The following is a 99,616-nucleotide window of genomic DNA, read 5'->3' as shown; positions in this document are numbered from 1 at the left end:
GGGGACTAGATCCCCTTGAAGGGTCGTTCGAGACCAGGACGTTGATAGGTCAGGTGTGTAAGCGCAGTAATGCGTTCAGCTAACTGATACTAATTGCCCGTAAGGCTTGATCCTATAACAAGTCTGTTTCGCGCTACAGAGCGCGTCGGACGGGTTGGATTCTCGTGTGTGATACACACAACTCAAAATTACTGCTTCTTCCAAGATTGGTTGTGCTGCGAAGTCAGCACAACAACCCTCTTTGCCTGATGACCATAGCGAGTCGGTCCCACCCCTTCCCATCCCGAACAGGACCGTGAAACGACTCTACGCCGATGATAGTGCGGATTCCCGTGTGAAAGTAGGTAATCGTCAGGCTCCTTAAGCCAGAAACCCCCGCCCGAAAGGCGGGGGTTTTTGCATTTCAGCGGCGGAAATGCAGTGGTACGTATCTCGATCGCATTCCCCGTTCAACATCGGCAATCCGCGTGCATCTCGCCGCGATCTGCCGAGCGCGCTCCCGTCGATATCTCGCCATTTCCTGCCTGTTGCGACAGCTGATGAAGAAACTCGTGCCGCTTCTGTTTTGCTTCTCGTTGCTGGGATGTGCCGCCCAGCAACAACAGGAATCGGGCTGTGTTCGAGCACCGTTCCATGCCAAATTCCAGGACGCGGATGGCGATGTCGGCCCGTTCGCCAACATGAAGTTCTCGATGATTCGCGCTTCCGACGGCGTCGTGGTCTACCAGGGGACAACCGACGAGCAGGGGCGTGCCGATTGGGCCGATGCATGTCGAGGCGAACAGTACAGGCTCCGCCAAGACGGACTTCTGGGCGAATGACGCAAACGGAGTCTATCGTCGCCGATATTTGGCTCAATATTCATTTTCTTCGTCGAATCGCACGCGCCGGCCATCGCCGCGCCGGATCGAGTCTATGCGCATAAAGTAATTTCCACTCCACTTGCGCCCAAAGCGAAGCACCGGCGCTTCGCGGTAATATCGCCACTCGCCCCGGCCGCGCGCATGTGAGTGGCCGGCGTCTCCCGCCTCTCCACCGACTGCATCGTTCATGACAGCCCGCTCTGCCCAAGGTGATCGGACGACCGACTTCTTGCCGTATCTCGTCGCCGCGACCTTCTTCATGGAGTACCTCGACACGACCGTAATCGCGACTGCGCTGCCACAGATGGCGAACTCGTTCGGCGTCGGGCCGAACGCGCTGAGCCTCGGGATGACGGCCTACATGCTCGCGCTCGCGGTATTCATCCCGATCAGCGGCTGGATCGCAGACCGATACGGCTCGCGCACGGTGTTCGGCAGCGCGATCGTCATCTTTACCGGTGCGTCGGTACTGTGCGGGCTGTCCAATGGCGTGGTGGCGTTCACGGCCGCGCGGCTGCTGCAGGGCGTCGGCGGGGCGATGATGGTGCCGGTCGGGCGAATGATCGTCGTGCGCAGTACGGAGAAGGCGAAGCTGATGCGAGCGATCGCGACGATCACGTGGCCCGGCATCGTTGCGCCGGTCGTCGGGCCGCCGATCGGCGGTTTCATCACGACCTATGCATCGTGGCGGTGGATCTTCCTGCTGAACGTGCCGTTCGGCATCGCCGCGCTGGTCTGCACGTGGCTGCTCGTCCGCAACACGCGCGCCGACGAGCAACGGCCGCTCGACTGGGTCGGCTTCGTGCTCGCGGGCGGTGCGTTGACGTGTCTGTTGATCGGCACCGAAACGGCCGGCCAGCAGGATGCGCAGTTTGCCCGTGCGGGCTTGCTCGTGGGCGCCAGCATGCTGTTCGGCATCGCGGCCTGGCTGCATGCGCGACGGTGCGAACACCCGCTGCTCGACTTCACGACGCTGAAGGTGCCGACGTTCTCGGTCACGGTGGTCACCGGCTCGGTCACGCGCATGGCGATCAATGCCGTGCCGTACCTGCTGCCGCTGCTGTTCCAGATCGGCTTTGGACTGTCGCCGTTCCAGTCGGGCCTGTTGCTGCTCGCCAGTGCGCTCGGCAACCTCGGCATGAAGGCAGGCACGTCGTGGATACTCGACCGCTTCGGCTTCCGGCGCGTCGCGCTCGTCGACGTGACGATCGTCGGCTTCTTCACGATCGCGTGTGGCTGGCTGACCGCGTCGACGCCGCTGGCGATCACGCTGCTTGTCGTGTTCGTCTACGGATTGACGCGGTCGATGCAGTTCACGACGCTTGCGACATTGGCCTATGCGGATATCCCCGCCCAGCAGACGAGTGCCGCCAGCACGCTGTGGAGCGCGGCACAACAGATGACGATCGGGATGGGTATCGCGTTCGGCGCGCTGTCGCTGCGGGTGGCGGCGTTGGCGCGCGGCGATGCAACGGGCGTTCACTACGTGCTTGACGATTTCCGCTGGGCATTCATCGCCGCGGGCGTACTCGCGTTGCTGACGTTGCCGGGTTACGCACGGCTGGCGGCCAACGCGGGCGATCGGCTGCGAGCGGGCATGGCGCGCGGGTAAGTCGGCTCGGCGCTCACATTTGCGCGGCGGTCGGTGCGGGTTTTCGTTTTCGCTCGCTCACCTAAGGGCAAGGTGCGATTCGGCCGATATGCGATTTTCGCGACGATGCCGGTGTGATGCGGGAACTTCTGCGCATTTCCTGCACTAATCTGCCGCCGAGCCGCCGAGCCGCCGAGCCGCCGAGCCGCCGAGCCGCCGAGCCGCCGAGCCGCCGAGCCGCCGAGCCGCCGAGCCGCCGAGCCGCCGAGCCGAATCGCTCCTCCCCATGCGAGGCGATAGAAGTCACTGCGCGTCGTGAAAGATGATGCCGACCGTATGACGATGACCGGCCCGGACGCGGCTCACGCCGTGGCGCAGGTTGACGCGATAGACGCCGCGCGTGCCCTGCACCGGTCTGCCGTGGACTGCGAAAATCACCGCGTCGCCCTGTGTCAGCGGCACCACGTCCGCGCGCGATTGCATGCGTGGCCGCTGTTCCGTCAGGACGAACTCCCCGCCCGTGAAATCGCGCCCCGGCGCCGACAGCAGGATGGCGACCTGGAGCGGGAACACGTGCTCGCCATAGAGATCCTGATGGAGGCAGTTGTAGTCGTCCGGGCCGTATTGCAGGATCAGCGGGGTCGGCCGTGTCTGTCCCGCCGCGTGGCAACGATCGAGGAAGCTCGCATGGTCGTCGGGATACCGGGTGTCGATGCCGAGCGCCTGGTTCCAGCGATTTGCGATCGGCGTGAGGTGCGGATAGATCGTTGCACGCAACTCGGCAATGAGCGGAGGCAGCGGATAGGCGAAATACTTGTATTCGCCGCGCCCGAAGCCATGTCGCGCCATGACGACGCGCGATCGGTAAAGCCCGTCATCCGGATACCGCGACGCAAGCGCATCGCATTCGTGCGCTGACAGCAGGCCCGGCACGCGCGCGCATCCATGGTGATCCAGTTCGGCAGCGACGGCTGCCCAGTCGAGCGCGTCCATCCGTTGTGCGATGTCGGCGGATTCGACTGCGGGCTGCGGATCGGTACGAGGCACCGACTGGCTTCGCTGTGCGGCAGGTGGCATGAAAAGAGGCAGCGAAGCGGTGTCCGGTGGCGTTGCGCGCATGATGGGATCCACGATGAGAGTCGATGGCCCCAGTCTAATGTCGCACGAATGCCGATGCGCTCCAGATCTTGCGCTTCAATTCGGATGGACGGGGAAGCGCGCGTGGCGCGAAGAAGCCAGGTGGTGCGACACCGGCCCATGCGACGCGCGGTGTAGCGGAGCAGGGGAGCCGGGGAGCCGGGGAGCCGGGGAGCCGGGGAGCCGGGGAACAGGGGAACAGGGGAACAGGGGAACAGGGGAACAGGGGAACAGGGGAACAGGGGAACAGGGGAGCCGGGCGCGCTTCAGCGGAAAGGCGAGGGTCGAATCTGCACGAGGCGACGCGACCGGCTTTCACCGGCCGCCGTCGCCGCTCGCTCAGGCCACCGACCGGAACAACCAGTAGAGCCCGCCGGCAAGCACGATCGACGCCGGCAGCGTCAGCACCCACGCCAGCACGAGGCTGCGCACCGTGCCCCATTGCAGCCCGGAGCCGTTCGCCGCCATCGTGCCCGCAACGCCCGACGACAGCACGTGTGTCGTCGACACGGGCAATCCGTACACGTCGGCCGCGCCGATCGTGAGCATCGCGACGAGTTCGGCCGACGCCCCCTGTCCGTACGTCAGATGCTGCTTGCCGATTTTCTCGCCGACGGTCACGACGATCCGCTTCCAGCCGACCATCGTGCCGAGGCCCAGTGCGATTGCGACCGCAACCTTCACCCACGTCGGAATGAACTTGGTCGCGTGATCGAGCTGCTTGCGATAGTTGTCGATCGCGAGCTTGTCGTCGGCGGCGAATGCGGGTTGCCCGGATTTCTCGATCAGGCGGATCGCTTCGGATACCAGATACATCGTGTTGCGCACGTTGTCGATGTCGCGTTGCGGCACGGCGGCCATCGAGCCCGACGCGCCGACCGCGGTCGCGAGCGACGTGGACAATTGCTGAACGGCGGGGATCACGGCCGGCGTCAGCTCGCGATGCTGGACGTAACGCTCGACGTCGGCGCGCGGGTTCGCGGACGGTGCGACGCCGTTCGTGTACTTCCCGAACGTCGCGGCGGCCTGGTTCGCGACCGCAACGAACGTCTGCGTCTCGGCCGGCGTGACGGCCTTGTTCAGCGCATAGGCGGTCGGCACCGTGCCGATCAGGATCAGCATGATGAGGCCCATCCCTTTCTGCCCGTCGTTCGAGCCGTGCGCGAACGACACGCCCGTGCAGGTCAGGATCAGCAGGCAGCGAATCCAGAACGGCGGCGGCTGGTCCTTCGGCGGCTCCTTGTACAGCTCCGGAATCCGCACGAGGGCTTTCAGCACGAGCAGCAGCAGCGCCGCACAGAGGAAGCCGACGATCGGCGAGAACAGCAGCGACTTGCCGACGCCGAGCGCCTGGCCCCAGTCGACGCCGCTCGTGCCGGACGGCCCGTGCATCAGCTGGTTCATCAGCCCGACGCCGATGATCGACCCGATCAGCGTATGCGAGCTCGACGACGGCAACCCGAAATACCAGGTCGCGAGGTTCCACACGATCGCGGCGATCAGCAACGCGAACACCATCGCGAAGCCCGCACCGCTGCCGACCTGCAGGATCAGCTCGACCGGCAGCAGTTGCAGGATGCCGAACGCAACGGCGCCGCTCGAGATCATCACGCCGAGAAAGTTCCACAGGCCGGACCAGATCACCGCGACGTTCGGCGTCAGCGAGTGCGTATAGATCACGGTCGCGACCGCGTTCGCGGTGTCGTGGAAGCCGTTGACGAATTCGAAGCCGAGCGCGATCAGCAGTGCGGCGCCGAGCATCAGGTACGGGAACAGCGACCCTTCGCGCATCGGCGACAGATCGTCGATCAGGTGCGTGGCGATATAGACCGCGCCGATCGCGAGCACCAGCAGGAAGACGGCATAGCCGAGCTGCCTGGTGCGCTCGACGGAACCCGGACTGTTCGGGGCAGACGAAGCAGGTTGATTCATGACGGTATCTCGTAAGGGAACCGCGACCGATCCTAGCTTCGGCTAGCAGTCAGTTTGATGACAGCAGGGATGACGAACGGCGGGGCTTGCAGCGATGTAAGGTGGACATCGCCATGCGATTGCGATACGAGACAACACGTCGGCGGGCGTCGTGGCCCATATCGCGAACGCAACACGGCAGGAGGCTATGCACCAGTGTCGCGCGGATCGCCTTCCGCGATCAACAACCAGCCGTGCGGCGACGCAGCGAATGTCGTGCACGATAGCGGCGCCACGTCGATGCGGGTTGCTGCGCCGGAATCGATCCGCAGCGCATGCGCGACGGCCGCGCGCACGATCGGCGCATGCGTGATGGCGACGATGTCTCGACCGCGTTGCAGCGCGTTCAACCACGCGCCGACGCGGCGCATGGCTGCATCGAACGATTCGCCGCCGTGCGGCGACGCCAACGGATCGCCGATCCACGCGCCCAGTTCGTCAGGCCAGTCGCGCGCGAGGTCGTGTAGCCGCTTGCCGCGCCAGCTTCGGTAGTCGATGTCGCGCAGTGCGTCGTCGATGTCGGCGTGCAGGCCGAGCGCATCGGCGGTCTGCACCGCGCAGCGGGCCGGGCTGCACAGCACGAGCGAGCCGGCGACGTCCGTCCACCGGTCGCGCAGCGCCGCGGCGTCGGCGAGCCCGTGCGCGTCGAGCGGGTCGTCGTCGGGAAACGTGCCGGTGCGCATCGCCCGGGTCGATGCGTGTGCAATCAGGCGCAGCGAGGCATGCATGTTCATGGAGGTTTTCGGGGGAGCCGGGACGGGCGCGTTCGTCCACTTTTCGCCGCTTCAATACGCGAACGTTCGCGCGTACAATTCGCCCGATACGAAACGCGGAAGCCGGTGCAATTCCGGCGCGGTCGCGCCACTGTAACCGGTGATCCATGATCCCGGAAGCCAGACCTGCCTTCGTACCCATCCATCATTTGCCGGGGCGCGATTCCCCTGAGGTGCATCCATGAGCGAAGCAGTGCTGAAGCCGGCGGTCGTGCCGGCGCCCATCCCCGTCCGTGAACTGTTGCCGTGGGCCGTGTTCGTCGGCCTGATCCTGTTGCTCGCCCTCTATTTCGTCGGCGCGGAACAAGGCGCAACGTCGCTCGTGCCGGGCATGTACGTGCACGAATTCGTCCACGACGGCCGCCATCTGCTCGGCTTCCCCTGCCACTGACGCGGAGTTCATGATGGTCGGAAAGCTGCTCATGCGCGGGATGCTCGCAGGCATCGCCGCAGGCCTCCTCACGTTCGGTTTCGCGAAAATCGTCGGCGAACCGCAAGTCGATCAGGCGATCTCCTTCGAAGAAAAACTCGACGCCGCCAAGGGCGACGCGCCGGAACCCGAGCTGGTGAGCCGCCACACGCAGGCCGGCTTCGGCCTGCTGACGGGCGTCGTGACCTATGGCGCGGCGTTCGGCGGGCTGTTCTCGCTGGTCTTTGCGTATGCGTATGGCCGAGGCAGCCGTCTCCCGGCACGGCCGCTGGCCGCCTGGCTCGCACTGGCGGCGTTCATCGCGCTCGTGATCGTGCCGAACATCAAGTACCCGGCCAATCCGCCGTCGGTTGGAGACCCCGACACGATCGGCTATCGCACGGGGCTGTTCTTCCTGATGATCGCGATCTCGATCGCGACGATGGTGTTCTCGGTCAGCGTGCGCCGCCATCTGCTGGCGAAGCTCGGGCAATGGAACGCGTCGATCGTCGCGGGGCTCGTGTTCATCGCGATCATCGCGGCCGTGCAGCTCGGGTTGCCGTCGATCAACGAAGTGCCGGCTGCCTTCCCGGCCGTCGTGCTGTGGAAGTTCCGCGCCGCGGCGATCGGCATGCAGGTGATCATGTGGACGACGATCGGCCTGCTGTTCGGCGCATGGGTCGAGCGCGGCGAACGTATCGGCATGCGCGCCGCCTGACGCGCATTGCAACGGGGCGTGCCTAGCGCAGCATGCGCGGCGCGCTCCACGTCGATTCGCGCGCCAGCGCGACGAACGCGGCCAGGTAGTCGATCGACGCATCCGCCTCGCGGATGCCGAGGAAGATCTGCTTCGCGATCCCCTTCTTGCCGAGCTTGACCGGCACGACCGGCATCCGGTCGGCATATTCGTCGGCCAGCCATCGCGGCAGCGCAGCCACGCCGCGCCCGCTCGCCACCATCTGCAACATGATGTCGGTCGTCTCGATCGACTTGTGCCGCTTCGGCACGATGCCGGCCGGCGTCAGGAACTGGTTGTAGATGTCGAGCCGGTCGGTTTCGACCGGATAGGTGATCAGGATTTCGTCGGTCAGCTGCTCGGGCGTCACGTAATCGGCGTTGGCGAAACGGTGTGCGTCCGCGACCACCAGCACCTGCTCGTAGTCGAACACGGGGTCGAAGCGCAGCCCCGGCTTGTTCAGCGGATCGGGCGTCACGAGCACGTCGATGTCGTAGCCGAACAGCGCGCCGATCCCGCCGAACTGGAAGCGCTGCTTTACGTCGACGTCGACGTCGGGCCAGCGCGACAGGTACGGCGACACGACCTTCAGCAGCCACTGGTAGCACGGGTGGCATTCCATCCCGATACGCAGCGTGCCGCGCTCGCCCTTCGCGTACTGCTTCATTCGCTCCTCGGCCAGCTCGAACTGCGGCAGCAGCCGGTTCGCGAGCTTCAGCAGATACTGCCCGCCCTGCGTCAGCCGCAGGCCGCGCCCCTCGCGATCCCAGATCGGCGTGCCGAGCTGCTGCTCGATTTTCCGGACGGTATGGCTGAGCGCCGATTGCGTGACGTGCAGCGCATTGGCGGCTGCGGTCAGCGAGCCCTGGCGCTCGACTTCACGAATGACGACGAGATGGAATCGTTCCAGCATGGTTATCGCTCATCCTGCATTTTCATGAATAACTTTAATGGATGAATGAAATAATGCCATTTTATTTCATGGTTTGAAATCCCTATCATGGTTGCCGGACCTTCACTACTTCTGGACGGCAGCGCCATGGCGACGACACACAATCTCGGTTTCCCGCGCATCGGCGCCAAGCGCGAACTCAAGTTCGGCCTCGAACGCTACTGGAAGGGCGAATCGTCGCGCGATGAACTGAAGGCGCTCGGCGCGCAACTGCGCGAGCGTCACTGGCGCGACCAGCGCGACCTCGATCTCGCTCCGATCGGCGACTTCGCGTTCTACGACCAGGTGCTCGACATGAGCTTCACGCTCGGCAACCTGCCGAAGCGCGTGCAGGGCTTCCACGGCGATGCGCTCGACAACTATTTCCGCGTGGCGCGCGGCCGTTCTGCGCAGTCGGCGGAAGAGCATGCCGCGTGTTGCGGCGGCGTCGCGGCCGGCGAAATGACGAAGTGGTTCGACACGAACTATCACTACATCGTCCCGGAATTCCACGCCGACACGAACTTCTCGCTCGATCCGTCGCGCCTGCTGCAGCAACTCGCCGAAGCGAACGCGCAGCGCGTGAAGGCGAAGCCGGTGATCATCGGCCCCGTCACGTACCTGTGGCTCGGCAAGGCGAAGGACGACTCGGATCGCCTCGCGCTGCTGCAGAAGCTGCTGCCGGTGTACGGCGCGTTGCTCGACACGCTGACCGCACAAGGCGTCGAATGGGTGCAGATCGACGAACCCATCCTCGTCACCGAGCTCGACGCCGAATGGCAGCAAGCATTCAAGACCGCGTATGCCGCACTCGAAACGCGCCGGATCAAGGTGCTGCTCGCGACGTACTTCGGCCAGCTGCAGGGCAACCTGGCGCTCGCCGCGTCGCTGCCGGTTGACGGCCTGCACATCGATGCGATCAACGCCCGTGACGAAATCGACGCGCTGGTGCGCGAACTGCCGGCCGAGCGCGTGCTGTCGGTCGGTGCGATCAACGGCCGCAACATCTGGAAGACGGACCTGAACACCGCGCTCGACTGGCTCGAGCCGCTGTCGAAGCAACTGGGCGACCGTCTGTGGCTCGCACCGTCGTGCTCGCTGCTGCATGTGCCGGTCGACCTCGCGAGCGAAGCGAAGCTAGACGCCGAGATCCGTTCGTGGCTCGCGTTCGCGCTGCAGAAGCTCGACGAACTGAAGGTGCTTGCGACCGCGCTGAACCAGGGCCGCGACAAGGTGGCCGATGCGCTGGCCGCGAACGCCGCCGCGATCCAGTCGCGCCGCCATTCGCCGCGCGTGAACCACCCGGCGGTGAAGGCTGCGATCGCCCGGATCGACGCGCAGCTCGGCAACCGCGTGAGCCCCTATACGCAGCGAGCGCCGAAGCAGTCGGCCCGCCTGAACCTGCCGGCGTTCCCGACGACGACGATCGGCTCGTTCCCGCAGACCGGCGAGATCCGCCAGGCCCGCAGCCAGTTCAAGGCCGGTGCGCTGGATGAAGCGGGCTACCGCGCGGCGATGCAGGCTGAAATCGAACGCAGCGTGCGCGAGCAGGAAGCGCTGGAACTCGACGTGCTCGTGCACGGCGAAGCCGAGCGTAACGACATGGTCGAATACTTCGGCGAGCAGCTCGACGGCTACGCGTTCAGCCAGTTCGGCTGGGTGCAGTCGTACGGTTCGCGCTGCGTGAAGCCGCCGATCCTGTTCGGCGACATCAGCCGTCCGAAGGCAATGACCGTCGAGTGGATCACGTATGCGCAGTCGCTGACGAACAAGCCGATGAAGGGAATGCTGACCGGCCCGGTGACGATCCTGAACTGGTCGTTCGTGCGCGACGACCAGCCGCGCTCGGTGTCGTGCTACCAGCTCGCGCTGGCGATCCGCGAGGAAGTGCTCGATCTCGAGAAGGCCGGTGTGGGCGTGATCCAGATCGACGAGGCCGCGCTGCGCGAAGGGCTCCCGCTGCGCCGTGCGCAGTGGGGCGAATACCTGAAGTGGGCGGTCGAGTCGTTCCGCATCACCGCGAACGGCGTGCGGGACGACACGCAGATCCACACGCACATGTGCTATTCGGAGTTCAACGATATCATCGCGTCGATCGCCGACATGGACGCGGACGTGATCACGATCGAGACGTCGCGCTCGGACATGGAGCTGCTCGACGCGTTCGACAACTTCAAGTATCCGAACGAGATCGGGCCGGGCGTGTACGACATCCACTCGCCGAACATCCCGACGCAGGATCACATCGTCGGCCTGATGAAGAAGGCGGCTGAACGGATTCCGGCGCAACGCCTGTGGGTGAACCCGGACTGCGGCCTGAAGACGCGCCAGTGGGCGGAAGTGATTCCGGCGCTGACGAACATGGTCGCCGCCGCGAAGACGCTGCGCAACCAGGTGCAGTAGCGCGCGAATGCTGCGTGCCTGCTGTCCGGATCGATGATCCGGCGGCGGGTGTCGCACCGATCGAGATCGTCCCGGGCAGGCGCCGGGACGGGGCGCGTCCACTGTGTTTTGGGGGATCCCATCCCTGCCATGTTCGAACGTAACCGCTACGCGTTTGACCAGCCCGATCCGGAACTGGTCGATGCCATCCAGAAGGAAAACCGTCGCCAGGAAGATCACATCGAGCTGATCGCGTCGGAAAATTACACGAGCCCGGCCGTGATGGCCGCACAGGGCTCGTAACTCACGAACAAATACGCGGTAGGTTTTCCGGGCAAGCGCTACGACGGCGGCTGCGAATACGTGGACGTCGTCGAGCAGCTGGCGATCGAGCGTGTGCGTGCGCAGGTCGCCGAGCTGACCAAACGTTTCCCGGTGTATTCGTGGCAGCACGCTGAGGAGGACAAGGTGAGAAATGTGGAAAACGATGCGACCGAACGGCTGCTGAAGTCGCTCGACGACGACAGCGACGATTGTGGGGCGATGTACGAAGAGGTCGGCCGTGCGGTGGTGGAGCGGCTGCGGCGGACCGATCGGGACGCGTTGCGTACCATTGCCCGCGCGTGGGTTGAATGCGATGAAGCGCAAGCTGCGTTGCTCGACCTGGATTTTTATTCCATGGAGCTTGGCGCGGCAAAGGAACGTGGGGAGATCGCCGACGCCGTGCTGCGCAATGTGGTCCGGAAAGTCGTCTTCAAGGAATCGACATGATGACGATCGCGACGACGGGTTCGCGCATGCGCGCGGGATGGAGCACGAAAACGAGCCCGAGCCCGAGCGCGGCGTGCGCTGCACGATGTGCTTCGACATGCGTTTCGAGCGCGCCGCGTGCTATCCGGGGTTGATGTCCCGGGAATACAACCGGCACAAGGGCGGCGGCTCGGCACGCATGATCGAGATCAGCAAGCGCGACACGTTTTATCAGCAGGAGTACTGCGGATGTGTGTATTCGCTGCGCGATACCAACCTGCAGCGCAAGGCGAACGGTCGCGAACCGATCGGGATCGGCACGATGTATGACACGAAGGACGCGCCGGAAGGCGGCAATCAAGAAAGCTGACGATTGCCGCTTGCTACGTCACATGTCCCGGTGTCCGTGCGTGCCGGGCAGTGCGTCAGGGGCCGGCGTTGCCGCGATCACCTGGCGCTCATGGTCCAGATCGAGCGAGCGGGACAGTAGCCAGTACACGGCCCCCGCGACGACCAGGCCGACGAGCCAGGCGATATCCACGCCACCGAGCAGGCGTGCGAACGGGCCGACGAAGATCTCGCGGTTCGCCTCGGCATCGACGATCGAGAAGAACGGCACCATCGCCGCGAAGCCGACCAGGTACGCGACGATGCCGCGCGGCTGCCAGGCGCCATACAGGCCGCCCGGCGTGAAGAAATGCGCGATCGCATAGTGGCCGCGTCGTACGAAGAAATAGTCGACGAGGTTCACCGCGGTCCACGGCACGAGGAAGTAGAGCATCAGCGTCAGGAACGTTTGCAGCAGCGCGATGCCGTTGCCGCGGATCGCGAACACGCACGTGAGCACGAACGTGCTGATCGCGACGATCGATGCGACGCGCGCGCGGCGCGTCGGCCGGATCGGCACGATCGAGTCGATACCGGTCAGCACGGTCAGCATCGCGCTGTATGCGTTGAGCGCGATGATTGGCAGGAAGCCGACGAGCGAAACGATCGCGATCAGCTTGCCGAGGCCCGGCACAAGCGACGTGCCGACGTCGTTCATCGCGACCAGCGCGTCCGCCGCGTGCAGCTTCTGCGCGAGCCACGCACCGAGCCCGATCATCCAGGTGCCCGACAGCGAGGCACCGGCGAAGATCACCGCGATCAGCTTCGCGCGGCTGGTGTGTTTCGGCAGATAGCGCGAATAGTCGGACACGTAGGGTGCATACGAAATGTTGTAGCTGGCGGCGATCGCAAACTGCGTGGCGAACCCGATCCAGTTGAAGCCAGGTGCGACGGCGGGGGCCGTGGCCGCGACACCCGATGCAGGCGCCGCGTGACCGAACGCGAGCGCGAGCGTGACGAGCCCATAGAGCGGCAGCGTCGCGATCAGTGCCCACGTGAAGGTCCGGTGCATCAGGTCGTGCCCGTAGATCGCGAGCAGCGCACCGGTCGCGACGGCCGTGATCGCGACGAAACCGCCGTCGATCCCGAACACGTTGTGCACGCCGTCGACCATCAGCGACACGTTGACGACATTGAAGCCGACGAACACGAACAGCGTCGCGAGCAGCGCGACGATCACGCCGCGATAGCCGAACTGCGCACGAGACTGGATCATCTGCGGCAGCCCCATCTCGGGGCCCTGCGAGCCGTGAAACGCCATGAAGATCGTGCCGAACATGATCCCGAGCGCGCCCGCGAGCGTCGTCCAGACGGCGGACAGGCCCATACCGGGCCCGACGAAGCCGATCGAGATCGTGAAGAAATGGAAGTTGCCGAGGAACCAGAACGGCCCCTGGCTCGCGAGCTTGGCGTGGCGTTCGTGTTCCGGAATGTAGTCGATCGAGTGGTGCTCGATCGCCAGGCCGGCCGATTCGGTGCGGCCGAGATCGAGCGTGTCGGGGCGGTTCATGGCGGTCGTGTCTCCTGGGTCGCACGCGATTCGGCAAGGCGACCGCGTGCGCCCGCCTGCCGCGACGCCGTCGAGGCAGGCGATGAATGTGGGGTGAGGCAGGCGGTGCGGCGCACCGCCGGGCTGCCTAATGAAAAACGGGCAGGCGAGGTTGCCTGCCCGTCGCGGGACGTTACGCGGTGCGCGCGCCGCGCGGCAGCGGCACTTCTTCCTTCCGGCTCGGCGCGCCCGCGTCGTCGATGCTCACACGCCGCGAGATCAGCCACACGCACAGCGACGACAGGAGCGCGGCGCTCGTGTACTGGAGCGCGAGCGGCCACCATTGCGGCGCGGTGTTCTGCGCGATGATGGTCGCGACGAGCGGCGTGAGGCCGCCGGCGAGCGCGCCGCACACCTGGTACGCGATCGAGATCGCCGTGTAGCGGATGCGTGCGACGAAGATGCCGCTGACGAAGCCGGCGACCACCGAGTAGTAGCCCGATTCCGCGAGCGTCGCGAGGCCGACGCCGACCGTGATCGACAGCGGCGTGCCCATGTGCACGAGCGGCAGCATCAGGAACGGGACGATCGCGGCCCATGCGCCGGTGATCAGCAGCACGCGCGTGGTGCCGAAGCGCTGCGCGAGGAATGCGGCCACGAGCTGCACGACGAACTGCAGCACTGCGACGATCGTCATGCAATGCAGCACCATCGACCGGTCGAGCGACAGGAACTGCGTCGCGTAGCTGATCATGAAGATGTTGCTGAAATACACGCCGGCGATGCCATACACGTTCGCGCCGATCGCGAGCAGCAGCAGCGGCCAGTACTTGAGTGCTTCGCGCAGCGGCTTTTGCGCGATGTTGCCGCTCTTCTTGACCTCCTCGAACTCGGGCGATTCCGACACGCTCGCACGGATCACGAAGCCGACGATCAGCAGTACGGAACTCGCGAGGAACGGCACGCGCCAGCCCCAGCTCATCATGTCTTCCTTCGACAGCGTGCTGATCGCGCCGAACGCGAGCATCGACAGGATCAGGCCGCTCGCGCTGCCGAGCTGCGCGAACGATGCGAAGAACGTGCGTTTGCCTTCCGGCGCATGCTCGCCGGCGAGCAGCACCGCGCCGCCCCATTCGCCGCCGACCGCGATGCCCTGCAGCACGCGCATCAGCACGAGCAGGACCGGTGCGATCACGCCGGCCTGCGCGTGGGTCGGCAGCAGGCCGATCGCGACCGTCGACACCGCCATCAGCATCAGCGTCGCGAGCAGCGAGCGCTTGCGGCCGAAGCGGTCGCCGAGGTAGCCGAACATCACGCCGCCGAGCGGACGCGCGAAGAAGCCGACCGCGAACGAGCCGAACGACGCGAGCAGGCTGATGAAGCGGTTTTCGCCGGGGAAGAACAGCGGCCCGAATACGATGGCGGCGGCGGTCGCGTAGCTATAGAAGTCGTACCACTCGATCGTGGTGCCGACGAACGACGCGAGCGCCGCCCGCTTGGGTTGCTTGACGGAAGTCCCCATCTTGATATGTGCTCCTCTGGAATCCTTTGATTTGGAATAAGTGTCGGCGCGGGGTCAGTCGCGGTACGAGACGCCCGGCAGCACGCACAGCAGCTCGTACGCGAGGTTCGCGCCGAGCAGCGCCGTGGTGCCGAACGGGTCGTACGGCGGCGCGACTTCGACGAGATCGCAGCCGACGATGTTCAGCCCCTTCGCGCCGCGGATGATCTCGAGCGCCTGCGGCACCGTGAGGCCCGCGATTTCCGGCGTGCCGGTGCCCGGCGCGTAGGCCGGATCGATGCCGTCGATGTCGAAGCTGATGTAGACGGGCGTATCGCCGACGCGCGCGCGCACCTCTTCCATCAGCGGCGCGAGCGACTTGTTCCAGCATTCCTCGGCCTGGACGACGCGGAAGCCCTGTTCGCGGCACCAGTCGAAATCCTCGGCGGCGTAACCGGTGCCGCGCAGGCCGATCTGCGTGACCTTGTCGCCGTGCAGCAGGCCTTCCTCGACCGCGCGGCGGAACGGCGTGCCGTGCGCGATCTTTTCGCCCATCATCGTGTCGTTCACGTCGGCGTGTGCATCGACGTGGATCAATGCAACCTTGCCGTGCTTGCGGTGGATCGCGCGCAGGATCGGCAGCGCGATCGTATGGTCGCCGCCGAGCGTGATCGGCTTGCAGTCGTGCTCGAGGATCGCGTCGTACGCGGCTTCGATGCGTGCGATGGAATCGTGCAGGTTGTACGGATTGATCGCGACGTCGCCGATGTCGGCGATCTGCAGCGAATCGAACGGTGCGGCACGCGTAGCCATGTTGTACGGGCGCAGCAACACGGATTCGGTGCGGATCTGGCGCGGGCCGAAGCGCGCGCCGGTGCGGTTGGAGGTGCCGAGATCGAACGGCACGCCGACGAAACAGGCGTCGAGGCCTTCGGCGCTCGCCACGTGCGGCAGGCGCATCATCGTCGCGATGCCGCCGCAGCGCGGCATTTCATTGCCGCCGAGCGGCTGGAAATGGGTGTGGTCGTTCATGGCTGTCTCTTCCGATGTGGGGTTGCCGTATCATGCGACGCGGCTTGGCGCACAGTTTTACGCGCTCCGCCGGGAAAGAAGAATGCGAAGATATCGACGTAAACATCGATTTTCATCGATGTATGGAAGGGGATGAGCGTGCTGGGGAATCTGTCGACCCTCGATCTGCGGTTGATCCGCGTATTTCTCGCGGTCACGGACGCGGGCGGCGTATCGGCCGCGCAGGCCGTGCTGAACGTCGGGCAGTCGACGATCAGCGCGCAGCTGTCGTCGCTCGAGACGCGGCTCGGCTACCGGCTCTGCGAGCGCGGCCGCAGCGGCTTCCGGCTCACGCCGAAGGGCGAGCGGTTCCATGCGATGAGCCGCAAGCTGCTCGCCGCACTCGACGAATTCGGGATGGCCGCGCGGCATATGGACCGCCAACTGGTCGGCACGCTGCACATCGGCCTGATCGGCCATACGCCGGTGAGCCAGAACGCGCGGATCGCCGAGGCGATCGCCGCGTTCCGCACCCGCGACGAGGCCGTGCGCTTCTCGATCTCCGTGCGCGCGCCGGGCGATCTCGAGGAGAAGCTGCTGAGCGACGAGATCCAGATCGCGGTCGGTTACTTCTGGCACCGGGTGCCGTCGCTGCACTACACGCCGCTGTTCATCGAGCGCCAGGTCGCGTACTGCGGCCGCGGCCATCCGCTGTTCGACGGCGCCGGCGCGCTGACGCCGGCCGACGTCGCGGGCTTCGAATGGGCGTGGCGCTCGTATCCGCTGCCCGAAGCGCAGATGTCGACAACGCCCGACCGCGTGACCGCGACCGCCGACAACATGGAGGCCGTCGCGCTGCTGATCCTGTCCGGCCACCACCTCGGCTACCTGCCGCAGCACTTCGCGGCGCCGTATGTCGCGCAGGGGCTGCTCACGCCGCTCAATCCGGAGCAACTGCGCTACGACGTGACGTTCCACATGGTCGTCGCGCGCAACGGGCGCGGCAATCCGCTCGTGGAAGCGTTTCTCGAGGATCTCGAACGCGCGCACCAGCCGCCCGACATCGCGTAGGCCGCTGGCCTCAACAATGTGAACGAGTGTTGCGGGGGCGCGGCCCGATGCGGCCCACATCGATTGGCGTCGAAGTGACGAATCGGGTGCCCGGTTCGGCGTGGGTGCGCCATCCGCCTGCCGGCATCACGGCACCGGCAACCCCGCGTCATGCTTGACCTCGCGCAGTGACAGCGCCGATTCGATCGACGTGACGCCCGGCAGCATCCGCAACGATTCGCGCACGAACGTGCCGTAGTCGTCGAGATCGCGCGCCACGATCTGCAGCAGATAGTCGGCCGTGCCCGCCACGTTGTGGCACGCCAGGATCCGCTCGATGCCGAGCACTTCCCGTTCGAAGCGGTCGGCGGTCTTGCGATCGTGCGTCGCGAACCGCACGAGCACGAACGCAACGACGCCGAAACCGAGCGCCTGGCGTGACAACTGCGCGCGGTAGCGCTCGATGTAGCCGTCGTTTTCGAGGCGCTTCAGGCGCCGCGCGCAGGGCGTCTCGGAGAGGCCCACGGAATCGGCGAGGCGCGCGATCGGCAGGCGGCCATCGCGCTGCACTGCGGCGAGGATTGCGCGGTCGGTTTTGTCGAGTTCGGTCATGTTGGCGGAATCCTTGTCTGGATTTCTTGATTGTGGCGGATTCCCCTAAGGATCGCCAATCCTGAACCAAAGATGGCCAATAATCCCTCGCACTCTGGCGGCAACATATCGTCGTAAGAGGACAGGGGCAGACCATGATTTCCACGCATTTGCTGTTGATTTATCTCGCCGCGCTGGCGGCCATCTATGCGGTGCCGGGGCCGGACATGGCGCTGGTGTTGCAGACCAGCATTGGCCGCGGCGTGCGGCCGGGGATGGCGGCGGCCGCCGGGCTGTCGCTCGCGCGCACCGCGCACGTGACGCTGTCCGCCTGCGGCGTCGCCGCGCTGATCCGCAGCGCGCCGTGGCTGTACGAAGTGATCCGCTACGGCGGCGCGCTCTATCTCGCCTATGTCGCGATCCAGGTGTTTCGTTCACCCGTGTTCGCGCTTGGCGATGGTGACGCGGCGGCCACCGCAGGCGAGCTGCGCCAGTCGTTCGTGAAGGGCCTGCTCACCAACCTGCTGAACCCGAAGGCGCTGCTGTTCTGCTCGGTGCTGCTGCCGCAGTTCGTGCGCCCCGAGGCCGGGCCGGTCGTGTTGCAGATGTTCGAGCTGGGCGCGCTGCTGGTGGCGGCCGGCGTGTGCTTCGACCTCGCGTGCGTGTTCGGCGCGTCGCGGATCGCTGCGTGGATGCGTGCGCATCCGCTCGCGCAGACGGTGCAGCGCTGGACGTTTTCCGCCGCACTGATCGGCTTCGCGCTGCGCCTGTCGATGGATTGAGTACCGAGGCGGCGACGCGCCGGCGCAGGTCGCGCGGCGCGTCGCGCGTCGCCGTACCGGATGAAGGCCGTGCGCAACGCCGGCCCGCGCGTGCGCCCCGTCGCAGAAGAGCGTGCGCGCAAATCGTCTGACTGTTCTAAACTCCCTGTTACTTCGCGCTGCTGCGAACCCGACCGACCGAACGGAACCGTCTCCCGCCGGCCCTGTCCGATTTCCTGGTTGTTCCGTGCAACGCGGTACCAAGGAGGGTCTGAACATGGCAAGGCATCTTCACGCCGACCGTGAACCCCGAATCGTCGCCGAGTCCAAGTGCCTCGGCCCGTGCGATCCGGCAGAACGCATCCACGTCACGATCATGTTGCGGCGGCAGGAAGAAGGGCAACTCGATACGCTGCTTCACCAGCTCGCCACCGGCGACGCGCAAGCGAAACCGGTGTCGCGCGCAACCTTCGCGCAACGCTTTTCCGCCAATCCCGACGACATTCGCAAGGCCGAGGACTTCGCACGTCGTCACCAGCTGACGGTCGATCGCGTCGATCCGGTCGAAAGCGTCGTCGTGCTGTCCGGCACGATCCAGCAGTTCGAAGCCGCGTTCGGCGTCAAGCTCGAGCGCTTCGAGCACCAGTCGATCGGCCAGTATCGCGGCCGCTCCGGCCCGATCGCGCTGCCCGACGATCTCGGCGACGCCGTCACGGCCGTGCTCGGCCTCGACAGCCGTCCGCAGGCGCGGCCGCATTTCCGGCTGCGGCCGCCGTTCAAGCCCGCGCGCGGCGGCGCGGCGGGCGTCACGTTCACCCCGATCCAGCTGGCATCGCTGTACGGCTTTCCGGCCGGCGACGGCGCCGGGCAGTGCATCGCGATCATCGAGCTCGGCGGCGGCTACCGCGCGGCCGACATCCAGCAGTATTTCCGCGGGCTCGGCATCACGACGCCGCCGACGCTCGTCGACGTGAACGTCGGCACCGGCCGCAACACGCCGACCGGCGACCCGAGCGGCCCGGACGGCGAAGTCGCGCTCGACATCGAGATCGCCGGCGCGATCGCGCCGGCCGCGAAGATCGCCGTGTACTTCGCGCCGAACAGCGACGCGGGCTTCATCCAGGCTGTCAACGCGGCCGTCAGCGACACGACCAACAAGCCGTCGGTAATCTCGATCAGCTGGGGCGGCCCGGAGGCGATCTGGCAGACGCAGTCCGCGCAGGCATTCAACCGCGTGTTGCAGGCGGCGGCCGCGCAGGGCATCACGGTGTGCGCGGCATCGGGCGACAGCGGCTCGGGCGACGGGCTGCAGGACGGCGCCGATCATGTCGACTTCCCGGCATCGAGCCCGTACGTGCTCGGCTGCGGCGGCACGCAGCTCGACGCGCTGCCCGGGCAGGGCATCCGCAGCGAGGTCACGTGGAACGACGAGGCGGCCGGCGGCGGCGCGGGCGGGGGCGGCGTCAGCACGCTGTTCGACCTGCCGGTGTGGCAGCAGGGGCTGAACGTCACGCGCGCCGACGGCAGCAGCACCCCGCTCGCGAAGCGCGGCGTGCCGGACGTCGCCGGCGATGCGTCGCCGCAGACGGGCTACGAAGTGTCGATCGCGGGCACGGCCACGGTGATGGGGGGCACGAGCGCGGTCGCGCCGCTGTGGGCCGCGCTGATCGCGCGGATCAATGCGGCGGCGAGTGCGGCGGGCGGTGCGACTGCCGGCTGGGTCAACCCGGTGCTCTACAAGAATCCGGGCGCGCTGCGCGACATCACGCAGGGCTCGAACGGCACGTATGCGGCGGCGCAGGGTTGGGATGCGTGCACGGGCCTCGGCAGCCCGAACGGCGCGCAGCTCGCCGCGATCCTGACGCGCAAGCCGTCGAGCTGACGGCCGCGGGACACGTCTTTCCGTATGGCGCGGGCTGCCTGCCCGCGCCTTTTTCTCACCTCCAGGAGCAGCACGATGGGCATCGATTCCGCATCTTCCGGCGGCGTGTATCCGCTGCATCACGGCGACCACAACTCGCATGGCGTGCCGCCGACCATCAACCCGGTCGCGCTCAGCCACGGCCGCGACCAGCCGTTCTTCGATCCGGTGGCGTACGGCAACGGCCCCGACGACTCGGTGACCGACACGACCGAGGCGGCCGCGATCACGCATCACACGATCCTGATCGACGGGAAGCGCATCGCCTACACGGCGACGGCCGGCCATCTCGTGACGGTCGACCCGAGCAGTTCGCAGCCCGCCGCGAAGCTCTTCTACGTCGCGTTCACGGCCGATGGCGCGAAGGAAGAAACGCGGCCCGTGACCTTCTTCTATAACGGCGGGCCGGGCTCGTCGTCGGTGTTCGTGCTGCTGGGCTCGTTCGCGCCGAAGCGCATCAAGACGTCGATGCCGGGGTTCACGCCGCCCGCGCCGTACCAGATGGAAGACAACCCGGACAGCATGATCGACCACAGCGACCTGGTGTTCATCAACCCGGTCGGCACCGGCTATTCGGCGGCCGTCGCGCCGAACAAGAACCGCAACTTCTGGGGCGTCGACCAGGATGCGGATTCGCTGAAGCAGTTCATCAAGCGCTACCTGACGAAGAACAACCGCTGGAATTCGCCGAAGTACCTGTTCGGCGAATCGTATGGCACCGCGCGCAGTTGCGTGCTCGCGTACAAGCTGCACGAGGACGGCGTCGACCTGAACGGCGTCACGCTGCAATCGTCGATCCTCGACTATCGGCAGGCCGGCAACCCGGTCGGCGCGCTGCCGACCGCGGCGGCCGACGCGTGGTATCACAAGAAACTCGGCGTCACGCCGGCACCGACCGATCTCGGCGCGTTCGTCGAGGAAGTCGCGCAGTTTTCGCGCACCGACTACCTGAACGCGTTGCGCACGGTCCCGCATGCGGACCCGGCCGCCGTGCAGAAGCTGTCGCAATACACGGGCATCGATGCCGCGACGCTGCAATCGTGGAGTCTCAACATCGCCGGCTACGACACGCGCGGCAATTCGCTGTTCCTGACGACGCTGCTGCATGCGCAGGGGCTCGCGCTCGGCTCGTACGACGGCCGCGTGACCGGGATCTCGTCGGGGATCGCCGGCAAGATCGACCCGAATTCGGGCGGCAACGATCCGACGATGACGGCCGTGACGGGCGTCTATACGGCGATGTGGAACAGCTACCTGAACGAGCAGCTGAAGTTCACGTCGAATTCCGCGTTCACCGACCTGAACGACCAGGCGTTCCAGAACTGGGATTTCAGCCACATCGACCCGACCGGCGCGCAGCAGGGCATCGATGCGCAGGGGAACGTGATTCTCTATACGGCCGGCGATCTCGCCGCGGTGATGGCGCTGAACGTCGACCTGAAGGTGCTGTCGGCGAACGGCTTCTACGATTTCGTCACGCCGTTCTACCAGACCGTGATCGACCTGCAGCAGATGCCGCTCGAGGATCAGAAGGTGCGGCAGAACCTGTCCGCGCGTTTCTATCCGTCGGGGCACATGGTGTATCTCGACGGCGGCTCGCGTACCGCGCTCAAGCGCGATCTCGCAACGATGTACGACGCGACGGTCAGCGATACGGGCGCGCGGATGCGGATTCGCGCGTTGCAGGCGTCGAAGACGGGCGGGCACGCGTAGCGTTGCCCGTCGGGAGTACGCCGCGCGCAGCCGTTGCGGTGCGCGCGGCCGTATTGTCCAGCCGAGGCGGCCGGCTTATGCGGTCGGCCAGTCGAACGGCGTGTACGGCAGCGCGCGCTTGTGGCGCGAAGCGTCGTAGAAGCGCAGCACCGTCTCGTACACGTGGTCGCTCACCGCCTTGCCTTCGAGGAAATCGTCGATCTCGTCGTAGGTGACGCCATAGGCGTGCTCGTCGGGGCGCAGCGGGCGCAGTTCCTCGAGGTCGGCCGTCGGCACCTTCATCACGATCAGCTCCTCGCCGCCGAGCGCACGGGCCACCGCGCGCACGCGACGCTTGTTCAGCCCCGCGAGCGGCAGGATGTCCGCGCCGCCGTCACCGAACTTCGTGAAGAAACCCATCAGCGACTCGGCCGCGTGATCGGTGCCGATCACGATGCCGCGCCGCGCCCCGGCCACCGCGTACTGCGCGATCATGCGCTCGCGGGCCTTGACGTTGCCGTGCACGAAGTCCTGCTGCGCCGGCGTCTCGAACGCATGGCCGGACGCGGCCAGTGCGCCGAGCATCGCATCGGCGGCCGGCTTCACGTTGACGGTCAGTTCCTCGTCCGCGCGGATGAACGCGAGCGCGCGCTGCGCGTCGGCTTCGTCGTTCTGCACGCCGTTCGGCAAGCGCATGGCAATGAAGCGGGCATCGTAGCCATCGGCGCGCAGGCGCTCGACCGCCAGTTGCGCGAGCCGGCCGGCCGTCGACGAATCGACGCCGCCGCTGATGCCGAGCACGTAGGTCCGCAGGCCGGTCGAACGCAGGTATTGCGCGAGGAATTCGACGCGGCGGGCGATCTCGGCCTCGGCGTCGAATTGCGGGGCGACGTTCAGTTCGGCAATGATCGCGCGTTGGCGGCTGGCGTAATCGGCGGATGTCATGAAGGGAGTTCCGGAACGAAATCAAGGCGCCCATCATAAGCGCAATCGCGGCGCGGCGCCGTGCCGGGCGTGCGATCCGGCGATGTCGCGTTGCTTCGGCGAGACGGGGTGCATCGCCGTGGTGCACGGTGCGCCGAGCGGGTGCAGGCTGCCTCGCGATGGGCGTTCGCACGGCCGGCATTCGGTGTGCGTGTTGGCCGGTGTGGGCGCGGCCGCATGAGCCCCCAGGTCGGGCGCGTCAGCGTCGCGCGAGCACGACGCCCACCAGCGCGAGCGCGAAGCCGGCGAGCTGGATCGCCGCAAGCGTTTCGCCGAACAGCCAGTAGCCCTGCAGCGCGGCCAGCGGCGGCGCGAGGAACAGCAGCGAGGTCGCGCGCGCGGCGTTGCCGCGCCGCAGCATCCACATCAGCATCGTGACCGCGCCGCCGGACAGGAACACGACGCCCCACACGAGCGACACCCATAGCGTCGGCGCGCCGATCCAGCGCGTCTCGTGCAGCAGCGCGACGAAGATCGCCGCGACGATGGCCGCACCGAAGTTCTGGACGGCAACGGCCGTGCGCAGGTCGCTCTGCGCGAGCTTGCCTTTCTGGTACAGCGAGCCGGCGGTGATCGACCCGACCGCGAGCACCGAGACGGCGACGACGAGCCATGCCGGCGCGGCGCCCGGCGGCGGCGCGACGCCGCCGGTGACCTTCGGCGCCAGCACGAGCGCGACGCCGGCGAGCCCGAGCGCCATCCCGAGCCAGCCGCGCGCGGGCAGGCGCTCGTTGAACAGCGGGACGGCCAGCACGGCGGTGGCGAGCGGCTGCAGCGCGCCGAGCAGCGCCATGACACCCGCGTTCAGCCCTTGCGCGACGGCCCAGTAGCTCGCGCCGAGATAGACGCCCTGCAGCAGCGCGCCCGCGATCAGGTGGCGTGGCCATTCGCGCCGGGCCGGCCACGGTGCGCGCGCGACGAGCGCCACCGCGCCGAATAGCGCGGCCGTGCCCGCGAAACGCGCGAGCAGGAACAGGTTGGGATCGGCGTAGGGCTTGATTGCCCGCGCAACGATGAAGCCGGTGGACCAGAGTGCGACGAAGGCCGCGGCGACGATCGAGGTCAGCATGCGTGGCGGGCCGCGAGGCGGCCGGACAGAATCGTAAAGCCAGCCAGTATCGGGGGAAGCGAGGCCGGCGTCTTGTCGAATCCTGCACTCATGCGTACCGCGCATGCGGCCGCCTGGGCGGGCCGGGCCGGGGGAAGGAGAGGGGCCCGCCCCGCATGCGGAGCGGGCGAGCGCGAAGCCGCGGGATCAGTCGATCGAGAACGTGTCGAGCGGCTGGTTCGCGCGTGCGTCGGTCGCGAAGCGCGCGGCGAGCTGTTCGTAGAGCCGGCGCGCCTCGTCGAGCGTCAGGTCGATCCAGTACGGATCGCCGGCCGCGTCGTTGAGACGTTCGGGCGGAAACTGGATTTCGATCACACTGCCTTTGCGATACATGGCGCGAGCCCCTTTGCTTGGTCTGTCATTCGGCGAAGCGCAAAGTGTAGCAACCGGCGCCGCGTCGATTCGCGCGCGTCAGGCAATACAGAATTTCGCTTTCGGGAAACGCGGCCCGGCAGGTTTCCCGCCGCAGTCAAATGCCGGTCAAACGGCCGTAATACAATGGGCGGCTTACCCATTACCAGTCGCCTCGGGCGCACACGCGATGCTGGCGGAACAACGTCATCAATTCATCCTGTCGGAGCTTGGAAGGTCGGGCGCATTGTCGGTTGCGGAACTCGTCCGCTCGCTCGACGTGTCGCGCGAGACCGTGCGGCGCGACCTGAACGCACTGGCCGCACGCGGCCTGCTCGTGATGACGCACGGCGGCGCGCTGGCGGCCGACCGCCGCGAGCCGAGCCTGTCCGAGCGCGAAGCCGCGAACGCGGAAGCGAAGCGCACGATCGGGCGGCGCGCGGCCGAATTCGTGCCAGACGATGCGTCGGTGCTGATCGATTCGGGCAGCACGCCGCATGCGGTTGCGCTCGCGCTCACCGACCGGCACCGGCTGTCGATCTACACGAACGACTGGCGCACCGCGTTCGTGCTCGCCCGGCGCAACGGCAACCGCGTGACGCTGCTCGGCGGCGAGTTGTCCGACGACGAGGACGCCACCTTCGGGTTCGACACGATCCAGCAGCTTGCGCAGTACCACGTCGATTTCGCGTTCGTCGGCGCCGGCGGCATCACGCCCGACGGCGAATGCACCGACTACTCGCGGCTCGCGGCCGAGGTGCGCAGCCGGATGATCGCGGCGGCCGGCACCGCGATGATCGTCGCCGACCATTCGAAATTCGGCCGCGTGACGCCGGTGCGGATCAACGGCACGGCCGCCGCCCGCTATCTCGTGACCGAACGCGCGCCCGACAAGGCCGTGCGCCGTGCGCTGACCGCGCGCGGGATCGAACTGCTCGTGTGCGACTGACGCGCGTCCGACATACAAGGTTCATCGAACCGTCATCCCCAGGGAAGAACCGCCGTCAAGACTGACCCATTCACCTCGACCGGCCGCCAGGCCAGGGAGCAACGAATGACCGTCAGCGTGCGCAGCTATCTTTCCCCTACCCTGGTCCTGCTGGCCTTCGACTGGCCCGATGCGGCGTCGCGGTCCGATTTCCTCGGCTTCGCGATCCGGCGCACGCCGGGCTTCTGGTCGGCCGACGGCAAGACGCGCGCGCCGAACAGCTGGTTGCCGAACCGCCTGACGTTCGACGGCCCGGCCGCGCACACGCAGGGCGACGCGCCGACCGACCAGGCGCCGATCCAGAAATTCATGTGGTGGGATGCGCGCATCGATCCGCAGGACCGCGGCGCGTCGTTCCGCTATGACGTGTATCCGGTCGTCGGCACGCCGGCGAACCTGCAGGTGCTCGACGCGCAAGCCGGCGTGTGCGACGTGGTGCTGCCCGCGCACATCGAGGACGGCATCGGCACGTGGTTCAACCGCGCGGTGGTCAGCTCGCAGGCCTTCGCGAAGCAGGTCGCGGCGCTGGGCCTCGCGCCGAATGCGGCGCCGAGCGACGCGCAGGCGCTGAAGCTGCGCACGTGGCTCGCGAACGACATGGAGCAGGTGTTCGCGGAGATGCTTGACCCCGCGTCGCGCGCGGCGTCGGCCGTCTATCACCTGACCGACACGCTGTGGGCGCTGCCCGCGTTCGAAGCGTTCGGACGCCAGCACGGCGAAGCGTCGCTCGCGATCGTCTACGACGCGCACACGACGGCGCGCAAGGGCAAGCCGCCGTTGCCGTCGCCGAACCAGCCGGCCGTCGAGGCGCTGCAGGGTCTCGCGACGCTTGCGCCGCGCGACAAGACGCACATCATGCACGACAAGTTCATCGTGACCGATGCGTCGTCGAACCCGGTGCCCGCGCGCGTGCTGACCGGCTCCGCGAACTTCACGACCGAGGGGCTCACGGAGCAGGCGAACGTGCTGCACGCGTTCGATTCGCCCGCGCTTGCCGCGCTGTACAACGCGCGTGCGCATGCATTGGCCGGGAATCCGTCGATCGCGGAGACGGCGAAGCTGTCGCCGGGCTGGTCGGAACCGATGACGATCGGCAGTGCGCAGGTGCGGCTCGCGTTTTCGCCGGAGCCGGCGGGGCAGCGCACCGAGATCGACACGATCGTCGCCGCGATCGCGGCCGCGAAGCATTCGGTGTCGTTCTGCCTGTTCATGCCGACCGACGCGGCGCTGCGCGACGCGTGCTTCGCGGCCGGCGACCGCGGGCTGATGATGTTCGGGCTGGTGAACAAGATCAACGTCGGCAGCGCGACGAAGGCCGATGCCGAGCAGCAGGCCGGCCAGACGCTCGATGCGGCGACGCTCGCGAACCTCGAGCTGTACCACCGCAGCCGCGACAACCATGACGTGATCGATGCCGCGTATTTCTCGCCGGCCACCGTGCCGCAGGGTTTCGAGCCCGAATTGCGCCTGTTCCCGGGGGAACCGGCGCCGGCCTTTCCGCCCGTCGTGATCCACCACAAGTTCATCGTGATCGATGCGGAGGGCGCGCATCCGGTCGTCTATACGGGCTCGGCGAACATGAGCCGCAACTCCGAGCAGTTCAACGACGAGAACCTGCTCGAGATCCGCGACCCGCGCATCGCGGCGATCTATCTCGCGGAATTCCTGCGGCTTTACGAGCACTATCGCGCGCGGGCACTGACGATCAATGCGAAGCAGCACGGCACGGACGGGGGCACGGGCGCGCATGCACGGCTCGCGCTGGCGCCCGATTCGAGCTGGGCGAAGAAGTATTACGTGGCGGGAAGCCCGGAAGAGAAAGCGCGGATCGCACTGGCGTCGACCGCGCCGACGGACTGACGCATGAGCGCGCGACGGGCGCGGATGGCGCGCGCCCGACGTGTGGCTGGCAGGGGAAACCGGCTGACGGCGCCGCTTATGCGGCGACGTAGCGCAGCACGGCGTCGGCGATCGTGTCGCGATGCCGCGCACGCAGGCGCGGTGCCGACGGATCACGGCCGAACGCGGCGCCGAACGTGTAGCGGTTCGACACGCGGTGGAAGCAGAACGAGCTGATCAGCAGGTGCAGGTCGAACGCGTCGATGTCCTGGCGGAACGCGCCACTCGCCGCGCCGCGCTCGACCAGTTCCTCGAGCGTCTTGATGATGCTGACGTTGCGGTTCTTGAACGACTTGAGCTGCTCGAGATACTTCGCGCCGTGGATGTTCTCGATCGACACGAGGCGGACGAAGTCGCGATGCTTGTCGTGATAGTCGAACGTGAATTCGACGAGGCGGCGCATGCCCTCGCGCGGCTCCATGTCGCCGACGTGCAGCTCCTGCTCGAGTGCGCGGATGTCGCCGTACACCTTCTCCAGCACGGCCTCGTACAAGCCTTCCTTGCTTTCGAAGTAGTAGTAGAGCATCCGCTTCGTCGTGTTGGTACGCTCGGCGATGGCGTCGACGCGCGCGCCCGCGAGGCCCATCGCGGAGAATTCCTGCGTGGCGACGTCGAGGATGTTGCGCTTGGTTTGCTCGGGATCGTATTTGCGCCGCGCATCGGACGGAAGCGCGCGGGGGGCGGACGTGGCGGCCTTGCTTCCTGCTTTCATGTGACTTTATTGTGGCTTCGGCGGCTTGGAAAAGCCATTCTAGCATGTGGGAAATCCCCGCCCGGCCGACCTCGCGCTCTAATCGGCAGGGCGGTTTCGGCCGCCGAAGCCGCCGCTCAGCGGCGGCAGGACGCGAGCGCGTCGCGAGCCTGGTATGCGCTGTACGTGAGCTGCGCGGCGGCCAGGCCCGCCAGTCCGAACGTGCGCGTGAGGCCGAACGCATTGAAGCCTTCCGGCACCGGCCGGCCTTCGGCCAGCGCGGCCGCGAGCGCTTCGCCGGCGACCGTGGTCGGTGCCATCCCGTGGCCGCCGAACGCGATCGCGTGCCACACGCCGTCCGCGTCGCGGCCGATCTGCGGCATCTTGTGCCGCGCATAGCTCATCAGCCCGCCCCACGCGTAGTCGACCTTCACGCCTTCCAGTTGCGGATACACGCGCAGCAGGTCGCGCCGCAGCAGGCGCGCGATCGCGTCGGGGCCGCGGTCGAGCACGGAGATCCGGCCGCCCCACAGGATGCGCGTGTCCTTCAGCGGACGGTAGTAGTCGAACGCGAAGCGCGTGTCGTAGATCGCATACGGCGCGTCGATCGCGTCCGGCAGGCGCTCGCCGAGCGGTTCGGTCGCGATCACGTAGGTCGCGATCGGCAGCACCGCGCGCTCGATGCGCGGCGACACGCCGCGCGCGTAGCCGCCACACGCGAACACGACGTCCTTCGCGCGCACCGTGCCCTGTGCCGTGCGCACGACGTACCCGGCGCCTTCGCGCGCGATGCCGAGCGCGGCCGAACGTTCGTAGATGCGCGCGCCGCCGCGCGCGGCAGCGGCCGCGACGCCGAGCACGTACTTGAGCGGGTGGAAGTGGAAGGCGTTCGGCTCGAACAGGCCGCCGTAATAGCGCTGCGTGTTCAGCCGCTCGCGCAGCGCGTTCGTCGAGACGGGCTCCCAGTCGACGCCGAGTTCGTTCTTCATCAGCGCGCGCACGCCGTCGAGCCGGGAAGGATCGTCGAACCAGTTGGCGAGCATCACGCCCTGGTCGACGATGTCGCAGTCGATGCCGTAGCGCGCGATCCGCGCGCGGATCAGGTCGACCGCGTCGACGGTGAGCCGGTACAGCCGGCGCCCTTCGTCGCGGCCGAGCGTGCGCAGCAGGTCCGCGTTGTCGAGGCTGTAGCCGCCGAACACGAAGCCGCCGTTGCGGCCGGACGCGCCGAAGCCGACCCGTTCGCCGTCGAGCACGACCACGTCATGCACGCCGCGCTCGACGAGACCGAGCGCCGTGCACAGGCCGGCGAGCCCGCCGCCGACGACGCACACCTGCGTGTCGATCGTGCCGGTCAGTTGCGGATAGGGCTGGCGGGTAACGGTGGCTTCGTAGAAGTTCTGCATGTGATTCGGTGACTCGTAAACGGCGAAAAAAACGGACGGCGTGCGTCGATCTTGCCTGAACGCACGCGCCGCGTCGAATGGGGGTGTCGGGACGAACCGGCGGCGCTGTTCAGCCAGCCGCCGGCTCGATGTGTTTCGTCACGCGCCCGACGTCGGGTTCGCGGGACGGGCGATGTAGCCCGGGTTCCCGGCGTGGGCCTGGGCTTCGGCCGCCTCGGCCGCTTCGGCCTTCGCGTTGCGTTCGATCCACGGCGCGATCTCCATGTCCTCGTAGCGGACCAGCTTGCATTTGCGCACGAGCGCGTAGCCGAGCCAGATGATGAAGAAGAACGGCACGCCGATGTAGGTCGCGGTGACGCCGACCCAGTCGATCTTGTCGCCAAGGAACGCCTGGTAGTCCTGGCCCAGCGCGATGACCGCGCACAGCACGAACGCGAAGATCGGCCCGAACGGGAACCACTTCGACCGGTACGGCAGCTGGTCGAGACGGTAGCCCTGCTTCAGCAGGCCCTTGCGGAAACGGTAGTGGCTGATCGCGATGCCGAGCCACGTGATGAAGCCGGCCATACCCGACGTGTTCAGCAGCCACAGGTACACAGTCTTGTCGCCGTACAGCGACGTGAGGAAGCAGAGTGCACCGATGGCCGTCGTCGCATACAGCGCATTGCGCGGCACGCCGCCGCGCGACAGCTTCGCGAAGATCTTCGGCGCGCGGCCTTCGACGGCGAGGTTGTAGAGCATCCGCGTCGACGCGTACATGCCCGAGTTGCCGGCCGACAGCACGGCCGTCAGGATCACCGCGTTCATCACGCCGGCCGCGACTGCGAGGCCCGCGTGGCGGAACACCAGCGTGAACGGGCTCACGCCGATATCGGTCACGTCGCTTTTCAGCAGGCTCGGGTCGGTATAGGGAATCAGCACGCCGATCACGAAGATCGCGAGCACGTAGAACAGCAGGATGCGCCAGAAGATCTGGCTCACCGCGCGCGGGATCGTCGTGCGCGGGTTTTCCGATTCGCCGGCCGCGACGCCGATCATTTCCGTGCCCTGGAACGAGAAGCCGGCGATCATCGCGACGCCCATCAGCGCCGGCAGGCCACCCGCGAACGGCGCGTCGCCGATCGTGAAGTTGGTCCAGCCCGCGCTCGGGCCGCCCTTCAGAATGCCGAAGATCATCATCAGGCCGACGCCGAGGAACGCGACCACCGTCAGCACCTTGATCAGCGCGAACCAGTATTCGGCTTCACCAAAGCCGCGCACCGACAGCGCGTTGAGCGCGAAAATCAGTGTCAGGAAGAGCGCGCTCCACCAGACGCCCGGCACGTGCGGAAACCAGTAGTTCATCACGAGCTGCGCGGCGACGAGTTCGACCGCGAGCGTGACGGCCCAGCTGTACCAGTAGTTCCAGCCGATCGCGAAGCCGAAGCCTTCGTCGACGAACTTCGAGCCGTAGGTTGCGAACGAGCCCGACACGGGCATGAACGCGGCCATTTCGCCGAGGCTCGTCATCAGGAAGTAGACCATCAGGCCGATCAGCATGTACGCGACGATCGCGCCGCCGGGGCCGGCTTGCGAGATCGATGCGCCGGACGCGACGAACAGGCCCGTGCCGATCGAGCCGCCGATCGCGATCATTCGCAGATGGCGCGCCTGCAGGCTACGGTGGAGGGACGGCTTCGCGGGGCGCGAGCCGGACGAGTCGGGGGAATCGGGGCGAGCATCAGAATGCATGGGCGAGTGCTGGGCGCTGTCTCCGGATTGTTTTTTGGCTACGAAGCGCAACTCGTCACCGGCCGCCGGCCGGACGGCGGCGGTGCCGTCCGGCCAGGTTCGGGGGAACCGGGCCGCGCGGCGCGTCGCGTTCGTCTGTCGTCCGGCCGCATTCGGGCGGCCGTCGGCGCGCCGGGTGCGGTGCACCTCGACGCGCCCCGATTGTGTGGGGCCGTGGCGCGGGCGGCAAACGATATTTCAGAATAGGGTGATGCAACTTTGTCATCAAGTGACCGGCTGATCGACGCGGCCGCCGGGGCGCGCCGGTGGCCTGCGGTGCAAGCTTGAGACATGTATCGGCGCGACCGGGGGCGAGGGGGATCTGTCTCACCGGGGTGTTGCATTTTCGGAATGAAGTCGTGAGTTAATATCAATAGCGGCCCGACTTGTGGCCGCCGACAATGTCATTCATGGATCGTGCCTTGCGAGGCGGGTGCGCGCCGTCCGGCCGGGTTTCCGGCGGCGGCGCCGCGCGATGCGCCGAACGGCGCACCGGGCCCGCCACGCGGCGCATCCGCTTGCACAGGGCGCGCGAACGCGCTCCAATCGAATCACGCGGGCGGCGCTGCCGCCGCACCGATCAATCTGTCCCTGAAGAGGAAGTGATGCAATTCAACGACATTCTTGCTGCGCTCGATATCGATCTCGCCCAGTGGAAAGGCAATGCGCTGACCGCGCGTTCGCCGCTCGACGGCGCGACGCTCGCGACGCTGGCTGTCGATACGCCGGCCGACGCAGAGCGCAAGATCGACGCCGCGCACGACGCATTCCTCAAGTGGCGCACGGTGCCGGCGCCGGTGCGCGGCGAGTTCGTGCGCGTGTTCGGCAACGTGCTTCGTGAGCACAAGGCCGAACTGGGCCGCCTCGTCACGCTCGAAGCCGGCAAGATCACGTCGGAAGGGCTCGGCGAAGTGCAGGAAATGATCGACATCTGCGATTTCGCGGTCGGCCTGTCGCGCCAGCTCTACGGCCTGACGATCGCGTCCGAGCGCCCGGGCCACCGGATGATGGAAACGTGGCACCCGATCGGCGTGTGCGGCGTGATTTCGGCGTTCAACTTCCCGGTCGCGGTGTGGGCATGGAACGCGGCGCTCGCGTTCGTGTGCGGCGATTCGGTCGTGTGGAAGCCGTCCGAGAAGACGCCGCTCACCGCGATCGCGTGCCACGTGCTGCTCGAGAAGGCGATCCGCGAATTCGAGAAGACGCATCCGGGCGTCGCGCCGAAGGGCCTGAGCCAGCTGGTGCTCGGCATGCGCGATGTCGGCGAGGTGCTGACGGCGTCGAAGAAGGTGCCGGTCGTCAGCGCGACGGGCAGCGTGCGGATGGGTCAGGAAGTCGCGAAGGTGCTGAGCCAGCGTCTCGCGCGCGGCATCCTCGAACTCGGCGGCAACAACGGCATGATCGTCGCGCCGAGCGCGGATCTGGATCTCGTGGTGCGCGCGGTCACGTTCGCGGCGGTCGGCACGGCCGGCCAGCGCTGCACGACGCTGCGTCGCCTGATCGTGCACCGCAGCCTGGTCGAACAGCTGCTGCCGCGCATCGAGAAGGCCTACACGTCGGTGAAGGTCGGCAACCCGCTTGAAGAAGGCACGCTGGTCGGCCCGCTGGTCGATCGTGCGTCGTTCGACGCGATGCAGAAGGCGCTGGGCGATGCACGCGAGCAGGGCGGCGAAGTGAAGGGCGGCGAGCGCGTCGACGTCGGTCACGCAGATGCGTACTACGTGCGTCCGGCCATCGTGCGGATGCCGAAGCAATCGGCAGTGGTCGAGCGCGAAACGTTCGCCCCGATCCTGTACGTGATGGTCTACGACAACTTCGACGACGCGATCGAACTGCACAACGCGGTGCCGCAAGGCCTGTCGTCGGCGATCTTCACGAACGACATGCGCGAGGCCGAGCAGTTCATGTCGGCAGCGGGCAGCGACTGCGGGATCGTCAACGTGAACATCGGCACGAGCGGCGCGGAAATCGGCGGCGCGTTCGGTGGCGAGAAGGAAACGGGCGGCGGCCGCGAGTCGGGTTCGGATGCGTGGAAGGCTTACATGCGCCGCGCGACGAACACGATCAACTACAGCCGTCAGCTGCCGCTGGCGCAGGGCGTGAAGTTCGACGTCTGATGCGGCGCGCCGGTTTCGGCGCTGCGTGTGAGTAGAAAGGGCCGGCTGCCGCGTGGCGGTGCCGGCCCTTTGTGTTTTGGAGCGGCGCAATGCGGTATCGTGCGCGTGGGCGCCGATCGGGGCGATGGGCGCGGGTGATGGATCGATGACGGGCGGGGAGCGCGCGCGGGTCACACGTCGACAGACGCTTGCTCCGGCGAACGGATCAGCCGGCCTTTGCTGACGGTACCGAGATCGTGAACGAAAACGAGCTTCTCGCGAGACTGGCGATGTTGTCGCCGGTCGACATGCAGGTATATGCGTCTTCGTGTTTGCGTCGCTATTGCGACGCAAACGGGTGTTCGCACGCGGCCATCGATGCCCTCCTCGCGCATCTCGATGCCATCGCGGTCGCCCGGAGCCTGCCCGAGTGGGCGCGCCAAGGGGCCTTGCTCGAACTGAACGGCAGGGGAGATCCGGTTCCGTCCGATGTCGAATCGGCACTGCCGGACGGCGAGTTGCCAAGGTTCATGGCGTTGGTCGAAACCGTCGTCGAGGTCGGGATCGTCGATCTGTACGGCGCGAGAACCGATCGGCCGCTGGCTTTTCTTCGCAACGCGATCGCCATCCTCGAGCAGGACGGGATTCCGTTGCCGCCATTGACGAAGGTGTCGGGTCGATCGGCATCGGGTTGAATACCACGTAACCAACTGCAAGCAAGCGGGACGAGATGGACGACATCAAAAGCAAGGTCAGGTTTGTCATTCCGGTGAAGCCGAAGGGCATTCGGGCCATGGTGGATTTCTATGGGCGTGGCCTAGGCTTTCAGGTCGTAGACGATCAGGAGGTCCTGTTCGGGGGCGACGCCGGAGCCGGTCTGTTCGTCTATCGTGAGAAGCACCATCCGGTAAGCGGCATCTCGATCCTGCAGATCTGGGTCGAAAAGGACTTCGGTGTCTTTTGCCGGCATCTGAAGGAGATCGGTGCGACGTTCACGGAGATCGCGCGCATGCGGGCCGGCTACGCAGCGCACGTCCTGGATCCCAGCGGAAACCTGATCACGATCCGGTGCGATGAGGATGACGAGCAGAACGACGAGATCGTCTACGGCTGGCCGGAGACGGTCACGATCGACTGACCGGATCGAGACGGGGAAGATGAATGGAGACGCTCGCCGACCTGATACGGGATGAATCGCTCTTTCAAGCGGATTGCATTGCGTTCAGCCGTACACGCGTGATCGGCTACACGGTGGCCGGTTCGCGGCTGGATCTGGATGAAGCGATCGCTATCGACGCATCGGAGGTCACCGATGCGTTCGAACGGTTTTCGATCGAGATCGACGGGGTGACCTATGCGGGCGGCGAGGGTGCGTCGCACGGGTCGTACGGATTCTTTTACAAGCGAACGGGGCACCGCGTCGACTGGATCGTGATGTCGACGACGTCGGATCCGTTCGTCGCCGCCCGGCGAGCGGGCGATGCCATCGCATTCATGACGCAGGCCGGATATGAATGGGTGGTGTCCGGGGACGATGTCGCGAACCTGCGCATCGACCGCGGACAGCCTGTCTAGCGCGAATGCGCGCGGCGCGGTACGTGCATCACTGCTCCACCACCGGCATGTTCTGCACAACCAGCATCTGCGGGCTCGACAGCGTGATCCCGGCCGCGCGCAACTGCTACAGCCGTCAGCTGCCGCTGGCGCAGGGCGTGAAGTTCGACGTCTGATGCGGCGCGGGATTGGCGTGTTACTGGCGCTGATTTCAGATTGAGATGGATATAGAGTCGCTATTGTTTCAAGCGGAAAAGCCGGCCATGCGCCGGCTTTTTTGTTTTCGGGGAAACGATTGATGGGTTGGCAGGTTTGGATGGCATGTTCTGAGATGTTTCAGCGCGAGTTGGATCGTCGGTGAAGTTCCGGAAACGAGGAGTCGGACAAGTACGGAATCGTTTCTAATGATTCGTATATGTATGAAAATAAATGGATTTCTTGTTTTCTTTCAATTCTTTCTATATCTTTGTGATGCTCGATTTCGTTGGTAGGTAGGGTGATTCTGATCTTCGAGTTGATAGAAATTGGAAATATTTATTAGATATCCATATGGAAAAATGGTGCTGGCATAAACGGAATAAGAGCGGCAGTGAACTCCCGGCGCATGGTCAGGTTGACGTTTCTGAAACCCGGCTGGGCATCAGTAAACTTCTGGCTTCGATGAAGTTGCTTGCCATATTTGTTATTTCGGGGTGTGCTTCGTTGTCGGTCGACGAAGTCCCAATTCGCAGTCAAGGTGATTTCCTTCGAGATATAAAGAGCGTTGTTGATTCGGATGATCTGACAAATGCTGACATGGTTGGTAAGAAGCTGCGCGTTGATTTTTATATTAGAGAAGACGCGGATGTTTGGAGCATTAGCGAGCAGAATGTTTCAGGGCATCGAGTAGAGCGTGGTGTGACTCGTCAGGCGAAAGAGTATGGAGATAGAAGTCAATTCGACTACGGTGTTTTTTATCCGAAAAATGGCGATCCAACACGGGTGTTGATGGGCTTTCAGATAGAAACTGGAAGAATATGTATGACAAAAATTGATGTGGTTGATGTGTTTGGTGTTGGGGAGAGGGATTTTATTAAATATGGAAATGAGGGGGTTACTTACAATCCGAGTGGAAATGGATTGATTCGAATATCTTTCAGATTTGGTTTTGGTGGATGTCTCAGTCGTGTGGGTTTGAATCAAGGGGTCCTGATGCGACCGTGATGTGGGTTGGTGGCTGATTTGATGAGGGTGAAAGCTTTTGTTTTGAAATTATTGGTCTAATTGATGGGATGGGGAAGGTCGATGCATAAGCGCTGTTGCGAGGAGTGGCTTGTAAAGTAAGTGCAAAAATTCAGGTCGGGTTGGTAGGGTGCGTTATGAGTGACTCGAGAGCTATATTTTTGATTTTGCCTTTGATTTCTGCATGCGTAACTGGTTCGTTCACGGATTTGCCGGCCCGCTCGTCGAGGCAGATTTTGGCGGATATTAAGGCTGTTGTGGATTCTGGTGATCTCCAGAATGTTGAATTTGTTGCGAGTCGTCTGAGAATAAATTACAAGGCGGGTGCGAAGAATCCAGTCTATGGCCACGGCGAAAGATTGATTGTTGGTTTTGGTGTCGATGTAAGGGAAATTTCTTCGTCTAATGAGTACAGCGGGCATGGTGCGGACTACCGCATCTATTGGCCAGAGGGTAGGGATTTCTATAGGGCCGGATTATCGTTCTCAATTAATGGTGATGTGATCTGCGCCACGCCTTACGATTTGGTTGATGTGTTTGGTATTGTTGAGCGATATCCGATTGCTCATTGGTCACGGTGGGGTTATGCGTATGAGAATTCAGCAGTGAATTCAAGTGCTGCTTTTTCGATTGATATGTATGGTTGCGTCAATCTTGTTGGTGTCTCAATGAATCGTGAGAGGAGGTAAGGTTTATGGTGTCGATAACCGGAAATGAGGTGATGTTTGCAAACATGAAGCTAGGGAGGGATGTTGTTGATTTGATAAATAAAAGCCCAACTCTCGTTTCTCAGATTATTCAATACAATGAAGGTGTTATTGATGGGGGATTGAAAAAAATTGTGGTGAATGAGCGTGAATCGGGGATATTCTGGGACCACAGGCGATCGGGTATTGTGTTTGGCGCGTATGGAGGTGTTGCGTTTGATGGGCTTGAACCGCATGTCTTGGTCGGTATTTTAAGTCACGAGATCGGACACTACATCTACAATACAGTTGACCAGACTCGAGAAAAGAAGTATGCGACCGAAATGCGCGACGATTTCCATTTGGCAGCGTTGGTCGGGGTGACAAAGGAATCCGAGGCGGCCTATAACAATTGGCGAGTGGCCCGAGAAATTTCAAAAAACGGTGGTGGAGTGATTTCTGTATTGGGAGATCGCCCGGATTCCCCCACGGCTCCCGGATTCGATCTCAATAGTGTGCTAACCAAGGTCTATGACGCGAACGTCGGAAAGATGTCTGCCGACGTGTTGGAGAAGGCCATGATCGAGGTGGCAGGAAATTACCTGGCTCGCGCAAGTCCGGGTGCAGATCCCGATATCACGTACTATGAGCAAAATGGCGCGGCTTATGGCGCGTCGGCTAAGCGTTTGTCGCAAGCGCCGGTTATCGGAATGAGCTATTCGCTGGATTACGTCACAGGTTTCATCAAGACCACGACGTTGACGTTCTCTACCGGCGCGACGCAGACCAATATGTACAACAGCGGGGCTCTGAGCTCCGCAACGCTATATGGTCCGAATGGCCAGATGGCGGAATATGTGCGGTTCGCGACGAGCGGCGCCAGGCTTCAGGAGATCCGTTATGACGATGATGGTCGAGTTACGACCACTCGAACCGACACCAACGGCGATGGCACATTCGACAACATCAAAACCGAAACCCGCATCGGCAACGGCGCAAGCGTAATACGCGAAGACACCAACGGCGACGGCACCTCCGATCGCAACTTCCTCCTGAACAATGGCCAGCGCTACGATCTGTCCAACGCACGAGATGCCATCCTTGCTGATAGCCTGCTTTCTCGATTTCGCGCCGCCGGATTACTTAGTAGTGCAGGATATTTAAATCTCAGTCAGGTCATCTCGCAAACGTTGACGTACGGTGGCAAGAACGACTACGGGTTTACCATGCCGCCTGGCTGGCACAATCCGATCGGCGCCTTCTACGAAGCAAAGAGCGCGGCGCTGGACACCGCAGCCTCGATTGCGGTCAGAACACCGACGTTGCTAGACGCGAACCGGCAAGGCCTGAACGCCGACAAGCTCCGCTCCCTCGACATCAACCGCGACGGCAAGCTCTCCGGCGCTGAATTGAACGGCCTGCAGGTCTGGGTCGATGCCAACGAGGACGGCATTGGCGACGCCGGTGAGTTTCGGACGCTGGGTCAGGCCGGCATTTCGGAGATCCGCGAGACGGATTACGACCTCGTGACCCGAGGCAACAGCCGGTACGCGGCGGCACCCATCCCTGCGCCGTCCAAGGGAAGCGACGTCGCCGGCCAGCCGGGGAGAATCTACCTTGCTCCGATGGTTCCGTTCTCGAACTATCGAGCATTACGCGACCACGACAACGTGTACTTGATCAACTCCAGCCAGTTCATCCTGTTCGGCAAGAACCAGATCAAGGTCAACAACAACAATCGAAGCTACCTGATCGGCACGGATGGAAACGACGTGTTCGATGCAAATTACTACGCGTCGTACGGCCATTGGATCAACAGCAGCCTGCTCGTGAATTTCCTCGCCGGTGACGGCGACGACGTGATGGGCGGTAGCTGGCGCAACGACAATCTGTGGGGCGGCACGGGCAACGATACGTTGTACGGCTATGACGGCGACGACAGATTGTATGGGGAGGAAGGTAACGACGAACTTCAGGGGGGCGCCGGCAACGACGTGCTCGACGGTGGCGCCGGGAATGACTTCCTGTTCGGCCAGGCCGGCAACGACATCATGAACGGTGGCGACGGCGATGACGTCATGATGGGTTTTACCGCATCGAACGAAAGCAAGCAGACACTCGCACCGGGCGAAACAGACGACGACGTCATGTACGGTGGCGCAGGAAACGACCGGATGTGGGGTGGTCTCGGCAACGACTACATGGATGGCGGTGACGGCGCGGATTTCGTCAACGGCGGCCAAGGCGATGACACGGTGTTCGGTGGTGCCGGCAACGACGAATTGCACGGCAACGAGGGGAACGACAGGCTGCTCGGCGAGGCCGGCCACGATCGCATTTTCGGTGAAGCCGGCGACGACGTGATCTGGGGTGGCGACGGCGACGATGTGCTTGTCGGCTTCACCGCAAGCAACGATGCGAAGCAAACGTTGTCGTGGGGCGAATCCGACAACGACGTACTGTATGGCGGCAACGGCAACGACGCGTTGTATGGCGGGCTCGGGAACGATTACCTCGACGGCGGCAACGACCATGATTTCCTGGACGGCGGCGACGGCGACGACAGGCTTTTCGGTGGCGCGGGCGACGACGAGTTGAACGGCGGTAACGGCAACGACGCACTCTCGGGTGACGCCGGCAACGACAAGATCTTTGGCGGATCCGGAAATGACGTGATCTGGGGAGGTGACGGCGACGACATCCTCGTCGGGTTCACCGCTTCGAACGACGCGAAGCAATGGTTGTCGGCGGGGGAAACCGATGACGACACGATTTACGGCGGAGCCGGCAACGACCTGATCCTGGGCGGCCTCGGCAACGATCTGCTTTACGGCGAGGCCGGCAACGACGAACTGCAGGGCGGTGACGGCAACGACCGGCTCTACGGCGGCGATGGCAACGATCGCCTGTTCGGTCAGCTTGGAAACGACATTCTGTACGGTGGCGCGGGCGACGATCTGCTGGTTGGCTTTACAGGGAACAACGAGGCGAAGAGAACGCTGGCCCCCGGCGAATCCGACGACGACTATCTGTACGGTGGCGAGGGCAACGATACGCTGCTCGGTGGCCTCGGTGACGATTATCTCGATGGGGGTGCAGGCGCGGATCACATGGAAGGCGGGCTGGGCAACGATACCTACATCGTCAATAGTGTCAACGACGTGATCCTCGAGTATGCGAACGAAGGTTACGACACGGTGATCAGCAGCGCAAACTACATCCTCAATGCCAACATCGAGGAGTTGCGCCTCGTCGAAGGATTCGCCATCAACGGCACCGGCAATGCGCTCGACAACCGGATCGTCGGCAACAGTGCCGACAACATCCTCGATGGCGTCACGGGCGCGGACACGATGATCGGTGGAAAAGGCAACGATACCTACTACGTCGACAACGTCGGCGATAGGGTGGTTGAGCTGGCGGACGAGGGCATCGACACGGTCCAGAGCAAGATCAGCTACACGCTAGGCGATCACGTCGAGAACCTGAATCTGCTGGATTTCGGCAAGCCGGAGAAAGGGCTCGTCGACGGCGTGGCCGTTCACGTATACGGGTATCCGAAGGCCAACGAACTGGACTACATGCAGGGTGACGCTGTTCCGAGGTTCCAGGGGACATGTGCACTGACGTCGATCGCGAATCTGCTCACGCAGACCGGCACGCCGACCACTGAGGGAGAGGTTGTCAGGCGCGCGATCGACAACCAATGGGCAGTCACCAGTCCGACTGCAACGGACTATCAGCGCGGCGGATCGAATTACGTTCAGCAACAGGCACTGCTGAAGAGTTATGGCATTGCGAACAGTTTGCTTGCAGGATACGACGAGCAGGCGGTCGCGAACCTCATCCGTAGCGGCCGCGGCGTGCTACTGGCGCTGAACTCGGGCCGGCTTTGGGGAGATAGCGCTTATCTCGACGGTGGCGGCGTGAATCACGTTGTTACCGTGACTGGCGCGGTATATGGGGAGTCCAGCGGCGAACTGAAAGGCTTCTATATCGCGGACTCGGGCCGCCAGCGCGTCAGCGACATGACTCGCTATATCAGCATTCAGGAACTCAGGTCGGCTGCAAATGTACCCAATGCCTATGCGATCTACACGACCGAGGCACTGAAGCTTTGGAACGAGGACATCGACGGTATCGGTAATGCACTCGACAACACGATCATCGGCAACCGGGGTAACAATGTTCTCGACGGCGGTGCCGGCAATGACATCCTGGTCGGTGGCCTGGGCAACGACACTTACCGATTCGGTCGAGGGTCCGGACGCGACACGATCCGGGACGATGACGAGACGCTCGGCAACAACGATGTGATCAGCATCGGGGCCGGCGTGTCCGCAGATCAATTGTGGTTTCGCCACGTCGGCAACGATCTCGAGATCAGCATTCTCGGCACCAGCGATACCGCCACGGTCCGGGACTGGTATCTGGGTTCCCGGTATCAGATCGAGCAGGTTCGGCTGGACGATGGCCGAACGCTTGTCAATGCCGATGTCGAAAAGCTGGTACAGGCCATGGCGGTCTGGTCGCCGCCAGCTGCGGGGGCAGTGACACTGTCCCCGGACTATCAGGCTGCGCTTGCGCCGACGCTTGCGACGAGCTGGCGTTAATTTCCCGTTCCTGGAGGTCAGTCCGTCCGGTTGCGCCTCACGTCCAACCGGGCGGATCGCTGCCTGGCCGCACCGAATTCCCTTCCTTGCCTCGCCTTTCTCCTCATGGACAGTTCTGTTCTCCAGCATCCTGTGTCGTCTTCGACGCAGGACGTCGACTCCGGTCTCGCAGTCGTTCTGACGATGGCCAGCCTGCACGGCATCGCAGCCGACGAAGCTGCGTTGCGGCATGAATTCGGCTTCGGCCGCTTTGATACTCAGACGATCCTGCGTGGCGCGCGTTCGCTCGGCATGACGGCCCGGGTCGTGCAACAGAACCCCGGACGGCTGGATCGGGCGCCGTTGCCTGCGGTCGCGCAGGCGAAAGGCGACGGGAACTATTTCGTGGTCGGACAGTATCAGGCCGGGGATGGAACGCGTGCGCCTCGGGTGCTTGTCCAGTTTCCGGGGGAGGCGCCGAGCGTGCTGACGCAAGAGCGTTTGCTGGAGATCTGGACCGGCAAGCTCATCTATTTCACGAGCAAGAGCAGCATTGCAGGTACGCTCGCGCGCTTCGATTTCAGCTGGTTCATTCCGGCAATCGTCACGTACCGGAAACTGCTCGGCGAAGTCCTCGCGCTTTCTCTGGTGTTGCAATTGATTGCCCTCGCCACGCCGCTGTTCTTCCAGGTGGTGATGGACAAGGTGCTGGTCAACCACGCGATGAAGACGTTGAACGTGATCGCCGTGGGGCTGATTTGCGCGACGCTGTTCGACGCTGCGCTTTCGGGGATACGAGCGTGGGTCTTCGCGCATACCAGCAGCAAGATCGACGTCGAGCTAGGCGCACGGCTCTTCCGTCATTTGCTGGCTTTGCCGCTGGCCTGGTTTCAGGCGCGTCGTGTCGGCGACTCTGTCGCCCGCATTCGCGAGCTGGAGAACATTCGCGCGTTTCTCACTGGCAACGCCGTCACGCTGGTGATGGATCTCGCGTTCTCGTTCGTTTTCCTCGGCGTGATGCTCTGGTACAGCGCATGGCTCACGTTGATTGTCGTTGTTTCGATTCCGCTGTACGTGCTGTTGTCGATCGTGTTTACGCCGGTCATTCGGCGTCGCCTGAACGAGAAGTTCAACAAGGGGGCAGAGAATCAGTCGTTCCTCGTCGAAACCATCAGCGGGATCGACACGGTCAAGGCAATGGCACTCGAACCACGCTGGACGGATCGATGGGATCGTCAACTGGCCGCCTATGTGAGTGCGGGCCTGTCCGCGACCAACGTTGCCACGATTGCGAGCGGTGGCGTGACGTTGATCAGCAAGCTGGTGACGGCGGCGATCATGTGGCTAGGTGCCACGCTGGTGATGGACGGCAGGTTGACCGTCGGCGAGCTCGTCGCGTTCAACATGCTGGCGGGGCAGGTGTCCAGCCCGATACTGCGTCTTGCGCAGCTGTGGAATGACTTTCAACAGGTGGGGATTTCGATGGGGCGACTCGGCGATATCCTGAACACCGCGCCTGAAACCGCCGCCAGAAAGACGCGAGTACCGCGTCTCGCCGGTGCCATCGAGTTCGACCAGGTATCGTTTCGCTACCGGCCGGATGCGAGTGATGTCATCCGGCAGATCTCCGTCAGGATCGCGGCGGGGGAAGTTATCGGCATCGTGGGCCGCTCCGGGTCGGGAAAAAGCACGCTGACCAAGCTCGCGCAACGGCTTTACGTGCCGGATCGCGGGCGAGTGCTGGTCGACGGGCACGATATCGCAGTGGTCGATACGGCGAGTCTCAGGCAGCAGATTGGCGTTGTTCTGCAGGAAAACACGCTGTTCAACCGTTCGGTACGGGACAACATCGCGCTAGCTCGACCCACTGCATCGATCGACGCTGTGATCGATGCGGCGAAGCTGGCTGGTGCGCACGAATTCATCTGCGAGCTTCCGGAGGGCTACGACACGCTCGTCGGCGAGCATGGCACCGGGCTCTCGGGCGGACAGCGGCAGCGCATCGCCATTGCTCGCGCATTGATGACCGATCCACGCGTCCTGATATTCGACGAGGCGACCAGCGCGCTCGACTACGAATCCGAGGCCGTCATACAGGCCAACATGCGCGACATCTGCGCACGGCGCACGGTGCTGATCATTGCGCATCGGCTCTCTGCAGTGCGCGACGCCGACCGGATTCTCGTGATGGATCGCGGGCAGATCGTGGAAAGCGGTACGCACGACATACTGCTGCGCAAGCAGGATGGCATCTACGCACACTTGTATTCGCTGCAACAGGGCGGTCGCGACGTAGCGGAGGCGGGGACATGAGCGTGCGACAGCAGGCAGGGGCCTGGCGCGAACTGTTCGGGCGTTATCGCGATGTCTGGCGTCACTGCTGGAAGCGACGCCATCGGATGACGCTGCCGGCATTCAACGCGAACGAGGCCGAATTCTTGCCGGCGGCGCTGTCTGTCCAGGCGGCACCTGTTTCGCCGGCGGGACGGTGGGTCGCACGCATCCTCATTCTGCTCGTGACGACGGCAATCGTCTGGTCGTATTTCGGGAAAATCGACATCGTCGTCGACGGTGGTGGCAAGATCATTCCAGCCTCCCGAACCAAGACACTGGCGGCGGTCGAGGTCGCTAGCGTGCGAGCGCTGCACGTGCGAGACGGACAGGTCGTGAAGACCGGTGACGCGCTGATCGATCTCGATACGCGCGTGATCGACGCCGAACGTCAGCGAGCGGACGGAGACCGGCTGAATGCGGTGCTGCAAGCCGAGCGTGCCCGCGCGTTGATCGATGCGATCGACACAGGGCGACAACCCCGACTGGCGGATGTCGAAGGCGTGTCGCCCGAGCGCCGGCGCGAGGTCGAGCGACATTTGCGGGATCAATGGCGCGATTTCGTCGCTCGACGGAATCGTTTCGACGGCGAAATTCGTCGGTACGGTCAGGCAGCTCCGCTTGCGGCGCGTCGTGCTGACGACTATGCCGAGCTGATGAAGTCTCGTGACGTTGCGGAGCACGCATGGATCGAGGCCGAGCAACAGCGCATCGATGCAGCGGGACAGCTTGCGGATGCACGTCACCAACGCGCGGCCCTGGTGGCCGAGACGCGCAGGAATACACAGGATGCACTGAATGACGCGCAACGAATCATCGATGCGTCGGCGGGAGATGTGCGGCGAGCGGAGGCGCATGGAGAACTGCTGCGCCTGACCGCACCGATCGACGGAACCGTCCAGCAGCTTGCCGTTCATACCATCGGGACAGCGGTGCCGGCCGCGCAGCCGCTGATGCAGATCGTGCCGCGAGACGGCTCGGTGGAAATGGAGGCGTTCGTCGACAACCGTGATATCGGCTTCGTGAAGGAAGGGCAGGCCGCAAGCGTGAAGATCGACGCATTCGAATATACGAAGTACGGCACGCTGTCGGCGACAGTGAGTCACGTTTCGCGCGATGCGATAGACGATGAGAAGAAGGGCCTTGTCTACTCGGTGCGGGTTGTGCTCGATCGCTCGGCGCTGGTGGTAGATGGTCGCAAGATCGCACTGTCGCCGGGCATGTCGGGCAGTGCCGAGATCAGAACCGGTACGCGGCGGGTGATCGAGTATGTACTGTCGCCGTTGCTGCAGCACGCGCGGGAGAGTTTGCGTGAGCGCTAGGAACATGAGTGGCACCGGTGTGCGTCGGTGGATCTGCGGCCTGATGTTCATCTCGATTGCATGCAATGCAGAAACGCGTGGTATTCCGGACGGCTTCGTCGATCCGTTGCTGACTCGTCCGCCCATGCTGGATGTCGGGCCGCGATTGCCGGGTGACGACACGCCGATTGGGTGCCCTTCATCCGTCGACCTGACGAAGCCGCTGACGATTGGTGATGCGATCGACCTCGCACTTTGCCTCAGTCCGCGAATTCGGGTTGCATGGGCATCGATCAAGATCCAGGCGGCCGCACTGGGCGAAGCCCGATCGGCGTGGCTTCCGACCGTTAGCGGATCGATCAGCCAACTGACGACCTATAACCGATATCCGGACGCACCAACGATGAATACGCGCGGCGCCGGCAGGACATCGAACGCGAGCCTGAACTGGCGGTTACTCGACTTTGGTGGGCGGGCTGCGAACCGCGCCGCGGCGCAACAACTGCTGACGGCTGCGTTGGCTGGTCACGACGCCGCGATGCAAAAGACGGTTGTGGAGGTCATCGGAAGCTATTTCGATTTCCAGAATGCGCAAGCGGCGTTCGTGGCGCGTACCGAGTCCGCGGCATTGGCTGAGGCGACATTGAGGGCATCGCGTCAGCGGCTGGCACGGGGCGTCGCATCCCGAGCAGACGCGTTGCAGGCGGAGACGGCGTTGGCCAAGGCGACGCTGGCAGCACGACGTGCTGGCGGGGACGTGGCTCGCGCACGTGCAGAACTGGTTTTTACGACGGGGCTGCCTGTGGGTACGCGGATCGAGGTCGAGGAGGCCGTCGTGCCGGTTGCGATGGATGCAGAGCGCCAGCTAAGCGAGTGGCTTAGCGTGGCGGAAAGCTCTCACCCGGAAATCAAGGCGGCTCGGGCCCAATGGAAGGCTGCCGAAGCGAAAGTGACGACTGTTCGGTCGGAGGGGATGCCGACACTGGATCTGAGCGGCACGTTGTCGAGGAACGGCTATCCAAATCAGGGATTGCAGTCGGTGCGGGCGACGCAGACAAGCATCGGCCTCACTTTAACGATTCCGTTCTTTGAGGGATTTTCTCGCACGTACCGGATACGCGGAGCGCAGGCCCAGGTTGAACAGGCGCACGCACGGCTTCTCGATACGCAACAGCAGATTCTGCGCGATGTCCTGAAGGCCCATGCTGATGCCGAGACGACCGCGGACAACCTGGATGTGTCCGCACGCTTGCTGGCTGCTGCGGAAGCAGCATTGGCATCGGCGCGCAATCGTTACGCGCTTGGCGCCGGTGACATTCTGGAACTGCTTTCGGCGCAGGCGGCGCTTTCAGATGCACGCCAGGAACGGGTGCGAACGCAGGCCGAGTGGGAAGCAGCACGGCTTCGGCTGTTTGCCAGCGCAGGTGTCATGGGGCGGTGGGCGCTCCGGTAGCGCAGCAGGCGACGGTAGAGACGGCCGCCGTGCGCAGCGGGCCGTCTTTTCTCACTGCTCCACCACCGGCATGTTCTGCACAACCAGCATCTGCGGGCTCGACAGCGTGATCCCTGCCGCGCGCAACTGCTTAAGGATCTCGAACAGCAGGTCGCTCTTCGTCGAACCGGCGATCCGCGGGCTCGCCACGTAACCCGTCACGCTCAGCGTAATCCCGTCCGGGGTGAGCTGGCTGAACGTGACCGACGGCGCCGGCTTCTCGAGAATCGCGTCATGCGAGCGATACGCGGCGAGCAGCAGGTCGCGCACCTGCTCGGGATCGGTGTTCAGCGGGAACGTCAGCACCAGCGTCGCGACGCCCTGCGTGCTGTTGCCCATCGTCACGTTGCGCAGGTTCTGCGAGATCAGTTGCGAGTTCGGCACGATCACGGTCGAGCGGTCGCTGAGCTGGATCTCGGTCGCACGCACGTTGATGCGGCGGATATCGCCTTCGACGCCCGCGATGCTGATCATGTCGCCCACCTTCACCGGGCGCTCGGTCAGCAGGATCAGCCCCGACACGAAATTCTTCACGATCTCCTGCAGGCCGAAACCGATACCCACCGACAACGCACTGACGATCCACGCGAGGTTGTTCCACCTGACGCCGAGCAGCCCGAGCGTCATCAGCACGAGCAGCACGTAGCCGACGTTGGTAAACAGCGTGATCAGCGACACGCGCATCCCCGTATCCATGCCGAGCGCGGGCATGAACTCGCTGTCGAGCCAGCGGCGCAGCGAGCGCAGCAGGTAGAAGCCGATCGCGAACCCGATCACGGCGTTCATGATTCGGTCGGGCATGATGTTCAGGCTCTGCAGCCGCTGGCTGCCGATCATCGCGACCGCGCTGTCGAGCAGGTCGCCCGGCGTCGTGCCGAAACCGCCCGTCAGCAGCGCGATGGCCGCGATCAGCATCAGCAGGCTGGTGCTGAAACCCGACAGGACCGTGCGGGCCTGGTCGAGATGCCGGTCTTCGAGCGCGAACAGGTTCTTGATCTGCTGGCCCGTCGACAGGCTCGACGAGAACAGGCTTTCGCTCGCGTCGCGCATCAACTGGATCAGGATGTAGGTGGCGCCCAGCACGATCTCGAACCACACGAGCTCGTAGGTAATGAAGCGCGCGACCGTGATGTAGCCGATCAGCAGCGCGATCAGGGCCGCGACGATGGCCAGCGTGACGGCGGCATGGATCAGCCCGGCGAGCGTCGAGCGCTGCTCGGGCGCTTCGCCGGCGGCCGCGAGCGCGCTGCGCGCGCGGTTCGAGCGCAGCAGCGACGCGCCGACCGTCAGCGCGACGACGAGCGACACGATACCGCGGCCGAACAGCGTGACCGACAGGCTGGTGTCGACGATCCGGTTGATCGATTCGAGCGTGCCGGACATCAGCAGCAGCGCGGCGAGGATGCCGGGGAAGGGCTTCATCGCGAGTGCGACGGGATCGGCGAGCGCGGGCAGGCGCCACGACGGATGCTTCGTGCAGAGCAGCGCGCGGCCGAGCCCGGCGATCAGCGCGCAGGTCGCGGCAAGCTTCGCGAACTGGTCCCACAGATCGGTCAACCCCGGCGTGAGGTCGTAGTGGCGCGCGACGGCGAGGTACAGGATCTGAACGGCAATGGCGGTGGCCAGCAGGGTCGACAGCGCAGTCGACAACGCCAGCGCGCTACGGCGCAGGCGGGTCGCCGGCAGGCGGTTCACGCAGAACCAGGCGAGCCCGCGCTCGATGAGCCGGCGACCGCCGATCCATGCCGCGAACGCGGCAATCAGCAGCAGCGTGGTGATCGCCTTTTGTCCGGGCACCCACGACGAGCGCAGCATGTCGAGCATTTCTTCGTCGAAGTCCCCGAGCCGCTGGGCGTCGTCCGGCGAAAGATGGAACAGCGGCAGCCAGAACTGCGCGCTGAAAATGCCGCCCGAACGGAACGCGAGCTGGTTCTTCAGCAGGCCGCGATGCAGCTTCGCGAACTGTTCGTTCAGGTTCGTGAGGTTGGTCTTCTGGTCGGCAGTCTGCTTCAACGCCGCATCGAGCTGCAGCTTGCGCGCGTTCAGCGTCGCCCGCTGCTTCGCCACGGCCGGCGTTTCCGGCGCGGCGCCGTCGGCAGGCGGGGGGCCGAGCACGTCGAGTTGCGCCTGGATCTGCGCGCGTTGCGGAACGAGATCGCTCTGCAGCTTCTCGACATCGGTGCTCAGATCCTGCGTCGCATTGTCGAGCGCGTCCAGCTCCTTGCTGCTCGTTGCGGTCGAGGTCTGCTGCTTGATGCGGTCCTGCTCGGCCTGCATCTGCTTGAGCTGCGCGATGGCGTCGTTCAGCGAGATGGCCGGGACGGGTGCGCCGACGCCGCTCGCCATCGGGGCCGAGGCGGCCCCTGGAAACGCCGACGCGGTCGCGATCGCCGCGAACTGCAGCAGCGCGATCAGCGCGATCCGGCGCGCGTAGAGAGAGAGTCGTTGTATGGACATGGAATGCTTACGATTGGCCGACAGTGCCGGTCGCCGAAAGGCGCCCGGAAGCCGGTGATTGGCCCGGTAGCATGTTACCGGGGCGCGGAGGTGAACGACTTCCGAATGTGCATCTGTGATGTCGTGGCGGCCGAAAAGGGGGACGCACCGCGGGTTGGGCCGTTTGCGCCGTATTACGGCGGGTGTGTGGATCGAATGGTGCCGAATCGGGCCCGTTTTCGGCGCTCGGCGATGGCTGGCGGCGGGACAGACGGTTACGAAATTTACATAAAGCCGGCGCGTGGGCGAACCGGATAAACGGGGCATGAGTCGCATGCCCCATGCAGGGGGACGGGCATTGTCAGGCCGTCCGGTCGTCGTACAATCCCGCGAGTCACCGGCAGGTCGTCCGGGACACGAGACGCGGCTCAGTCGCCGAGCGTCGAAACACGAACAACGAAAAGAATCCTGAGAGCGTGGCAGATCAAACACTTCCTTCGCGCGCGGCGGATGAATCGACAACGCGGTGGCCGTCCGATGCGGATCCGGGCCATGTCGTGCCCTTCGGCGCAGGCATCCGTGCGTGCGGCGACGCGGACGTCGGCTGGCCGGTGCCGGTGATTCACGCGATTCCGCGCCCGGGCAAACTCGCGGCCGATGTCCGTCAGACCCGACGTCGAGCCGGAGGCGATTGATGGCACTTCATCCACAGAAGATCGAAAGCGTTCTGCGGCTCGATGCGCAGGCGCGGCGCGATTACTTCATTCGCAAGATTGCCGACTCGGAAGTCGTCTGGGGATTGTTCGATACGGGGTGGGCGACCGCAACCGCAGAGGGCCGCATCGCGATTCCGTTTTGGCCCGAGCAGGACTTCGCGGCGCTATGTGCCGATGACGCGTGGACGGGCTTTCATGCGAAAGCGATTCCGCTCGACGCGTTCTTGTCGCGCTGGCTGCCCGGGATGGAGACGGATCAAAGGCTATGTGCGGTTTTTCCGGCGCCGGCAGACAACGGGCGGCTTGTATTGCCGCGGGATCTGCTGGCGTCGATCCGGCTGGAGCTGACGCAATATGAGTGAATCGAAACGCGTTCGCTTCGGGACACGAAACAGATTGAGGATGTGATGCATGGGCTATTCCATCAATAAAAGCGATGTCATTCCGTATGCCCCGGACGCGATGGGCAACTTCTTTTGCTATGCGTACGAGTGGGTGGACAACCTGAATTTCTGCCGCCCTGCCAGTGAATTCCTGAGCGATCCGGCGCCGTATGAAAAGGTCGCACGCGAGCGGTTCCTTCAGGATGGCTGGAGGGGCGATGGTCGTATCGAGCTGATGTGGCTTCCTCCGTTTGTATTGGGCGGATTACTGGAGAACAGGGTGGACGAGTACCTGACGATCGCCGGCAAAATGTGGACGTATGGTCTGGTGCTCTGGCACGTCAAGCAGGACGCGGATGGCACGTCGTTCATCCTGTCGCCGGTAGCGCTGAATATGCGTGACTTCGGTATCGATTGAATCGGGGCGCCTGCATGAAATATTTTGCTTTGCCGGAGAACGGCGAGCAGGGATGTCCGGCCGGCGCATGTACTGGAGCGATCCGCGTGAAACGGATACGGTGAAAGATGACGAAAATCTGGACCACGGAGGCGGACTATCCGGAACGCCGGATGGCACGCTACGACGAAGCAAAAAACGGGGTGGATCGTTTCGAGTTGCAGGCGGGAAAGCGCGTCGCAACGCCAGCCCCTTTGTGGTTCGAGCTTCCCCGAAGCGGGAGGCCCAAGATCGCGGACTACGGCGTCATCTGGTCGGACATCCTGATTCCGCTCGTCAGTGACGCGGTGCGGGCTGCGATCGAGGAACTGGCGAACGACGACGATGTTCAGTTCATCCCGGCCGTCATCGGCTCGCGCGGCGACGCTATCGATGGCGCGTACTTTCTTCTCAACCCGATGCGGACAGTCGATGCGGTCGATCACGACGCTTCCGAGCCGATCATGGTGAAAATCCACGGGTTTCCTGACGCCAGGGTCGGCTTCAAAAAGATGGTCTTGCGCCCTGATTTCCCCGCCAACGGTATAGGGCGGCAATCCGACTCCCCGACCTGCATCGTCGTCGGGGATCAACTGGCCGATGCCGTACTGCGCGCCGCGAAGAAAGGCGTCCGGTTCACGACGGGTATCCCGCCGGCCGCTTGAGGCCGGATCAAGCAAGCGTGCTGTCAGCGATACCGGAGATCGGCGACAGCCGAGTGTGCCTAGCAAGGGGCGATCTATCGTGAAGTATTACGTTCTGTCTCAAGGTTCAGCGCCAGGCGGCCGAATCGGCATGCTCAATGGGGCGTTGTATGACCGGTACTATCCGGATGCCAAGCGCGTCGAAGCCGGATATTTCCCGTGGTATGCCAACCCGTCGCGCAGGAAGGCACACGAACCCTTTCCCGCCGGTGTGGTGTTCATCACCGAAGAGGCACGGTGCGATTTTGACGTTCGCAGCGACTTGGGTTTTTATTACCTGATCAGTGAGAGATTCGGCGCTGCCCTCTCTGCGCTTAGCGTCCCGATGGTTGATGTCGCACCCGTCGAGATCCTGTCTTTGGCGGGAGAGCGGGTTTCCGGAAGCGGCTATTGCGTGTCGATCTTCCCGAGCTTTCAACCCGAAGAGGTCGATGGCGGCGAGTCGGCGTTTGTTACCGGAAAGTTCGGCGGCATCGAGAGAATCAGGAAGCTGGTTGTTTCCAGCGATTTTTCATGCCCGATCTTCAAGCTGGCCGGCATGGTCGGGAGCAGCAATTCGCTGATCTGCTCCGGGGATTTTCGCGACGAGGCAGTCAGGCGTGGCATCACGGGCGTCGAATTTCTGGACGTGGAGCGCGTCGATTGGCCGGCCGTGAAGCCCGTATGACGGTGCGCGTCATTCGCCAGTGAGGGCGGCACCGGCCGGATCACAGCCGCTCCAGTGTGTCAGTCGACTGATGTGCTCCGCCGCTCGCCTCGCTAAAATGCGCGAAGCCGCTCGCCAGCACCGCTCTGGTAGCGCCAGGACAATCAAGAATCCGGAGACTTGCCACCATGGCATCCACCCAGCCCGACCCGCTCGCCGCAGCAGGCGCCGTCCGCCCCGCGGCGATCGACCCCGGCTCCATCTCGGCCCGCCTCGACCGCCTGCCGCCTACACGTACCGTCTGGAAGCTCGTCGTTCTGCTGAGCCTCGGCTTCTTCTTCGAGCTTTACGACCTGCTCTATAGCGGCTACGTCGCGCCCGGCCTCGTGAAAAGCGGGATCCTGTCGGCGACGACGCATGGCCTGTTCGGCACCACGGGCGTCGCGAGCTTCATCGCCGCGCTGTTCTCCGGGCTCTTCATCGGCACGATCGCGTGCGGCTTCCTCGCCGACCGCTTCGGCCGCCGCGCGATCTTCACGTGGTCGCTGCTGTGGTACACGGCCGCCAACGTCGTGATGGCGTTCCAGGACACCGCTGCCGGGCTGAACTTCTGGCGCTTCGTCGTCGGTCTCGGCCTGGGCGTCGAGATGGTGACGATCGGCACGTACATTTCCGAGCTCGTTCCGAAGCAGATCCGCGGCCGCGCGTTCGCGTGCGAGCAGGCGGTCGGGTTTGTCGCGGTGCCGGTGGTCGCGTTCCTCGCGTACCTGCTGGTGCCGCATGCGCCGTTCGGCCTCGATGGCTGGCGCTGGGTCGTGCTGATCGGTGCGCACGGCGCGCTGTTCGTGTGGTGGATCCGCCGCGAACTGCCGGAAAGCCCGCGCTGGCTCGCGCAGCAGGGCCGGGTCGACGAAGCCGACCGCATCATGCGCGCACTCGAGGCGAAGGTCGAAGCCGAGTACGGACGGCCGCTGCCGCCGCCCGCGCCTGCCGAGCCCGTGCCGCCGCGCGGCAGCTTCCGCGACATGTGGGTGCAGCCGTATCGCAACCGCACGATCATGATGACGATCTTCAACGTGTTCCAGACGGTCGGCTTCTACGGCTTCGCGAACTGGGTGCCGACGCTGCTGATCAAGCAGGGCATCACGATCACGTCGAGCCTGATGTATTCCAGCGTGATCGCGCTTGCCGCACCGATCGGCCCGCTGATCGGCCTCGTGATCGCCGACCGCTTCGAGCGCAAGTCGGTGATCGTCGCGATGGCGGCGGCGATCGTCGTCTGCGGGCTGCTGTTCAGCCAGACGACGGTGGGCGCATTCCTGATCGTGCTCGGCATCGGCCTCACGCTCGCGAGCAACATCATGTCGTACAGCTTCCACGCGTATCAGGCCGAGCTGTTCCCGACGTCGATCCGCGCACGGGCAGTCGGCTTCGTCTATTCGTGGAGCCGCTTCTCGGCGATCTTCTCGTCGTTCGTGATCGCGGCCGTGCTGAAGGGCTTCGGCACTTTCGGCGTGTTCGCGTTCATCGCGGGCGCGATGGTGATCGTGATGGCCGCGATCGGGCTCATGGGGCCGCGCACGAAGGGCATCGCGCTCGAAGCCATCTCGAAGTAATCGACGGTGGTGCACGCGTGTCGCACGGTTCGTGCGGCATGCGTGCCGTGCGATGGCGATTGCATCGCGCGTACGGCATGTATCGTGTATCGGGAATGATCTGGCATACGAATCGATTTGAAGAGGCCATCGCGTCTTGGCGAAACACACGGCTACCTGTATCGATCTCAAATGCCCAACAAACAAGATTGCCACGTAACGAAAATGCGGGCGGCAACGAGTTGAAACAAAGCGTGACGAAGCGCAAATCCACGGTGAAACCGCAACTGGGCGTCGCTGCCGATTCTTGCTCAGGCGCGTAAAATGAAGGGCCTGACGACTCATTAGCCGCCATCGGACCGCACGCGTTGCATCAGCGAACGGCTCCGTCGCGAAGAGGCGTCGGCGTCGGGCGCACATGATGCGCCGGACGTGTCGATGGCTCGCGCGGAAGATGCGCCGCTCGCAACAGCAGCATGCGGCGGCCGGATCGGCCGATGGCTTCGAACGTATGATGCTTTTCAGCCTGGCGCGGCGATTGGTGAAGCCGCGTAGTCTTGCCCGTGTCGCCGCTGCGTGTATCTGGCTCGCTGCGGCACTGCCGATCGCCGTGCTTGTCGAGCGGCCTGCGTTTGCGGTGTCCGACGCATCGTCGCCTGCTGCTACGTCATCCTCATCAGTCGAGTCGCCCGCATCGGCGGCTTCCCGTGCGCATGCCGCTTCGTCGGCGCATGCATCGTCGGGAGCCTCGGCGGCGCAGTCCGCGCCTGCCGCATCGCACGCGCATCCTGCGCAGCCCGCCAGTCCGGCGTCGGGTGCATCGAGTGCATCGGGCGCATCCGCATCCGCGGCCTCTGCCGCTTCCGCTGCTTCCGCCGCCACACCTGCCTCTGCCGCTTCCACGACGCCCGCCAGCGAGGTTGGGCCCCCCGCGCCGACACTGCCGCGCCGGCATCCGCCGCTATCAGCCGACGAGGCGAAAAATGCGACGGCACGCGCGGTCGACATGCGCAAGCGCTTCACACAGGAAGTCACGCGGCGTCTGAACGTGCCGGCAAGCGAGCAGCGTGCCTACGGCGAGCGGCTCCAGAAGGCGCTCGTCGATGCGGATCTCGGCGATCTCGCCGGCGAATACATCGCGATGGTCGACCGCGCGCCGACCGTGCAGGCGCTGTTCATCTACTTCCGCGCGACGCCGGCCAACGCGTGGATGATGATCGGCGCATCGCCGGTCGGCACCGGGCTGCCGGGCAAGTACGACCATTTCCTGACACCGCTCGGCGTGTTCCATCACTCGCCGGACAACATGGATTTCCGCGCGGAAGGCACGACGAACGAGAACGGCATTCGCGGCTACGGCCGCCGCGACATGCGCATCTACGACTTCGGCTGGGTGGACGGCGAGCGCGGCTGGGGCAAGGGCGGCGTGTCGCCGATGCGCTTCCAGATGCATGCGACCGATCCCGATCGCCTCGAATCGCTGCTCGGCATCCGGCACTCGAAAGGGTGCGTGCGGATTCCCGCGTCGCTGAACACGTTCTTCGACCGGCACGGCCTGCTCGACGACGATTACCAGGCGCGCGTCGAAGCCGGCAAGTCGCTGTGGGTGCTGCGTCGCGATCGCGACATCACGCCGATCGCGGGCCGCTACCTGGTCGTGATCGACAGCGCCCGCAAGACGCGGCCGGCGTGGTCGCCGTTGCCGGGGCGCAAGGCGTGGTCGAAGGTGCCGAAGGGCGGCGACACGGCGGACTGACGGCCGGCGCGGCGCAGCACGCGGCGGCTCCGCTTCGTCCGGATGGACCCATCCGGCGCCGCGCCACACCTTTGCGTTTCCCTGCCTGTCGCATGGGCGTGCGCCGGCTGGCATACGTCGCTCACGTTCGCTATATTGGCGTCCGGCGGCGATCGGTCGTGTCGCCGCCGCCGTGCGCTGTCGCGCCGGACATTCCCAAAACAATTCGAAGAGAGAGGCTTCAGCCGTGCGTACCCCCTTGTTCTGTCTGCTGTTGCTCGCGTCGCTGTCCGCGCGGGCCGGCACTGCCTGCGATACCCTGCTCGGCGATTACGCGCCGGCGGCCGGTAAACCCGCGACGCTGCGCGTCGAGAAAGTGGGCGGCGAGATCGTGCTGCGCGTGCGCGACGCCGGCCAGTGGAGTGTCGAAACGGCGCCGACGCACGAGGCCGAGCTGGAAACCGAGGGCCCCGACAAGGCGCCGCCGGGCGCCTGCGTGCTCGACGTGCCGGGCGGCGAACTGATCAAGATGCCGATTGGCTCGCCGTATCAGGTCACGTCGATTACCGGCCAGAACTTCGAGACGAAGCATTCGACGACGGGTGTCGTGATGCTGGCGATGCAGGGTTTCCAGGTCAACGGGATCGAACTGTATCCGGTCGCGCGCAGCGGCGATTCGCCGCCTGAGCCCGTGAAGGCGGTGGCGGGCCGGGAGATTGCCGACGCGGGCCGGTGCCCGGGCCACCATCCGCCCGACATGAGCCAGGCCGACTTCGATGCGCTGCCGGAACCCGCCCACAAGTACTTTGCCGGACTCGAACCGGTGCGACAGCGCGCGTTCGTGTGCGGCCAAGCGCTCGACGAGATCGTCGGCGACGGCGTGACGTCGAACGACGACAAGGAAGTCGATTCGATGTGGCGCTGGCTCGGCGTGATGTTGCGTGCGCACCAGGTGCCGCGCGACGAACACGGCCGCGACGATCGCTGGCGTGTGGCCGGCCAGTTGCTGCGGCAGAACCGGCCGGACGCGGGCGCACCGACGTCGCCCGATCGCGCGCGCCGGCAGGCGCTCGTGCTCGACGTGCTGGTGCCGAACCTGCCGCCGCCCGACACGCTGCGCGACGGCCGAGAAGAGCAGGCGAGCGATCTCGTTGCGGAAATCGTGCAACTGCCGGAGCCGGATGCGCTCGCGGTGCTCGGCAAGTGGCAGGCGCGCGGCATGCTGCGCTGGCAGCTCCGTGACAACAACCCGTACCGGCTCGCCGACGTCGCGTTGCCGGACGCATTGAATCCGCCCGTGCCGGCATCGGTCTTCGTGCTGCTCGCGAAGGACGCAAACCCGGACGTGCTACACGACGATGCGCTGCTCGACGGCGAGGTGACCGCGCGTCGTGTCGACGGCGTGCAGCGCCTGCTCGATGCCGGCGTGAAGCCGTCCGCGAAAGTGCTGGCGGACGCCGCCGATACGCCGGAGATCCTGCGGCTGCTGAAGGCATCCGCTGCACACTGACCGCGACCGAACCGACGCCATACAACGACAACGAGGGCGATCCGACCGATGGGCAATCGAGCATGGCTCTATCTCCAGGCCGCTGATGGAGACGACGCGCGGACGATCGAGTTCGCGGAATCCAACAATCACTTTCCGCTGCTATGGCGCGTGCTGCTCGCCGACGGCGGCGCGGGCGACGCGATTACGGATCAGCGCGTGTTCGGCGACGCGGGCACGCCGAATCTCGCCAGCGATGCGCGGGCCGCGCATGCGCGCCTCAGCCGGCTCGCATCGTTCGTCGTCGCACATCCGCTGCCCGGCGACGATCCGGCGCTCGCGCGCCAGTTCGATGCGCTCTTACGCCATCTCGGCGAATCGATCGACGCGCTCGGCGATGCGCATGGCGCGCCACGGTTTTCCGCGAATCTCGACGAGTTGTCGTGGCTTGCCGGCGGCGAGCCGGACGCATTCATCGACGAGGAGCGCGACACCTGCACGCGCCTGTGGTGGCAAGTCGCGAACTGCATGGACTTCCGCGATGTGCGCGGCGTGCGTGATGCGCTCGAGATCGAAGCGCGTCCCGACTGGCGCGACTGGGCGTGGGGCTTCGGATTCGGCGGCGTGTCGCATCACTATTTCAAGCGTCAGGAGCCGCCCCGCGGCGTGACGTTTGCCGAGATGTTCGATGCCGGCGAGGTACATGGCCGCTGGCTCGCCTGCGACACGTTCAGCTTTCGCGGACGCAACGGCTTGTGGGGCGTCCGGCGCGAGAACAACGACGCATGGGACGTGATCGTGCCGCCGGCGTGGACGAGCCTGTGGCGCAGCGGCGCGCACGACGACCGGTTGCTGTGGGTGGCGCGCGACGGGCAGTTCGGCCTGTTGCTCGCCGATGAGGCGGGTGCGCGCGTCGTGCGCGAGCCGGCATTCGACGAAGTTTGGAACTTCACGGGCGACATCGCATGCGTGCGGGTCGGCGAGCGATTCGGGCTCGTACGCACGGACGGCACGTGGGTGCTCGAACCGTTGCTCGACAACTTCGGCGAGTTCTCCGACGGGCTGGCGTCCGCGAGCCTGGACGAACGCTGGGGCTTCGTCGACACGAACGGCGCGTGGGTGATCCCGCCGCGTTTCGACGATGCGCAGGAATTCGTGAACGGCGCCGTCGTGGCGGTGTGCGAGGGCGAGCACTGGGGGCTGGTCGATCGCGACGGGCAATGGCGGGCACGGCCCGAATGGACGTCGCTCGAATGGTCGTCCGAATGCGGTGCGTTCATCGCCCAGCGGGGCGATCACGTCGGCCTCGTCGATCTGAAAGGCCGGACGGTCGTCGAGCCGCGTTACGCGGAAATCGCCAGGCTGATCGACGGCGAGCGGACGGAGACCGTGACCGACCTTGGCGCGATTCGCCACATCGTGCGGCGCGGCGACGGACGTTGCGCAATTGTCGACGGGCTGGGCCGTGCGCTGACGCGGTTCGATTTCGTGAACATGTGGGCGCTGCCGTGGTTGCCGGATGACACGGCGGTGCCGCGCGAGCTGTTCACGCGCTATGCGGTCGGCCTCTTGTCGGAGGACCCGATGCATGTCGCGATCTGCGATCTGGAGGCGGGCACGACGATTTCGCTGGGGCGCTGCGACGACCTGACCGGCCTGTTCTTCGCGTCCGGTTACGGCTGGCTGGCCGGCGTGCTGGACGAGGACGGCGACGACGTGCGCGCGACCGTGTTCCGTGCGGACGGCACCGTGCTGCATCCGGCCCGTTACACACGGATCGGCGATGACGCGCTGTTCGACGGCAACGCCGCGCGCACGTTGCTGATGTCGTGGCCTGTCCGCCGCGCCGCGATCGCGGAAAACTGGCGCGACGGCAAGCCGGTCGCGGCATGGCGCGACGATGGCGTGGCCGTCTGGTTGTATCCGGACGGGCGCGCGACGACGACGCGCACGTAAAGCGAACGGCCGTCTTGCCCGACGGCCCCAGGATCAGCGGAACAACCTCAGCCAGTCGAACAGGCCCGGATGCGGCGTGCGCCGCCGCGGCGCCGGCGCGCTGCGCGGCCGGAAGTCGGGCGAGAACTGCGCGTGCGGATCGATCGCCCGCGCGCGCAGCGCCGCATCGTAGAACGTGCCGACGATCGGCAGCGCGCTGTGTGCGCCCGCGCCCCAGTAGTCGCTGCGCAGCGTCACGCTGCCGTCGTCGAAGCCGACCCACGCGCCGGCCACGAGTTGCGGATGCATCAGGATGAACCAGCCGTCCGCGTTGTCCTGCGTCGTGCCCGTCTTGCCGGCGACGTCGACGCGGATCCCGTAGCGCGAGCGGATGTCGGCGCCGGTGCCGCGATCGACGACGTCGCGCATCACGTCGACCAGCGTCTGCGCGGCGGGCGCCGGCAGCGCACGTTCGGGCGGCGCGCTGCCGAAGGTGGCGAGCACCTTGCCGTCGCGATCCTCGATGCGCGTGATCATCTGCGGCGCGACGTACACGCCGCGGTTCGCGATCGTGCCGTACGCGGACACCATCTCCTTCAGCGTGACGGGGCTCGTGCCGAGCGCGAGCGACGGTACCGCTTCGAGCGGGCTCTCACGCACCCCCATCGCACGTGCGAGCTGCGCGACCTTCGCGGCGCCTTCCTGCTGCATCACCTGCGCGGTGATGCGGTTGCGCGACAGCGCGAGCGCGTCGCGCAACGTCATCGGCTCGCCCGTCGGCGGCTCCTCGTCGGTCGGGCGCCAGACCGCGCGGCCGCCGATCGGGATCGCCACCGGGCGGTCGACGAACGTATCGCCCGGCCGCATGCCGTCCGCGAACGCGGCGCCATAGACGAACGGCTTGAACGTCGAGCCTGGCTGGCGCCGCGCCTGCGACACGTGATCGAACGGCTCGCTGCCGAAATCGGGGCTGCCCACCCACGCGCGGATCGCGCCGTTGCGCGGGTCGATCGCGACGAAGCCGGCCTGCACCTGGGTCTTGCGTTCGCACAGCGCTCGCATGAACTCACGATTGGCGCCGAGCTGCTTCAGCGCCGCGACATCGGTGAGCCCCGTGTCGCGAGCCTGCCGATAGTCGGGCGTCTGGCGGATGAAGCCGCGGAACAGGTCGTTGCGCAGCCCGCAGCCGGACGGGCCGCGCCACGCGCTGTCGGCGATCGCCTGCAGCCGTTCGGTCTGCCGCGCCAGCGCTTGCGTCGCCATGTCCTGCAGCCGCGCGTCGAGCGTCGTGCGTACAACGAGGCCGTCCGAGTACAGATCGTAGTTGTTGCGATCGGCCCACGCGATCAGCCATTTGCGCAGCTGCACCGCGAAGTGCGGGGCGAGGCCGGGCTGCCCCGACTGCGGCTCGAAGTCGACGCGCAGCGGCTGGCGCTGCAGTTTGGCGAGCTCCTGCGGCGTCAGCATGCGCATCTGCGCCATCCGGTCGAGCACGATGTTGCGCCGCTGTACCGCGCGTTCCGGATTCAGCACCGGGTTGTAGTAGCTGTTGCCCTTCAGCATCCCGACGAGCGTCGCGCTTTCGACGATGTCGAGCTGGTCGGCCGACTTGCCGAAGTAGGTGCGCGCGGCCATTTCGACGCCGTACGCGTTGTACAGGAACGGCACGGTGTTCAGGTAGGTCTCGAGAATCTCGTCCTTGCTGTACACCGACTCGATCTTGAACGCGGTGATCAGCTCCTTCACCTTGCGCGTGAGCGTCGGCGCGCGGCCGACTTCATCCGGATACAGGTTGCGGGCGAGCTGCTGCGTGATCGTCGAGCCGCCCTGGCGGTCGCCCGAGAACGTGTGCAGCCCGGCCGCGAGCGTGCGGCGCAAATCGATGCCGTGATGCGTGTAGAAGCGGTGATCCTCGGTCGCGATCAGCGCGTCGACCATGTGCGGCGAGATCTGCTTGAGCGGCACCCATTCGCGGTTGACCGGCCGGAACTCGGCGATCAGCTGGCCGTCGGCGGACAGCACGCGCGCGGGGCGGTCGATGCGCGCCTTGCGGATGTCGCCGATGCTCGGCGTGAACGGAACGAACGCGAGCAGCACCAGCAGGCCCAGCACCGGTATGGCGGCGAGCGTCAGCGCGACGCCGCGGCGCGTCGGATGACGCAGGCGATGCAGCACGCCGGCGCCCAGCGCGCGGATGCGCGCGCCGCTGGCGGCGGCGAACGGTACGACACGGGCGCGGCAACGGCGCCACACATCTCGGAGAAGCGGCACGAAGCGATTCAAGGCGGCAGGAGCGCGGAGGGAAGAGGCGCGATCCTAGCAAACGGCGCACCTGCGACGCAGGCCAAAACGGCCGTTTGCTTGCAGGATTTACAGACGATTACGTTTGTTGCTCGCCGACAACCTTTTGCGGCACGCGCGGATGCGATTCCGCTGACGAATCGCGGCGGTCAGCCGTTGCGACGGGCCGCCCGATCGGCGCGGCGTGATGTCCGCCGGTCGTCGCGCATCGGGCGGGCCCGCGCCGTCACTTCCACGCATAGCGCAGTCCCACCCACGCGCCGCGCGGCGCGCCCACGCCAACGAACTGCTCGCTCACGGGATTCGCGGGGTCGTAGGTGTGGCCCGGTCCGTTGAAGAAATTCTCGCCGAGTACGCCGAAGCTCGCGTATTGCTTGTTGAGCAGGTTCGTCACGGTCGCGAAGAGCTGCAGTTGTTTCGTCACATTCCACGTTGCGTCGAGATCGATCAGGAAATAGCCCGCGATCTTGCCGTTCGTATCCTGGTTGTTCTCGTCGCCGCGCGCGAAGATGCTGCCGCGCCATGTGAGGTTGGCGCCCAGATCGACCTGCGAGACGGGCGTGTAGTCGAGCCGCAGCTTCACCGTGTTCGCAGGAATGCCGGGAATGCGGTCGCCTGATCGCACGACGATGTTGCCGTTCGCGTCGGCGCTCGAATTGTTCTGACTACTTTCGACGAAGGTCGATTGATAGGTCGCGTCCACGTAGCTGTAGTTCGCGCCGATGCCGACCGGGCCGAACTTCGTGTGCGCGCCCATTTCGAAGCCCTGGCGGCGCGTCTTGCCGACGTTCTGGAAATACCCCTGGCTGCTCGCGCCGCTACTGACGAACTGTATGTCGTCGGAAAGCGTGGTGCGCCACGCTGCGACGTTCCAGGTCGTCGCCGAGCCGATGCGCCCGCGCGCGCCGATTTCCACGGTCCTGGCTATCACGGGCTGTAGGTTCGGATCGGAGACGAAGTCGTTCGGCAGCGAGCAGGGGGCGTTGGGGTCCGCGCACGCGAGCTCGATTACGGTAGGCGAGCGCATGCCCTCGTTGTAGGCCGCATAGACGGTCAGCGCCGGCGTGGGGTTCCAGTTCACGCCGAAGGCCGGATTGAAGCGCGAGAACGTGTGATGCCCGTCCAGGGCAGGCTGCTGGCCGCTTTCGTCGCCGATATCGGCGCGTGCCCAGTCGTAGCGTCCGGAGAAGGTGGCCGAGAGCTGTTGCGTGAGTGAGAGCGTGTCGCTGAAATACAGCCCGTAGTTCGCGCTATGCGTTTTTGCGTTGGTCTGGAGCTGGTAGTCGCCGATGCCCACAGTCGCACGCGTCGCCGTGAAGTAGGCGTCCTGTTGGGACGCCAGATACGTCGAGTTCGCCAGGTCCGCGTTCGCGCCGAGCACGAACTGGTTCTTCATGTCGAGCAACTTGCCGAGCAGCGTCAGCTGCAGGCTCGCGCCGTAGCTATCGGTCGTGATGTCCGAAAGCGCGTTGGTGCCTTCGGCCGAATTCGGATCGGTGGGCTGGAAATTGTTGTTGTTATTGCTGCTGAGATTGCTGTTGTCGTAGTGGCGGTAATAAACGTTGCCGCTGACCTCGACGTTGTCATTGAAATAGTGGTCGCCCGACAGCGTGACCCATGCAGCCTTGTTCTTGTTCTTGTTCTGGTCCGGGTACGTGTAGGCCTGGCGCGGGTTGTCGAGAAACGAGCGCGGGATCGTCTGCGACCCCTGCAAGGTATTGTCCGCGCCGCCTGCCGAGACCGAAAGCGTCGTATCCGCATCGGTATAACGCAGCTTGCCGAAGCCCTGGCGCACCCTGCTCGAATTGTGGTCGGCCCAGCCGTTGTCGTTCGCGACATTGCCGGTCACGTAGTAGTCGAGGTTCGAGCCGATTGTGCCGCCCTGTTCGATCTGGGCGGTCTTGCGCCCCCAGGAACCGCCGCTGATCTCGACGTTGCCGCCGGGATGCGCGCGACCGTTCTTCGTCGAAATCGCGAGGGCGCCGCCGAGCGTGTTCAAGCCATAGGTGGGATTCGATCCGGGGATCAGCTGAATCGTGTCGATGGCCGCCGATGGGATGAGATCCCAATTCACCACGTCACCGAACGGCTCATTCACGCGCACGCCGTCGAGAAACACGGAGAGGCCCTGTGGCGTGCCGAGCAGCGGCGACGCCGTCGAGCCGCGATAGTTCACATCGGTCTGCCAGGGGTTGCCCTGCGCCTCGTTGATATCGACGCTCTGCAGGTTCTTTTCGAAGTAGTCGGTGAGCGACGCGCGATGCTGCGTCCCGATCTCGCTCGCGCGGATGGTTTGCACGTTTGCCGGCACCTGCGTAAGCGGTGTGCCGATACCGAGCAGCGGCGTCGTGCCGATGACGACGATCGTCGGCAGCAGCGTGTCTGCGTGGGCCGCGACCGGCGCGGCTTGCGCCGCGACGTCGAGCGGTGCGCCTGCCAGTACCGTGCCGCAGCAGAGCGCGATGCAGACACGGCACCTGTAGCGCGGCGAGGCCGGGCGGTTTTCGGATGGGTGCATCGTTCTTCTCTCGTCGTACATTCGCATGGCGCGGCGATAGCCGGACGTCTGGTCAACAAGAGCATTACACAGGCACCGCGGGTTGCGCGCGGGAGGATTTCCCGAAGTGCGTCCAGCGCCTGCCTCGAAGGAAAAAATCAGATCGTCGGGATCGCGCGCGGCGAGCGGACCTCATCGCAAATCATTACGTTTTCCTTGATATTCATTGCAATCGACATCGATCTGAAAGGGGGAATGGAATGGATGCATTTCCATAATCTGCGTTTTCGGCCGGGAAAAAACGGGGCAAGATTGCATCGATCAGTGACGCGAGCAGACGAAACGCTAAGACGTCGGAAATTTCGATACGCGAGGCCCGCCACGTGCTCCCATGCACTTCCATTTTGCTTGTCGATGACCATGCGGTCGTGCGCGAAGGCTATAAGAGACTGATCGAGTTCGAATCGGATCTTTGCGTATGCGGTGAGGCCAGGCATGCCGCCGAGGCCTATCACGCGTTCTGCACGCTGCGGCCCGATGTGGTCGTGATGGAGGTGTCGCTGCCAGGCCCGAGTGGCATCGAGGCCATCCGCCGCATGCTTGCGCGCGAGCGCGCAGCGCATATCCTGATATTTAGTGTCCGTGAGGAAACGACTTTCGTGCGCCGCTCGCTCGCCGCGGGGGCGCTCGGTTACGTGACCAAGTCCAGTGCGCCCGACGTGCTTGTCGACGCGGTTCGCACCGTGGCGCGCGGGCGTCGATTCCTGAGTCCCGACGTCGCACAGGCGCTGCACACGAGTGATGCGTTTCGGGAGGGGCACGTTGACAGCGCGCTGTCGGCGCGCGAGTTCGAGGTGCTGGGACTGCTCATCCAAGGTTATACGTTGCTCGCCATCGGCGAGAAACTCGGTATCAGTCAGAAGACCGTGTCCAACCATCAGTCGACGCTCCGCCAGAAGTTCGGCGCGGACAACAGCGTTCAACTTGCCCGCATGGCGAACCGGTTCGGTCTGCCGTTTCAATCGGTTCCAGGCAGTTGATTTCAGGTCGGATCTTTCAGTCGAGGCATGCCATTGATTATTAGTAATACAAAGTGAAGAGAAAGGCGATCAGTCGCCGAAGATGGCTCTGTGAATATTTGATGAACGTCGGGGCGGCTTTCATCGGAGAGAACGATGAGAAAGAAAATCACGGTTGCTTTGTTGCTGGGGGGGCTCATGCCGGCGGCGTGGGCGCAAACGAGCGTGACGTTGTATGGCCGCGTCGACGCGGGGCTCGAGTACCTGAACCACGTCACGACGGCGCCGGGTCAGACCGGCACACGCTTCAGTGCGGAAGGGGGCGACTGGGGCACGAGCATGCTGGGCCTGCGCGGCAACGAGGATCTGGGTGGCGGGTTGTCCACGGTATTCAATCTCGAAACCGCGCTGCAAGTGATGAACGGTACAACGGGCGGCGGACGGCTCTTTTCGAGGCGTGCCTACGTCGGACTGAAAGACGACACGTGGGGGCAGTTCCAGGCGGGGCGCAACCTGTTCATCGACAGCGATGGCGTGTGGGCGTTCGACCCGTTCGTGCAGCAGGCGGTGTCGTCGGCATCCCTCGTGCGCGGGCGCAACTGGCAGCAGACCAGCAATAACGTGGAATACCACAGCCCGGTTTTCCACGGCTTCGACGTGCAGGCGCAATACGCGTTCGGTAACCAGGCGAGCGGCTTCAACAACGGCGCGTCGGGCGAGTTCGGCCGCTCGGACGGTGTCATGCTGACCTACCACTCGCCGTATTTCGACGTCCGCGGCATGTACGACGAGCTGCGCGATTCGACCGGCAAGTTCAGCAACGTCTTCACGAGCTCCCGTGAATATTTCGTCGGCGGAAACGTGCGAATCCAGAAGTTCACGATTCAGACGGCCTGGACGCACTATTCCGCGCCGGACACGCCGGCCGGCCTCGCGGACACCGCAGATCATTTCTGGCTCGGTGCGACATGGCAGGCGAATGCCCAATGGTCGGTGACGGGCGCCGGCTACTACGTCCGTGTGCGCAGCGGCAATGGCGACGCGACGCATGACCCGGCCGGCCACGCGATGCTGTACGCGCTCGGCACGACCTACAACCTGAGCAAGCGCACCTTCCTTTACGGCACGGTGGGTTATGTGCGTAACGGGAGCCACTCGGATTTCTCGGTGTTCGCGACGCCGCTGGGTGCGACGCCGACCACCAATCCGCTCGATGGCGAATCGCAGGTCACGACGTATGTCGGCGTGATGCACACGTTCTGAAACGATAGATGAAGACGGCATCGATGATCGGCATCAAGCGGTTCCGGCAGCGGCGCAACGGCGCTCGTTCGGTTTTTCGACAACGGGCGCAGGCGTGCGGTGCGTTGGGCGTTCTGCTCGTTGCGCCGTCCCTCGCGTGGGCGCAGGCATCCGTGACCTTGTACGGTGTCATCGACACGAGTATCGAGATCACGAATCCGGGCGCGGGATGGGTGGCGCGGATGGACTCGGGTGCGTATCGCGGGTCGCGGATCGGCTTGCGCGGCAGCGAGCCGATCGGCGGCGGGACGAACATTCTGTTCGTACTCGAGAACGGATTCGGCTCGACCAATGGCACGCTCGATACGGCGGGCACGCTGTTCAACCGCCAGGCCTGGATCGGTGCGGGCGGCCCCTGGGGAGAAATGCGCGTCGGACGGCAATATTCGCCGATCTATATCCCGTTCAAAGGCGAGATCGATGCATTTGGTGCGGGAACCATTGCGTCCGGGCTGAACAACTTCTCCAAGATCACGCCCTACGCGAGCAATGCGATCACCTATCTGTCACCGAACATCGCGGGCTTCGACGCAACGGTGATGATGTCGCTGCGTGCGGCGAGCGACAACGACGGCAACGGGCTCGCGGGCAACTTCGAAACGGTGTCGTACCAGTACGGGCCGGTGCGGCTCGCATACGGACACCAGCAGACACACGGCAGTGGAGCATTGCGCGCGAATCTCGCCGGCGTGTCGTATCGCATCGACAAGGCCACCTTGTTCGCGGACTGGTTCAACGGGGCGGGCGGCAGTGCCCCGATTTATCACAACGACGGTTTTGCGGTATCGCTGCGCTATGCGTTCGCGCCGAATCTCGATGCGTCGCTCGGCTATGCGTACGTGCGTGACCGTTCCGGCGGGGACAACAACGCGGACCAGTTCAGTGCGATGTGCGATTACAAGCTATCGAAGACGTTGCAACTGTACGCGAGTGCGGGCTGGTTGCGTAATCGTAGCAACGCGACTTTCACGCTGCGTGGCGTCAACGTAACCGGGCTCCCGCCATCGTGGCCCGGTTCGCTGGTGCGCGGCGTACAGATCGGCATGATCGATCGTTTTTGAATGCGCTGACTCGCCAAAGTGAGCGTAGTGCCAAGGCAGGGTTTGTCTATCGCTGTTTTATGGAGAGCTGAAAATGAAACGAGTGTTCAACAGGCAAGACGCGAATCGGCGCGCTTCGCCGCTATCCTGGCGCAACCCGGCTATCGCGACGGCCGTCGCTATCATGAGCAGCCTCATCGTTGCTGCTCCCGCTGCCGCACAAAGCGCGGGAGATTGGCCAATGGCCGGGCAGAATCTGCGCAATACCCGCAGTGCCGCGGGCGAACGCGCGATTGGCCTGAACAACGTGGCCAAGCTGGCGCCACGCTGGTCGGTCGAGACGGACGGTAACGTGTCTGCCACGCCGACGGTAGTCGCCGGTGTCGTCTATGTTCCCGATTTCGGTGGCTCGCTATGGGCCGTCGATGCCGCGACCGGACAGGTCAAGTGGCACAAGAAGGTCAGTGACTACAGCCAGATTCCCAACGATGCGTCGCGCACCAGCCCCGCATACTGGAAAGGCACGCTGGTGATCGGCCAGGGTACGCAGATCGCCAACAACCCGACCGGCGCCTACATGCTGGGCATCAAGGCCGAAGACGGCGCGCCGCTGTGGCGTACGCAGGTCGACACGGACAAGTCCGCCATCATTACGAGTTCGCCGGTTATCGACAACGGGATCGCGTACGTCGGCGTATCGTCTCGCGCCGAAGCCCTGAAGGAGACGCCGCAGTATCGCGGCAGCGTCGTGGCGCTCGACGCGACGAGCGGCAAACTGCTGTGGAAGACCTACATGGTTCCGGAGGGCTACACCGGCGGTTCGGTCTGGGGCAACACGCCGGTCGTCGATCATGAAACCGGCTTGCTGTACGTGACGACTGGCAACAACTTCACCGTTCCGGAAGGGGTGTGCCGGTATCCGGGGCAAGAGAAGTGCAAGGCAGCCGTACCGGGCAATCATATCGACAGTTTCGTCGCACTGAACCTGAAGACGGGCAAGATCGCATGGGCTACCCGTACGCTGTCGGCCGACATGTCGACGAACTACGACCACGACGACGGCCCGGACTACGATTTCGGCTCGGGGCCCAACCTGTATACGACGACCATCGGCGGGCACAAGCGCACGTTGCTCGGTGCCGGCCAGAAGAGCGGCGTCTACTGGGCACTTGATCCGAAGACGGGCAAGGTCGTCTGGCATACCCAGGTCGGCCCCGGCAGCCTGCTCGGCGGCATGCTGTGGGGAACGGCCGCTGACGGCAAGCGCATTTACGTGTCGATCGGCAACCTGAATCACGAGTCCATCGACGTCAATTCACCGGCGGGGACGAAGACGACCAAGGGCGGCATCTGGGCCGCGGTTGACGCGGCAACCGGCAAGCTGCTCTGGCGCACCGCGGATCCGCAGCAGATGATGGACACCGTTGCGATGTCCGAGGCTAACGGCGTGGTGTATGCCGGTTCGCTGGCGGGCAGTGGCGCCAACATGTATGCACTCGATGCGTCGACCGGCGAAATCAAGTGGAGCTTCGAGAGCGGTGGCGCCGTGGTGTCCGGTGCCGCGATCGTCGACGGGACGGTCTATTGGGGATCCGGCTATCACACCAAGATTCTCGGGCTGCCCTATGCCGGCGATAACCACAAGCTTTACGCGTTTTCGGTAGCGAAACAGTAAGCCGCCGTTGCCGGGTGTCGCGGGACCACCCGCGCGAGTCGAGAACCGCGCTCGAATGCGAGCGTGGCATCGTCCGCGCGGGTGGCGAGCCGACGACGGCGTGCCGATTGCACAACTCCCCCCCAAAAGCGACCGAAGACGCGGTGGCACGATGCGTGGCGCGTGGCTAGCCGGCCGATGACGCACACCGCCCTGTCGATTCCCTGAAAACGTGGCGAGCGTTCGCGCGAGCAGGCGCGAATCCGTCGGGCACGAAGTGCAAGCGCTAATTCGAATCGGTTTGATTCCGTTTCTTTGGTGTTCATTCGGCACGAATACGTGTCAAATGTGTCGACCCGGCCACCGTGATGCCCGCGCACTGCGCACAGGCTTCCATCGTTTGCACGATCGAGGCCGGTCTCCCATTTTCCGCTTCAAAGGACTGCAAACTTCATGAGCAATCGAAAACATGAAGTACTCGCTCCGCAGCATAGCCAGCCGATCTTCGTCGATCCGTACCCGCAGGTGGTGCTCGCGGACGTGCCGGTGAAATAAGCGCCGGGTATCGGGCGCGGTCGCATCGAGCTCGCCCATTGCCGACACTTTCCCCACACGCCGTCAATCGCGTGCGAACGACCGAGCGTCGTGAGGTGTCCGTTGAAAAGCATCAGATCGAGCGCGTAATCGATTGCGCTCGCCAGCCATTCCTCATGTGATGAGTATTCGAAAAACGACTCGATGAGCGCGACCGCCTGCACGTCAATCCGCGTGACGAGCCGGCCCGCCAGCGCAGTCAACGTCCGCGTTTGGACCGTGCCGGCCAGCTCGCCAGCACACAACCATCGATTCCAATCCCATGATGCAACACCTTCCTGATCTCGACGCCTGGGCCATTTTCGCGCGCGTCGCGGAAACCGGCTCGTTTGCAAAGGCCGCCGAGCTGATCGGCACGTCGCAGTCGACCGTGTCGAAGGCCATCGCGCGCCTCGAGCAACGGCTCGGCACCATGCTGCTGTACCGGACGTCGCGCAGACTGTCGCTGACCCCGACGGGCGCTCTCTTGCGCGACCGTGCGATCCGGCTGCTCGCGGATGCCGAACTGATCGAGAACGAAGCAACGGCTCAGGCGCTCGAGCCGCACGGCCTCGTGCGCGTGAATGCGCCGATGTCGTTCAGCCTCCTGCATCTCGCACCGGTGCTGCCTGCGTTTCTCGAGCGCTACCCGAGCGTCGACATCGATCTCATGCTGAGCGACCATCTGGTCGACGTCGTTCCGGGTGGCTTCGACGTCGCGATCCGGATTGCCGAACTGAACGATTCGACGCTGCGCTTCCGCAGGCTCTGCGCAGTCCGCCGGCCGCTCGTCGCTTCGCCTGCCTACCTGGACCGGTACGGACGTCCGGCTCACCCGCGCGATCTCGAACGACATGTCTGCTTCACGTACACGAATCTGCCGACGTCGGGTTGCTGGCGGTTTCGGCACACCACGTCGGGTGAAAAATTTTCAGTACCGGTGAACGGACGCATCCGCACCAACAACGCCGACGTGATCCTGCCCGCACTGGTCGCCGGCTACGGCCTCGCGCTGCAGCCCGAATTCCTGGTTGTCGATGCGCTGCGGCATGGCGAACTCGAGGAAGTGATGCACGACTGGAAGATCGCCGACATCAACGTGAACCTCGTGACGCCGCCCGGCATGCTGCGTACCGCGCGCGTCGCGGTGCTGCTCGACTATCTCACCGACCAGTTCATGACCGCACCCTGGGCGCCGCCCGCGCGCTGAACCTCTGCGGTCGAACCCGTCGGAGCCCGGCACGAACCCCGAGCGGGCCGGGCCCGGCCCGCTCGACCCCGTCGAGATCGACGACCGGTCGCGCGTCACGTCGACCCGCATCTGCGCGACGGGCGCCCGCCGCGCACGTTCCATCGCTCGAGCCGCTACCGCACGAGATCGCCTTCAAGCGCTGCTGAGCGGGGGGCGGGGGATGCGACGCGCCGTCGCTTGCCCGATTCCGGCCGGGTGCGGGTGGGCGATGCCCGATCACGGCGACGCGTCAAAAATTGACCTTGTCTCGTCCTTTCAGACCCAACATCGCGCGGGCCTCGTCGGGTGTGGCGATCTCCAGCCCGAGCTCGGTCAGGATGCGGCTGATTTTGGCCACCTGCTCGGCGTTCGAAGTGGCGAGCTGGCCTCGTCCCATGAACAGGTTGTCCTCCAGGCCGACGCGCACGTTGGCGCCCATGACCGCGCCCATCGTCACGAACGGCATTTGCTGGCGGCCTGCGGCGAACAGCGACCAGACGTAGTCTTTGCCGAACAGGCGGTCGGCCGTCTGCTTCATCAGCAGCACGTTTTCCGGGTCGGCACCGATGCCGCCCATCACGCCGAACACCGACTGGATGAGGAATGGCGGTTTGACCAGGCCGATCTCGACGAAGTAGGCCAGGTTATACAGGTGGCCAATGTCGTAGCACTCGAACTCGAACTTGGTGCCATGCGTCTTGCCCAGCGTTTCCAGGATGTAGCGGATGTCGCGGAAGGTGTTGCGGAAGATGCCGTCCTCCGTATTCTTCAGATAGGGCACCTCCCAGTCATGCTTCCACTCGCGGCTTTTTTCGGCCATGCGGAACATGGCGAAGTTGATCGAGCCCATGTTCAGCGAAGCCATCTCCGACGAGGCGCGCAGTGCGCCTTCGAGTCGCTGCTCGAGCGTCATCGTCACGCTGCCGCCCGTGGTGATGTTGAGTACGGCATCGGTCTGTTCGGCGATGCGAGGCAGGAACTGCATGTAGACGTCGGCCGACGCTGAAGGGCTGCCGTCGACGGGGTTGCGCGCGTGCAGGTGGATGATGGCTGCGCCCGCCTGGGCCGCGGCGATGCTGTGCTCGGTGATCTGATCGGGCGTGCAGGGCAGGTACGGCGACATCGTGGGCGTGTGCACGGAGCCGGTGATCGCGCAACTGATGATGGTCTTGCTCATGGGTGTTCCTCGTCGTGTGGTGGAGGGAAGGTGAGGGGATCAGGCGGTTGCGGCCAGCCTGTCGTCGAAGATGGCGACCGCGCGCGTCCAGCCGGCCGAGGCGTTGCGGATCTTGTGGGGGAAGCAACTGATGAAGAAGCCATCGGGGGGGAGCGCCTCCAGGTTGTGCAGTTTCTCCAGGTGGCAGTAGCCGATATCACGGCCTGCCTTGTGGCCCTCCCAGATGAGTCCGGCGTCGCGGCTCTCGGCGTATTTCCCGGCGGTATGGACGAAAGGCGCGTCCCAGCTCCACGCGTCGGTACCGGTCAGGCGCACACCGCGCTCCAGCAAGTACATGGTGGCGTCGTAACCCATGCCGCAGCCGGCCGACACGTAGTCGTTGTTGCCATAGCGGCTACCGGCGCGCGTGTTGACGACCACGATTTCCAGTGGCTGAAGCGTGTGGCCGATGCGCTCGAGCTCCACCTCGACGTCGGCGGCGTTGACCACGTAGCCGTCGGCGAAGTGGCGAAAGTCGAGCTTGACGCCGGGCTGGAAGCACCACTCCAGCGGGACTTCGTCAATGGTCCACGCGCGTTTCTTTTCGCCAAGCGCCTTGTCCATGGTGCTGTGGAAGTGGAAAGGCGCGTCCAGGTGAGTGCCGTTGTGGGTGGAAAGCGTGACGCGCTCCACGGCCCAGCCCTCGCCGTCGGGCAGGTCTTCCTTCTTGAGACCGGGAAAGAACGGTTCGATCTGATCGACCGTATGCTCGTGGGTGAAGTACTGGATCTCGGGCTTGAAGGCGGGCGGATCGGAGACGACGTCGTTTTCCAGGTAAATGGATAAATCGACGAAGCGGCGTGTCATGGAGGACTCCTATTCTTGAGGGGCGATCAGATCCGGCCGGGTTCAGTGTGCGACGACGGCTTCTTCCGGGGGCAGGACTTCTGCGGCCGGCAGCATCAGCACCACCATGGCGGCGGCCATGAACACGCCACCGCACACGGCGATGCTCGGACCGAAGCCGAAGGCACTGGACATCGATCCCAGCAGCAGAGGCGCAAATGCGGAGAAGCCGCGTCCCACGTTGAAGCAGAAACCCGTGCCCGTCGCGCGCACCTGAGTCGGAAACAGTTCCGCGAAATATGAGCCCATCAACCCGGCGAAGGCCATGAAGAACGCGAATACGGGGCCCAGCAACAACAGGACCGTTGGGTCGGTGGCCTGTACATAGAAGGGCAACAGCAGGCCGGAGCTGACGAGCGACAGGATCAGGGCCTTCTTCTTGCCGATGCGGTCGGCGACGTAGCCGAACACGTTGTAGCCAATGAACATGCCGACGTTGAGTAAGGCCAGGAAGCGCGCCATGGTGCCCACTTCCAGGCCGCGCTCCTTCACCAGGAAGGTCGGCAGCCACGTGCTGGCGCCCCAGTATGCGGCCAGTGCCAGCGCCGACGTCAGCGTGCCCAGCAGCGTCACGCGCAACAGGGCCGGGGTGAACAGTGAGGCGACGCCCCGGTCGCCAGCAGCCCGATGCCGGCTGTTGCGTGTGTGCTGCTGCCCGGCCCGCCAGGCCTCGGACTCGGGTACGCGCAGCCAGACGTAGGCCATGGCGATCACGACGGCGGCGCCGCAGACAAAGAACAGCACGCGCCAGCCGTAAGTGGGCAGCACATAGGCGGCCGCGGCTGAAGCGATGGCGGCGCCAATGGAGAATGAACTCAGCACGAAGGAGGTAGCCCGCGCGCGCTGGTCTACCGGCCACGTCTCGTTCACGTGCGCGGCGGCGATCCCCCACACGCTGCCGAGGCCCAACCCGGAGAGAAACCGCAGCACCAGCACCTCGCGCCAATCGGTCGCCGCGGAGATCGCCATCGTGAGCAGGCCGAAGCCTCCAAGCGACAGAAGCAGTACGGTGCGGCGGCCCCACCGGTCGGCTACGGGGCCCATGACCACGCCGCTGAGGCCCACGCCGAGCAAGGTGGCGGTGACCAGCAGCCCGGCCTGTGCCGGGCCGATATGCAGCGACGCCGTAATCGCCGGCATCGCAATCGCCAGGATGATGATGTCGACGGCATCGAACATGTAGCTCAAAAAATATCCGATCAGCACACGCCACTTCAATGTGGTCGAGATGGGGGGCATGAGTGTTGTCTCCTGGAGCACCGAATTATGGTACTGACTGTACGTTCGTACAATTTTTGTATTGATGAACTATACGTACGGTCAGTGAATATTTTGCCTAGGGGAAACCATGAGATTCCGACGGCGCTGCAAAACGCCGCGTCGCCTGACGGCAGAGCGGCGCGCGAGCAGAAGAGCCTTCGTCTAAAGGGCCGATGCAACCAGAAGCGAGACGCCCGCCAGCATGAGGAAGGGCGATCGCATGGCGATGACTGGACCAAACCGCAGATTGCGCGAATCAAGGCCGGACGCCACGGGTCTCCTGATACGCCCTTTGAGTTCACGGCATTCGGCATATGACGTCGAACGCTTCGCTGGCTGAGCCAACGTCTGGATGAAGGGTTCGCCAGATGGCCGGTCGCCGGCAGCATGCTTCGTCGCCCTCGATCGCTCGGTAATCTGCGTGGTGGGTGCAGGAACTTGCTCCCGTCCCAAGCGCGTCAATCGTTGATCGCAGGCGTCAAATATCGATGCGCGCTCCTAGAATCGATGTCGAAGTCCGACTCCGAAGCTGTTGCCGGTGCCTGCAGTACTCAGTTTGTCGTACAAGTAGCTCAGGTAGGCGTCGGTGCGTTTGGAGAGGGGATAGTCGTACGTCAGACCGGCGGTATCGCGATGCCGATCTCCCGTGGGCGTCGACAACGCTGTATGAGCCCAGGATGCCCCGATGCTGGAAATGCCGATCGGGACCGAGATGCCCGCTTGCCAGGTCTTCGTGGAGAGTCCCGATGGATAGGCCAATGCGCGATCGAATGAGGCGGAGAGCGAGAAGTAGGGGAACTTGTAGGTGCCGCCAACAAAATAGGCGTTCTGGTGTGTGGTGGTCGAGGTGATGCCGGGTCCGTATCCGGTGCGCTGTGCAGCGGCAGACGCATAAAGTGGCCCCTGATCGTAGACAACGGCTGCCAGGACATCGTGCGCCCCGGTACCGGGAATGCCATACTGGAACGTCACTTTTGTGCCTGCAATGGATGGCGATTCATACGAGATGGCGCTGTCCCAGCTGGTGTCTCCAGCCACCGCCCGTCCGAAGTCGGCTATCCAGGTCTGGACCATGAGCGGGCTAAAGCGCGTGGATCCACCCAGCGGATTCGTGCGAGCAGTGATGAAAAAAAGCGGGTTGATCAGTCGTCCTGCTCGAATTTCACCCCACTGACCTGAAAGCCCGACATAGGCATTTCTTGAATACGCGTTGTCTCCCGAGAACCGGCCAGACTGACCCGAGTTCATGAGCAGGTAGCCCTCGATCGCAAAGTTGGCACGAAGGCCGCCGCCGAGATCTTCCGTGCCTCGGAGGCCGTAGAACGAAGTCGTTTGACCGCCGCTCAGCATGGCCAGACTGCTTGCGCTTGTCCCGCTTGGTTTGAAGGAGCCGATCGCAACGTCGAGAATTCCGTAGAGTTGAACGGTAGACGCCTGCGCTATCGCGGAAGTAGACATGCAGCCGTCAATAAAAAAAGCGGCTGCCATAAATTTTGCGATCCTAATCATGGTGGTGTCTCCTCACCGATTTTTGTGTTGGATCAGGCCACTGTCTGCAGTGGCGCTGTCTTCTGTTTTTCTGCTTACCGCGGGCCAGTCCCGCTACGGATGTGGTCTAGCTGGATGATGCTCCCTGCATCTCCGTGGAAAAGCAGGAGGATTTTTCGCGGGAAGGGGAAGGGCCTCGGGGTTGTGACGTTTCCCCGTGGCGTCATCTCCGATCTCGACGCCTGTCTTGACTGCCGCCGCAAACGGGCGGGCCTGGTCCGGGTATCGATCGCATCGGTTATCGCGCACACGACAGTTGCCTTGCTTCTCGTGAAGTCACTGATCAAGAGAGGCTGGCGAGTCGAACGCTCACCGTCCCACGGTCAAATCGATGCTGACTGTACGTTCGTACAGCACCCGTACCAAGTAGGATTAGTACCTAGGCGTTGGGCACGTTTCAGCGACTGACTGAGCGTTCGTTTTCTGCGCTGCAGTACAATCGGAGCCGCTGCCAACAAAAGGAGCGGTTGCTTATGACCCAGACGGCGCCACGTAACACGCAGCGTGTACGCGGAAAATCAAACACGAAGCCGGAAATGGACAAGCGAGAACGAGTGATCGTTGCGGCCGAGCGGCTTTTCGCTCGCGAGGGGTATCACGGTGTTTCGATGCGGGATATCGCGAAGGAAGCAGACGTTGGGCTTCCGCTGATCGTCTACCATTTCGAAACGAAGCTTGGGCTGTACAAGGCGATTTTCGAGTACCGCAAGGGACTGGTCGAGGAACGTCTGGCTCAGCTTGAGCAGATCACTGACTTCGATCAGCCGGACGTTTTGTTGAAAATTGCGACGGCCTTTGTATCGCCGATCGTCAGGAGCTACGCAACGCCAGAGGGCAGAGAGTATGCGCAGCTCGTTGTGAGAGAGGCTTCGGATCCGCAAGAGGGAACGCGCGGCATCATCGAAGAGTATTACGATCCCATCGGAAAGGCCTACATCTCGGCGATACGGCGAGCGCTGCCCAATGCGTCGGACGAGTTCCTGTGCAGGAGCTATTTGTTCGCGGTCGGAGCGCTCGTGATGAGCGTGTTCGATCATCGAATCGGGCGTCTGTCCGGCGATTCATTCAGTGATACCGACGTCGAGGTCAAAACGAATATGCTTGCGGCATTCATTGCCGACGGAATGCAAAGCGGTGGCGAGCGATTCAAGTAGCTGGCCATATTGAAATCGCCGGTCGCTGTGGGGTGATTCAAGGCGGCAGGCGCGGGATGGTGCGGCACGATCGCGGCAACCGACCCACCTACGCCAGCAACCTTCTACGGCACGCGCGGTTGCGCTTCCACTGACGAAACCACATCCGCGAGCCGCTGCGCGGCCGCTTCCATCTGCGCCCGGCCGAACCCGCCGAAGCCCAGCACGAGCCCCGGGCGGGCCGTGCCCGGCGCGAACATCGGCGACACCGCGCGCACCGCGACGCCGGCTTGCGCGGCGCGCTCGACCACGTCGAGATCGTCAATTCCTTCCGCGAGCCACAGTACGACGTGCATCCCCTGGTCGCCCGGCTGCACCCAAGCGCGTTCGCGCGGCAGCCGCGCCCCCAGCGTGTCGATCAGCAGCGCGCGCTGCTCCGCATACACGCCGCGCACGCGACGGATATGGCGATCGAGGTGGCCTTCCGCGATGAATGCGGCCAGTACGTGCTGGTCCGCGGTCGGCACATGGCGATCCATCAGCGCACGCGCGCCGCAGAACGCGGGCACGAGATCGTCGGGGGCGATCACGTAGCCGAGCCGCAGCGACGGAAACAGGATCTTGCTGAACGTGCCGAGGTAGATCACGCGATCGGGGTCGAGCCCCTGCAGCGACGGGAACGGATAGCCTTCGTAGCGCAGCTCGCTGTCGTAATCGTCCTCGACCACCCACGCGCGCCGAGCACGCGCCCACGCGAGCAGCGCGTTGCGCCGCGCCATGCTGAGCGGCATGCCGAGCGGATACTGGTGCGACGGCGTGACGAATGCGGCACGCGCATCCGGCGCGATGCGGATGCCGGCCTCGACGTCGAGGCCGTCGGCGTCGACCGGCACCCGCACCATCGCGTCGCGTCGCCCCGTGCTGTCGAGCAGCGCGGTGATGCCGCGATAGGCGGGATTCTCGACCCACGCCTGATCGTCCGGGCCGAGCAGCACCTGGCTCGCGAGATGCAGCCCCTGCTGCGTGCCGCTCGTGATCACGACCTGGCCGGCATGGCAGCGCACCGAGCGCGACCGGCGCACGTAGTCGGCAATCGCTTCGCGCAGCGGCAGCGCACCTTGCGGATCGGCATAGCCGGACGGCGCGCCGGCGCCGCGTGCGCGCAGGCGGTTGCCGAGCCGGCGCCAGATGTCGTCGGGTGCGGTGAGGCCGATCGGCACCGAGATCGCGAACGGCATGGCCGGCAGCGGGCGGAATTCGCCGGCGATCCGCGCGAAGGTGGCGGCCGGCTCGGGCAGCCCGGTGTGCGCCGGCGGGCGGCGGGTGGGCGGGTCGGCAGGCTGGGTGGGTGGCGGCTCCGCGAGCGCGTTCGCGACCCGCGTGCCGGCACCGCCGCGCGATTCGAGGAAGCCTTCGGCGATCAGTTGCGCATACGCATCGACGACGGTGCCGCGCGCCACCTGCAGCGCCGCGGCCAGCAGCCGCGTGGACGGCAGCGCGTCGCCCGGCCGGACGTCGCCGCGCCGCACGGCTTCGCGCAGCGCCTGCGCGAGCTGGCGGCTCAGGTCGCCGGCCGTGCGGTCGAGCGCGCCGAGCGACGGGATGTCGACGTTCCGGGCCGTTCTTGCCATGATTCTGGTCTGCTGAAATTGTTCCAAACCGGCTCTACAGCATAAACCAGTTTGGAGCCACAATCGACGCATGCCGGGCCATCGCCTGATCCATTCCAACCCCCACACGACCGTGGAGCCGACATGTACGTACCCGCCGAATTCAACGAATCCAACCCCGACGCGTTGCGCGAGCTGATCGTGCAGCATCCGTTCGGCAGCCTGATCACGCACGGCAAGAGCGGGCTCGACGCGAACCATATTCCGTTCGAGCTGCTGCCCAGCGACGGCGGGCTCGGCGAACTGCATGCGCACGTCGCGCGCGTGAATCCGGTCTGGCAGGACGTTGCGAACGGCGACGAGGTGCTCGTGATCTTCCGCGCGGGGGACGCGTATATCTCGCCGACCTGGTATCCGAGCAAGCATGTGGCGCACCGGCAGGTGCCGACGTGGAACTACGTGGTCGTGCATGCGCACGGCCGCATCACGGTGCGCGACGACGAGAAGTTCGTGCGCGGCGTGGTCGCGCGGCTGACGCGCACGCACGAGGCATCGCAGCCGGTGCCGTGGAAGATGGGCGATGCGCCGACGGATTATCTCGACGAGATGCTGCAGTCGATCGTCGGGCTGCAGATCGAAATCACGCGGCTCGTCGGCAAGCGCAAGCTCGGGCAGAACAAGGACGAGGCCGATATCCGCGGCGCCGGTGATGCGCTGGTCGCCAACGGCAACCTCGCGATCGGGGAGGCGATGGTCGAGGCGGCCGACGCGAAGCGCGGGTAAGCGCCTTCGACAGGCAGGAACGCGCGGGCAAGCGCCACGCCCGCGCGCCGGCCCGTTACTGCGTGCGCACCGTGCCCTTCGCGCCTTCGCCGGCCTGCGCGAGCGCGCCGCGAATCGCGGCCTCGGTCTTGTCGTACTCGCCTTCGCCATAGCGCGTATAGACGACCTTCCCGTTCGCGTCGATCAGGTACAGCGCGGGCCAGTACTGGTTGCCGTACGCACGCCACGTGTCGTAGCGGTTGTCCTGCGCGACCGGATACCGGATGCCGAAGCGCTTGATCGCATCGGCGACGTTGCCCGCGTCGCGCTCGAACGGATACTCGGGCGTATGCACGCCGACCACGACGAGCCCCTGGTCGCGATACTTCCGGTCCCACTCCTTCACGTACGGAATCGTATGAATGCAGTTGATGCATGAGTACGTCCAGAAATCGACGAGCACGACCTTGCCGCGCAACTGGCCGAGTGTCAGCGGCGCGCTGTTGTGCCAGCGGTCGATTCCGGTGAAATCGGGCGCCGCCGTACCGGCCTGCGAGGCCGGCATGCCCGCGTCGTCGCGGGTGCCCGCGAAGGCGGCGAGCCCGGCCGTGGCGGCCAGGGCGATGACGAGGGTGGCGATCTTGAGTCGGGGCAGCATGGCGTTCTCCTGAGCGGGAGGCCGCGGCTCGGTGGCGGCGGCCGGACGGGTTTCGACAGGCCCCATTAGGCGGCGCCGACGTATCTGCGATGTGTCCGGCGAGCCACGCGTGTGCAATGTTGTGTGTCGTCGCGGCGACGCGATACATTGGGATACAAACGCATGCCCGCCGTGCGGTATAAAAGCGGACATTGCCTGCCCGACTACCTCGACACCGACAACGACTCATGGACAAGATCGACCACGTGCTGATCGTCGACGACGATCGCGCGATCCGCGAACTGATCGCGGACTATCTGGAGAAGAACGGCATGCGCGTGTCGCTGGCCGCGAACGGCCGCGAGATGCGCAACGTGCTGGACGACGGCGCGCCCGACCTGATCGTGCTCGACCTGATGATGCCGGGCGAGGACGGCCTCACGCTGTGCCGCGACCTGCGCGCCGGCAAGTTCCGGACGGTGCCCGTGCTGATGCTGACCGCGCGCGGCGAGGAAACCGACCGCATCATCGGCCTCGAGATGGGCGCCGACGATTACCTGGCCAAGCCGTTCGCGGTGCGCGAGCTGCTCGCGCGGATCCGCTCGGTGCTGCGCCGCGCGCGCATGCTGCCGCCCGGCATGCAGGTGACGGAAACCGCGGAGATGCTCGCGTTCGGCGAATGGCGGCTCGACACGACCGGGCGCCATCTGCTCGATGCGGAAGGCACGCTGGTCGCGCTGAGCGGCGCCGAATACCGGCTGCTGCGCGTGTTCCTCGACAACCCGCAGCGCGTGCTGACGCGCGACCAGTTGCTCAATCTCACGCAGGGGCGGCAGTCCGATCCGTTCGACCGGTCGATCGACCTGCTCGTGAGCCGGCTGCGCCAGCGCCTGCGCGACGGCGCGCGCGAACCGCGCTACATCAAGACGCTGCGCAACGAGGGCTATGTGTTCTCGTCGGCCGTGACCGCCGTCGACGGTACGCCATGAGCGCGCGCATGCCGTGGCACTGGCCGCGCTCGCTGTTCGCGCGGCTCGCGCTGATCCTGTGCGTGGGCCTCGTGCTCGCGCAGACGCTGTCGTTCTGGCTCACCGTGACCGAGCGCGACCAGGCGACCACCAACCTGATGATGGGCTACATCGAGCGCGAGGTCGCAAGCTCGGTCGCGCTGCTCGACCACCTGCCGCCCGCCGAGCGGGCCGCGTGGCTGCCGCGCCTCGCGCGGCGCAGCTATGCGTTCATCCTCGGGCCCGGCGAGACCGGCACGCCGCCGGAAGCGCGGCTGTCGGCGCGCGTCGAGCGGTCGATCTCGGACGGCATCGGCGGCGACTACCCGCTGACCGCGAACGCGATTCCCGGCGATCGCGAACATCTGCAGGTGCATCTGCGCCTGACCGACGGGTCGCCGCTGACGATCGACATCCATCCGATGTCGACGGTGCCGCTGTCGGGCTGGCTGCCGGTCGTGCTCGTGCTGCAGCTCGCGGTGCTGGCCGCGTGCTGCTGGCTCGCGGTGCGGCTCGCGACGCGGCCGCTCAAGCAGCTCGCGCAGGCCGCCGATGCGCTCGGCCCCGACTTGAAGGGCGAGCGGCTGAGCGAGGGCGGGCCGTCGGAAGTCGCGCGCGCCGCCCGGGCGTTCAACGCGATGCAGGATCGTATCGCGCAGTACATGGCCGAGCGCATGCAGATTCTCGCGTCGATCTCGCACGACCTGCAGACGCCGATCACGCGGATGCGCTTGCGCGCCGACATGATGGACGACGACACGCAGGGCGCGAAGCTGCGCCAGGACCTGCTCGAGATGGAGCACCTGGTGAAGGAGGGCGTCGCGTACGCGCGGACGCTGCACGGCACCGAGGAGGCCGCGCGCCGCATCGATCTCGATGCGCTGCTCGACAGCATCGTGTGCGACTACACGGATGCGGGGCAGGACGTCGCGCTGCACAGCCGTGCGCCGCTTGCGCTCGTCACGCGCCCGAAGGCGCTGCGGCGTATCGTCGGCAACCTCGTCGACAACGCGCTGAAGTTCGCGGGCGCGGCCGAGATCGACGTGCATGCCGCGCCGGATGGCGGCGCGGTGATCGCCGTACTCGACCGCGGGCCCGGCATTCCGGACGATCAGCTCGACGCGGTGTTCGAGCCGTTCCGGCGCGTGGAGACGTCGCGTAACCGCGAGACGGGCGGCACGGGGCTCGGTCTTGCGATCGCGCGGCAACTTGCGCTCGCGATGGGCGGCACGCTCACGCTGAATAACCGGACGGACGGCGGTGGGCTGGAAGCGCGGCTCACGTTGAGGAATGCGGGGTGATGTGATGCGGCGCGTGAGCGGCGCGGTTTCGGGTTTGTGTTGAAACCGTAGCTGACGTTGCAGTTGAAACGCGCGACGTCACACGCGCTGCAGATGCGCATCGACGAGCGGTGCGAGCGTGGCCGCATGCACGGCCGCGAGATCGTGCCGGCCGCCCGGCACGACGTGCAGCTGCGCATCGGGCAACCGTTCGAGCAGGCGCCGGCCGGCCGCGACGGGGCTGATCGGATCGTCGTCGCCCCACAGCAGCAGCGTCGGCTGCGCGATGCGGCCGATCTCCTGCGACAGGTCGGCCCGGAACGTCAGGAACCAGTCGGGAAGCTGCGGGTTGGCTTCCGCGAAACCGGTGCGCCAGTCCTGCGCGCCGAGCCCTGCCATGTCGAGTCCGCCGGACGTGACCGTCAGCACGAGGTGCGTGATCAGTCCAGGCTTGTCGAGCGCCGCGCGCATCGCGATCACGCCGCCCATCGATTGCGCGATCACGGCGGTCGGCCGGTCGATCATGTCCAGCACACGACGCACGAGGCTGTCGAAATCGTCGACGGCCGGATCGTGCGGCGTGTCGCCGAAGCCCGGATAGCTGACGATCCGGCGCTCGGCCGGATGCGTCAGGAGCCCGGCGAGCGGTTGCCAGAAGGCGGTGCTGCCCGATGCGCCGGGCAGGAAAAGCAGTTGCGACGGAACGGGCATGGCGGTGCGGTTTTCCGGTGAACGAAGTGAAGCGGGATGATGGGGCGGGCGTGTCAGCAACGGCCAGTGCGCAGTGCGACGACCCAGTCGTCGCGGCCGCGCGTGGCCGCGGTGGCCGCAGCCGTGTGCCAGTCGTATTCGACCGCATGGAATTCGACGTTCCAGCCGGCCGCCGTGCGCGACACCATTGCGTAGCGCGCGTGCGGCGAACCCGTCTCGATGCGGTGCGGATGCGGCAGGTCGTCCGCGTACGCCTGCAGCCCGACGCTGCCCGGGTTGACGATCAGCCGGCCGTCGTCGAGCTTCGCCGTCCGCGGGATGTGCGTGTGACCGCACAGGATCAGCGACGCCGGCGCGTCGCCCGCGCGCTGCGCGATTTCATCGGGCGTGGCCGCACGGCAGCCGTCGGGCGTGACCGTTTCGAGGAAATAGACGAGGTCGCTGTCGGGCGTGCCGTGCACCATCAGCACGTCGTCGCCGAGCATCGCGCGTTCGGGCAGCGCGGCGATCCAGTCGAGATGATCGGCGCGCAGCGTGTCATGCGCCCAGCGATCCGACAGCCGCATCGACTCGCGCTCGCCGGTGAGCAGTTGCCGTTCGTGGTTGCCCTTGATGGTCGGCAGGTCGAGCGCGATCAGGCGGTCGGCCGTTTCGGCCGGGTGGAGCGCGCCCGACAGGATGTCGCCGAGATTGACGATCACGTCGGCACCGCGGCGGCGGACGTCGTCGAGCACCGCGTCGAGTGCGGCGAGGTTGCCGTGGATGTCGGACAGCGCGGCGATTTTCATGGCGGATCGTCGTGGACGGAAACGGCGATTGTCGCCAATTCGGCGCAGGCCGTCCAATGGCGGGCGCCTGCGCAGCCAGCCGTGAGCGGTCTGACGTGAAACCGCGGGGGGCGCGTCAGTCGGTCGCGAGGCGCGCGTACATCGCGAAATCGCCCGGCGTGCCGCGCACCATCTTGTACGCGCGCAACAGCCCTTCGTAGCGGTAGCCGCACTTTTGCAGCACGCGCGCGGAGCCCGCGTTGCTGGTCAGCACGACGCCCTGCATGCGCATGAAGCCGCCGTCCGCGAATGCCCACGCGGTGACGGCCGCGCACAGCGCGCTCGCGATTCCTCGCCCCCAGTGCGACGGCGCGAGATCGTATGCGATCTCCGCCGAGCGGTTCACGGTGGACACGGTATGCAGGCCGATCGTCCCGGCGAGCGCGCCCGATGCGTCGTCGATCACGGCAAGGCGCCGGATCGAATCCGGGTCGGCCGACTCGATGGCGTCGAACAGCGGCAGCAGATCGTCGGGCGAGCGCAGGTTCCAGCTCGTGTGGCGGAAGACGTCGGGGTTCGTCAGGTACGCGTGCCACGCGTCGAGGTCGGCGCGTTCGAGCTGGCGGAGCGACAGGCCGGGAAAGCCGGAGCGGGGCGGTGCAGCGATTCTCATCGGTATCCGCTCCTACGCCGCATGACGCCGGTACAGCGCGAGCGACCCGGCGAGCGCGAGCAGCATCGCGCCGCAGGTGCGTTCGAGCCACAGCGCACCCGCGCGCTTCAGCAGCCGCACCGCGCGTGCGCCGAGCAGCGCGTAGCCGAACATCACCGCGCCGTCGAGCAGCGCGAACGTGACCGCGAGCGCGACGTATTGCGGCGCGAGCGGCGCGGACGGATCGAGGAACTGGGGCAGGAAGGCGGAGAAGAACAGATAGCCCTTCGGGTTCGTCACCGCAGTGAGGAAACTCTTCGCGAAGATCGACGCGTTGCGCCCTCCGGATGCCGCGCCAGCGTGCGCGGCGGCGGCGACGTCGAGCGAGCCCTTCGACATCAGCAGCCGGATGCCGACATAGGCGAGGTACGCGGCGCCGAGCCACTTCACCACCGAGAACCAGAACGCCGACGCCATCAGCAGCGCGCCGAGGCCGAGCGCGACCGCGACGATCAGCACGAAATCGGACAGCATCGCGCCCGCGAAGCCGTAGGCCGCGCGGCGCACGCCGTAGCGCGAGCCGTTGGTCAGTGCGAGCAGCACGGTCGGGCCGGGTGTCGCGATACCGACGAAGGCGACGGCGGCGAAGATCAGCAAGGTCGTTTCATGCATGAAGGCACTCCCGATGGACGGCGCGTTCGATTATCGGCTGCGCCCGCCCGGGCTGTACAGGGCGGCGCACCGCGCACACGGCCGACCGTTCGACTATCTCGATTTTGGAAATGAACTGTTTTCATTATTCCACTTTCGACCGGAACCGGTTCCATTTACCATGACGGCCGCAGCGGGCATGCCCGCCGCGTCGTCGCGCGCGCGTCGCCGGCCTCGCCCGCCGGTGGTTCTCGTCGCCCGCGCGCTACTCGCAACTGACAGCCAGAACAACGGGTTCACCGCCCGGAGACACGACAATCATGAACAAGCAACTGATCGCAGCCCCGCTGCTGCTCTCGCTCGCGGGCATCGCCGCCGCGCAAAGCTCCGTCACGCTGTACGGCATCGTCGATGCAGGCGTGACCTATCGCAGCAACGAGCGGGTCGGCTCGGCGGGCGCGTACACGGGCCATTCGGACGTCGCGCTCACGACCGGCAACCTGTCCGGCAGCCGCTGGGGCATCAAGGGTTCCGAGGATCTCGGCGGCGGCATGCGCGCGCTGTTCGTCCTCGAGAACGGCTTCGACATCACGAACGGCACGTCGGGCCAGGGCGGCCGCCAGTTCGGCCGCCAGGCGTTCGTCGGCCTCGGCAGCGACCGCTACGGCACGGTTTCGCTCGGCCGCCAGTACACGTCGCTCGACGACTTCGTGAGCCCGGTCGGCCCGTCGTCGTACATCGGCGGCTTCGGCGCGCACCCGGGCGATATCGACGACCTCGACCAGACCGCGCGTGTCGACAGCTCGATCAAGTACACGAGCGCCAACTACTCGGGCTTCACGTTCGGCGCGCTGTACGGCTTCGGCAGCCAGCCGGGCAGCATGAAGCAGCGCAACACGTGGAGCGTCGGCGCGGGGTACGCGGCGGGCCCGCTGCGCGTCGGGGTCGGTTTCGAGCGTTCGGACAACAGCAAGACGGGCGCGACCGATCCGACGACCGGCAAGTGGCAGAGCACCGACGACGGGCTGTTCAACTCGTCGATCAACGAAGGCTATGCGAGCGCGCAATCGCAGCAGATCATCGCGACCGGCGCGACCTACGACTTCGGCCCGGCCGTCGTCGGCGTGAACTACAGCAACGTGCAGTACCGCAGCGGCGGCCAGTCGCTGTTCACGGGCCACGCGACGTTCAACGTCGCGGGCGTGTTCACGCGCTGGAACGTGCGCCCGCAGACGCAACTGTTCGCGGGCTACAGCTACACGCGCGGCAGCGATGTCGATGGCGTGGACGACCGCGCGCAGTATCACAACGTCACGCTCGGCGCCGTCTACGACCTGTCGAAGCGCACCAGCGTGTACCTGCTCGGCGCGTACCAGCATGCGTCGGGCATGACGCTCGACGCGCTGGGCCGGCCGGTGGCCGCGACCGCGTCGGTGTCCGACAAGGCGAACGGCCACTCGTCCGATTCGCGGTCGCAGGCCATCGTCAGCCTGGGCCTGCGCCAGAAGTTCTGACGCGCAGCGATCGTTGCGGACGCAACGTTGCCCGCGCTCGATGCCGGCAACGTTGCACGCATGCTTCTATACTGTCGCCTCCTTTTTTCGAGGAGACGACATGACCAGAACACACTCCGCGAGTTGCCTGTGCGGCAGCGTCACCGTGACGCTGCGCGGCGAGCCGGCGGCGCGCGCGAACTGCCATTGCGCGACCTGCCGCGATTTCTACGGCACGCCGGTGCTGTCCGCGACCGCGTGGCCGCCCGAGCAGGTGGCTGTCGAAGGCGGTAGCGCGACGTTCCCGCATCCGGCGAAGTTGATGTCGCGCACGTACTGCGCGTCGTGCGGCGAGATCGTGTTCGGCACCAACCGGCTTGGCATGCGCGTCGTGCCGAACAGCCTGGCCGCGCGTGCGCACGGCGGGCAGTTGCCCGGCGACCTGCAGCCGACGATGCACCTGTTCTACCGGCAGCGCGTGATCGACGTCGTCGACGCGCTGCCGAAATTCGTCGACGGCTGGGACGGCCCGACGCTCGACGACGCGAGCTGAACGATCGCGGCCGCGTGCCGGCATGGCCGGCGCGCGGTTCCGGTTTGCTTCACGGTCTCCCGCTTTTCCCTTCCTGCTTTCCTCCCTTTCTTCCGCCGCATGCCGCTGCGCTGAATCGCGACAACGCGATTGCGCCGGATAATATTTTTTCCCTTTCATTTTAATTTCGATTTGTAATCATCGAGTCCGTCTCCGGGGAATGAAAAAGGCAATGCGGGCATTTCAGAAAAAATGACGCATTCGCATGGATCGACCCGGAAGAAAATGCCGGGGAAAAAGCGCCGAAATCGTGTGGCCGGCAAGCCGCTGCGGCGCGGTGAGCGGGCTTGACCATCGTTGACGGAAAGCGCCGGACGGCAAAAGGAACGGCGTGAATAATTCGGGGTGACGGCGAATGCGCTTTAGCCGGAATCACCAATATTTCATGCGCCGCGATTTACAGTGTCGACAATTGAACGTTCGGGAGAATTATTCATGTCAATGAAACAAATTCGGGCGGCGTTGCTGGGAATGTGCGTGGCGATGCTGGCGCCGGCGAGTCACGCGCAGGTGCAATACTCGACCGACTGGCTCGCGAACACGTACGGCACGCTGGCCCAGCACGTCGGCAATGCGGCGCGCTCGATGTGGGTCGCGCCCGAGGGCGTGATCTACACGGCGTCGCGCTGGGACGAGAACGCGGGCGGCGTCGCGCTCTACCAGAACGGCCAGCCGATGGGCACGATCGGCATCCACGACGAATTCCAGGGCGGCGCGATTACCGGCAACGCGACGTCGATCTTCGTCGCGCTCGGCTACAACCGCACCTTCGGCAGCGGCTCGGTGGGCCGCTACGATCGCAGCACGAACAAGCGTGACCTGCGCATCCCGGTCAGCACGTGGACGGGCCTCCCGAACCCGGACGTGATCACCGGCCTCGCGACGGCCGGCAACCTGCTGTATGCAAGCGATTTCTACGGCAACCGCGTGCGCGTGTACACGACGGAAGGCGTCTGGCAGCGCGACATCGGCGTGAACGGCCCCGGTGCGCTGGCGCTCGATGCGGCGGGCAACCTGTGGGTCGCGCGCATGAGCGCGGGCGTGGTCGTGCAGTACAGCGCGACCGGCACGCTGATGAACACGATCCAGATGGCGGCCGGCGCGCGGCCGTCGGCGCTGTATTTCGACGCGTCGACGGGGCAGTTGCTGGTGGGCGACCAGGGCCGCGACATGAACGTCAAGATCTACAGCCTCGCCGGGTTGCCGCAGCAGATCGGCACGTTCGGCGTGCAGGGCGGCTATCTCGACACGACCTCGGGCATCAAGGGGCAGGTCGGCGACAAGCGCTTCACGCGCGTGGTCGGCATCGGCAAGGATTCGGGCGGCAACCTGTACGTGCTCAACAACGCGTGGGGCGGCGGCTGGGATCTCGGGCGCAACGGCAGCACCGACCTGCATGCATACAGCCCGACGGGCGCGCTGCAATGGAAGCTGCAGGCGCTGAACTTCGAGGCGATCGCTGCGCCCGACCCGGCAACCGACGGCGCGTTCTTCTACAGCGGCAACAACGTCTATACGGGCTCGGCGGGCGGCACGTTCGTCGCGAACACGGTCGACCCATTCACCTACCCGAAGGATCCGCGCCTCGACATGAACGACTACCAGCGCGGCCAGCACTTCGGCCAGCTCGTGACGGTCGGCGGCAACCGGATTCTCGTCGCGTCGGGCCAGAACCCCGGCAACTTCAATTTCTATTACTTCACGCCGGCCACCGGCTATATCGCGAATCCGGCCGGCTCGCTGCCGGGCAAGCCGTTCAACACGACGCTGCAGGTCACGACCGGTTTCGACATCGACGGCAACGGTGACGTATGGGCCGGGCTGAACGGCTCCAACGCGATTACCCGCTACCCGATGACGGGCTTCGACGCGACCGGCAAGCCTTCATGGGGCAAGCCGGTGACGACGCCCGTGCCGAGCACCGTGGCGCCGACCACGCGGATCGTCTACCAGTCGGACAGCGACACGATGATTCTCGCGCAGGGCCTCGCGAACAATTGGGACTGGACCGCGATGAACGGGCACATCGAGGTCTATCACGGCTGGAAGAGCGGCAACACGACCGCGCCGAACCCGGTGATCAACCTGACCAGCGCGAACCCGAAATCGATCGCGGCGGCCGGCCACTACCTGTTCGTCGGCTACGTGCACACAGTGCCGAACGTCGACGTGTTCGATCTCAACACGGGTGCGCTCGTGACGACGCTGACCAACTCGAACACGTCGGCGATGGACGTCGGCAACGACGTCGACTCGATGTACGGGATCCGCGCGTACCTGCGCTCGACCGGCGAATACGTGATCACGAAGGACAACTACAACGGCACGAGCATGATCGTGTATCGCTGGCATCCGTGAATGCGCAAGCAGTGCAGGCCGTGCGGGCCGGATGGCCGGCACGGCGCCTGCGTCACGGTGCGCCGAGCACGCGCCCGTTCACGCTGAGCCCGTACATCGAATCGGGCGAATCGTGGAACTTCGCGCGCGTGTCCTGCACCGAGCCCGTGAAGCGCGGGTCCTGCGGACGCTCGTGGCTGTCCATGAAGGTCGCGACGTCCCATGCCTCCTGATCGGTCAGCGTGCCGCCGAGCCCGAGCGGCATGTTGGCCTTGATGAAGCCGGCTGCATTGCGGATGTCGCCCATCCCCGCGCCCCAGTTGAACGACCGCGCGCCCCACAGCGCGGGGAAGACCGCCTTGCCGCCGCTCGACTGCCCCTGGCCGTCCGCGCCGTGGCACAGCGCGCAGTGCTGCGTGTAGACGGCGGCGCCGCGCGCATAGTCCGCTTTCTGCGCGGGCGGCGGCAGCTTCATGAAACCCTGCCCCGGCAGCTTCGTGCCGACCGGCGCGCCCTTCGCGAGCCAGTACGAATAGGTTTCGAGCGCAACGAGGATCGGGTCGCCGGCCGGCGGCGCCTTGCCGTTCATGCTGTAGCGGAAGCACCCCTGCAGGCGCTCGGCGAACGTGTTCACGTGGCCATTCTTGCTGCGGTACGCCGGATACAGCAGGTACGCGGCCCACATCGGGCTCGAATCGGGCCGGCGGCCCGCGTCGAGGTGGCAGCTCGCGCAGGTCAGCTTGTTGCCGACGTACTTGCCCGCGAATTCGGGCGTGTGCAGGAAGATCTGCTCGCCGAGCTTCACGGTCTTGCCGAACTCGTCGGCGGGTATCGCGGATTCGGCGGGCGGCGCGAAGGGTTTGGCCGCCGTCGCCGTCGTGGCAGGCGCGGGTGCGGCCGCGGCGGCCGGCGCATCCTGCGGCGCGGCCGCAAATGCGAGCGCGGGCATCCAGGCCGCGCCGAGCAGGGCCGCGCGGGCGCGGCGGATCAGCGTCGTGCGTTCGGTCATGGCTTGTCTCCTTGTGCTGCGCCGCCGCGCGCGTAGTACGCGGCCACCGCGTCGATGTCGGCGTCGGACAGCTTGCCGGCGATCGCCGGCATCAGTGCCATCGGCCCGGGCGGGCGCGTGCCGTGTTTCCAGCCGTTCAGCTGACCGGCAATGTACGCGGCGGGCTGGCCCGCGAGCGGCGGAAACGCGGTGCCCACGCCGAGGCCGCCGGGGCCGTGGCACTGGGCGCACGCGGGCAGGCCCTGCGACCAGCGCCCGCGCGTCGCGAGCCACGCGCCGGTGTTCGCCGGAGCGATCGACGTGTCGTCGGCTGCGACGATGCCGGCGGGCGCGGGCAGGCTCGCGAAGTACGCGGATACCGCATCGCGCTCGTGCGGCGTCAGCAGTGTCGAGAGCGGCTGCATGACCGGGTTCTGGCGGCTGCCGTCCGCGAACGCGGTGAGCTGCGCGGACAGATACGCGGCGTGGGTGCCCGCGAGGCGCGGGAAGCCGGCCGCCGCGTTGCCTTCGCCCTGGCTGCCGTGGCAGCCGATGCACGCGGCGACACCCGTCGTCGTGCCCTGTGTCGCGATCGTCTTGCCGAGCGTCGCGTCGTCCGCGCGCGCGTGGCCGGCCAGCAGCGCCGCCGCCGCGAGCAGCAGCGGTGCGAACCGGCGTCGCGGTGTGTCCACCGTATCGTTCACGTGTCCCCTCCTTGTTGTCGGTCGCGTGCGCGCCGCCGGACTGCCGGCGCGGCCGCGCGGTCAGCCCGCGTCGGGCTGCTTCTGCTCCGGCGCGAGGTGCTGCGCCGGTGTCGCCGCATCGTAGCGGCCAAAGCCGTAGCGCTGGAAAATCCGGAACGCTTCCGGCGACCGGATGAACGCGAGCCATGCGCGCGCGGCTTCCGGATGCGGCGCGTCCTTCACCATCGCCCCCGCATAGATCGCCGTCGTATTCTGCTCGGCCGGAATGTCGATGTGCATCAGCGGATGCCCGACCTGTTCCTGGAACGCCGCTTCGGATTGCCACAGCACGCCCGCGTCCGCGCGACCCTGCATCAGGAACAGCGCGGTTTCCCGATGGTGGATGTGCGTGAGCTCGGTCGTGCCGGTGCGCACCTTGTCGTCGTAGACGGTACGTGCGAGCCCGTCGCCGCCGGCCTTCACGAGCGACGCGCGGATCTGCCGCGCGACGCCTTCGAACGCCGGATTGGGCATCGCAAGCTGCACGTCGGGCCGCGCGAGGTCGTTCAGCGACGCGATCCGCTTCGGATTGCCGGCGCGCACCATGATCGTCAGCTGGTTCGTCACATAGGGCACGGCCGGGCCGGCGAGCGTGCCGTCCGCGATCAGCCCGTTGATCTTGCCGAGGCCCGCGAAATACGCGTCGGGCTTGACCGTCCACGTCATGTTGCCGACGGTGATCGTGCCGCCCGCCTGGATCTGCTTCACGAGCAGGCCGGGCGGGATCGTTTCCCAGTAGATGCGGCCGCGATACTCGGGATGGTCTTCCTCGAACTTCGCGACGAGCGGCGCCATCGCGAAGAAATAGTTGCCGCCGACGAACAGCACGAGCTTCGGCGCGGTGAGGTCGCCGTGGAAATCGGCGAGCACGTCGACCTGCGGCACCGTGAATTCGAGGCCACGGTGCGTCGCGTCATTGTTGCGGCCGTCCTGCCACGGCGGAAAGACGGTCGCGTCGGCGCCGGCGGCGGGCGCGGCGAGCGACAGCGCCGATGCGCAGCAGAGCCACGCGGCCAGCACGGCGCGCAGCGTGCGCCGACGGCGGCGCGGCGGCGATGGCGGTTGCATGGGGATCGATGTCATCGCGGGGGTCATTTTGCGTACGTGAAGCCGACCTGCTGCAGTTCGGGCAGCGTGCCGACCGCGCCGGGCGTGACGATCGCCGACGGGATCACGTGGTTGGTCAGGTCGGCCGCAAGCGCATCGAGCGGCAGCTTGTCGGGATTCGCGTTCGCGCCGTCGAGCCGTTCCGCGAGTTCCCAGATCGCGTTGTGGCACGACAGGAACACGACGCCGCGCTGCTGCAGCGCGGCGAGGCTGTTGTCGTGCGACGAGAACGCGCCGTCGGGCAACTCGTGGTCTTGCGCCTCCTTCGATTGCGCGGGCTTCGCGTCGAGCAGCGTGTTGGTCGGGAATGCGGCGCCGGCAAATTTCGCGAGGCCGTATTTGTCCCACGCGGCCTGGTCGAACAGCGCGAGATGCGCGCTGCCGTGCGTGGCCGATACGACGAGGAAATCCGGATGGCGGAACGACCAGATCTGCGCGTTCAGCGAATTGCGCATCAGGTTCAGCCACGGGCCGCCGAGTTCGGTGTTGTCCCACACCTGCTTCGGGCCGCCGCGGTAGCCGGTCACTTCGGCGAGCGCCGCGTGATCCCACTGGTCGGGGCGTTCGAGGATCATCGGCACCGTCTTGAAGTCGCGCCGTCGGGGTGCGGCCGCGAGGCGGCGCGTGAGGTCGGCGAGGTGCGTGGCGCCGCCGGGCAGCAGCGCACCGGTTTCGGGCGCGGCGGCGTGAGCGGGGCGCGCGGCGGCGAGCAGCGCGGTGCCGGCCGCGAGGCCGAGGGTCTTGAGCGCGCCGCGGCGCGCATGCCGGTCGGACATGGCTTATCTCCCGGAATCGTTTTTGTGGGGGCGCGTCGCGTTGCCGTACGACGATGCGGCGTCGCGAATGCGTAGCCAGTCTACGCGGTGCGCGCTCGATACGGAAAATCGCGATATCGGATGGGAGATATTCGAGGGTCTGATGATTCGGCGGGCGGGCGAGGGCGGGGGGAGCGGCGCAACCACCATCGGTTCGAATGTTGCAACGGGCCTGTTGGGGATCGCCGGGTTGTCGAGGTCTTCCAGCGGACGGCTCCGGTTTTTGTCGGCAAATTTCTCACCGTATTGATATGGATGACTGATTATCTGAGATGAGGAGTAGAGGATCGACTTGTATAATTTCCCCCCACGAATGCAAACATGCTTTACCGAGAGAGAACGTTAACCATGAACTGGGACGATGCCCGCGTGTTTCTGGCAGTTCATCGCGCCGGGACGCTGCGCGAGGCCGCTGTCGTGCTCGATGTCGATCAGGCCACTGTGGGGCGACGCCTGACGGCGCTGGAGAAAGCGCTGGGCGCGAAGCTGTTTCTCAAGACGTCGTCCGGCTATGTCGTGACGCCGATCGGCGAGCATTCGCTGCAGGCCGCGGAAGCGATGGAGCAAGCGGCAAGTGACTTCGAGCGGCGCGTCCACGGCTCGGACGACCGGCTCGAAGGCGAGGTTCGGGTGACGACGACCGATTCCCTGGCGATGGATTTCGTCATTCCCGCGATACGGGTGTTGCGGCGGACATGCCCCGCGATACATGTGATCCTGACGACGTCCGTGCAGGTACTGAACCTGACCCGGCGCGATGCGGATCTCGCGATCCGAACCGTGATGCCGGAAAACCCCGATCTCGTCCGCCGGAAGCTGGCCGAGTGGGAGGTCGGGCTGTTTGCGAGCCGCGAGTATCTGGATGCACATGGCGCGCCCGCGATCGGATCGGCTTTCGACGGGCATGACCTGGTCGTCTACCAGCCTTCCATCACGTCCAATCAGGCGCACACGCTGTGCGGCGAACCGATGGAACGCGGGCGCATCGCTGCGCAAGTGAGTTCGAGCCTGATGCTGGCGACCTCGATCCGGTCGGGCATCGGCATCGGCGAACTCCCCGTGTATATGGCGCAAGAAGACGATTCGCTCGTGCGAATCTGGCCCGACAGGACGCGCGCCGCGCCGTATCAGGTCTGGCTCGTGTCGCATACGGACCTGAACCGGACGGCGCGCGTTCGGGCGGTCACCGCCGAGATCGCTGCTTCGTTCGATCGCTATCGATAGCGGCCGGGAGCTCGCCGGTACGGGGCATCTTGCTCAACGGGGCTGGGTTTTACGCATCGTGAGTATGCGTCGCGCGGCATACCAGCGCGGCACGATCGCGACTGCCGCGACGATCGCGAAGAAAGGAATGGCCGTCGCCAGCACGTGGCTGCCGGTACCGAGCAGGCCGCTGGACACGGTGGCCGCGAGCGACGCACTGCCGATCTGGAAGAAGCCGACGAGCCCGGACGCGGTGGCCGCGCGCCCATGTTCGCTCGCGATGGCGCCCGACACGGCGAGCGACAGCGACGATCCGTTCGACAGGCTGACGAGGAACATCGGCAAGACGATCGCGATGATGCCTTTGACGTGCGACGACTCGCACAGGGCGAACGCGATGCCGCCGGCCACGAAGCAGCCGACGCCGGCCACGACGATCGCGTCGTAGGACATCCGGTCGAGCATGCGGCGCGAGAGCATGTTGGCGGAAATGATGCCCGCGGTCAGCGGCAGATAGAGCCAGCCGCTTTGCTGTTCCGACAGGCCAATGCCGGAGAAGATGAACGGCGACTGCGTCAGGTAGACGAACCACGCGCAATAGATCGCGCAGACGACGAGCGTGTACCGGATGAATGCCCGATCCCCGAGCACGTCGGCGAAGCCGGCCAGCGGCACGGCACGATGTTGCCCCGGCGTGACGGCAGGCCGCGTTTCCTTCAGGAGAAGCTGGACGAGCACGAGCGCGACGACGCCAAACGCCGCGACGAAGATGAAATCGCTCCGCCACCCGAACCACGCCGCCAGATATCCGCCGATTGCGGGGGCGATCGCCGGAGACAGCGACACGAGCGGATACACGATGCTGTAGACCTTCGCGGATGCCTTCTTGTCGCAGGTGTCGGCGATGATCGCGCGACCGATGACGAGGCCGGACGCCGCGCCGAGGGCTTCGAGGACGCGCCAGCCGAGAAAGCTCGCGAAGCCGCCGGCGTTTGCGCAGCCGATCGAGCCGAGGATGTACACGAGGATGCCGGCCGTCAGCACGGGTTTGCGTCCCCATCGATCGGAGAGGGGGCCGTAGAACAGTTGCGCACAGGCGAGCGCGATCAGGTAAGCCGATACCGTCTGCGGCATCTGCCATGCGCCGATCGAAAACTCATGAGCCATCGACGGCATCGCGGGCAGGTAGACGTCGGACGCGATCAGGCCAAAGGCGCTCAGCATGGAGACGACGAGGATGAGTGAGAAGTTGGACATGTTCGCTGGATGGTGGTGGCGGAGCGCGTGAACGGATGGAGATGACGACGCGCATCGAGCGGCCCTGGGAAAAGGCCGGAGGCGATCTTACGGCGTGCGATGCGGTTCGGGAGCGGGCGGAATTGCATCGCTTGGATGCATTTTTGCGGGCGTCGAAGCGCGGGGGCGGGAGGCTTGTGCGGGGCGGCGCCGGGTGTCGCGCGGAACGCGGGTCAAGAGGAATCCGGCGCGGGTGTTGGCGGCGAGCAACGAGGTGCTTCGCGGTCGTGCTTGATTCGCCGGATGATCGCGCGATGTTCCGGCGCCGCGTTGTTGTCCGGCACAACGCGCGCGGGTTTGCCGTCATCGATCGAGTGTGAAGCGGCCGGGATGGTGCGCCGAGGAGAGGCGCGGCGAGCGGCTGCGCGTCGAGCGCGGCCGCTGACGCGGGTTTGCGCGCGGGCCGCCACTTGCCGGCCCACCCACGCGCGCGTCAGGAGATCAGAACCTCAGAACGACACCGTCGTCGTCAGCGTGACGAGCCGCGGCTCGCCGACCGCGACGATCAGGTTGTTGTTGCTCGACGGGTAGTAGGTCTTGTCGAGCAGGTTCTTCACGTTGAGCTGCAAGCGCGTCGGGAACTTGCCGATCGTCGTTTCGTAGGCCGCGAACGCGTCGACGGTCACGTAGCCGGGCAGCGTGAAGCTGTTCGCGGTGTCGCCGGAGCGTGCGCCGACGAGACGTGCGCCGCCGCCGAAGCGCCAGCGGCCGGGCAGGTTCGCGATCGCCGTGTCGTACACCGCGAACAGGCTGCCCGTGTGGCGCGCGACGTTGACGAGCGGCGTGTTGCTGTCGCGATCGGTCGCGTTCGTATACGCATAGCTGCCGATCACGCTCAGATGCCGCGTGATTTGCCCCGCGACGTCGAGTTCGATCCCGCGCGAGCGCGCGGTGCCGATCGTCGACGTCAGATCGCCGACCGTGACCGCCACGTTGCGCTTGTCGATCTGGTAGACCGCGAGCGTGCCGGTGATCGCCGGCTTCAGGCTGAATTTCAGCCCGGCCTCGAGCACGCGGCCGTATTCCGGCGCGAGCGGCGCGGCGACGTTCGTGGCGACGTTCGGCTTGAACGAGCGGCTCACGTTCGCGTAGGCGGTCAGCGCGGGCGTGAGCGCATACGCGAGCCCGAACTGCGGCAGCCACACGTTGCCGCGCGAGCGATCGGCGAACGCAAACGGCCGGCCCATCCCCGATTCCTGCTGCCAGTTTTCCCAGCGCAGCCCGCCCACCGCGGTGAGCCGGTCGGTGAGCTTCACCGAGTCCTGCACGATCGTCGAATACGCATGCACGACCGAGCGCGAGTCGCTCTGCTTCGGGTTGGGCGTGCCGCCCGGCGCGAGCAGGTCGTACACGGGATCGTAAAGATTGAAGCCCTTGGTTGCCTTGCCGCGGATTGTGTCGCCGCGGAAGCTGCGCTGCCGCTCGTATTCGCCACCGATGTAGATCGCGTGGTTCATCCCGGCGAGCGTGACGTTGCCGAGCAGGCCGAGCGTCGCGATCTGGTCGGAATCGTTGCGCCCGAGGTTCGCGTCGGACGAGCGCGTCAGTGCGCCGGTCGTGCTGTTGAACGCGGTGGCGCGCGTGATGTATTGATCGTAGCGATCGCGGCCCCAGCCGTAGGTCGCGCGCACGCGCCACGCATCGGAGAAGCGGTGCTCGATGCGCGCGCGCAGCGTTTCCTGGATGCCGGTGCTCTGCGACCACGCTTCTTCGTAGCGGCGATAGCGCAGCGCATCGTCGAGCTGGCCGTTCACGAGCACGGTGCCGCGATCGAATGGCGTCGTGTAGTCGACGTACTGGTAGCTGACGTCGATCGACGTGTTCGCGTCGTGCCACGACAGCGCGGGTGCGATCAAGGCATCGCGCTGGCGGCCGAAGCTGCGCCAGTATCGGCTCGTGTCGTATTGCCCGGTCAGCCGGAACGCGAGCGTGCCGCCCGCGACCTGGCCCGGCTTGCCGAGCGGACCCGTCAGATCGAATGTCGCGCTGCTGCCGCCGTGGCTCGTGCGCGAGGCCGAGATCGAACCGCTGAACGTGTCTTCCGGCTTGCGTGTGACGAGGTTGATCACGCCGCCCGGATCCTGCATCCCGTAGAGCAGCGACGCCGGGCCCTTCAGCACTTCGACGCGGTCGATCGTCGCGAGATAGCTGTGCAGCACCGGCGTGCGCACGCCGTCGACGAGCACGGAGCCGTCGTTGTTCGACCCGAAGCCGCGCTTGATGAACGCGTCGCGCGTGCCGCCGAGCGTGTTGGTCTGCGTGACGCCGCTGATGTTGCCGAGCACGTCGTCGAGCGAGCGCGCCTGCTGGTCCTGCATCACGCTGCTGCTGACCACCGCGACCGATTGCGGAATCTCCTTGATCGAACGGTTGTCGCCGCCGGCGATGCTCGTGGTGCGCGGCTGGTAGCCGATCGTCGGATCGGCGGTTGCCGATGCGCTGACGCTGATGGCCGGGAGTTCGCGCGCGGCCGGCGGCGCGGGCGTGGAAGCAGAGGCGGCGGGTTCGGCGTCGGCGCGTTCGGCGGCGGACGCATGCGTGCCGCTCGCGACGCACAGGGTGATCAGGGCAGGCAGGCTCGTGCGCCACGGACGCAAGGTCCGGGCGCGGTGGGGCGTTCGACGGGATGGCATGAATCGATGCAGGACGGAGTACTAAGGATCGTGTCGCGGGCCGCGGCGTTCCACCGCGACCAGGGGGTGAATAATATATGTAATGAGAATCATTTGCAATTGTAATGAGGTGATCGGCGGCATGCGGGCGTTGGTTGCCGGGCCGTCGGCCGTCTGCTACCTTAGCGACCAAAATCAGACGCAGTGAAATTCAATGAGAGAGCCGGGGGCCGCACCATGTCATCTTCCTGTCACGTCGCGTTCAGCGCGACGCTGCGCACCGCACACGACCATGCGGGTGGAGAAGTGATCGCAGCCGTGTTCCGCCATTCGAACGACTAAAGCAACGGAAGCGAATTCATCGGGCGTTGCGCCGGGCAGCCGGCGAAGCGCCGTATTCAATCACTTCAACCACCACGCTAGACGGGAGACCACCCATGAAAAAGATTTCCGCGCCGTTCGCGGCGGCCGCGCTTGCGGCATGCACGATGCTGGCGGGCGTTTACCAGACCGCCTGCGCCGCGTCGGACACCGAGCCCGCGATCGATGCGCATTACGGCGCCGTGATCGAGGCCTATACGCAGGACATGGCCGCCGCGAAGACGAAGTACGACGGCAAGCGCCTCGTGTTCGTCGGCGCCGTGATCCGGATGGGCAGCGATCCGGGCGGCACCTATTTCGGCGCGCTGACGAGGGACGGCGAGCAGTTCGACACGCATTTCGACGTGGCCGACCAGGATGCACTGAAGCCGAAATTCCCCGGCGGCGAAATCAAGCCGTTCGTCACGTCGGCGGGGTTCCGCTTCAGTTGCGTGAACGAAGGCTATATCGATGCGCCCGTGCTGCCGGGGTTGAAGCTCACGCACTGCCGGCTTGCCAACTGACCTGCGCTGGTGCGGTGTCCGGCGTTCAGAACTTCTGCTGGATGCCGGCCATCACGCCGAGCTGGTTCATCCCGGTCCCGACCGTCCCGCCGGCAGCGACCGCGTTCGCAGCCAGCGTGCTGTTGAACATGTAACCCACCGACGTATAGACGGTCGTCCGCTTCGACAGGAAATAGTTCGCGCGGCCGACGAGCAGCGTGGCATTCGTGCCGCCTTCACTGTTTTCGCGGCGCTGCAGGTAGCGGACGCCCTGAAGGTCGAGCGCGAGGTAGGGCGTCGCGTAGTACGTGCCGCCGGCGAACACGACATCGGCCTGCAGGTGTTCGGCCGCCGCGAGGTTGCGGCGGATCCACCCGGCACCCAGTTTCGCGGGGCCGATCTTCACGTAGCCGGCGACGATGTCGCGCGTGTCGGTGTACGCCGGATTGTTCAGCGGGGCCAGCGCGCCGCCGCCGCCGCGCATCACGTCGTGCGACGCGGCGAGCCCGAAGTTGCTCGCGTCATACGCGAGCATCGCCGTGTACTGGCGGCAGGCGACGATGTCACCGGGCACCTGTCCGGCGCAGCCCGTCGCCGACGGCCCTGCCGGCCCGGCCGCGTCGCGGCCGAAGCTGTAAGTGGCGCCGAGCGTCACGCCGTGGAACGTGCCCTTGTAGCCGATCGCATTGTCGCTGCGCGCGTTCGGCAGATAGGAATCGAAATCCGCCATGGAGTGAATCGACGGGCCGATCACGTCGGCATTGGTCAGCACGATCATCGACATGTTCATCTGGCGGCCGAGGGTCAGCGTGCCGAACGGACTGTTCACGCCGATGTTCGCTTGTCGCCCGAACAGGCGCCCGCCGTAGTTCAGTGCACCGGTGCCGGGCTGGAAACCGTTTTCGAGCACGAAGAAGGCCTGGTAGCCGCCGCCGAGATCCTCCGTGCCTCGCAGCCCCCACCGTGACGGCACTTCGCCGGTCAGCGTCGGCATGCCCGTGAACGATCCGCCGTGCGCGGCGTTGTTGTAGTAGGACACGCCGGTATCGATGATCCCGTACAGCGTGACGCTGCTTTGCGCGCAGGCCGGTCCGGCCAGCGCCATTGCCGTCGCGAGTGCGACGCCCAGTTTCGTTTTCATGGCTGTCTCCAAACAGTATGTAGATATGCTTATCGATTTTTTTATTGAACCGGGCGGATCCGGAATGCCGACGCGTATCGGCAGGACTGCAGGCGTCGCGTGTTACGAGATCGCCGGATCGTGTTGCCGGCGCGGCGCCGCCGCACGCGAGCCCGCCATGACGACGGCGATTGCCGCGCCGGCCATCGGCACGAGGAACGCGAGATAGAGATGGGATACGGACCAGCCGTCGTCCAGC

General features: G+C 65.4%; 80 protein-coding genes, 2 rRNA genes, 2 pseudogenes and 1 riboswitch (1 of these 85 only partly in view). Of the genes and pseudogenes, 48 read left to right on the top strand and 36 right to left on the bottom strand.

Annotation, left to right across the window (positions count from 1 at the left end; genetic code table 11):
- From LGN19_RS30825 to LGN19_RS30815, 3 genes are all read left to right on the top strand, one after another.
- Positions 1–114, top strand: a 23S ribosomal RNA gene (locus LGN19_RS30825); the annotation flags it as partial.
- Between the two features lie 130 nt (positions 115–244).
- Positions 245–357, top strand: a 5S ribosomal RNA gene (gene rrf, locus LGN19_RS30820).
- 182 nt (positions 358–539) lie between these two features.
- A complete protein-coding gene (locus tag LGN19_RS30815) occupies positions 540–821 on the top strand; it encodes a hypothetical protein (protein WP_226218942.1) in 282 nt (93 codons plus the stop codon).
- Between the two features lie 33 nt (positions 822–854).
- Here the strand turns inward: LGN19_RS30815 and LGN19_RS30810 are convergent, their stop codons facing one another.
- Positions 855–1,052, bottom strand: a complete 198-nt coding sequence (locus LGN19_RS30810; RefSeq protein WP_226218940.1) for a hypothetical protein — start codon at positions 1,050–1,052, stop codon at positions 855–857.
- Between LGN19_RS30810 and LGN19_RS30805 the strand changes: the two genes are divergently transcribed.
- A complete protein-coding gene (locus LGN19_RS30805; RefSeq protein ID WP_174963636.1) occupies positions 1,051–2,475 on the top strand; it encodes a DHA2 family efflux MFS transporter permease subunit in 1,425 nt (474 codons plus the stop codon). The genes LGN19_RS30810 and LGN19_RS30805 overlap by 2 nt on opposite strands.
- Positions 2,476–2,757: 282 nt before the next feature.
- On the opposite strand, the gene LGN19_RS30800 is transcribed toward LGN19_RS30805, so the two are convergent.
- From LGN19_RS30800 to LGN19_RS30790, 3 genes are all read right to left on the bottom strand, one after another.
- Positions 2,758–3,531, bottom strand: a complete 774-nt coding sequence (locus LGN19_RS30800; protein WP_264173251.1) for a 2OG-Fe(II) oxygenase — start codon at positions 3,529–3,531, stop codon at positions 2,758–2,760.
- Positions 3,532–3,930: 399 nt separating this feature from the next.
- Positions 3,931–5,523, bottom strand: a complete 1,593-nt coding sequence (locus LGN19_RS30795) for an inorganic phosphate transporter (protein ID WP_226218936.1) — start codon at positions 5,521–5,523, stop codon at positions 3,931–3,933.
- A gap of 185 nt (positions 5,524–5,708) precedes the next feature.
- A complete protein-coding gene (locus LGN19_RS30790) occupies positions 5,709–6,296 on the bottom strand; it encodes a histidine phosphatase family protein (protein WP_226218934.1) in 588 nt (195 codons plus the stop codon).
- Positions 6,297–6,341: 45 nt separating this feature from the next.
- Positions 6,342–6,484: riboswitch (cobalamin riboswitch) on the top strand.
- Between the two features lie 32 nt (positions 6,485–6,516).
- Here LGN19_RS30790 and LGN19_RS30785 point away from each other — a divergent pair.
- Together LGN19_RS30785 and LGN19_RS30780 are read left to right on the top strand one after the other, a co-directional pair.
- The gene (locus LGN19_RS30785) at positions 6,517–6,726 is read left to right on the top strand and encodes a CbtB domain-containing protein (protein ID WP_006488502.1); all 210 of its coding nucleotides are present in this window, start codon (positions 6,517–6,519) and stop codon (positions 6,724–6,726) included.
- A gap of 13 nt (positions 6,727–6,739) precedes the next feature.
- Positions 6,740–7,462 carry a CbtA family protein gene (locus LGN19_RS30780; protein WP_122948049.1) on the top strand — a complete coding sequence of 241 codons (723 nt, stop codon included), beginning with the start codon at positions 6,740–6,742 and terminating at the stop codon, positions 7,460–7,462.
- Positions 7,463–7,484: 22 nt separating this feature from the next.
- Here LGN19_RS30780 and LGN19_RS30775 read toward each other — a convergent pair whose 3' ends face one another.
- Positions 7,485–8,393, bottom strand: a complete 909-nt coding sequence (locus tag LGN19_RS30775; RefSeq protein WP_174976925.1) for a LysR family transcriptional regulator — start codon at positions 8,391–8,393, stop codon at positions 7,485–7,487.
- 126 nt (positions 8,394–8,519) lie between these two features.
- Here LGN19_RS30775 and metE point away from each other — a divergent pair, with 126 nt between their 5' ends.
- The 3 genes and pseudogenes from metE to LGN19_RS30760 form a co-directional block, all read left to right on the top strand.
- Positions 8,520–10,814: a 5-methyltetrahydropteroyltriglutamate--homocysteine S-methyltransferase gene (metE, locus tag LGN19_RS30770; RefSeq protein WP_226218932.1), complete on the top strand. Its 2,295-nt coding sequence runs from the start codon at positions 8,520–8,522 to the stop codon at positions 10,812–10,814.
- Positions 10,815–10,943: 129 nt separating this feature from the next.
- Positions 10,944–11,198: pseudogene (gene glyA, locus LGN19_RS30765) on the top strand (serine hydroxymethyltransferase); the annotation flags it as partial.
- 364 nt (positions 11,199–11,562) lie between these two features.
- A pseudogene (locus tag LGN19_RS30760) lies at positions 11,563–11,913 on the top strand (epoxyqueuosine reductase QueH); the annotation flags it as partial.
- An 18-nt stretch (positions 11,914–11,931) separates the two neighbouring features.
- Here the strand turns inward: LGN19_RS30760 and LGN19_RS30755 are convergent.
- From LGN19_RS30755 to speB, 3 genes are all read right to left on the bottom strand, one after another.
- Positions 11,932–13,440, bottom strand: coding sequence for a purine-cytosine permease family protein (locus LGN19_RS30755; protein ID WP_226218930.1), 1,509 nt, complete (start codon positions 13,438–13,440; stop codon positions 11,932–11,934).
- A 172-nt stretch (positions 13,441–13,612) separates the two neighbouring features.
- A complete protein-coding gene (locus LGN19_RS30750) occupies positions 13,613–14,941 on the bottom strand; it encodes an MFS transporter (RefSeq protein ID WP_226218928.1) in 1,329 nt (442 codons plus the stop codon).
- A gap of 54 nt (positions 14,942–14,995) precedes the next feature.
- A complete protein-coding gene (speB, locus tag LGN19_RS30745) occupies positions 14,996–15,952 on the bottom strand; it encodes an agmatinase (protein WP_122948043.1) in 957 nt (318 codons plus the stop codon).
- A gap of 138 nt (positions 15,953–16,090) precedes the next feature.
- Here speB and LGN19_RS30740 point away from each other — a divergent pair, with 138 nt between their 5' ends.
- A complete protein-coding gene (locus tag LGN19_RS30740; RefSeq protein ID WP_043181461.1) occupies positions 16,091–17,002 on the top strand; it encodes a LysR family transcriptional regulator in 912 nt (303 codons plus the stop codon).
- Between the two features lie 126 nt (positions 17,003–17,128).
- Here the strand turns inward: LGN19_RS30740 and LGN19_RS30735 are convergent, their stop codons facing one another.
- Positions 17,129–17,593 (bottom strand): Lrp/AsnC family transcriptional regulator, encoded by a 465-nt coding sequence (locus LGN19_RS30735; RefSeq protein WP_226218926.1) that lies wholly within the window; start codon positions 17,591–17,593, stop codon positions 17,129–17,131.
- A 134-nt stretch (positions 17,594–17,727) separates the two neighbouring features.
- Here LGN19_RS30735 and LGN19_RS30730 point away from each other — a divergent pair, with 134 nt between their 5' ends.
- The 3 genes from LGN19_RS30730 (at position 17,728) to LGN19_RS30720 (ending at position 21,967) form a co-directional block, all read left to right on the top strand.
- Entirely contained in the window at positions 17,728–18,354 is a 627-nt protein-coding gene (locus LGN19_RS30730) for a LysE family translocator (protein WP_027790530.1), read from the top strand.
- Between the two features lie 256 nt (positions 18,355–18,610).
- The gene (locus LGN19_RS30725; RefSeq protein ID WP_226218924.1) at positions 18,611–20,215 is read left to right on the top strand and encodes a protease pro-enzyme activation domain-containing protein; all 1,605 of its coding nucleotides are present in this window, start codon (positions 18,611–18,613) and stop codon (positions 20,213–20,215) included.
- Between the two features lie 75 nt (positions 20,216–20,290).
- On the top strand, positions 20,291–21,967 hold the full coding sequence (locus tag LGN19_RS30720; RefSeq protein ID WP_122948041.1) for a S10 family peptidase: 1,677 nt from the start codon (positions 20,291–20,293) through the stop codon (positions 21,965–21,967).
- A gap of 75 nt (positions 21,968–22,042) precedes the next feature.
- Here LGN19_RS30720 and nadE read toward each other — a convergent pair whose 3' ends face one another.
- The 3 genes from nadE to LGN19_RS30705 all read right to left on the bottom strand — a co-directional run bounded on the left by nadE (position 22,043) and on the right by LGN19_RS30705 (position 24,371).
- Positions 22,043–22,891: an ammonia-dependent NAD(+) synthetase gene (nadE, locus tag LGN19_RS30715; RefSeq protein ID WP_122948040.1), complete on the bottom strand. Its 849-nt coding sequence runs from the start codon at positions 22,889–22,891 to the stop codon at positions 22,043–22,045.
- Between the two features lie 238 nt (positions 22,892–23,129).
- Positions 23,130–23,999, bottom strand: a complete 870-nt coding sequence (locus LGN19_RS30710) for a DMT family transporter (protein ID WP_226218921.1) — start codon at positions 23,997–23,999, stop codon at positions 23,130–23,132.
- 186 nt (positions 24,000–24,185) lie between these two features.
- The gene (locus LGN19_RS30705) at positions 24,186–24,371 is read right to left on the bottom strand and encodes a hypothetical protein (protein ID WP_006480515.1); all 186 of its coding nucleotides are present in this window, start codon (positions 24,369–24,371) and stop codon (positions 24,186–24,188) included.
- A 208-nt stretch (positions 24,372–24,579) separates the two neighbouring features.
- On the opposite strand from LGN19_RS30705, the gene LGN19_RS30700 reads away from it, so the two are divergent.
- The gene (locus tag LGN19_RS30700; protein ID WP_226218919.1) at positions 24,580–25,338 is read left to right on the top strand and encodes a DeoR/GlpR family DNA-binding transcription regulator; all 759 of its coding nucleotides are present in this window, start codon (positions 24,580–24,582) and stop codon (positions 25,336–25,338) included.
- Between the two features lie 105 nt (positions 25,339–25,443).
- On the top strand, positions 25,444–27,237 hold the full coding sequence (locus LGN19_RS30695) for a phospholipase D-like domain-containing protein (RefSeq protein WP_226218918.1): 1,794 nt from the start codon (positions 25,444–25,446) through the stop codon (positions 27,235–27,237).
- A 76-nt stretch (positions 27,238–27,313) separates the two neighbouring features.
- Here LGN19_RS30695 and LGN19_RS30690 read toward each other — a convergent pair whose 3' ends face one another.
- The 3 genes from LGN19_RS30690 to LGN19_RS30680 form a co-directional block, all read right to left on the bottom strand.
- The gene (locus LGN19_RS30690; RefSeq protein WP_122948037.1) at positions 27,314–27,988 is read right to left on the bottom strand and encodes a TetR family transcriptional regulator; all 675 of its coding nucleotides are present in this window, start codon (positions 27,986–27,988) and stop codon (positions 27,314–27,316) included.
- Between the two features lie 116 nt (positions 27,989–28,104).
- The gene (locus tag LGN19_RS30685) at positions 28,105–29,373 is read right to left on the bottom strand and encodes an NAD(P)/FAD-dependent oxidoreductase (RefSeq protein WP_122948036.1); all 1,269 of its coding nucleotides are present in this window, start codon (positions 29,371–29,373) and stop codon (positions 28,105–28,107) included.
- 138 nt (positions 29,374–29,511) lie between these two features.
- The gene (locus LGN19_RS30680; protein ID WP_174961207.1) at positions 29,512–31,104 is read right to left on the bottom strand and encodes an amino acid permease; all 1,593 of its coding nucleotides are present in this window, start codon (positions 31,102–31,104) and stop codon (positions 29,512–29,514) included.
- 644 nt (positions 31,105–31,748) lie between these two features.
- Between LGN19_RS30680 and LGN19_RS30675 the strand changes: the two genes are divergently transcribed.
- The 11 genes from LGN19_RS30675 to LGN19_RS30630 all read left to right on the top strand — a co-directional run bounded on the left by LGN19_RS30675 (position 31,749) and on the right by LGN19_RS30630 (position 46,377).
- Positions 31,749–33,260, top strand: coding sequence for an aldehyde dehydrogenase family protein (locus LGN19_RS30675; protein ID WP_043180790.1), 1,512 nt, complete (start codon positions 31,749–31,751; stop codon positions 33,258–33,260).
- A gap of 236 nt (positions 33,261–33,496) precedes the next feature.
- Positions 33,497–33,934, top strand: coding sequence for a hypothetical protein (locus LGN19_RS30670; protein WP_226218916.1), 438 nt, complete (start codon positions 33,497–33,499; stop codon positions 33,932–33,934).
- 35 nt (positions 33,935–33,969) lie between these two features.
- Positions 33,970–34,377 (top strand): VOC family protein, encoded by a 408-nt coding sequence (locus tag LGN19_RS30665; protein WP_122948033.1) that lies wholly within the window; start codon positions 33,970–33,972, stop codon positions 34,375–34,377.
- A 23-nt stretch (positions 34,378–34,400) separates the two neighbouring features.
- A complete protein-coding gene (locus LGN19_RS30660) occupies positions 34,401–34,814 on the top strand; it encodes a hypothetical protein (protein WP_226218914.1) in 414 nt (137 codons plus the stop codon).
- A 23-nt stretch (positions 34,815–34,837) separates the two neighbouring features.
- Positions 34,838–34,969, top strand: a complete 132-nt coding sequence (locus LGN19_RS39660; RefSeq protein ID WP_264173250.1) for a hypothetical protein — start codon at positions 34,838–34,840, stop codon at positions 34,967–34,969.
- A 373-nt stretch (positions 34,970–35,342) separates the two neighbouring features.
- Complete coding sequence (locus LGN19_RS30655; RefSeq protein ID WP_226218912.1) at positions 35,343–35,996, top strand: hypothetical protein; 654 nt, start codon at positions 35,343–35,345, stop codon at positions 35,994–35,996.
- Positions 35,997–36,151: 155 nt separating this feature from the next.
- Entirely contained in the window at positions 36,152–36,703 is a 552-nt protein-coding gene (locus tag LGN19_RS30650) for a hypothetical protein (protein ID WP_164462730.1), read from the top strand.
- A gap of 5 nt (positions 36,704–36,708) precedes the next feature.
- The gene (locus LGN19_RS30645) at positions 36,709–41,313 is read left to right on the top strand and encodes a calcium-binding protein (RefSeq protein ID WP_226218910.1); all 4,605 of its coding nucleotides are present in this window, start codon (positions 36,709–36,711) and stop codon (positions 41,311–41,313) included.
- A gap of 105 nt (positions 41,314–41,418) precedes the next feature.
- On the top strand, positions 41,419–43,605 hold the full coding sequence (locus LGN19_RS30640; RefSeq protein ID WP_226218908.1) for a type I secretion system permease/ATPase: 2,187 nt from the start codon (positions 41,419–41,421) through the stop codon (positions 43,603–43,605).
- Positions 43,602–44,945: an HlyD family type I secretion periplasmic adaptor subunit gene (locus tag LGN19_RS30635; protein WP_175222969.1), complete on the top strand. Its 1,344-nt coding sequence runs from the start codon at positions 43,602–43,604 to the stop codon at positions 44,943–44,945. The genes LGN19_RS30640 and LGN19_RS30635 overlap by 4 nt, the downstream gene beginning before the upstream one ends.
- A gap of 43 nt (positions 44,946–44,988) precedes the next feature.
- Positions 44,989–46,377 carry a TolC family protein gene (locus tag LGN19_RS30630; RefSeq protein WP_226218906.1) on the top strand — a complete coding sequence of 463 codons (1,389 nt, stop codon included), beginning with the start codon at positions 44,989–44,991 and terminating at the stop codon, positions 46,375–46,377.
- Between the two features lie 51 nt (positions 46,378–46,428).
- On the opposite strand, the gene LGN19_RS30625 is transcribed toward LGN19_RS30630, so the two are convergent.
- Complete coding sequence (locus LGN19_RS30625) at positions 46,429–48,873, bottom strand: DUF3772 domain-containing protein (RefSeq protein WP_226218904.1); 2,445 nt, start codon at positions 48,871–48,873, stop codon at positions 46,429–46,431.
- Positions 48,874–49,546: 673 nt separating this feature from the next.
- On the opposite strand from LGN19_RS30625, the gene LGN19_RS30620 reads away from it, so the two are divergent.
- The 8 genes from LGN19_RS30620 to LGN19_RS30585 all read left to right on the top strand — a co-directional run bounded on the left by LGN19_RS30620 (position 49,547) and on the right by LGN19_RS30585 (position 58,512).
- Complete coding sequence (locus LGN19_RS30620; RefSeq protein WP_174961300.1) at positions 49,547–49,930, top strand: DUF2750 domain-containing protein; 384 nt, start codon at positions 49,547–49,549, stop codon at positions 49,928–49,930.
- Between the two features lie 49 nt (positions 49,931–49,979).
- Entirely contained in the window at positions 49,980–50,369 is a 390-nt protein-coding gene (locus LGN19_RS30615; protein WP_122948023.1) for a hypothetical protein, read from the top strand.
- Positions 50,370–50,476: 107 nt separating this feature from the next.
- Positions 50,477–51,052 carry an imm11 family protein gene (locus tag LGN19_RS30610; RefSeq protein ID WP_226218902.1) on the top strand — a complete coding sequence of 192 codons (576 nt, stop codon included), beginning with the start codon at positions 50,477–50,479 and terminating at the stop codon, positions 51,050–51,052.
- 79 nt (positions 51,053–51,131) lie between these two features.
- Positions 51,132–51,758 (top strand): hypothetical protein, encoded by a 627-nt coding sequence (locus tag LGN19_RS30605; protein WP_226218900.1) that lies wholly within the window; start codon positions 51,132–51,134, stop codon positions 51,756–51,758.
- 167 nt (positions 51,759–51,925) lie between these two features.
- Entirely contained in the window at positions 51,926–53,353 is a 1,428-nt protein-coding gene (locus LGN19_RS30600; protein WP_122948020.1) for an MFS transporter, read from the top strand.
- Positions 53,354–53,753: 400 nt separating this feature from the next.
- A complete protein-coding gene (locus LGN19_RS30595) occupies positions 53,754–55,088 on the top strand; it encodes a hypothetical protein (protein WP_226218960.1) in 1,335 nt (444 codons plus the stop codon).
- Between the two features lie 226 nt (positions 55,089–55,314).
- The gene (locus LGN19_RS30590; protein ID WP_226218897.1) at positions 55,315–56,577 is read left to right on the top strand and encodes a hypothetical protein; all 1,263 of its coding nucleotides are present in this window, start codon (positions 55,315–55,317) and stop codon (positions 56,575–56,577) included.
- Between the two features lie 48 nt (positions 56,578–56,625).
- Positions 56,626–58,512 (top strand): WG repeat-containing protein, encoded by a 1,887-nt coding sequence (locus LGN19_RS30585; protein ID WP_226218895.1) that lies wholly within the window; start codon positions 56,626–56,628, stop codon positions 58,510–58,512.
- Between the two features lie 33 nt (positions 58,513–58,545).
- On the opposite strand, the gene LGN19_RS30580 is transcribed toward LGN19_RS30585, so the two are convergent.
- Positions 58,546–60,774 carry a penicillin-binding protein 1A gene (locus tag LGN19_RS30580; RefSeq protein WP_226218893.1) on the bottom strand — a complete coding sequence of 743 codons (2,229 nt, stop codon included), beginning with the start codon at positions 60,772–60,774 and terminating at the stop codon, positions 58,546–58,548.
- A 244-nt stretch (positions 60,775–61,018) separates the two neighbouring features.
- Positions 61,019–63,310: a TonB-dependent receptor gene (locus LGN19_RS30575; RefSeq protein ID WP_226218891.1), complete on the bottom strand. Its 2,292-nt coding sequence runs from the start codon at positions 63,308–63,310 to the stop codon at positions 61,019–61,021.
- A gap of 362 nt (positions 63,311–63,672) precedes the next feature.
- On the opposite strand from LGN19_RS30575, the gene LGN19_RS30570 reads away from it, so the two are divergent.
- The 5 genes from LGN19_RS30570 (at position 63,673) to LGN19_RS30550 (ending at position 70,087) form a co-directional block, all read left to right on the top strand.
- Positions 63,673–64,329, top strand: coding sequence for a response regulator (locus LGN19_RS30570; protein WP_226218889.1), 657 nt, complete (start codon positions 63,673–63,675; stop codon positions 64,327–64,329).
- 135 nt (positions 64,330–64,464) lie between these two features.
- On the top strand, positions 64,465–65,571 hold the full coding sequence (locus LGN19_RS30565; protein WP_174961235.1) for a porin: 1,107 nt from the start codon (positions 64,465–64,467) through the stop codon (positions 65,569–65,571).
- 23 nt (positions 65,572–65,594) lie between these two features.
- Positions 65,595–66,671: a porin gene (locus LGN19_RS30560; RefSeq protein ID WP_226218958.1), complete on the top strand. Its 1,077-nt coding sequence runs from the start codon at positions 65,595–65,597 to the stop codon at positions 66,669–66,671.
- Between the two features lie 73 nt (positions 66,672–66,744).
- On the top strand, positions 66,745–68,325 hold the full coding sequence (locus tag LGN19_RS30555; protein ID WP_226218887.1) for a PQQ-binding-like beta-propeller repeat protein: 1,581 nt from the start codon (positions 66,745–66,747) through the stop codon (positions 68,323–68,325).
- Positions 68,326–69,163: 838 nt separating this feature from the next.
- On the top strand, positions 69,164–70,087 hold the full coding sequence (locus LGN19_RS30550) for a LysR family transcriptional regulator (protein ID WP_226218956.1): 924 nt from the start codon (positions 69,164–69,166) through the stop codon (positions 70,085–70,087).
- A 271-nt stretch (positions 70,088–70,358) separates the two neighbouring features.
- Here LGN19_RS30550 and LGN19_RS30545 read toward each other — a convergent pair whose 3' ends face one another.
- The 4 genes from LGN19_RS30545 to LGN19_RS30530 form a co-directional block, all read right to left on the bottom strand.
- Complete coding sequence (locus LGN19_RS30545; RefSeq protein ID WP_089451879.1) at positions 70,359–71,285, bottom strand: 3-keto-5-aminohexanoate cleavage protein; 927 nt, start codon at positions 71,283–71,285, stop codon at positions 70,359–70,361.
- A 39-nt stretch (positions 71,286–71,324) separates the two neighbouring features.
- Positions 71,325–72,131, bottom strand: a complete 807-nt coding sequence (locus tag LGN19_RS30540; RefSeq protein ID WP_226218885.1) for a cyclase family protein — start codon at positions 72,129–72,131, stop codon at positions 71,325–71,327.
- Between the two features lie 42 nt (positions 72,132–72,173).
- Positions 72,174–73,409 (bottom strand): MFS transporter, encoded by a 1,236-nt coding sequence (locus LGN19_RS30535; RefSeq protein ID WP_226218883.1) that lies wholly within the window; start codon positions 73,407–73,409, stop codon positions 72,174–72,176.
- A 519-nt stretch (positions 73,410–73,928) separates the two neighbouring features.
- On the bottom strand, positions 73,929–74,939 hold the full coding sequence (locus tag LGN19_RS30530; RefSeq protein ID WP_226218881.1) for a porin: 1,011 nt from the start codon (positions 74,937–74,939) through the stop codon (positions 73,929–73,931).
- A 512-nt stretch (positions 74,940–75,451) separates the two neighbouring features.
- Between LGN19_RS30530 and LGN19_RS30525 the strand changes: the two genes are divergently transcribed.
- On the top strand, positions 75,452–76,132 hold the full coding sequence (locus LGN19_RS30525; RefSeq protein ID WP_089451885.1) for a TetR/AcrR family transcriptional regulator: 681 nt from the start codon (positions 75,452–75,454) through the stop codon (positions 76,130–76,132).
- Positions 76,133–76,236: 104 nt separating this feature from the next.
- Here LGN19_RS30525 and LGN19_RS30520 read toward each other — a convergent pair whose 3' ends face one another.
- Complete coding sequence (locus LGN19_RS30520; RefSeq protein WP_174961245.1) at positions 76,237–77,742, bottom strand: PLP-dependent aminotransferase family protein; 1,506 nt, start codon at positions 77,740–77,742, stop codon at positions 76,237–76,239.
- Between the two features lie 123 nt (positions 77,743–77,865).
- Here LGN19_RS30520 and LGN19_RS30515 point away from each other — a divergent pair, with 123 nt between their 5' ends.
- Entirely contained in the window at positions 77,866–78,504 is a 639-nt protein-coding gene (locus tag LGN19_RS30515; RefSeq protein ID WP_226218879.1) for an FMN-binding negative transcriptional regulator, read from the top strand.
- 55 nt (positions 78,505–78,559) lie between these two features.
- Here LGN19_RS30515 and LGN19_RS30510 read toward each other — a convergent pair whose 3' ends face one another.
- On the bottom strand, positions 78,560–79,141 hold the full coding sequence (locus LGN19_RS30510) for a thioredoxin family protein (RefSeq protein WP_226218876.1): 582 nt from the start codon (positions 79,139–79,141) through the stop codon (positions 78,560–78,562).
- A 227-nt stretch (positions 79,142–79,368) separates the two neighbouring features.
- Here LGN19_RS30510 and LGN19_RS30505 point away from each other — a divergent pair, with 227 nt between their 5' ends.
- Both LGN19_RS30505 and LGN19_RS30500 read left to right on the top strand, forming a co-directional pair.
- On the top strand, positions 79,369–80,109 hold the full coding sequence (locus LGN19_RS30505; RefSeq protein WP_034190595.1) for a response regulator: 741 nt from the start codon (positions 79,369–79,371) through the stop codon (positions 80,107–80,109).
- Positions 80,106–81,428, top strand: a complete 1,323-nt coding sequence (locus LGN19_RS30500) for an ATP-binding protein (protein WP_226218874.1) — start codon at positions 80,106–80,108, stop codon at positions 81,426–81,428. Before LGN19_RS30505 ends, LGN19_RS30500 begins: the two co-directional genes overlap by 4 nt.
- Before the next feature lie 78 nt (positions 81,429–81,506).
- On the opposite strand, the gene LGN19_RS30495 is transcribed toward LGN19_RS30500, so the two are convergent.
- From LGN19_RS30495 to LGN19_RS30480, 4 genes are all read right to left on the bottom strand, one after another.
- The gene (locus LGN19_RS30495; RefSeq protein WP_174961252.1) at positions 81,507–82,118 is read right to left on the bottom strand and encodes an alpha/beta fold hydrolase; all 612 of its coding nucleotides are present in this window, start codon (positions 82,116–82,118) and stop codon (positions 81,507–81,509) included.
- Between the two features lie 53 nt (positions 82,119–82,171).
- Positions 82,172–82,906: a metallophosphoesterase family protein gene (locus LGN19_RS30490; protein WP_122948005.1), complete on the bottom strand. Its 735-nt coding sequence runs from the start codon at positions 82,904–82,906 to the stop codon at positions 82,172–82,174.
- Positions 82,907–83,021: 115 nt separating this feature from the next.
- A complete protein-coding gene (locus LGN19_RS30485) occupies positions 83,022–83,558 on the bottom strand; it encodes a GNAT family N-acetyltransferase (protein WP_175222984.1) in 537 nt (178 codons plus the stop codon).
- A 12-nt stretch (positions 83,559–83,570) separates the two neighbouring features.
- Positions 83,571–84,209, bottom strand: a complete 639-nt coding sequence (locus LGN19_RS30480; protein WP_226218872.1) for a LysE family translocator — start codon at positions 84,207–84,209, stop codon at positions 83,571–83,573.
- Positions 84,210–84,508: 299 nt separating this feature from the next.
- Between LGN19_RS30480 and LGN19_RS30475 the strand changes: the two genes are divergently transcribed.
- The 3 genes from LGN19_RS30475 (at position 84,509) to LGN19_RS30465 (ending at position 88,631) form a co-directional block, all read left to right on the top strand.
- Positions 84,509–85,702: a porin gene (locus LGN19_RS30475; RefSeq protein WP_122948001.1), complete on the top strand. Its 1,194-nt coding sequence runs from the start codon at positions 84,509–84,511 to the stop codon at positions 85,700–85,702.
- 100 nt (positions 85,703–85,802) lie between these two features.
- Complete coding sequence (locus tag LGN19_RS30470) at positions 85,803–86,234, top strand: GFA family protein (RefSeq protein WP_226218870.1); 432 nt, start codon at positions 85,803–85,805, stop codon at positions 86,232–86,234.
- Positions 86,235–86,708: 474 nt separating this feature from the next.
- Positions 86,709–88,631 (top strand): SMP-30/gluconolactonase/LRE family protein, encoded by a 1,923-nt coding sequence (locus LGN19_RS30465; RefSeq protein WP_226218868.1) that lies wholly within the window; start codon positions 86,709–86,711, stop codon positions 88,629–88,631.
- A gap of 52 nt (positions 88,632–88,683) precedes the next feature.
- On the opposite strand, the gene LGN19_RS30460 is transcribed toward LGN19_RS30465, so the two are convergent.
- From LGN19_RS30460 to LGN19_RS30445, 4 genes are read right to left on the bottom strand one after another with little or no spacing between them, the layout of a single operon-like run.
- Positions 88,684–89,619, bottom strand: a complete 936-nt coding sequence (locus LGN19_RS30460) for a c-type cytochrome (protein WP_226218866.1) — start codon at positions 89,617–89,619, stop codon at positions 88,684–88,686.
- Positions 89,616–90,302 (bottom strand): c-type cytochrome, encoded by a 687-nt coding sequence (locus LGN19_RS30455; RefSeq protein ID WP_226218864.1) that lies wholly within the window; start codon positions 90,300–90,302, stop codon positions 89,616–89,618. The genes LGN19_RS30460 and LGN19_RS30455 overlap by 4 nt, the downstream gene beginning before the upstream one ends.
- A gap of 60 nt (positions 90,303–90,362) precedes the next feature.
- Positions 90,363–91,424, bottom strand: a complete 1,062-nt coding sequence (locus LGN19_RS30450; protein ID WP_226218862.1) for a molybdate ABC transporter substrate-binding protein — start codon at positions 91,422–91,424, stop codon at positions 90,363–90,365.
- A gap of 8 nt (positions 91,425–91,432) precedes the next feature.
- Positions 91,433–92,224 carry a transcriptional initiation protein Tat gene (locus LGN19_RS30445; RefSeq protein ID WP_226218860.1) on the bottom strand — a complete coding sequence of 264 codons (792 nt, stop codon included), beginning with the start codon at positions 92,222–92,224 and terminating at the stop codon, positions 91,433–91,435.
- Between the two features lie 387 nt (positions 92,225–92,611).
- Here LGN19_RS30445 and LGN19_RS30440 point away from each other — a divergent pair, with 387 nt between their 5' ends.
- Positions 92,612–93,487 carry a LysR family transcriptional regulator gene (locus LGN19_RS30440; protein WP_226218954.1) on the top strand — a complete coding sequence of 292 codons (876 nt, stop codon included), beginning with the start codon at positions 92,612–92,614 and terminating at the stop codon, positions 93,485–93,487.
- Between the two features lie 33 nt (positions 93,488–93,520).
- On the opposite strand, the gene LGN19_RS30435 is transcribed toward LGN19_RS30440, so the two are convergent.
- Complete coding sequence (locus LGN19_RS30435; RefSeq protein WP_226218858.1) at positions 93,521–94,723, bottom strand: multidrug effflux MFS transporter; 1,203 nt, start codon at positions 94,721–94,723, stop codon at positions 93,521–93,523.
- 488 nt (positions 94,724–95,211) lie between these two features.
- Entirely contained in the window at positions 95,212–97,395 is a 2,184-nt protein-coding gene (locus LGN19_RS30430; RefSeq protein ID WP_226218856.1) for a TonB-dependent siderophore receptor, read from the bottom strand.
- Between the two features lie 416 nt (positions 97,396–97,811).
- Here LGN19_RS30430 and LGN19_RS30425 point away from each other — a divergent pair, with 416 nt between their 5' ends.
- Positions 97,812–98,258 carry a hypothetical protein gene (locus LGN19_RS30425; RefSeq protein ID WP_226218855.1) on the top strand — a complete coding sequence of 149 codons (447 nt, stop codon included), beginning with the start codon at positions 97,812–97,814 and terminating at the stop codon, positions 98,256–98,258.
- A 25-nt stretch (positions 98,259–98,283) separates the two neighbouring features.
- Here LGN19_RS30425 and LGN19_RS30420 read toward each other — a convergent pair whose 3' ends face one another.
- A complete protein-coding gene (locus tag LGN19_RS30420) occupies positions 98,284–99,378 on the bottom strand; it encodes a porin (protein WP_226218853.1) in 1,095 nt (364 codons plus the stop codon).
- A 102-nt stretch (positions 99,379–99,480) separates the two neighbouring features.
- Positions 99,481–99,616 carry the final stretch of an MFS transporter gene (locus tag LGN19_RS30415; protein WP_226218851.1) on the bottom strand. It continues 1,208 nt past the right edge of the window, so 136 of the gene's 1,344 nt are visible here — the last part of the coding sequence; the start codon falls outside the window, past its right edge — the gene reads right to left on this strand; its stop codon occupies positions 99,481–99,483.

Origin of the sequence: Burkholderia sp. AU30198 (assembly GCF_020419825.1) — a bacterium.
Classification (GTDB): domain Bacteria; phylum Pseudomonadota; class Gammaproteobacteria; order Burkholderiales; family Burkholderiaceae; genus Burkholderia.
Note: the sequence above shows the minus strand (reverse complement) of the source record. Positions and strands in the feature narration are given on the sequence as shown.

Coding starts and splice junctions, on each gene's coding strand:
- LGN19_RS30815 (WP_226218942.1), top strand. CDS start 540: ATGAAGAAACTCGTGCCGCTTCTGTTTTGCTTCTCGTTGCTGGGATGT.
- LGN19_RS30805 (WP_174963636.1), top strand. CDS start 1,051: ATGACAGCCCGCTCTGCCCAAGGTGATCGGACGACCGACTTCTTGCCG.
- LGN19_RS30810 (WP_226218940.1), bottom strand. CDS start 1,052: ATGAACGATGCAGTCGGTGGAGAGGCGGGAGACGCCGGCCACTCACAT.
- LGN19_RS30800 (WP_264173251.1), bottom strand. CDS start 3,531: ATGCCACCTGCCGCACAGCGAAGCCAGTCGGTGCCTCGTACCGATCCG.
- LGN19_RS30795 (WP_226218936.1), bottom strand. CDS start 5,523: ATGAATCAACCTGCTTCGTCTGCCCCGAACAGTCCGGGTTCCGTCGAG.
- LGN19_RS30790 (WP_226218934.1), bottom strand. CDS start 6,296: ATGAACATGCATGCCTCGCTGCGCCTGATTGCACACGCATCGACCCGG.
- LGN19_RS30785 (WP_006488502.1), top strand. CDS start 6,517: ATGAGCGAAGCAGTGCTGAAGCCGGCGGTCGTGCCGGCGCCCATCCCC.
- LGN19_RS30780 (WP_122948049.1), top strand. CDS start 6,740: ATGGTCGGAAAGCTGCTCATGCGCGGGATGCTCGCAGGCATCGCCGCA.
- LGN19_RS30775 (WP_174976925.1), bottom strand. CDS start 8,393: ATGCTGGAACGATTCCATCTCGTCGTCATTCGTGAAGTCGAGCGCCAG.
- metE (WP_226218932.1), top strand. CDS start 8,520: ATGGCGACGACACACAATCTCGGTTTCCCGCGCATCGGCGCCAAGCGC.
- LGN19_RS30755 (WP_226218930.1), bottom strand. CDS start 13,440: ATGAACCGCCCCGACACGCTCGATCTCGGCCGCACCGAATCGGCCGGC.
- LGN19_RS30750 (WP_226218928.1), bottom strand. CDS start 14,941: ATGGGGACTTCCGTCAAGCAACCCAAGCGGGCGGCGCTCGCGTCGTTC.
- speB (WP_122948043.1), bottom strand. CDS start 15,952: ATGAACGACCACACCCATTTCCAGCCGCTCGGCGGCAATGAAATGCCG.
- LGN19_RS30735 (WP_226218926.1), bottom strand. CDS start 17,593: ATGACCGAACTCGACAAAACCGACCGCGCAATCCTCGCCGCAGTGCAG.
- LGN19_RS30730 (WP_027790530.1), top strand. CDS start 17,728: ATGATTTCCACGCATTTGCTGTTGATTTATCTCGCCGCGCTGGCGGCC.
- LGN19_RS30725 (WP_226218924.1), top strand. CDS start 18,611: ATGGCAAGGCATCTTCACGCCGACCGTGAACCCCGAATCGTCGCCGAG.
- LGN19_RS30720 (WP_122948041.1), top strand. CDS start 20,291: ATGGGCATCGATTCCGCATCTTCCGGCGGCGTGTATCCGCTGCATCAC.
- nadE (WP_122948040.1), bottom strand. CDS start 22,891: ATGACATCCGCCGATTACGCCAGCCGCCAACGCGCGATCATTGCCGAA.
- LGN19_RS30710 (WP_226218921.1), bottom strand. CDS start 23,999: ATGCTGACCTCGATCGTCGCCGCGGCCTTCGTCGCACTCTGGTCCACC.
- LGN19_RS30705 (WP_006480515.1), bottom strand. CDS start 24,371: ATGTATCGCAAAGGCAGTGTGATCGAAATCCAGTTTCCGCCCGAACGT.
- LGN19_RS30700 (WP_226218919.1), top strand. CDS start 24,580: ATGCTGGCGGAACAACGTCATCAATTCATCCTGTCGGAGCTTGGAAGG.
- LGN19_RS30695 (WP_226218918.1), top strand. CDS start 25,444: ATGACCGTCAGCGTGCGCAGCTATCTTTCCCCTACCCTGGTCCTGCTG.
- LGN19_RS30690 (WP_122948037.1), bottom strand. CDS start 27,988: ATGAAAGCAGGAAGCAAGGCCGCCACGTCCGCCCCCCGCGCGCTTCCG.
- LGN19_RS30685 (WP_122948036.1), bottom strand. CDS start 29,373: ATGCAGAACTTCTACGAAGCCACCGTTACCCGCCAGCCCTATCCGCAA.
- LGN19_RS30680 (WP_174961207.1), bottom strand. CDS start 31,104: ATGCATTCTGATGCTCGCCCCGATTCCCCCGACTCGTCCGGCTCGCGC.
- LGN19_RS30675 (WP_043180790.1), top strand. CDS start 31,749: ATGCAATTCAACGACATTCTTGCTGCGCTCGATATCGATCTCGCCCAG.
- LGN19_RS30665 (WP_122948033.1), top strand. CDS start 33,970: ATGGACGACATCAAAAGCAAGGTCAGGTTTGTCATTCCGGTGAAGCCG.
- LGN19_RS30660 (WP_226218914.1), top strand. CDS start 34,401: ATGGAGACGCTCGCCGACCTGATACGGGATGAATCGCTCTTTCAAGCG.
- LGN19_RS30655 (WP_226218912.1), top strand. CDS start 35,343: ATGGAAAAATGGTGCTGGCATAAACGGAATAAGAGCGGCAGTGAACTC.
- LGN19_RS30650 (WP_164462730.1), top strand. CDS start 36,152: ATGAGTGACTCGAGAGCTATATTTTTGATTTTGCCTTTGATTTCTGCA.
- LGN19_RS30645 (WP_226218910.1), top strand. CDS start 36,709: ATGGTGTCGATAACCGGAAATGAGGTGATGTTTGCAAACATGAAGCTA.
- LGN19_RS30640 (WP_226218908.1), top strand. CDS start 41,419: ATGGACAGTTCTGTTCTCCAGCATCCTGTGTCGTCTTCGACGCAGGAC.
- LGN19_RS30635 (WP_175222969.1), top strand. CDS start 43,602: ATGAGCGTGCGACAGCAGGCAGGGGCCTGGCGCGAACTGTTCGGGCGT.
- LGN19_RS30630 (WP_226218906.1), top strand. CDS start 44,989: ATGTTCATCTCGATTGCATGCAATGCAGAAACGCGTGGTATTCCGGAC.
- LGN19_RS30625 (WP_226218904.1), bottom strand. CDS start 48,873: ATGTCCATACAACGACTCTCTCTCTACGCGCGCCGGATCGCGCTGATC.
- LGN19_RS30620 (WP_174961300.1), top strand. CDS start 49,547: ATGGCACTTCATCCACAGAAGATCGAAAGCGTTCTGCGGCTCGATGCG.
- LGN19_RS30615 (WP_122948023.1), top strand. CDS start 49,980: ATGGGCTATTCCATCAATAAAAGCGATGTCATTCCGTATGCCCCGGAC.
- LGN19_RS30610 (WP_226218902.1), top strand. CDS start 50,477: ATGACGAAAATCTGGACCACGGAGGCGGACTATCCGGAACGCCGGATG.
- LGN19_RS30600 (WP_122948020.1), top strand. CDS start 51,926: ATGGCATCCACCCAGCCCGACCCGCTCGCCGCAGCAGGCGCCGTCCGC.
- LGN19_RS30595 (WP_226218960.1), top strand. CDS start 53,754: ATGCGCCGGACGTGTCGATGGCTCGCGCGGAAGATGCGCCGCTCGCAA.
- LGN19_RS30585 (WP_226218895.1), top strand. CDS start 56,626: ATGGGCAATCGAGCATGGCTCTATCTCCAGGCCGCTGATGGAGACGAC.
- LGN19_RS30575 (WP_226218891.1), bottom strand. CDS start 63,310: ATGCACCCATCCGAAAACCGCCCGGCCTCGCCGCGCTACAGGTGCCGT.
- LGN19_RS30565 (WP_174961235.1), top strand. CDS start 64,465: ATGAGAAAGAAAATCACGGTTGCTTTGTTGCTGGGGGGGCTCATGCCG.
- LGN19_RS30560 (WP_226218958.1), top strand. CDS start 65,595: ATGATCGGCATCAAGCGGTTCCGGCAGCGGCGCAACGGCGCTCGTTCG.
- LGN19_RS30555 (WP_226218887.1), top strand. CDS start 66,745: ATGAAACGAGTGTTCAACAGGCAAGACGCGAATCGGCGCGCTTCGCCG.
- LGN19_RS30550 (WP_226218956.1), top strand. CDS start 69,164: ATGCAACACCTTCCTGATCTCGACGCCTGGGCCATTTTCGCGCGCGTC.
- LGN19_RS30545 (WP_089451879.1), bottom strand. CDS start 71,285: ATGAGCAAGACCATCATCAGTTGCGCGATCACCGGCTCCGTGCACACG.
- LGN19_RS30540 (WP_226218885.1), bottom strand. CDS start 72,131: ATGACACGCCGCTTCGTCGATTTATCCATTTACCTGGAAAACGACGTC.
- LGN19_RS30535 (WP_226218883.1), bottom strand. CDS start 73,409: ATGCCCCCCATCTCGACCACATTGAAGTGGCGTGTGCTGATCGGATAT.
- LGN19_RS30530 (WP_226218881.1), bottom strand. CDS start 74,939: ATGATTAGGATCGCAAAATTTATGGCAGCCGCTTTTTTTATTGACGGC.
- LGN19_RS30525 (WP_089451885.1), top strand. CDS start 75,452: ATGACCCAGACGGCGCCACGTAACACGCAGCGTGTACGCGGAAAATCA.
- LGN19_RS30520 (WP_174961245.1), bottom strand. CDS start 77,742: ATGGCAAGAACGGCCCGGAACGTCGACATCCCGTCGCTCGGCGCGCTC.
- LGN19_RS30515 (WP_226218879.1), top strand. CDS start 77,866: ATGTACGTACCCGCCGAATTCAACGAATCCAACCCCGACGCGTTGCGC.
- LGN19_RS30510 (WP_226218876.1), bottom strand. CDS start 79,141: ATGCTGCCCCGACTCAAGATCGCCACCCTCGTCATCGCCCTGGCCGCC.
- LGN19_RS30505 (WP_034190595.1), top strand. CDS start 79,369: ATGGACAAGATCGACCACGTGCTGATCGTCGACGACGATCGCGCGATC.
- LGN19_RS30500 (WP_226218874.1), top strand. CDS start 80,106: ATGAGCGCGCGCATGCCGTGGCACTGGCCGCGCTCGCTGTTCGCGCGG.
- LGN19_RS30495 (WP_174961252.1), bottom strand. CDS start 82,118: ATGCCCGTTCCGTCGCAACTGCTTTTCCTGCCCGGCGCATCGGGCAGC.
- LGN19_RS30490 (WP_122948005.1), bottom strand. CDS start 82,906: ATGAAAATCGCCGCGCTGTCCGACATCCACGGCAACCTCGCCGCACTC.
- LGN19_RS30485 (WP_175222984.1), bottom strand. CDS start 83,558: ATGAGAATCGCTGCACCGCCCCGCTCCGGCTTTCCCGGCCTGTCGCTC.
- LGN19_RS30480 (WP_226218872.1), bottom strand. CDS start 84,209: ATGCATGAAACGACCTTGCTGATCTTCGCCGCCGTCGCCTTCGTCGGT.
- LGN19_RS30475 (WP_122948001.1), top strand. CDS start 84,509: ATGAACAAGCAACTGATCGCAGCCCCGCTGCTGCTCTCGCTCGCGGGC.
- LGN19_RS30470 (WP_226218870.1), top strand. CDS start 85,803: ATGACCAGAACACACTCCGCGAGTTGCCTGTGCGGCAGCGTCACCGTG.
- LGN19_RS30465 (WP_226218868.1), top strand. CDS start 86,709: ATGTCAATGAAACAAATTCGGGCGGCGTTGCTGGGAATGTGCGTGGCG.
- LGN19_RS30460 (WP_226218866.1), bottom strand. CDS start 89,619: ATGACCGAACGCACGACGCTGATCCGCCGCGCCCGCGCGGCCCTGCTC.
- LGN19_RS30450 (WP_226218862.1), bottom strand. CDS start 91,424: ATGACATCGATCCCCATGCAACCGCCATCGCCGCCGCGCCGCCGTCGG.
- LGN19_RS30445 (WP_226218860.1), bottom strand. CDS start 92,224: ATGTCCGACCGGCATGCGCGCCGCGGCGCGCTCAAGACCCTCGGCCTC.
- LGN19_RS30440 (WP_226218954.1), top strand. CDS start 92,612: ATGAACTGGGACGATGCCCGCGTGTTTCTGGCAGTTCATCGCGCCGGG.
- LGN19_RS30435 (WP_226218858.1), bottom strand. CDS start 94,723: ATGTCCAACTTCTCACTCATCCTCGTCGTCTCCATGCTGAGCGCCTTT.
- LGN19_RS30430 (WP_226218856.1), bottom strand. CDS start 97,395: ATGCCATCCCGTCGAACGCCCCACCGCGCCCGGACCTTGCGTCCGTGG.
- LGN19_RS30425 (WP_226218855.1), top strand. CDS start 97,812: ATGAAAAAGATTTCCGCGCCGTTCGCGGCGGCCGCGCTTGCGGCATGC.
- LGN19_RS30420 (WP_226218853.1), bottom strand. CDS start 99,378: ATGAAAACGAAACTGGGCGTCGCACTCGCGACGGCAATGGCGCTGGCC.